This is a genomic window from Ectopseudomonas composti, assembly GCF_001567565.1.
Lineage (GTDB): Bacteria > Pseudomonadota > Gammaproteobacteria > Pseudomonadales > Pseudomonadaceae > Aquipseudomonas > Aquipseudomonas composti_A.
The window spans coordinates 57,672-155,888 of record NZ_LSSW01000006.1 but is presented as its reverse complement, the minus strand read 5'-3'; the positions used below and the strand labels follow the sequence as shown (position 1 = coordinate 155,888).

Here is a 98,217-nt window from a genome sequence, read left to right as displayed (position 1 = left end):
AATGACTCCCCTCTCCCGCTTGCGGGAGAGGGGTTGGGGGAGAGGGTGGTGTGAATCCCCCTCTCCCTAGCCCTCTCCCCCAAGGGAGAGGGAACAGATCAGCGCCTGCCCGCCCACGCGCGCAGCAAGCCAGGAGGCCGCAACAGATGTTCCATACCGTACTGATCGCCAACCGTGGCGAGATAGCTGTCCGTACCATTCGTACGCTCAAACGCCTGGGCGTCAAAAGCGTCGCCGTCTACTCCGACGCCGACCGCAATGCCCAGCATGTACGCGACGCCGATGTCGCCATTGCCCTGGGCGGCGACAAGCCGGCCGACAGCTACCTGCGTATCGACAAGATTCTCGCTGCCGCGCAGCAAACCGGCGCCCAGGCGATCTACCCCGGTTACGGTTTTCTCTCGGAAAGCGCCGAGTTCGCCGATGCCTGCGAAGCAGCCGGCATCGCCTTCGTCGGCCCGACCGGCGAGCAGATTCGCGAGTTCGGCCTCAAGCACCGTGCCCGCGAACTGGCCGCCCAGGCCCAGGTGCCGATGGCGCCGGGCACCGGCCTGCTGCACAGCATGGAGGAAGCGCTGGCCGCCGCTGCAAGCATCGGTTACCCGGTGATGCTCAAGACCACCGCCGGCGGTGGCGGCATCGGCCTGACCCGTTGCAGCGACGCCGCGGCCCTGGAAAGCGCCTATGAAAGCGTCAAGCGCATGGGCGAGCAGTTCTTCAGCGATGCCGGCGTATTTCTCGAGCGTTTCGTCGATCAGGCGCGGCATGTCGAGGTGCAGATTTTCGGTGACGGCGCCGGCCGCGTCGCCGCCCTCGGCGAACGCGACTGCTCGCTGCAGCGGCGCAACCAGAAGGTGGTCGAGGAAACCCCGGCGCCGAACCTGCCGCAGGCCACCCGCGAGCGTTTGCACGCTGCCGCCGTGCAGCTTGGCGACTCGGTGAAATACCGCAGCGCCGGCACCGTGGAATTCATCTACGACGCCGCCCGCGACGACTTCTACTTCCTCGAAGTGAACACTCGCCTGCAGGTCGAACATCCGGTCACCGAGATGGTCACCGGTCTGGATCTGATCGAGTGCATGCTGCGCGTGGCCGCAGGCGATGCGCTGGACTGGCCCGCACTCGACCGCGCCCCGCAAGGCGCTGCCATCGAAGTGCGGATCTACGCCGAAGACCCGCTGAAGAACTTCCAGCCCAGCCCGGGCGTACTTACCGATGTGCATTTCCCGGACGACGTGCGTGTCGACGGCTGGGTCAGCACCGGCAGCGAGGTTTCAGCCTTCTACGACCCGATGATCGCCAAGCTGATCGTCCATGCGGCGACTCGTGACGAAGCCATCGGCAAACTGCAAAAAGCCCTGGGCGAAACCCGCCTGCACGGCATCGCCAGCAACCTCGACTACCTGCGCCAGGTGGTGGCCGATGAGCGCTTCGCCACAGGCCAGGTATGGACGCGCCTGCTCGACGGTTTCACGTTCGGGGCCAACGTCATCGAAGTGCTGGAGCCCGGCACCTACTCCAGCGTTCAGGATTACCCCGGCCGTCTAGGCTACTGGGATATCGGCGTGCCGCCGTCCGGGCCGATGGATGATTTCGCCTTCCGCCTGGCCAACCGCATCGTCGGTAACGCGGCCGAAGCCGCTGGCCTGGAATTTACCCTGCAAGGGCCGACCCTGCGCTTTCACAGCGACGCGCTGATCGCCCTGACCGGCGCCGATTGCCCGGCCACCCTGGACGATGCACCAGTGGCCTACTGGCAGCCAATCGTGGTCAAGGCCGGTCAGGTGCTCAAGCTGGGCCGCGCCGTCAGCGGCTGCCGCACTTATCTGGCCGTACGCAATGGCCTGGACGTGCCGCTGTACCTGGACAGCCGCTCCACCTTCGCCCTCGGCCAGTTCGGCGGGCATGCCGGGCGCACCCTGCGTACCGCCGACATGCTGGCCATCTCCCAACCCGAGTTGCCGGCCTGCACCACACCGGCGCCAGTCGCCCCGCCACAGGCTGCGCACCCGAGCCTGATCCCCAGCTACGGCACCACCTGGAACATCGGCGTGCTCTACGGCCCGCACGGTGCGCCGGACTTCTTCACCGCTGAAGCCATCGAGGAGTTCTTCGCTGCCGAATGGGAGGTGCACTACAACTCCAACCGTCTCGGTGTGCGCCTGTCCGGGCCGAAACCGAGCTGGGCGCGGGCCGACGGTGGCGAAGCCGGCCTGCACCCGTCCAACGTGCATGACTGCGAATACGCCATCGGCTCGATCAACTTTACCGGCGACTTCCCGGTAATCCTGACCAAGGATGGCCCCAGCCTCGGCGGTTTCGTCTGCCCGGTAACCATCGCCAAGGCCGAGCTGTGGAAGGTCGGCCAGGTCAAGCCCGGCGACAAGCTGCGCTTTCACCCCATCGGCTTCCAGCAGGCGCAGAGCCTGGAGCAGGCGCAACTGGGCAGCATCGAGGCCCTGGCGGCGATCAGCGCAGTGACCCTGCCGGCGCCGTCGCTGCAACCGGACAGCACCGTTTCCGCCACCGTACTGGCCGAGCTGCCGGCTGAAGGCAGCCGTCCGCGCGCGGTGTATCGCCAGGCCGGCGATGCCTACATCCTCCTGGAGTACGGCGACAACGTGCTGGATCTGGCCCTGCGCCTGCGCGTGCACCTGCTGATGGAGGCGCTCAAGGCACAGCCGCTGCGCGGCCTGGAAGAGCTCGCCCCCGGCGTGCGCTCGCTGCAACTGCGTTATGACAGCCGCGTGCTGCACCAGCGCACCCTGCTCGAACACCTGCTGCGCCTGGAGCGCCAGCTCGGCGATGTCGCCCAACTCAAGGTGCCAACCCGTATCGTCCACCTGCCCATGGCCTTCGAGGACAGCGCAACGCTGGCCGCCGTCGAACGCTACCGCGAGACCGTGCGCAGCGAGGCGCCCTGGCTGCCGAACAACGTCGACTTCATCCAGCGCGCCAATGGCCTGGAAAGCCGCGAGCAGGTGCGCGACATCCTGTTCGACGCCAGCTACCTGATTCTCGGCCTCGGCGACGTCTACCTCGACGCGCCCTGCGCCGTGCCGCTGGACCCGCGCCATCGCCTGCTCAGCTCCAAGTACAACCCGGCGCGCACCTTCACCGCCGAGGGCACCGTGGGCATCGGCGGCATGTACATGTGCATCTACGGCATGGACTCGCCCGGCGGCTATCAGCTGGTCGGCCGCACCCTGCCGATCTGGAACAAGTACGTGAAGAACGCCCAGTTCGAGAATGGCCAGCCCTGGCTGCTGCGCTTCTTCGATCAGGTGCGTTTCTACCCGGTCAGCGAGGCCGAACTGGACGAATTCCGCGAAGCCTTCCGTGAGGGCCGCGCGCAGATCCGCATCGAGGAAACCGAGTTCGACTTCGCCGCCTACAACCGCTTCATCGCCGACAACGCCGCCGATATCGCCGCGTTCCAGAGCAAACAGAAAGCCGCCTTCGACGCCGAGGTCGAACTGTGGAAGGACGACGATCCGAGCGCCGCACAAGCGCTGAGCGCCATGACTGACGACGACGCCGATCTGGACGGCCATCTGGTCGCCGCCGAGATGAGCGGCAGCGTGTGGAAGGTGCTGGTCGAGCCCGGCCAGCATGTGGAAGCCGGCACCCCGCTGCTGGTGGTCGAGGCGATGAAGATGGAGCTGGCAGTGACCGCGCCGGTGGCCGGCACGGTCAAGTCACTGCGTTGCGCCCCCGGCAAGGCGGTGACGCCGGGCGACGCGCTGCTCCTGTTGACCCCGAGCGAGGCGGCCTGAGATGCAACTGGTCAGCCCGGCCAAGCGTGGCAAGGAGCGCCCGGAGAATCTCGCCGAGCGCATCTACGCCCAGCTCAAGGACGACATCTTCGAGTTCCGCCTGCTGCCGGGTGACCGTTTTTCCGAAGGCGAGATCGCCGAGCGCATGGCCGCCAGCCGCACGCCGGTGCGTCAGGCGCTGTATCGCCTGGAGCGCGAGGGCTACCTGGAGGTGTATTTCCGCAGCGGCTGGCAGGTCAAGCCGTTCGATTTCGCCCATTTCGAGGAGCTCTACGAGGTGCGCATCGTCTTTGAACTGGAGGCGGTCAAGCGCCTGTGCGAGCGCCCCAATGAAGAGCTGCCGGATGCACTGGAACAGCTGCGTCGCACCTGGATGGTGCAACCCGAGCAGCGCCTGCAGGACGGCCGCGAAGTCTCGCGTCTGGACGAACGTTTTCACTGCAAACTGGTGGAAGCCGCCGGCAACCGCGAGATGGCCCGCCTGCATGCCGAAGTCAGCGAAAAGATCCGAATTATCAGGCGCCTGGACTTCACCCAGGAGCCGCGCGTGGCGCTCACCTACGAGGAACACGCACGCGTCCTCGGCGCGATCCTGTCGCGTCGCTGCGAAGAGGCACAGCTATTGCTCAAGACCCACATAGAGGTCAGCAAAGCGGAAGTGCGCAAGATCACCCTGCACATGCTGCACAGCGCCCGGCAACGGGCACTGCCGGTGCAAGGGTGACGTAAATGACCTTTGAATCACTGCCGAACAATAAAGAGCTGTCCACTTACTCAAGTTGAGAATGGAGAACGCACCATGCAACGTCGCAGCCTGATCAAGGCCTTTACCCTTTCCGCTTCCATCGCCGCCATGGGCCTTTCCTGGTCCATCCAGGCCGCCGAGACCATCAAGGTCGGCGTCCTGCATTCGCTGTCCGGCACCATGGCCATTTCCGAAACTTCGCTCAAAGACATGGCGCTGATGACCATCGACGAGATCAACGCCAAAGGCGGCGTGCTCGGCAAGCAGCTCGAAGCGGTGGTGGTAGACCCGGCGTCCAACTGGCCGCTGTTCGCCGAGCGTGGCCGTCAGTTGCTGACCCAGGACAAGGTCGCCGTGACCTTCGGCTGCTGGACTTCGGTGTCGCGCAAATCCGTGCTGCCGGTCTACGAGGAGCTCAACGGCCTGCTGTTCTACCCGGTGCAGTACGAAGGTGAAGAAATGTCGCCGAACGTGTTCTACACCGGTGCGGCGCCAAACCAGCAAGCCATTCCGGCAGTGGAATACTTGCTCAGCGAAGACGGCGGCGGCGCCAAGCGCTTCTTCCTGCTCGGTACCGACTACGTCTACCCGCGCACCACCAACAAGATCCTGCGCGCCTTCCTGCACAGCAAAGGTATCGCCGACAAGGACATCGAAGAGGTCTACACCCCGTTCGGCCACAGCGACTATCAAACCATCGTCGCCAACATCAAGAAGTTCTCCGCCGGCGGCAAGACCGCTGTGGTTTCCACGGTGAACGGCGACTCCAACGTGCCGTTCTACAAGGAACTGGCCAACCAGGGCCTGGAAGCCACCGAAGTACCGGTCGTAGCCTTCTCCGTGGGTGAAGAAGAGCTGCGCGGCATCGACACCAAGCCGCTGGTCGGCCACCTGGCGGCGTGGAACTACTTCCAGTCCGTGGAAAACCCGGTCAACGAGAAGTTCGTCGCCGACTGGAAAGCCTACGCCAAGGCCAAGAACCTGCCGAACGCCGACACCGTGGTAACCAACGATCCGATGGAAGCCACCTACGTGGGCATCCACATGTGGGCACAGGCCGTCGAGAAAGCCGGCACCACCGACGTCGACAAGGTGCGCGAAGCCATGGCTGGCCAGGAGTTCGCGGCGCCGAGCGGCTTCACCCTGAAGATGGACGAGACGAACCACCACCTGCACAAGCCGGTGATGATCGGCGAGATCCAGGAAGACGGTCAGTTCTCCGTGGTCTGGGAAACCGAAGGCCCGATCCGCGCCCAGCCGTGGAGCCCGTACATCGAGGGTAACGACAAGAAAGCCGATACCCCGGTGAAGTCGAACTAAGGCAAAAGCCCCTCCCCCCAGCCCCTCTCCCGCAAGCGAGAGAGGGGAGACAAGCTGCACGGAGCAATGCACTGCACCGTACCAGTCCCCTCTCCCCCCTTTCTTTTATGAAGAGGGGGAGAGGGTTAGGGAGAGGGTCGCCGTAGCCCGGATGCAATCCGGGAAGCTCGCCCCGGACTTCATCCGGGCTACGCCAAGGACACCCCTATGCCCACTGCCCTTACCCGAATTCTGCTGAGCCTGCTGCTGTTGCTGCCACTGGCAGCGCATGCTGGCGAGGCCGACGACTTCGCCGCTGCCAACGCCAGCAAGCAGGCCAAACTCCTGCAGAGCTGGGCTGCAGCCCCCACCACAGATCGCATGCCACTGCTGCAAGCCCTGCAGCAGGGCCGCGTTGCCAGCGATGCCGACAAACGCGCTTTCATCGAACAGGACGGCACCTGGCTCGCCGCCGACGGCGCAGCCGAGGCCAATGGCACGCCGCGAAAGCTGCGCCTGAACAACCGCCTGCGCGGCCTGATCGGCGTCGCCGTGGCCAGTCATCAGTTGCTCGACGACGATGCGGCCGTGCGCCTTGGCGCCGCCAAGCAACTGCAACGCAATACGCCGCCGGCATTGCTGCCGCTGCTGGAAAATCGTCTGAGCATGGAAGCCGACGAGGATGTGCGTGACGCCATTACCCAGGCCCTGGCCAACCTGCAACTGGAAGCCAGCGATCCGGCCGTGCGCCTGGCGGCCGTGGAGCGCCTGGGCGAAACCGGCGACCCGCTGGCCCGCACGCGCCTGCAAAGCCTGCTCGATGGTGAAGAAAGCGATACCGCCGTACGCAGCGCCGCCGAACAGAGCCTGGCCCAGGTGAAGCACAAACTGCTGATCGGCGAGTTACTCGGCCAGGCCTTCAGCGGCCTGTCGCTAGGCTCGATCCTGTTGCTCGCAGCGCTGGGCCTGGCCATCACCTTCGGCCTGCTCGGGGTGATCAACATGGCCCACGGCGAGATGCTGATGCTCGGTGCCTACACCACCTATGTGGTGCAGCTGAGCTTCCAGCGCCTGGCCCCCGAATACCTGACGCTCTACCCGCTGGCTGCGCTGCCGATTGCCTTCCTGGTCACCGCCTGCATCGGCATGGCGCTGGAGCGCACGGTAATCCGCCACCTCTATGGCCGCCCGCTGGAAACCCTGCTGGCCACCTGGGGCATCAGCCTGATCCTGATTCAGCTGGTGCGCGTCACCTTCGGCGCGCAGAACGTCGAGGTGGCCAATCCGGCCTGGTTGTCCGGCGGCGTGCAGGTGCTGCCGAATCTGGTATTGCCCTACAACCGCATCGTCATCATCGGCTTCGCGTTGTTCGTCGTGGTGCTGACCTGGTTGTTGCTGAACAAGACGCGCCTGGGCCTGAACGTGCGCGCGGTAACGCAAAACCGCAACATGGCCGCCTGCTGCGGCGTCCCCACCGGCCGCGTGGACATGCTCGCCTTCGGCCTGGGCTCGGGCATCGCCGGCCTGGGCGGCGTGGCCCTGAGCCAGATCGGCAACGTCGGCCCGGACCTCGGCCAGAGCTACATCATCGACTCATTCCTGGTGGTGGTGCTCGGTGGCGTCGGCCAACTGGCCGGCAGCGTGCTGGCCGCCTTCGGCCTGGGCGTGCTGAACAAGTTCCTCGAACCGCAGATCGGTGCGGTACTCGGCAAGATCCTCATCCTCGCGCTGATCATTCTGTTCATCCAGAAGCGCCCGCAAGGCCTGTTCGCACTGAAAGGAAGGGTGATCGACTAAGCGGGGCCTGCTCACGCCAATTGACGACCGCGCCGCTGCCACGCTGGCGGCGCTATGCGAAGGAACATGAGAATGCTGCCAATGCAAAACTGCCTGAATGCCCCAGCCGCCATCGAGTCAGCGGCCCTTCGGGTTGCGGCTGCCAACGCGCCATGCGTCGTTGTGGAGCTTGCCGAGGGAACGACCATCGCCTGCGCTCCACGCCTAGCCTGGCGCGCTGGCCGCCTGCACCGCGGTGCGCCCCTTGACGCGAGCATGCCCCGATGACTGCGCCACTCAATCAAACGCTTCTGGCCCGTGCCAGCGCCAAGCTCGGCCCGCAGGTTTCACTGGCTGTCGGCCTGCTGGTACTGGCGATTCTCGTCGCCATGCCGCTGCTGCACCTGCTGCCGGCCGAGCACAGCCTGCACATCTCGGCCTATTCGCTGACGCTGGTGGGCAAGATCCTCTGCTACGCCATCGTCGCCCTGGCGCTGGATCTGGTCTGGGGTTACGCCGGCATGCTGTCGCTGGGCCACGGCCTGTTCTTCGCCCTCGGCGGCTACGCGATGGGTATGTACCTGATGCGCCAGAGCGCCGGTGACGGCCTGCCGGCGTTCATGAGCTTCCTGGCCTGGAACGAGTTGCCCTGGTACTGGTACGGCACCTCCAGCTTCCTCTGGGCGATGTGCCTGGTGGTGCTGGCGCCCGGCTTGCTGGCCCTGGTGTTCGGCTTCTTCGCCTTCCGCTCGCGGATCAAGGGCGTGTACTTCTCGATCATGACCCAGGCCCTGACCTTCGCCGGCATGCTGCTGTTCTTCCGCAACGAAACCGGCTTCGGTGGCAACAACGGCTTTACCGGCTTCACCCGCATCCTCGGCTTCGACATCACCGCGCAAGGCACCCGCGCCGCGCTGTTCTTCGCCTCCGTGGTGCTGCTGGTGGGCAGCCTGTACCTGGGCTTTCGCCTGGCGCGCAGCAAGTTCGGCCGGGTGCTCACCGCCCTGCGTGACGCCGAGAACCGCCTGATGTTCTGCGGCTACGATCCACGCGGCTACAAGCTGTTCATCTGGGTGCTGTCGGCCGTGCTGTGCGGCCTGGCCGGCGCGCTGTATGTGCCGCTGGTGGGCATCATCAACCCCAGCGAAATGGCGCCGACGCAGTCCATCGAAGCCGCCGTCTGGGTCGCCCTCGGCGGGCGCGGTACGCTGATCGGTCCGCTGCTCGGCGCCGGTATCGTCAACGGCATGAAGAGCTGGTTCACCGTGGCCTTCCCGGAGTACTGGCTGTTCGCGCTCGGTGCGCTGTTCATCGTCGTCACCCTGTTTCTACCGAGGGGCGTGGTGGGCCTGCTGCGCAAGGAGAAAGATCAATGAGAGCCACGCCACTACCCGAAACCATGCTCGAAGCCGCCTTCGACCCCACCGGCCTGGCGCTGGACACCGGCAAGACCGTCGGCAAGGGCGTCAACGTCCGTCACGGCACCATCCTCACCCTGGAAGACATCAACGTCAGCTTCGATGGCTTCAAGGCGCTGACCAACCTGACCCTGTACATCGGCGTTGGTGAGCTGCGCTGCATCATCGGCCCCAACGGCGCCGGCAAGACCACCATGATGGACGTGATCACCGGCAAGACCCGCCCCGACAACGGCGTGGCCTACTTCGGCGAGCAGTACGATTTGACCGCCATGAGCGAAGTGCAAATCGCCCAGGCTGGCATCGGCCGCAAGTTCCAGAAGCCGACGGTGTTCGAAGCACTGACGGTGTTCGAAAACCTGGAGCTGGCGCAGAAGACCAACAAGTCGGTGTGGGCCAGCTTGCGCGCCCGGCTCAGCGGCGAGCAGCAGGACCGCATCGAGGAAGTGCTGACCACCATCCGCCTGGAAGCCTCGCGCAACCGCCCGGCCGGCCTGCTCTCCCACGGTCAGAAGCAGTTTCTCGAAATCGGCATGCTGCTGATGCAGGAACCGCATCTGCTGCTGCTCGACGAACCGGTAGCGGGCATGACCGATGCCGAGACCGAGTTCACCGCCGAGCTGTTCAAGTCCCTGGCGCGCAAGCACTCGCTGATGGTGGTCGAGCACGACATGGGCTTCGTCGGCTCCATCGCCGACCACGTCACCGTGTTGCACCAGGGCAGCGTGCTGGCCGAAGGCTCGCTGGAGCAGGTGCAGAACGACGAGCGGGTGATCGAGGTGTATCTGGGTCGTTGAACCATCGCTCCCTGATTCGCGGCTGAAGCCGCTCCTACGAGATGTCCATCACAGCCTTGTAGGAGCGGCTTCAGCCGCGAAGAAAATTGATGGTTTCCACTGCGAGGCCACATACCGCCCGCGCGGGAACCCCTCCCGACACGCTCAACGCTCCAGCGCCGCGAAGCGTCGTCAGTTGCATACCCACGCTGGGCGTGGGCACGAGAGGTACGTCATGCTGCAAGTCCAACAGCTCCACCAGTACTACGGCGGCAGCCACATCCTGCGTGGCCTGTCGTTCGACGTGAAGGTCGGCGAAGTCACCTGCCTGCTCGGCCGCAACGGCGTGGGCAAGACCACCCTGCTCAAATGCCTGATGGGCCTGATCCCGGCCAAGGATGGCAGCGTGCAATGGGAGGGCAAGCCCATCACCGCCTTCAAACCGCACCAGCGCGTGCATGCCGGCATCGCCTACGTGCCGCAGGGCCGCGAGATCTTCGGCCGCCTCACGGTCGAGGAAAACCTGCTGATGGGCCTGTCACGCTTTCCCGGCAGCCAGGCCAAGACCGTGCCGGAATTCATCTACGAGCTGTTCCCGGTGCTGCGCGAGATGAAGCACCGGCGTGGCGGCGACCTCTCCGGCGGCCAGCAGCAACAGCTGGCCATCGGCCGCGCCCTGGCCAGCCAGCCGCGCCTGTTGATCCTCGACGAGCCCACCGAAGGCATCCAGCCCTCGGTGATCAAGGAGATCGGCGCGGTGATTCGCAAACTGGCCGAGCGTGGCGACATGGCCATCCTGCTGGTGGAACAGTTCTACGACTTCGCCGCCGAGCTGGCCGACCAGTACCTGGTGATGAGCCGTGGCGAGATCGTCCAGCAGGGCCGTGGCGAGAACATGGAAGCCGAGGGCGTGCGCGGGCTGGTGGCGATCTGACCAACACACCTTGTGGGAGGGGCTTCAGCCGCGACGGCTCCTATGCTCTATACGAAAAGTGCCTGCGCTCGGTGATGCTTCGTTAAAAACGGGTCGGCAGGCCGCTTGCGGCCAACGCGCTTCAGTGCGGCCCGAAGGGCGAACGAAGTGAGTAATGCTCATTTACAGCTCGCAGACTCGAGTGCGAGCCCAGTCCGTTCCTCACCCGTTTTTGTGGGGCCGCCATCGGTATCGCCTGACCTTCGCTCGCCGACTTTTCGTACAAACCCTAGCGCTCGCATGCATGGCAATTGCTGCGGGCAATCACGCACCGAATTGGTTCGGGGCACGCCTCTTGCTTGCCCACCCGGTCAAGTATCCTGCGGAACCCCTGCCCTGCCATGAATCTGCCTGCCGCCCTGTTCACGCCAAGCTGGCCTGCCGAGCTGGAGCTGGCCTACGCGCGCCACGGCGAACGCACCACGCCAGTGCAAAGACGCCACCTCGGCCCTCTTAGAGTGCAGAAGCACCTGTATGCCGAAGGCCCGCAAGTCTGCCAACACATCATCGTCCACCCGCCCGGCGGCATAGCCGGCGGCGACCGCCTGGATATTTCGGCGCATGCCGGTGAGGGCACCTGGGTACAACTCACCAGCCCCGGTGCGGCCAAGTGGTACCGTGCCGCCGGCGTGGCCCACCAGGATCTGCGCCTGAGCGTCGACGCCGGCGCCACCCTGGAGTGGCTGCCGCAGGAAACCATCATCTACGCCGGCGCCCAGGCCGAACTGCACACACAGATCGACCTGCATGGTGACGCCCGCCTGTTCTACTGGGACATCATCGCCCTTGGCCGCCCCGCTGCCGACGAGCGCTTCGACAGCGGCCACTTCCAGGCCGCGCTGGATATCCGCCGTGACGGCAAGCTGCTCTGGCATGAGCGTCAACGCGTTGCCGGTGATGACGGCCTGCTCGACTCGCCCATCGGCCTCGATGGCCAGCCGGTGTTCGCCACCCTGCTGGCCAGCGGCGAGCTGGACGGCGAACTGCTGGAGCGCTGCCGTGAGTTGAAGATCGAAGGCGTGCGCGGCGATCTCAGCCAACTGTCGGGCCTGCTGGTCGCGCGCTGCCTGGCCAGCGAAGCGCTCAAGGCCCGCGCCTGGCTGATCGCCCTCTGGCGCCTGCTGCGCCCGGCGCTGCTGGGCCGGGAAGCCGTGCCACCGCGCATCTGGAGCACATGACGGCGGATGTAAAAAGCGACACCCGCCCTACCACCACGACGTATTCGGCGATGCCAGGCATACGCCCCATTGGAGTGACAAGATGGATCTGAGTCCACGCGAGAAAGACAAGCTGCTGATCTTCACCGCCGGCCTGGTGGCCGAGCGCCGTCTGGCGCGCGGGGTCAAGCTGAACTACCCGGAGGCCATGGCCTATATCTCCGCCGCCCTGCTCGAAGGCGCCCGCGACGGCCAGACGGTGGCCGAGCTGATGCACTTCGGCACCACCCTTCTGGCCCGCGATCAGGTGATGGAGGGCGTGCCGGAGATGATCCCGGAGATCCAGATCGAAGCCACCTTCCCCGACGGCACCAAGCTGGTGACCGTCCACCAACCGATTGCCTGAACCATGCGCCATCTGATCACGGACGCCAGCGAAGCCGACCTGCCCGGCATCCTGGCCATCTACAACGACGCGGTGGAGTTCACCACGGCGATCTGGAACGAGACCCTGGTGGATCTCGCCAACCGCCGCGCCTGGCTGGCCGAACGCACGGCAGCCGGCTTCCCGGTGCTAGTCGCGCGTGACGTCGACGGCGAGGTGCTCGGCTACGCCAGCTATGGCACCTGGCGCAGCATCGAAGGCTTTCGCCACACCGTCGAGCATTCGGTCTACGTGCGCGCCGACCAACGCGGCCAGGGCCTGGGGCCGGTGCTGATGCAGGCGCTGATCGAGCGTGCCCGCGAAGCTGGCCTGCACGTCATGGTCGCCGCCATCGAGTCGGAAAACGCCGCCTCGATTCGCCTGCACCAGCGTGCAGGGTTCGTCACCACCGGACAGATGCCCCAGGTCGGGCGCAAGTTCGGCCGCTGGCTGGATCTGACCTTTATGCAACTGATCCTTGGCGCCACGGAGTGACACCATGGACATGACGCTGCAACGCCTCTCTGCCGAACAATTCGCCGCTTATCGTCCGGGCCTGATCGCCCTGCTACTCGATGCGGTCGGCCACGGCGCTTCGGTGGGCTTTCTCGCCGACCTCGATGCACAGGCAGCCGCTGAATATTTCGCCCAGGTGGAGGTGGCGCTGCACGATGGCTCGCTGCAGCTCTGGGTCGCGTGCGAGCACGGCCAGGTGCTGGGCAGCGTGCAACTGAGCCTGTGCCAGAAGCCCAACGGCCTGAACCGCGCGGAAATCCAGAAGTTACTGGTGCTGAGCAGCGCGCGGCGGCGTGGTATCGCGCGTCTGCTGATGCAAGCCGTCGAGCAGGAAGCCGTCGCCCTGAAACGAGGCTTGCTGTACCTCGATACCGAGGCTGGCAGCGCTGCAGAGCAACTCTATCGCCACCTGGGCTACAGCCACATTGGTGGCCTGCCTGATTACGCCTGCGGCCCGGACGGCATCTACCTAGCCAACGCCATCTACTACAAGACGCTCTCGAGGCCTTCCTAATGATTCCCGGTGAATACCAGATTGCTGACGGCGAGATCGAGCTCAATGCCGGCCGCCGTACCCTGACCCTTTCCGTGGCCAACAGCGGCGACCGGCCGATTCAGGTCGGCTCGCACTACCACTTCTTCGAGACCAACGACGCCCTGCTGTTCGACCGTGCCGCCGCGCGTGGCATGCGCCTGAATATCCCGGCGGGAACCGCCGTGCGCTTCGAGCCGGGGCAGAGCCGCGAGGTGGAACTGGTCGATCTGGCCGGCGCGCGCCGCGTGTTCGGCTTCGCCGGCCGGGTGATGGGCGACCTGGATTGAGGTGAGTCTTGTAGGAGTGGCTTTAGCCGCGATAACGGTTTCGCGGCTCAAGCCGCTCCTACAGAAGAACCACCACTCCTCATCCCCGACAGACAAACACGCGTCAGCCTTCGCGCCACAAAGGAAGCGAATATGAAAATTAGCAGACAAGCCTATGCCGACATGTTCGGCCCCACCGTCGGCGACAAGGTGCGCCTGGCCGATACCGACCTGTGGATAGAAGTGGAGAAGGATTTCACCACCTACGGTGAAGAAGTGAAGTTCGGTGGCGGCAAGGTCATCCGCGACGGCATGGGCCAGGGCCAGCTGTGCGCCGCCGATGTGGTCGACACCCTGATCACCAACGCGCTGATCATCGACCACTGGGGCATCGTCAAGGCTGACGTCGGCCTCAAGGACGGGCGCATCAAAGCCATCGGCAAGGCCGGCAACCCGGACATCCAGCCCGATGTGAGCATCGCCATCGGCGCCGGCACCGAAGTCATCGCTGGCGAAGGCATGATCCTCACCGCCGGCGGCATCGACACCCACATCCACTTCATCTGCCCGCAGCAGATCGAAGAGGCGCTGATGAGCGGCGTCACCACCATGATCGGTGGCGGCACCGGGCCGGCCACCGGCACCAACGCCACCACCTGCACCTCCGGGCCGTGGCACATGGCGCGCATGCTCCAGGCCGCCGACGCCTTCCCGATGAACCTGGGCTTTACCGGCAAGGGCAACGCCTCGCTGCCCGAGCCGCTGATCGAACAGGTCAAGGCAGGCGCCATCGGCCTCAAGTTGCACGAGGACTGGGGCACCACCCCGGCCGCCATCGACAACTGCCTGAGCGTGGCCGACCAGTACGACGTGCAGGTGGCGATCCATACCGACACGCTGAACGAGTCCGGCTTCGTCGAAACCACCCTCGGCGCGTTCAAGGGCCGCACCATCCACACTTACCACACCGAGGGCGCCGGTGGCGGCCACGCGCCAGACATCATCAAGGCCTGCGGTTACCCCAATGTGCTGCCGTCCTCGACCAACCCGACCCGACCATTCACCAAGAACACCATCGACGAACACCTGGACATGCTCATGGTCTGCCACCACCTCGACCCGAGCATCGCCGAGGACGTGGCCTTCGCAGAAAGCCGTATCCGCCGCGAGACCATCGCTGCCGAAGACATCCTGCATGACCTCGGCGCGTTCTCCATGATCAGCTCCGACAGCCAGGCCATGGGCCGTGTCGGCGAAGTGATCACCCGCACCTGGCAGACCGCTGACAAGATGAAGCAACAGCGCGGCCCGCTGCCCGAAGACGTGCCCGGCAACGACAACTTCCGCGCCAAGCGTTACATCGCCAAGTACACCATCAACCCGGCGATCACCCATGGCATCAGCCACGAAGTGGGTTCGATCGAAGTGGGCAAGTGGGCCGACCTGGTGCTGTGGCGCCCGGCGTTCTTCGGGGTCAAGCCGACGCTGATCCTCAAGGGCGGGGCCATCGCCGCCAGCCTGATGGGCGATGCCAACGCCTCGATCCCGACGCCGCAGCCAGTGCACTACAGGCCGATGTTCGCCAGTTACGGCGGCAGCCGCCACGCCACCAGCATCACCTTCATCAGCCAGGCCGCCTTCGACGCTGGCGTGCCCGAGCAGCTTGGCCTGAAGAAGCAGATCGGTGTGGTCAAGGGCTGTCGCGAGGTGCAGAAGACCGACCTGATCCACAACGGCTACCTGCCGGACATCGAGGTCGATGCGCAGAACTATCAGGTCAAGGCCGACGGTCAGTTGCTCTGGTGCGAACCGGCCGAAGTACTGCCGATGGCGCAGCGCTATTTTCTGTTCTGACGCAAGAGCCGGGCTTTGCGCCCGGCTCTTGTAGGTCTGTCAGGACGCCTGCTTCATCTCGTCGTAGGCGCTGAGATAGTCACCGGCCAGTTGCTCCTTCTCCTTGTCGCGCAAGAGCTTGCCGGCCATCTGGAAGAAGCTGTGCTCTTCCTCCTTGAGGTGATGCTCGACCTTTTCCGCCAGCGCCTTGGCCTGCACCAGCCAACTGGGGCTGCTGGGGTCGGTCGCCTCGAGGTCCTCGATCATCTCGTCCATCTGGTGATGCTCGGCAATCGCGTGGCGCGACAGGTCGACACCGGCGTCCTGCTGCATCAGAGGGACGTAGAAATGGCGCTCCTCGGCCACCGAATGCACGGCCAGCTCCTGCTTGAGCTGGGCGAACAAGGCGTGGCGCTCGGGAGTATCGCCCTGGGTCTCGACCAGCTTTTGCGCCAGTTCGCGCTGCATGTCGTGGCTGATACGTAGGGCTTCGAAAATGGTCATGCGGACATCTCCTCCTGAGTCACGGTCGTAGTAGCACTAGACCATCAACTCGGCGATAGGTGCCGCACCGCTTGCTCAACGCAGCTGGCTGTCCTTGCTGCCACGGCGGTTGTAACCACTGGCAGCCGACTGCTGCTTGTCCAGCTCACTCTGGCAGGCCACGCACAGACGCACACCGGGAATCGCCTGGCGCCGTGCCTCGGGAATCACCGCGTCGCACTCTTCGCAGTTGTGCAGGCTTTCACCTTTGGGCAGCTGGCTGCGGGCGCGGGCGATGGCGTCCTCGATGCTGCTGTCGATCTGTTCCTGCACTGCGCCGTCACTTGCCCAGCCACCGGCCATGTCCGCACTCTCCACTGATTGCCTGATCGGCTATCTATGGAGGATCAACACCGCCTTGGCAAGTCCCACTGGCGCAAACAGGCAGCATTGCGGCGCCTGTCGCCTTCCCGGAGCCAAGCCGAGCCAGACGGCACGGTCGGCATCCAGGCAGGCCTGGCAGCAAGCGCTACTCCTTGACCTCCATGAACTCCTGGGCCCACGCCATGTATTCACCGGGCATGGTGTACTTGTTGGTCAGTTCGGTGGCGTTGAGGTCGCACGGCTCGGCACCGCGCTGCTCGCGCAGGCAGTCGTAGGTGGCCTTGATCGCGGCGAAGTAGGCGGCGTGGCCGTTGACCACGATACGCACGCCGAGCTTGGCCAGACGAGGGTTATCGCGCAGCTCGGGGTTACCGTAGGTGACCAGCATCAGCGGCACCTTGAGACCCGCGGCGATCTGCTCCAGATGAGCGAAATCCTTCACCCCGACCAGGCAGATGCCATCGGCACCAGCAGCCTCGTAGGCGCGGGTACGGCGGATCACCTCATCCACGTCCAGCACGCCGGCGTGGGTGCGGGCGATGATCGCCAGATCCGGATCAACACGCGCCTCCAGTGCTGCGAGGATCTTGCCGACACCTTCCTCGATGCTGATCAGGTCAGTGGTCTTGCGCCCGAACTGGGCCGGCAGCAGGGTGTCTTCGATGGTCAGCGCGGCAACGCCGGCGCGTTCCAGCTCGACCACGGTGCGCATGACGTTGAGCGCATTGCCGTAGCCATGGTCGGCGTCGGCGATGACGGGCAAGCGCGCGACACGACCGATGCGCGCGGCCTGTTCGACGAATTCGCTGAGGGTGATCAGGGCGAAGTCCGGCGCACCGAGCACCTGGAGCGACGCGACGGAGCCGCCGAGGATACCGACCTCGAAATCGAGGTCGGCGGCGATGCGGGCGGACATGGGGTCGAAGACCGATGCAGTGTGATAACAGCGGTCGGAAGCCAGCAGGGCACGAAAGGCGCTGCGTAGCTCATGGTGGGATGCACGTTGCAGGATGGGCATGGGGCGTATTCCAAAGTCGGTTGAATCGCTTTTTTCTCTATTTTAGTAATGGCGTAGACGTGACGAATGCTAGCGCAAGGCACTTGCTGGCAGCTTTCAGACGGCTCGCCCTGGCCAATGACCAGCAATTTATCGGCCAGCCAGCTCCGCCGGCAGCGCTGGGAAGAACCCGCCGCCGGTCAGCAGGCCGTACGCCATCCAGACCGCGACGGCCAGATAGAACAGGCGCGGCCCCCAACTCGCCAGCATTTGCTGGCTCGCCGCCAGCTGCTGAGCCTGCAAGCGGGCGAAACGCAGCAGCGCCTCGCCAGGTCGACCGGTCGCCTCGCCGGTATTGAGCACGCCGATCAGCATGGCTTTGCCGGGAAAACTCAGCCCGTCGAAGGCGCGCACCAGCGATTGTCCGCCGGCCACTCGCGGCGCCAGGGTGGCGAAATCTCGCCGCAGCCGAGGACTGCTTATCGCGCTGCAGGCACTCGGCAGGGCGTCGAGCACCGGCATACCTGCTTCCAGCAACAGTCCCAGGCTGTCGCAGAAATCACGCATGTCAGCGCGTCGCTGCAGGCTGCCCAGCAACGGCAGGGCCAGCAGCAGATCGTCGAAGGCGCCAGGCTGGTCAGCTCGCCGCTGTTGCCAGCGGCGCCACAGCGCCCGCGCGCCCCACAACAGCGCAGACAGCCACAGCACCGGCAGCAGCACGGCTGCCAGATAGCCGACAGCACTGAGGCCTCCCGCCACCAGGGCAGGCAAGGGCTTGACCGCCAGCGCCAGCAGCAGCACACCGGCCGGTAGCAGCAGCCGAGACTTCAGCTCTGCTGCGTGGCGCGCCTGCTCGTCGTAGCGCTGCGCCAGTTGCTCGTAGATGTGCGCCAGCGCCCCGGCCTCCTGTGCGGCACGCACCAGTCCACTTTCCAGTGGCGTGAACACGCCACTCAACTGGCCGGAACTCGCCAGATCGCGCCCATTAGCCACCATCTGTCGCAGGCGCTTAACAGCGGCCTCGTGCCGTGCACCGAGATCCAGACTGACCAGTGCTCGGTCGATGGGTACTCCGGCTCGCTCCATGGCGCCAAGGTGAGCGAATACACTGGCACGAGTGCGCAGATCGAGAGAGGGGTTGCGACGCGGCATGATCGAACTCGGTGGATAACAGTGCTCAGGTTAACCAGTCGCCACCCGAGCCGCTACGGTTGCACGGGCGGCATGGGTGCGTGCGGTAGCCAGCGCCTGAGGATGGCCTCGAGGCTGCCGTCCTCGTGCATCTGCTGCAACGCGCGCTGCCAGCGCACCACACGCACCACCGAGGTCTGCGGGGAGAAGGCGATGTAGTAAGCCGAGCGCATGAACGGCACATGCGCCGTGACGTCCTGCGGTTTGAGATCGACAGCAGCCAACTCGCCAGCCAGGGTCAGGTCCTCGGTGGCGATCAGCTTCACCCGGCCATGCTTGAGCATGACCATCATCTGCCTCGAACTGGGCACCCCGTAGAGATTGGTGAAGCCCTTCGAGCTGAGGGTCTCGTAGGTGTACCACTGCTTGGGCAGTGCCAGTGGCCCGCTGGCAGCGGCCTGTTGCAGCGTGTCGATGACCAGGTCGCGGGACTTGAGCGAGTAGAAGCTGGTGGTGCCGACCACGATGGGCCCGACCCACTGGAATCGGTGTTCACGTTCGGCCGTGCGCACGGTGGAGAACAGCGCGATATCTTCCTCCTGTTGGGCCAGGTGCAGCGCCCGCGTCCAGGGCATCACCTCGATCTGCCCGTTGTCGCCGGTACGCGCCAGCAAGGCTCTGACCACCTCGACGGAAAGGCCGCTGGGTTCGCCATCGCGCGTGAAACTCATCGGCGGCGCATTCTCGGTGAGCAGACGCAGCTGCGCCTGCACCGGCGCAGATAACGCCAGCAGCAAGACACACAGCCATTGATTGACCCGCTTGCCCATCACCGTCTCTCCAGCTTGCAGCCTGGCCAGCTAAGGAGTGCCGTGCAGCGGCTTCAATCGCTACGCAGCAAATCGGCCAACATGCGCTCGTCGGCCATCGGAAACCACTGGCGGTAGAGCCTTTCCAGGCTACCGTCGCGGCGCATCTGCTCCAGCGCCTGCTGCCAACGCGCGACCAGAGCTGGGTCAGTCTTCAGGGAAAAAGCAATGTAGGAGTCGTTGGGCATCAGGTCGAACTGCTCCTGCAACTGCCCGGCATTCATGCCCTGCTCGGCAAGCATGCCGTCCAGGGTCAGGTTGTTGGCCAGCAGCAACTTGACCCGGCCATGGCGGAACATGCGCAGCATGTCCTGAGGCGTCGGCACGCCATACAGATTTTCCAGTCCCAGCTCGGCCAAGAACTCGTAGCTGTACCATTGCTTGGGAATCGCCAGGGTGCCAAGACGACGGACATCGTCGAGGCTGGTGACTCGCAGACCGGCATCCTTGAGCGTGTAGAAGCGCGTATAGCCCCGCGCGATCGGGCCGACCCACTGGAAATCGGCTTCGCGCCGCGCCGTGCGCACAGTGGAGAACAATGCCGTGTCGGGCTGGTTTCGAACCTGGTGATAGCCGCGCGTCCAGGGCACCAGTTCGATATGCGCCGGCTCTGCGGTGCGACGGATCAACTCTTCGACCACGGCCACGGCCAGGCCACTTGGCTTGCCGTTGTCCAGATAGCTGAACGGTCGGTAATCCTCGGTATACAGCCGCAGCTCGGCAGCAGCCATGTTGACGCAGAGACTACCGAGCAGTGCCAGCGCTACGGTCAGGGACTTCAAGTTCATTGCACGCCACCGTCAAGCGCGCGCCCTACAGCGAATTCAGGGCGCCCAGACCAAGAATAATAGACGCCGGCGTTGCCCATCACCAAGACTGCGGCGCAGCGGTCGTATCGCCCAGTTCCTTGGCGGTAATCACCCGAGGTTCGAGTAACAGTTGTAGGCGAGACATGGCACGCTCGCCACTCAGAGCCCGATGCACCAGGCGTACCGCATGATCGCCCATGGCCTGCGGCTGCTGCAGCAACAACGCGTGAATCTGTCCTTGGCGTACGGCATCGAACAGCAGGTCGCCACCATCGAAACCGACGAAGTCCACTGTCCCGACCTTGCCCAGCCGGCGCAACGCGCCCAGGGTCACTCGGGTACTGCTGCCATTGGGGCTGAACAGGCCGTCGAGCCTGGGCAACTGCTCACTCAGGGTCGTGGCGATGCGCTGGGGGTCGTCACCAAGGTAGGTATCGAACACCACCTGCAACCCGGAAGCTTGCGCCGCCAGGAGGAAACCGCGCTCGCGCTCATCGGTCGATTGCAGCCCTTGGCGCAAGCGCAATACCCCGACCCGAGCCCCCCGCCCGAGACGCTCGGCCATCTGCTGCCCGGCCAATTGGCCGGCAAGGAAGTTGTCGGTTGCCACCAGCGCGTAAGCGCCCTCACCCGCGACCCCGCGATCAACGTAAACGGTGGGAATACCTTCGGCGCGCAAGGCGGATATGCGCGTGTCGATGGCGTCGCCAGCCGGAGCGATGATCAGTGCCTTGCAACCGTGGGCGATTACACGGTCGATCAACTGTAGCTGCACCTCGACGCTGCCTTCCTGGCTCGGGCCGCGCGTATAGAGTTCCAGCTGCAGATCGTTGGCTGTGCGCCTGGCGCCCGCCTCCAGCTCACGCCAGAAGGCCGATGTGCCGGCCGGCACCAGGCCAACGCAGTCACTCGACCAGGCCGTCGCCGACCAAAGCGCTGCCGTACCCAGCAGCAAGCAAACGCAAGGGATGATTCTCGGCATGTTCGTCTCCCGACCTCTGCCATCACTTTAGCATCGCCCGGCCGGGTCGCGACGCCTGTCGGCAAGCTGTCGACTCATACTTTTTCACATTCAAAACCGACAGTCGGGCTAGCCCTGGCGAGCCGGGCAGGCGATCATCGGGCTTCCTGAGCAGACTCCAGCTACCATGACCGCCACTACTGACAGCCGCACCCCGACGCACAAACCCCGCCCACTGATCGACCTGGCCATCAGCATTCTGATTCCCTCGTTCATTCTGATGAAGCTCAGTGGCGAACACCGTCTCGGCGCCGACGGCGCACTGCTGCTGGCCCTGGCGTTCCCCCTGGGCTGGGGGGCGTTCGAGCTGATCAAGTACCGCAAATTCAACTTCATCGCCCTGCTCGGCCTGGTCAGCGTGGCCCTGACCGGAGGCATCGGCCTGCTGCATCTGGATACCCAGTGGCTGGCCGTGAAGGAAGCCGCCATCCCCGGGCTGATCGGCATCGCCGTGCTGGTTTCGACCCGCACCCGCTACCCGCTGATTCGCACGCTGCTGTTCAACAAGAGCGTGCTCAACGTCGACAAGATCCATGATCGCCTCGAGCAGGGCGGCCACGTCGAACACTTCGAAACGCGCCTGATGCGTGCCACCTACTGGCTCAGTGGCACCTTCTTCTTTTCCTCGTTCATGAACTACGTGCTGGCCAAGTGGATCGTGGTCAGCCCATCCGGCACCGAGGCCTTCAATGACGAACTCGGGCGCATGACCCTACTCAGTTATCCGATGATCGCCATTCCCTCGATGATCATGCTGATGACAATCTTCTACTACCTGTGGAAGACCATTCATGGCCTGACCGGGCTGAGCCTGGAAGAGATCATGGCCAACACCAGCCAGGAATCGCAGCGCTGACAAGCGCCGACCTCAGGGTCGGCCGCGCCGAACATGCTGGCTCTCTCCGCCTACCCGGCCCTGTTTCTCTCCGCCTTCGGCGCGGCGACGCTCTTGCCGTTGCAGTCCGAAGCGGTGCTGGTCGCCCTGCTGCTGGCAGGCCAGCACCCGCTCTGGGCATTGCTGCTGGTGGCCACGCTGGGCAACGTACTGGGCTCCTGGGTCAACTGGCTGCTAGGGCGTTCCCTCGAGCACTACCGGGAACGGCGCTGGTTTCCCGTCAGTCCGGCCCGCTTGCAACAGGCGCAGGTCTGGTACGCACGCTACGGTCGCTGGTCGTTGCTGCTGAGCTGGATGCCGCTGATTGGCGATCCCCTGACGCTGGTTGCCGGGGTGATGCGCGAGCGCCTGTGGATATTCCTGGTCATCGTCACCCTGGCCAAGGCCGGGCGCTACGCGGTGCTGGCGGCGCTGACCCTGGCCTGGATATGAACCGATCAGGACAATCGCTGACACAACTACTGAAGGGGCCCCGCATGCATGCCAGTTGAGTACTGGCGGCGGCTCCCTGATACTGCGCAGCGCGCCGCGCGGGCACGACCCGCTAGCGGCCATTGCCGAAGGCCGGATGGCCGATGAACAGCCGCCTCGGACGGAGGCATGCGGCCCCGCTACCTCGGGGCCTAGCGAGCGAGGATTAGCGGTGTCTGTCGTAGAAGCCAAACCCAAACTGAAGCGCAGCGACCTGATCTGGACGCTGATCGGACTCAGTGCCGTGGTGCTGTCTGGCTTCCTGCTCTACCGCGAGTTGCGCAACATTTCCCTGGAGGAAATCAAGGGCAGCCTCGACGCCATCACGCACATGAACTGGATGCTCGCCGCCGCAGCCACGCTCGGCGCGTACTGGGCACTGGCCTGGTATGACCGCATCGCCGTGGCTCACCTGGGCAAGCGCATTCCCTGGCGCTTCATCACCCTCTGTTCCTTTACCACCTACGCCCTGGCTCACAACATCGGCGCCTCGGTGTTCTCTGGCGCGTTGGTGCGTTACCGGGCCTATCGCAGCAAGGGGCTGACGCCACAGGAAATCGGCATTCTCATCGTCTTCTGCTCCTTTACCTTCGCCCTCGGCACCCTGCTCGCCAGCGGCTGTGTGCTGATCGCCCAACCCGATCTGATCCACCGCGTCGCCAACGTCACGCCCCTGGTCTCGATCGTCATCGGCAGCGTGTTGCTGTGCCTGGTGGGTCTCTACGTGCTGGGCTCCTGGCGCCAGTTCAAACCCTGGACCCTGGGCAAGCTGCACGTGGAGTATCCACGTCTGCCCATCGTCAGCCGCCAGTTGCTGGCCGGCCCACTGGAGCTTCTCTGCGCAGCGGCGATCATCTATTTCGCCTTGCCGGCCGACAATCATCCCGGCTACCTAGTGGTGCTCGGCGTGTTCCTCGCCTCCTTCTCGCTGGCGCTGCTGTCCCATGCGCCCGGTGGTCTGGGTGTACTGGAAGTGACCTTCCTCGCTGCGCTGCCGGAGATCCCGGCGGCCGATGTGCTGGCGGCGCTGATCGTGTTTCGCGTGTTCTATCTGCTGCTGCCGTTCGCCCTGTCGCTGCTGGTGGTGCTGGGCTTCGAATGGACGCAATGGAAGCAAAAGCGCAACGAGACCCCCGACCTGCCCTCCTGACGACTCGCCGCCACCGCGGCGCTGGCATAGAATACGCGGCCATTTTTTCCGGCTGTGCGCTCCATGTCCTTCTCCACTCCCGCCCGCGCCTGCGGCATTGACTTCGGCACCTCGAACTCCACCGTCGGCTGGCTGCGACCCGGCCAGGGCAGCCTGCTGCCCCTGGAAGACGGCAAGATCACTCTACCCTCGGTGATCTTCTTCAACACCGAGGAGCGTCGCCCGGTCTACGGCCGCCTGGCCCTGCACGAGTACCTGGAGGGTTATGAAGGGCGCCTGATGCGTTCGCTGAAAAGCCTGCTCGGCTCCAAGCTGCTGAAGAGCGAAACCACCGTGCTGGGCAGCGCCCTGCCGTTCAAGGACCTGCTCGGCTTTTTCATCGGTGAGCTGAAAAAGCGCGCCGAAGCTCAGGCCGAGCGCGCCTTCGAGGAAGTGGTGCTGGGCCGCCCGGTGTTCTTCGTCGACGACGACCCGAGCGCCGATCAGGAAGCGCAGAACACCCTGGTGGCCGTGGCGCACAAGCTCGGTTTCAAGGAGGTGTCGTTCCAGTACGAGCCCATCGCCGCAGCCTTCGACTACGAGTCGGGCCTGGATCGCGAGGAACTGGTGCTGATCGTCGACATCGGCGGCGGTACCTCGGACTTCTCCCTGGTGCGCCTGGCGCCTGAGCGTCACCACCTGGCCGAGCGCCAGGGCGATATCCTCGCCACCGGCGGCGTGCACATCGGCGGTACCGACTTCGACAAACAGCTCTCGCTGGCCGGGGTGATGCCGCTGTTCGGCTACGGCAGCCGGATGAAGAGCGACGCCTTCATGCCCACCAGCTACCACCTCAACCTGGCCACCTGGCACACCATCAATGCGCTGTATGCGCAGAAGACCCAGCTTGCGTTGCAGAACATGCGCTACGACATCGTCGACGCCACCGGCATCGACCGCCTGTTCGGCCTGATCGAACAGCGTGCCGGACACTGGCTGGCGATGCAGGTGGAAGACAGCAAGATCGCCCTCAGCGAACAGGACGCACGCCCCATCGACCTGTCGCGCGTCGAGCCGGGCCTGGTCGCCGAACTGACCCGCCCGCTGTTCGAGAACGCCATCGAGCCGCTGCTCGAACGCATCCGCGCCAGCCTCACGCAGTTGCTGGCCGACGCCGGCATCAAAGCCGATCAGGTCGATACCCTGTTCTTCACTGGCGGCTCCAGCGGCGTTCCGGCCCTGCGCCAGAGCGTGGCAGCCATGCTGCCCAACGCCCGCAGCGTAGAAGGCAACACCTTCGGCAGCATTGGCAGCGGCCTGGCCATCGAAGCCAAGAAACGCTACGGCTAAGTTTTTGTAGGAGCGGCTTCAGCCGCGATTCTGGCCCCCGCACAGGCCGCTCGCGGCTAAAGCCGCTCCTACACCAGAAGCCCGACCTGTTCTCCCGTGCATCGCACAACAGGCTCTGGGTTATGCTTGCCGCCCATCTGAATGACCGAGGAATAGCCTGATGAAAGCCCAGCTGGAAGAACTGATCGCCAAGATAAGCTCCGGCTGCCTGGCCGAGGACGAGGTCGCCCGCATCGCTGCTGAGGCCGCCCAAGCCTATGCCGATCCGGCCGCCTTCCTCGCCGCCAACCCGGACGTCAACTACGACGACGAATTCCCCATCCCGCTGGGCGAATGGGTGGTGGTCGGCAGCCTGCCGGACACCGTGCTGTTCCAGGCCGACAGCTACGAGGAACTGTTCCAGCGCATCACCGAATCCTTCGGCCCGCAGGTACAGTTCGTACTCAAGGCCAAGCAACTGGCCAAGACCGAGCCGCTCAAGGCCCTCAACCGCATCCAGGTGCAGCTCTCGGCGCTGTCGCCGGAAACCGGCGGCTATGTGCTGGTGGACTTCAGCGAACCGCTGGACGACGAGCTGCAAGCGGTGCTGGTGTACGCCAGCGACCTGCCGCGGGTGATGGAGCTGGCAGTGGAAGTGGGTATCTATGCCGCGCCCGCGCTGGAGGCCCTGCAGGCGGCGCAGGAGCAGGCGTGAGCCGCACGCGACTGCCAGCTCTGACGCCCGAACTGCAGGTCAGCGACCTGCCGGCCAGCCTGGCCTTCTATCAGAAGACTCTGGGCTTCAGCCTGCTGTACGAACGCCCCGAGGAAGGTTTTGCCGCCATCGCTCTGGGCGAGGCAGCCTTGATGCTGGAACAGCAGCATCAGCAGGCAGACGATCCCTGGACCGTGATGCCACTCGACCGCCCGCTCGGGCGCGGCATCAATCTGCAGATCAGCGTGGATGACCTCGAGCCGTTGTACCAGCGCCTGATGCAGTCAGGCCTGGCGCTGAGATTGCCGCTGGAAGAAGCTTCATATCGGGTCGGCACACGCGTACTCAGGGTGCGCCAGTTCATGTTGCAAGACCCGGACGGCTATCTGCTGCGCTTCAGCCAGCCCATCACCGCGTAGTGCCTGCATCCGCAGGCGAGCTTCACATGCCCAGCAGCATCATCCACAGCGGCAGCGTCACCGCCGAGAGCAATGTCGACAGGGAAATCGCTGCGCTGACGCTGCGGGTGTCTTCAGCACTGCGCGCGAAGGCCATCACGTTGACCCCGCTGGGGCAGGCAGCGAGCAGCACCAATACGCTGCGCGCGCTCTCGTTAAGCCCCGGCAACAAGCCGCTGAGACACCATACCAATGCAGGAAACAACACCAGCTTGGCCAGCCCCACGCCCCAGGCCTCTGCGGTAGGGCGCAGGCGGTAACGCGACAGGCTGGCGCCAAGCACGATCAACGCACAGGGCAGCGCAGCCTGGCCGAGCCAGGTGATCGCCCGCCACAGGCTTTCCGGCACCTGCAGCCCGGACAGATTGAGCAAGGCTCCCAGCCCCAGGCCGATGATCATCGGGTTGGCCAGATTCTTCAGCAACGCGCGACCGTCGACATGCTCCTGACTGCCGAAGGCGGCATAGAAACTGTGCAGGGAAAACAGCGTGAGGCTGTGGAAAACCAGGATGGCGAACACGTAGAGCAGGCCGTCGTTGCCCATCAGGCTGGCGATCAACGGGATGCCGACCAGCACGTTGTTGGAGAAGGCCGCCACCAATCCCAGCGGGGTCGCCGTGCCGCGGCGCCAGTGCGCAAGCGCATTGACCACGACGAATACCAGCAGCACCGGCAGGTAATAGGCCAGTAGCAGCATCGGCGACAGCCCTTCGGCCAACGATGCCTTGGCGATGCCGGCAAACAGCAGCGTCGGCATGAATAGCTTGAAGGTGATATTCGCCAGCCCGGCGGCCGACTCACTGGTGAGCCACTGACGCCAGCCGAGCAGGTAGCCGAGAACGATCAAAGCGAAGATCGGCAAAATTGCCTGTGCCGCGAGCATGACTGGAGCTGTCTCCGGGGAACGACTGAGGAGGACGGGTCGAGCACGACCCGTGAGGGCCGCCAAGCATACCCGTGCCGGGCAGCCGGCGCGACGCCTCGCGGCACATTCTCAAGCGCGCTGACGCCAACCCAGAAGCACCGAGATAGAGCCTCTCGATCAAGTATTGAAGGTATCGATGTTCACTATCAGGCCAGTCAAGTTCTTATCTGCGCTCATGTCCTCAAGAATTGACTCCGACGCCACTTATTACTCCCTACGGAGACATCGACATGAAAACCCAACTGACCCTCGCCGCCCTGGCCCTTAGTCTGATGACCACCAGCGTATTCGCCGCACCGAGCAGCGCGCCCTTCCCACTGGTCGGTGAAGCCAAGGACAGCCAGGTGCAACAGCAACCCGTCGCCCCGCTGGCCGAGAACGGCTCCGAGCGTACGCCTGGTGCTCAGCGCATTCATCTGGCCGAAGACGGCTCCGACCGCACCCCTGGCAGCCAGCGTATCCAACTGGCAGAAGACGGGGCTGAACGCACCCCCGGTGCTCAACGCATCCAGCTGGCTGAAGACGGTGCCGAGCGGACTCCCGGCAGCCAACGCATGCAGTTGGCGGAAGGCGGCTCCGATCGTTTGATCGAGCAGCGTGGGCACACGGCCTGAACGCGGTCGTAACACCCCAAGCCCGGCACATGCCGGGCTTTTTCATGCCTGCGATCTACAGAAGCGTGCAGTCACGCTATTGGCTGCTCCCCCCTTCGGCAGGGGGCAAGCGGTAAATCCAGATTCGCCGCAGCACCGTCCAGAACTGGCTCGACAGGGTTCCGCAGTTGTAGTGCTGACCATAACGCTCGGCAATCAGGCGTACCTCGCACGCCAGCTCGGCATAACGCCGCGCCGGCAGATCCGGAAACAGGTGGTGTTCGATCTGATGGCTGAGGTTGCCGGTGAGGATGTGCAGCAGCGGCCCGCCGGAGAGATTGCTGGAACCACGTAGCTGGCGCAGATACCAGTGGCCGCGCGTTTCCCCCGCCACGACCTCAGGTGCGAATACCGCAGCCTTCTCGGTGAAATGGCCGCAGAAGATCACCAGAAAGGTCCACAGATTGCGCAGCAGGTTGGCCACTAGGTTGCCCGCCAGCACGGCCAGCGCATTGGCACCGAGCAGCAGCGCCAGCAGAGGGAACAGCAGGTAGTCCTTGCCCCATTGCCGAACCAGCTTGGCCCCGAACTGACGCGCCAGTGGCCGCACTTCGTCCTTGCTGATGCGCCCCTTGACCAGCTTGTCCAGGCGCAGGTGCTGGATGGCCACGGCGTACTGGAACAACAGCGCCTGGATCGTCACCCACAGCGGCTGCCAACGGTAGAACGGCTTCCAGCGCTGCTCCGGGAACAGCCGCACCACGCCATAGCCCACGTCGTCGTCCATGCCCAGTACGTTGGTGTAGGTGTGATGGATATGGTTGTGCGTGTGCCGCCAGAAGTCGGCCGGCCCAACGATGTCCCACTCGTACTGACGGCCGGCGAACTCCGGGTCGTTCATCCAGTCGTACTGGCCGTGCATCACGTTGTGGCCCAGCTCCATGTTCTCGAGAATCTTGCCCAGGCCCAGCAGCAGGGAGCCGAGTAGCCAGGTCGGGGCAAACCAGCCGAACATCAGCAGCGCCCGGCCGCTCCAGCAGCACAGTCGCACCACACCGCGCACACGGCGGATGTAACGCGCATCGGCTGCCCCCAGGTCGGCCAGGGTACGCTGGCGCAAGGCATCCAGCTCGACACCGAAAGCCTCCAGTTCCGCAGGGCTCAGTTCGCGATCAAGACGGGCATTCACAGGTCGATCTCCACATCCCCATGCGGGGCGCTGACGCACAGACGGATGGGCTGCCCCGGCTCGGCGAACAGTTCGCCGCTGCGCAGATCGCGCACGGTGCCAGCCAGCAACGTGCAGGTACAGCTGGCACAGATACCCTGTCGGCAACCATGCGCAGGCCGCAAGCCGTGGTCCTCGGCCTGTTGCAACAGGCTCTGCACGCCATTGCCGGCCACCTGCTGGTGGCTGCGGGCGAAGCCAAGCCGAAGCTCATCCGCCGCTCGCACAGTCAGCGCCCGCAAGGGCGTGAAACTTTCCAGTTGCAGACTGCCGCCACGCTCGGCCGCCAACCACCACTGGCGCAGCTGCTCGACGAACCCCTGCGGGCCACAGCCCAGCAGATGAGCTCCCGGCGCTTGCGCCAGATCGGTCGCGTTGATCCGCTCACCGTTCTCTGCACTCAATGCCCAGCGCAGGTGCAGGTTGCGATGCCGCGCAGCCAGTGCCTGCAGCTCCTCGACAAAGGCCCGTTGAGCCTGCCAACGCACCTGATGCAGCAGCGTCACCGGCGCGCTGAAACCACGGGCCAGGGCATCACGCAGCAACCCCAGCAGCGGCGTGATGCCACTGCCAGCTGCGACCAGCATTACCGCGCGCTCATCGTCCGGCCATTTCAACTCGCCAAAGGCGGGCGCCAGCTCCAGCACCTGGCCAACCGCGACCTGATCGAGCAAGGCATTGGACATACGCCCACCCGGCTGCCGCTTGATCGCCAGTTCGATGCGACCATCGGGCTGCACTGCCGTCAGGCTGTAACTGCGTGCATGGCGCACACCATCCTGCTGCAGATGCAGCTGCACGTGCTGCCCGGCGCGCCAGCCAAGGGCGTTGCCGTTGCAACTCAGGGTCAGCGCCAGCATGTCCTCGGCAACCCAGCGCCGTGCCTCGACGCGTGCCTGAATCCGGTTCAGACGTAAAACGGGATGGATGAGCCGCAGAAAGAAATCGGCATCGGCCTCGCGCAGCCAGCCATTGCCACACAGGTGGCGCAAAGGCTGCAGCGGGCGGCGCAGACGACGCGCGAGAGACAGGGGTATCAGAGCCATCATGCCTTCCAGTGAACAAGTGTTCACAATGCTCGCAGGCGCCCGCCACTCAGTCAACACTTGTACACTGGAAGACCGTATGCGGTTCGACGCTCACTGCCCGCATTTGCTAGAGTGCGCCATCGCTCAATGACTCGATCTCGCATGACGCCACGCGCCGAACAGAAGCAGCAGACCCGCCAGGCCCTGATGGACGCCGCGCTCACCCTGATGGAGAGTGGCCGCGGTTTTGGCAGCCTGAGCCTGCGCGAAGTGACGCGCGTCGCCGGCATCGTGCCCACCGGTTTCTACCGTCACTTCGCGGACATGGACGAACTGGGCCTGGCGCTGGTAGCGGAGGTCGGCGAGACCTTTCGCGCGGCGATTCGCCAGGTACGCCGCCACGAGTTCGAGATGCGCGGCATGATCGACGCCTCGGTACGTATCTTCCTCGCCGAGGTAGCCGCCAACCACGGCCAGTTCCTGTTCCTGGCTCGCGAACAGTACGGCGGTTCACAGCCGGTACGTCAGGCCATCGCAGCCCTGCGCGAACGCATCACCAGTGATCTGGCCGCCGACCTCAAGCTGATGAACCGCATGCCGCACCTCGGCGATGCAGCGCTCGACGTGGTTTCCGATCTGGTGGTCAAGACCGTGTTCGCCACCCTGCCCGAGCTGATCGACCCGCCCGCCGAAACCCTGCCTGCCCACCTCACGGCGGAAGCCAAGGTCATCCAGCAGCTGCGCTTCATCATGGTCGGTGGCAAGCATTGGCTGGGCCCAGGCAAGCCTGCCGAGCAGAGTGCACCACAATCGTGCAAAGCAGACGAAAGCGCACCAAATAAATCCTGACCGCCTCACCAAGTTATCCACAGCGCGCAGAAATGCGCCGCGCTGCGGCACGCTTGCGCCTTGGCAAGCCACTTGCACTATTTCCGGGCACATTGCCCCGGAATAGATGCACATGCTGGTGATCCACACCCGAATCGCGCCGCAAACCGATTACAGCGCTGAACTGGAACTGACCTTCGAGGCGCGCAGCAAAAGTCGTCTGCGCTGCTTCACCACCACAGGTGAAGAGGTTGGTCTGTTCCTCGAACGCGGCCAGCCGGCACTGGCCGATGGCGAATGCCTGCAGGCCAAGGACGGTCGCATCGTGCGCGTGCGCGCCAAGGCCGAGCCGCTGCTGCACGTCACCTGCGCCAGCTCCTTCGAGCTGATGCGCGCTGCCTACCACCTGGGCAACCGCCACGTCGCCCTGCAGCTGGGCGACGGCTGGCTGCGCCTGCCCGACGACTATGTACTCAAGGCGATGCTGGAGCAGCTCGGCGCCCTGGTCGAAGCCATCGAGGCGCCGTATCAGCCCGAGCAGGGAGCCTACGGCGGCGGTCATCATCACTCCCATCATGGTGACGAGGAGTTCAACTACGGCCCGCGCCTGCACCAGTTCGGTGTCCGCAAGTGAGGTCGAACCGCGCAGGACGCACCGGAGCCGCGTCATGAAACCCGCCTGGGCATTGTTGCGCCTGGCCAGCCCGCAGCTGCCCATCGGTGGCTACAGCTATTCGCAAGGTCTGGAATGGGCCATCGACAGCGGTCTGGTCAGCGATGCAGAGAGCGCCGAGCGCTGGCTGGCCGATCAGCTCGCGCTCAACCTCGCCCGTTTCGAAGCGCCGTTGCTGCTCGCTCACTGCCGCGCCGCCGCAAACGCTGATTGGGCAGAGCTGCAGACGCTGGCCGAGCAGCACCGCGCCAGCCGCGAAACTCGCGAACTGGCCCTGGAAAGCCGGCAGATGGGCTACTCGCTGCGGCAACTGCTCGACGGCCTGCCCGAGCTGGACGAAGCGGCGCGCAAGCTGCTCGCAACCCAGGATGAACCCGGCCTGGCCCTGGCCTGGGCACTGGCGGCACGCGCCTGGCAGATCACCCCGGATGACGCCCTGGCCGCCTGGCTCTGGGGCTGGCTGGAAAACCAGCTCGCCGTACTGATGAAGGTGCTGCCACTCGGCCAGCAGGCCGCCCAGCGCCTGACCAGCCGCCTGCTGCCGCAGCTCGATGCTGCCCAGCAGCAGGCCGCCAGCCTTTCCCCCGAACACTGGGGCAGCGCCGTGTTCGGCCTGGCCCTGGCGAGCATGGCGCACGAGCGCCAGTACTCGCGTCTCTTCCGCTCCTGACGAGGAACAACAGCAAATGAACAGCCAACCCCTGCGTGTCGGCATCGGCGGCCCGGTCGGTTCCGGCAAGACCGCCCTGACCCTGGCCCTGTGCCGCGCCCTGCGCGAGCGCTACAACATCGCCGTGGTCACCAACGACATCTACACCCAGGAAGACGCCCAGTTCCTGGTGCGCAACGAGGCGCTGGAACCCGAACGCATCATCGGCGTGGAAACCGGCGGCTGCCCGCACACCGCCATCCGCGAAGACGCCTCGATCAACCTGGAAGCCGTGGAACAACTCAACCGCCGCTTCCCGGGTCTGGACCTGATCATCGTCGAGTCCGGCGGTGACAACCTCTCCGCCACCTTCAGCCCCGAGCTGTCCGATCTGACCCTGTACGTGATCGACGTATCGGCCGGCGACAAGCTGCCGCGCAAGGGCGGCCCCGGCATCTGCAAATCCGACCTGCTGGTGATCAACAAGGTCGACCTGGCCCCGATGGTCGGCGCCTCGCTGGAGGTCATGGAACGCGACACCCTGAAGATGCGCGGCGACAAACCCTTCGTCTTCAGCAACCAGAAAGTTGGCCAGGGTCTCGACGAGATCATCGCCTTCATCGAACGCCAAGGCATGCTCAGCGCGGCCTGATTCCCGTCAAGGAGAAAGAAGCTCATGAATCTGCGCAAAACCCTCTACGCCATCGCCCTGTTCTGCACCCCCGCGCTGGCCTTCGCCCACCCCGGGCACGGTGAGTCCGGCCTGATGGCCGGCCTGGCCCACCCGGTGTTCGGTCTGGATCACCTGCTGGCGATGCTCGCCGTCGGCCTGTGGGCCGCTCAGCAAAGCGGCGCGGCGCGCTGGGCACTGCCGCTGACCTTCGTCGGCAGCATGCTGATCGGCGGTTTGCTCGGTTTCGCTGGCGTGCAGATGCCGCTGATGGAAACCGGCATCGCCGGCTCGGTGCTGGCTTTCGGCCTGCTGGTGGCCGTGGCCGCGCGTTTGCCGATGGCAGTATCCATGGCATTGACCGCCCTCTTCGCCTTGACCCATGGCGTCGCCCACGGGCTGGAGCTGCCGGACCTGGCCAGCCCCTTCGGCTACGCCACCGGCTTCATCTTCGCCACCGCAGCCCTGCACGCCATCGGCTTCGCGCTGGTGCGCTTCCTGCCACAAGCGGCGGCGCCGCTGGTGCGCATCGTCGGTGCCGCCTCGGCAGCAACCGGTGTCTGGTTGCTGGCCAGCTGAGCGCGGGTAACTTCTCTGCCAAGCGGTACGGTGCCGCGCATGGTGCACCCTGAGGGATAGGGTGCGCCGCACATCGCCGCGCCGGGCTCGGCGCCCCAAGAACCACAACGCTTGCCAATGCCCCTTTACTGGGGCACAAAGTCCCGAACCGGTTTCGAGACCTTGCCCCATGCTGCGCCTCACTCGATTTCTGATCGCTCCACTGCTGCTGATCGGCGGCGTCACGCTGCTACTGGCACTGATCAGCAAACCGGCGAGCACGCCTGCGCTGCTCGAAGATCTCGGCCAGCGCCCGCTGGTCATCGCCCATCGTGGCGGCATGGGCCTGTGGCCCGAGAACACCCTGTTCGCCTTCGAGCGCGCCACTGCCCTTGGCGTCGACATGCTGGAAATGGATCTGCAGCTGAGCCAGGACGCCAGGCTGGTGCTGATCCACGACGACACCCTGGAACGCACCACCAATGGCCAGGGCGAGGTCGCGCATTTCAGCCTCGCCGAGCTGCAAGCGCTCGACGCCGGCTACACCTGGACGGCCGACGGCGGCCAGAGTTATCCCTACCGAGGCCAGGGCACACGCATCGCGGCGCTGGACGAGGTGTTCGAACGTTTTCCGCTGACACCCAAGATGCTGGAAATCAAGGTGCCCGATGTCGGCATGGAGGCCGTGCTCTGCGAGATGCTGGCGGCCTACGACCAACTCGACCGCGTCATCGTGGCCAGCGCTCATGAACGCAGCCTGCAGCGTTTTCGCCAACTTTGCCCAGAGGTCGCGACGGCGGGCGGACCGATCTCGCTGCGCCTGTTGCAAACCCTGAACTGGCTGGGGCTGAGCGACCTGCTGTCACCGTCCTACTCGGTGTTGCAGATTGCCCAGCCGCACATGAACCTGGCTACGCCGCGTCTGCTTCGCAATGCCCAGGCTCGCGGCCTGCACGTGTACCTGGGGACGATCAACGAGCAACCCGGCATGCGCCAACTACTGGAAATGGGTGCCAATGGTCTGATCACCGACTACCCGGATCGCGCGCTGCAGCTGCTCGGCCGCTCCACGCAACTGAGTACGCTACCCAGCGAATAAGCCGAGAAGAAGACCAACACGGCGGCCGAGAGCCCTGCCGCCGTGGCAAGCAACGCGATCTATCACCAGCTTATCCACAACATGATCAACAGCATCCGGGGATAATCCACTCAGCTCTGCTGCTGCGCCCAAAAAAAGCTGGACAAAACCCCCTCTACCTCAACCCAAAATCGCTTCGAACAGCCTTGATCAAAATTCCAGCAAAGCGCTGAAGCCTGCTTCATTCGTGGCCTGCAGCAATAGGTACATAAGTTACCCACAACATCACCCACAGCTGCCGTGGACAAATACGAAGCGCGTCTACAGCTTCGCTAAAAACTGTCAAGCCTCTGTATACAAAGGAAAAAACCCACTGCTCAAATCTTCACCAGCAAGCCGAGAACGGTGTGATACAAGCGCTACAGCCAGACACCACCAGCTTATCCACAACTATTCCCACAGCCTTCGTGGAAAACTTTATTTTTCAGACTGGCATGCTGCCTGCTAAGCCAATTAGGCTTCTTTTCCCTGCCTAGTAAGGACGCTCCATGTTCAGCTTTTTCCTCGCCGCCATGCTGCTCGGCTTCGTATTCAACGCAGCTCCCGGTGCCGTTTTCAGCGAGACCCTGCGCCGCGGCCTGCGTGACGGCTACAGACCTGCGCTGCTGGTGCAGATCGGTTCACTGGTAGGCGACGCCACCTGGGCCGCGATCGGCCTAACCGGGCTGGCACTGCTGCTCGACAGTGCGCAGATTCGCTATCCGCTGACGCTGGCCAGTGCCCTGTATCTGGCCTGGCTCGGCTATCAGTCGCTGCGCGATGCTCACCGTCCGCCGCAACCCAGCGAGGATGTCCAGTTAGCTGCTGGCGGCGCCTTCGCGGCCGGTGCCGCGCTGTCGCTGACCAATCCGCAGAACATCGTTTACTGGGCCGCCATGGGAGGCGCGATGGCGGCCATCGGCGTCGCTCAGCCGACACCCACCCATCTGGCGGTGTTCTTCGCCGGTTTCATGGTCTCTTCGGTGCTCTGGTGCTTCATCTGCGCGGGCCTGGTGGACTGGTTCCGCCGCGCCGCTTCGCTGCTCTGGCACCGCCTCACCTACGCCGCCTGCGGCGCGGCGTTGCTGGGCCTGGCCGGCATGAGTGCGATGAAATTGGTCTGATCGCAGTGCGTCTATCGCCATCATCGAAACAATTTAACGGCGCGGCGCCAGCAAGCGGACTAGCCTGAAACACATGTCCCCGCGTCAGGAAGCCGCGCCATGCACCTCAACGACCTGCTAAAGCAACTGCTCGCCAGCTACGCCTGCGCCACCTGCGGCATTGATACGCGCCACTGACTCTTGGTCGCGCCGCTGCGCCCCGGTTACCCTTGACGGCTTCAGTCGAGGAGCCTGTTCATGACCCTGCGTAGCGTCTGTGTCTTCTGTGGTGCCAGTCCTGGCGCCAGCCCCATCTACCGTGAAGCGGCCGAAGCGCTTGGCCTGCACCTGGCCGAGCGCGGCCTGCGCCTGATCTATGGCGGCGGCGCCGTCGGCCTGATGGGCGTGGTAGCCGATGCGGCCCTCAACGCCGGCGGCGAGGTGATCGGCATCATTCCGCAGAGCCTGGAGCGTGCGGAGATCGGCCATCGTGGCCTGACCTGCCTGGAAGTGGTGGATGGCATGCACGCGCGCAAGGCGCGCATGGCCGAGCTGGCCGACGCCTTCATTGCCCTGCCCGGCGGCCTCGGCACCCTGGAAGAATTGTTCGAGGTATGGACCTGGGGCCAACTGGGCTATCACGCCAAGCCACTGGGCTTACTGGAGGTCAACGGTTTCTACAGCAAGCTTGGCGATTTTCTCGATCACCTGGTCGCCGAGCGCTTCGTCCGCCCGCAGCACCGCGACATGCTGCAGATTGCCGATAGCCCACGCCATCTGCTCGACGCCCTGAGCGAGTGGAGCCCCAGCGTGGCGCCAAAGTGGGTGGATCGCTCGCCCGTCTGAGCCGGTACGCAGGGATGTAACACAATGCTACGCTCTGCGGCCCTCCACCAAGGAAGCCGTAACATGGCCGGAAGCAGCCTGCTCGCGCTGATCGACGATATCAGCACCGTACTCGACGATGTCGCCACCATGACCAAGGTCGCCGCGCGCAAGACTGCCGGCGTGCTGGGTGACGATCTCGCGCTCAATGCCCAGCAGGTCACCGGAGTGCGCGCCGACCGCGAGCTGCCGGTGGTCTGGGCTGTAGCCAAGGGCTCGCTGCTGAACAAGGCGATCCTGGTGCCTGCGGCACTGCTGATCAGCGCCGTGGCGCCTTGGCTGGTGGTGCCACTGCTGATGCTCGGCGGCCTGTTCCTCTGCTTCGAGGGTGCAGAAAAACTCGTGCACAAGCTGCTGCACCGCCACCAGGATGATGACAAGCAGGCGCGCCTGGAGGCCATCGCCGACCCCGAGGTCGATCTGGTGGCGTTCGAACGCGACAAGATTCGTGGCGCCGTGCGTACCGACTTCATCCTCTCGGCGGAAATCATCGCCATCACCCTGGGTACGGTGGCGACTGCCAGTTTTATCAATCAGCTACTGGTGCTCAGCGGCATCGCGCTGGTGATGACAGCAGGCGTCTACGGACTGGTCGCCGGGATCGTCAAACTGGACGACGCCGGCCTCTACCTCAGCCAGCGTGCCAGCGCGTTCGCCCAGGCCTGTGGTCGCGGCATCCTGGGCCTGGCGCCCTGGCTGATGAAGACGCTTTCGGTGGTTGGTACCGCAGCGATGTTCATGGTCGGTGGCGGCATCCTCAGCCATGGCCTGCCGCCAGTAGAGGCGGCCGTTCATCACGCCGCTGAGTGGGTCGCACGCGATGCCGGGCACTGGCTGGCGCTGATCGTGCCCACCCTGCTCCATGCCTTGCTCGGCATCCTGGCCGGCCTGCTGACGCTACCTCTGGTCAACCTGGCCGGCCGGCTGTGGCAGGCTGTCCGCCCAGCCAAAACCGAGTAGACGATCAAAGCGCGCGCAATGCTCTGCAGCCCTTGGTTCACGCCGCCTGCAAGCATTGCCCCCAAGCTTATCCACAGGTTGCTCCACACTTTTCGTGGATAAGCGCATGACTACTGCAGAGCGCGCCAGCTTCGTCCGAGCGAACCGGGCAAGCCTATGGTTTCATTGATTTTTTCTGCCCAGCCCCAGTCTATTTCGTCTGCCTGGCGAAAAGCTGAACAATCCCCTGAAAGGCCCGAAACCACAGGTTTGCAGCGCTTGCTCCAGAATTTGTGTACAGAGTTACCCACAGATTCCGTGTACAACTGCCGCCCCACTATCCTGCCAGCGGCAGCACCGTTACCTGCACTTCGGGATCATGACTGCCGCCACCGAGGATCACCCCGCGCAGCGGCGATACGTCGGAGAAATCCCGCCCCCAAGCCAGAGTGATGTGCTCCAGCGCCGGGCGCACGTTGTTGGTCGGATCGAAATCCACCCAGCCCTGACGCGGGCAATACAGCGAGATCCAGGCGTGCGAGGCATCCGCGCCGATCAGCCGTGGCTGGCCGGGGGGCGGCTGGGTCAGCAGGTAGCCACTGACGTAGCGCGCCGCGAGGCCGCGCGAGCGCAGGCAGGCGAGCATCAGGTGGGCGAAGTCCTGGCAGACGCCGCGCTTCTCTTCCAGCACCTGCAGCAGTGGCGTCGCGACCTGGGTGGCAGCGGCATCGAAGCTGAATTCCTCGAAGATCTTCTGCATCAACGCCTGGCCGGCCTGCAACAGCGGACGGCCCGGGGTGAAGCAGTCGTCAGCGAAATCGGCGAAGACCTGTTTGAGGCGCACATAGGGCGACTCGAAACGGTAGCGTGATGCCTCGAGCAAGGCCGGCTCCATAGGTGTGCCGCTGTAGCTGAGCGCCGCGCTGGCGGCTTCCCAGCTCGGCGAGTCGTCGAGAGCCAAAGGCGGGCGCGCCAGCACCTCGACGCGCAACCGCGCACTGACGCTGAGCGCCTCGTGCGGACGCTCGAAAACCAGGCGCGTCAATGGGTTGCCGAACACGTCGAGGCCGTCGCGGCGCTGGCAGGGCTGCGGGTCGATGCGCAGCTGCTTTTCCTGACAACGCTGCCAGGGGCATTCGCGCGGCCACAGATGCGCCAGTTGCTGCGCCAGGGATACCGGCGCCGAGTAGCGGTAATGGGTGTCGTGAAGAACCTGATAAAGCGCACGGCTCATGAGGATTGCGTCCGTTGGCTGACATCGACATGAGCGAAGAAGCGCAGCCCAAGGTGATCGGATACCGCTCCGGCGGCTTCGCTGATGGCCACCAGCAGGTCGGCCAGGCCCTCGAGCACCGCACGGGTGCTGCCGGGGCCGAACAACGGGTTTTCCAGGCTGGCCAGGTTGAAGGCCGTGAGCTGCTCCTCCAGATACGCCAGGTAGCGCTCGGCCGGCAGTTCGAAACGTTCACTGACGCCCTGCAGCGAGCGCAACAGGGTACGCAGCTGGAACAGCACCGCATGCGGGTTCTGCTCGTCCAGCAGGAGCAGATCGAGCACCGGAATCAGTTGCGCCGAGGCCAGGTAGCGGGTGCGGTAGGTGATGCTGCTGTTGCCCAGTTCCAACAGCCACTCCAGCGCCGACTGGTCGGTAGCCGAGCCGCTGCGCAGGAAGCCGGCGAAACTGTCGCAGAGAAACTGCAGGCGCTCGATGTAGCGACCGAACATCAGAAAGCGCCAGCCGTCGTCGCGGGTCATGTCGTCGAGGGCGAAACCGGAAAGCGCCGCCAGCGACATCAACAGGCGGTTGAGAAAGTCCAGCAACTCGCCGAAATCGGCCGGCTGGTCTTCGAGCAGTTGCGCCTCGCGCTGCAGCTCGACCAGCGCCTGCCAGTTGGCCTGGGACAGCTTGCCGCGCACGCTGCCGGCAGCCCATTGCAGGCGCTGCAGGTTGGCGCGCAGGCTGGCGGGCCAATCACTGCCGAGCAATGCCTGCAGCAGGCGCGCCTCCAGCTCGCCCTCTTCCGGATCAGCCAGCAGGCCCAGGTCCTGCGCCAGTGCGAGGGCGCTCTGCAGCGCCTGTGGGTCATCGTCATCGTCGACGTAGCGCGCCAGCATGATACGCAGCAGGCGCGCACTGCCCTCGCAGCGCTCGGCGTAACGGCCAAACCAGAACAGGTTTTCCACCACGCGCGAGGGCAGGAAGGGGTCGCTGCGCACCAGATCGGCAGTGCCGAGAGTGCGCTGCGTCTGCCAGGGTTCGGAACCGCTCTGGCGAGTGCCAAGCACCCAGGTGTCCTTGCTCGCGCCGCCGCGCTGCATCGACACCACCTCGGCATCGGCCTCGGCGGCGACGCGGGTCAGGCCACCGGGCATTACCCGATAGCCGTCGGCGCTGGCCACGGCGAACACGCGCATGCCGATGGCGCGCGGCTGCAAGCCACTGCCATCCCACACCGGCGCCTGCGACAGCTTGGCCCGCGCCTGCGCCACGTAGGCATACGGGCGCAGCTTGAGGCGCGCGGCCAGCTTGGCGCGCTGCGCCTCGTCCAGATCACGGCCGAACACCGGGGTGAAACTCTGCGAGGGGAACGCCGGACGCACCAGCAATTGGTCGAGCTTCTCCAGTGCCTCGTCCAGCACCGGCGGCTCGCCGCACCACCAGCTGGCGATGGACGGCAACAGCAACTCTTCGCCGAGCAGGTGTTCACTGATCGCCGGCAGGAAACCGGGCAAGCCAGGCGACTCCAGCACCCCACTGCCCAGCGCATTGGCCACCAGCACGCGACCACGACGCACCGCTTCGAGCAGGCCGGGCACGCCAAGCGCCGAATCGGTGCGCAGCTCCAGCGGGTCGCAATAATCGTCGTCGAGACGACGCAGCACCGCGTGCACGCGGCGCAGACCGGCCAGGGTCTTGAGGTAGAGGGTGGCGTTGCGCACGGTCAGGTCGCTACCTTCGACCAGCGGGTAGCCGAGCTGGCGCGCCAGGTACAGGTGCTCGAAATAGCTTTCGTTGAAGCGCCCCGGCGTCAGCAGCACCACCAGCGGCGTCTCGCCGCCACTGGGGGCCTGGCGCGCCAGGGTGTCCTGCAGGGTGCGGAAGAAGCCGGCCAGGTACTGCACGCGCAGGTCGCGGTACAGCTCGGGGAAGGCGCGCGAGACGATCTGCCGGTTCTCCAGCGCGTAGCCTGCACCCGACGGTGCCTGGGTACGGTCGGCAGTGACCCACCAGCGGCCGTCCGGCGCGCGGGCCAGATCCACCGCATACAGATGCAGCCAGGTACCGCCCGGCGCCTGCATGCCCTGGCAGGGCCAGAGGAAATTGTTGTGGCCGAACACCAGTTCGGTCGGCAGCAGGCCTTCGGCGATCAGCTTCTGCGGGCCGTAGAGATCGGCCAGCACACGGTTAAGCAAGGTGGCACGCTGCGCCACGCCGGCGGCGATCTGCTGCCACTCGTCAGCCGGGATCAGGTTGGGCAGCAGATCCAGCTCCCACGGGCGATCCGCGCCTTCAGGGTCGGCATAGACGTTGTAGGTGACGCCGTTCTCCTGAATCTGCCGCGCCAGCATGGCCTCGCGCTGCGCCAGGTGTTCCGGGCGGCTGCGCGCCAGTTGCTCGTAAAGGCGGCGCCAGTGCGGGCGCACGTTGCCCTTGGCGTCGAGCAGTTCGTGGTAGGCCCCGGCAGGGGGCGGATAATCGGCTAGCAGGTCGTGCATGGCAGGCTCGGCAGTGGCAAGGCGGTACAGCTTGATGCTCCCCTCTCCCATTTATGGGCGAGGGGCCGGGGGAGAGGGCTGAAAACACCGCGAAGTCAACCGCTCTCCCCTCTCCCTAACCCTCTCCCCAAAGGGGCGAGGGGACTGATCGCGGCAACCGACACTCATGTGTGCAACATGTCGTCAAACTCGACGCAGATCCAGGGTCATCGGCAGTTCATTATTGTCTATCGGTTGCAGGGCCGGGCGCTTGCCTGGGCTGTGGCCCAATCGGAAGAAGCGCGCCAGGCGCCGGCTCTCGGCCTCGTAGGCGTTGACCGGCAGGCTGTCGTAGTTGCGCCCGCCCGGATGCGCGACATGGTACTGGCAACCACCCAGCGAGCGCTGCATCCAGGTGTCGATCAGATCGAACACCAGTGGCGCGTGCACGCCGATGGTCGGCTGCAGACAACTGGCCGGCTGCCAGGCACGAAAGCGCACGCCCCCGACGAACTCGCCGACTTTGCCGGTAGGCCGCAGCGGCACCGGTACGCCGTTGCAGGTCAGCACGTAGCGATCCGGCGCCATCCCCGCCACCTTGACCTGCATGCGCTCCAGCGACGAGTCGACATACCGTACCGTGCCGCCGGTGGCGCCCTCCTCGCCCAGCACATGCCAGGGCTCCAGCGCCTGGCGCAACTCCAGGTCGATGCCCTTGACCGCGAAATCGCCAGCCTTGGGAAAGCGAAATTCGAAGTGCGGGGCGAACCACTCGCTGCGCAGGCGATAGCCGAAGCAGCCCAGTTCCTGCAGCACGTCGGCGAAGTCCTGCTCGACGAAATGCGGCAGCAGGTAGCGGTCGTGCAACTCGGTGCCCCAGCGCACCAGCTTGGCCGGGCGATAGGGCTCCTGCCAGAAGCGCGCGATCAGCGCACGCAGCAGCAGTTGCTGGGCCAGGCTCATCTGCGCGTGTGGCGGCATCTCGAAGGCGCGCAGTTCCAGCAAGCCGAGGCGGCCGCTGGCCGAGTCCGGCGAGTACAGCTTGTCGATGCAGAACTCGGCGCGGTGGGTATTGCCGGTGACATCCACCAAAAGGTTGCGCAGCAGGCGGTCGACCAGCCACGGCGGGCAGTCGCGGCCAGGCTCAGGCATTTGCGCGAAGGCGATCTCCAGCTCGTACAGCGCATCGTTGCGCGCCTCATCCACCCGCGGCGCCTGCGAGGTCGGGCCAATGAACAGACCGCTGAACAGGTAGGACAGCGACGGATGGTTATGCCAGTAGCTGATCAGGCTGCGCAGCAGATCGGGACGGCGCAGGAACGGCGAATCGCTCGGCGTCGCCCCGCCGAGGACGAAGTGGTTGCCGCCGCCGGTGCCGGTGTGGCGCCCGTCGATCATGAACTTCTCGCTGGACAGACGCGACTGGCGCGCCGCCTCGTAGAGAAACTCGCAACGCTCGACCAGCTCATCCCAGCTGGCCGCCGGGTGGATATTCACCTCGATCACGCCCGGATCAGGGGTGACGCGGAAATACTGCAGACGCGGGTCGAGCGGCGGCTCGTAGCCTTCCATCAGCACCGGGCAATTGAGCTCGGCAGCCACAGCCTCGATGGCCGCGACCAGCTCCAGATAATCCTCGAGGTGGCTCAGCGGCGGCATGAACAGGTACAGCCTGCCCTCGCGCGGCTCGGCACACAGCGCGGTGCGTACTATACCGGCAGCCGATTGCCCGCTGGCCGGGCGCACGCTCTGCACATTGGCGCTGGCGCCACGCCAGACACCACGCAACTGGCGCTGGACCTGCGCCGGGCTGGGCAAGGGCGGCAGCGTCTGACTGGGATCGACCGGGTTGATATAGGGGTAATCGGCCTGGCTGACCCAGGGCAACGAATCCAGCGGCAGGCGGTAACCCAGCGCCGAATCACCCGGCAGCAGGCGGCAGTGCTCGTCACGCAGGAACCAGCGCCCGCTCTGCCAGCCCTCGCCCACCACCTGGCGGGCCAGTGGCAACACATGGCCGACCACGCTATCGAGGCCCTGCTCGAACACCTTGCGCAGGCGTTCACGCTCCAGCGGGTCGCTCAGACGCGGATCATCGGGAGTGACGTTGTCCGGCAGCTTGCGCTCGCGCCACAGGTAGTAGAACCAGTCCTCATAGGCCGGAAAGACGTTGCCGGCATCCACGTTCAGGCGCGCGGCCAGAGTCGCCAGGAAGCGCTCGGCGGTCTCGGCGGTGGCGCCATAGCCACGTTTCTCGTCAGCCAGCAGCTTCGGCTCATGCCACAGCGGCTCACCGTCGCGGCGCCAGAAGCAGTTCAGCGACCAGCGCGGCAACTGCTCGCCCGGGTACCACTTGCCCTGGCCGAAATGCACCAGTGCCTTGGGCGCGTAATGCTCACGCAGGCGATAGAACAGATCAGCAGCCAGGCGACGCTTGTTCGGGCCGAGAGCGGCCGTGTTCCACTCGTCGTCATCGGGATAGTCGAGGGCGACGAAGGTCGGCTCGCCGCCCATGGTCAGGCGCACGTCATGTTTTTGCAGATCCTCGTCGATCTGCCGTCCCAGCGCCTGGATAGCCTGCCACTGCGCCTCGCTGTAGGGCTTGGTGACGCGTGGCGCCTCCCACACGCGCTCGACGCTCATCAGGTGCTCGAACGCCACCTCGCACTCGTCCAACCCACCGGTGATCGGCGCCGCCGAAGACGGCTCCGGGCTACACGCCAGCGGGATGTGGCCTTCGCCAGCGAACAGGCCGCTGGTGGGATCGAGGCCGATCCAGCCGGCGCCGGGCAGGTACACCTCGCACCAGGCGTGCAGATCGGTGAAGTCCTTGTCGGTACCGCTGGGGCCGTCGAGGGATTTGACGTCGGCCGTGAGCTGAATCAGGTAGCCAGAAACGAAGCGCGCCGCCAGGCCCATGTGGCGCATCAGTTGCACCAGCAGCCAGGCCGAATCGCGACAGGAACCGGAGGCGTTCTCCAGGCTTTGCTCGGGCGTCTGCACGCCGGGCTCCATGCGAATCAGGTACTGGATATCGGTCGACAGACGCTGATTCAGCGCCACCAGGAAATCGATGCTCGGCACCGGTTCGCGGGAGATGCTCGCCAGGTACTTGGCGAATAGCGGCGTGGCTGGCAGCTTGACCAGGTAGGGCGCCAGCTCGCGTTGCTCGCCTTCGGTGTAGGTGAACGGAATGCGCTCGGCGTAGGGCTCGAGGAAAAAGTCGAAGGGATTGAACACCGCCATCTCGGCGACCAGATCCACCTCGACCTTCAGCTCGCGGGTCTTCTCCGGGAAGACCAGACGCGCCAGGTAGTTGCCCTGCGGGTCCTGCTGCCAGTTGATGAAGTGCTCGCCAGGCTCGACCTTCAGCGAGTAGGAAAGAATGCGTGTGCGGCTGTGCGGCGCCGGCCGCAGACGAACGACCTGCGGCCCGAGGTTGACCGCGCGGTCGTAGCGGTAGTGGGTGACATGATGCAGCGCGACATGAATCGACACGGCGGCCTCCTGCTAGCCTGGACGATACCCAGTGCAGCGCAAGACTTATGCCAGGGCCCAGGCCTCACGCCAGCTAGGCTGATCGGAGACCTGGCGCACCAGAAGCAGGCCGCGCGCGCACCAGAGTCGACATCATGCACCATCTAGATGCGCTGTTACGGCCAATTTGCCATGATCGGCTTCTACCGTAGACTGCGCTGACTCCATGCAAGGACGTATGCCATGCCGCGCCACAGCCCTCTCCCCACCCTCTTTGGCTTGCTGATCGTTGCATTCAGCTCGCTGGCCTGCGCCGAAGACCCACTACTCGACTCACTGACGCCGGTCGCCACGCAATCCGCCGAGCGCCAGGTCCGTGGTGTACTGCGCGCGCACAACCAGGCCGTGCTTTCCAGCGAGCTGCCTGGCCGTATCATCGAGATGCCGTTCAGCGATGGTCAGAAGTTCAACAAGGGCGACGTACTGGTGCGCTTCGACTGCAGCGCCTATCAGGCTCAGCTCAATGCCGCCCAGGCTGCAGCTCGGGCTACCCGCGAAGAGCTGAACCACAAGAAACAGCTGGCCGCCCTCAACTCGGTGGGTCGCTTCGAAGTGGCACTGGCCGAGGCTCGGCAGGCACAAGCTCAGGCCGAAACCCAGGTGTACCAGGTACAGGTGAAGCGCTGCAGCGTCACGGCGCCCTTCAATGGGCGCGTGGTTCTGCGCCGCGCCCAACCCCACGAGAGTGTGGCCAGCGGCACTCCGCTGCTGGATGTGGTGGACAACGGCACGCTGGAAATCTACCTGCTGGTGCCGTCGAGCTGGCTCAGCCGCCTGCAGCCGGAGCAGACCTTCGACTTCACCCCCGACGAAACCGGCAAGCCGATCAAGGCCAAGGTCAAGCGCCTAGGTGCACGTATCGATGAAGGCAGCCAGACCCTGCTGCTGATCGGTAGCCTGCCCGATGACGTCCAGGGCCTGCTCGCCGGCATGAGTGGTACGGCCCAGTTCCAGGTGACGGAATGAACGCACCACTGCCCGGCACGGCAGAGCGCGTTTTCGCCCTGTTTCTGGGCCTCGAGCAACAGGCGCGCAAGGCCGCCAACTGCGAACAGCTGGCCTTCGCCATGGTCAATGACGGCCAGGCATTGTTCGGTTTTCGCCATGCGGCGCTGTTGATCGCCGGCAAGGTGCAGGCGCTGACCGGCATCAGCGTGGTGGAGGCGCATTCTCCCTTCGTCGCCTTCGTCGAACGGGCCAGCGAGACCCTGCTCAAGCACGAACGTCTGGATGAGGGACATAACGTCGACCCCTGCCATCTGGACGAACAGACGCGCGCGGACATGAACGATCTGTCCGCCGCACATGCCTACTGGCTGCCGCTGAAGAATCGCAGTGGCGAAACCTTCGGCGGCCTGTGGCTGGCCCGCGACAACCCTTTCAGCGACGCCGAGCAGTCGCTGCTCAGGCAGCTGGCCGACACCTACGCTCACGCCTGGCTGGCGCTGCAGCCACACAAGCCCTGGCGCATGCGCTGGCCACGCAAGAAGCTGGTGGCGGTTGCGGCCGCACTTTCGCTGCTGTTGCTGATCCCGGTGCGCCAGTCGGTACTGGCGCCTGCCGAAGTCGTGCCGCTGGGCGGCCGTGTTGTCGCTGCGCCGCTGGATGGCGTGATCGCCGAGTTCCTGGTCAAACCCAACCAGAGCGTCGCGACCGGCGACCTGCTGGTGCGCTTCGATGCCACCAGCCTCAAGGCCCAGGCTGACGTCGCGGAGCGCGCGCTGGGCGTGGCAGAGGCCGAACTCAAGGCCAACAGCCAGCGCGCCTTTGCCGATGCCGAATCCAGCGCCCGCCTCGACCTGCTGGCTGCGCGCGTCGAGCAGAAGCGTGCCGAGCGCGACTATGCCCGGCAACTGCTGGCTCGCAGCGAAGTGCGCGCCGAGCGGGCGGGCATCGCGGTTTTCGCCGACGCCGAGCGCCTGACCGGCAAGCCCGTGCAGACCGGCGAGCGGCTGATGCAGATCGCCGACCCGACCCAGGCCGAATTGCGTATCGAACTCCCCGTGGGTGACGCCATTGCCCTGCAGCCGGGTGCCGAAGTGGCACTGTTTCTCGACAGCGATCCGCTCAATCGCCATGCGGCGCAGCTTGAGCGCTCCGCCTACGAAGCCCAGACCACCGCCGCCGGGCAGTTGGCCTATCGCCTGGATGCGCGCTTCGTCGAGGCGCCACCGCGCGTAGGGCTGCGAGGCACCGCCAAGCTGTTCGGTGAGCGAGCCCCGCTGGCCTATTACCTGCTGCGTCGCCCCCTGGCCGCCGCCCGCCAGAGCCTCGGTTTCTGATGTTGCCTGCCCTGCGCCCCGACCTGCAGCTGTCACCGGCAGCCCCCGGCCTTGACGGCGCGCCACAGTGGACGCTGGCAGACCCGCTACGCGGTCGCTATTTCAAACTCGGCGCCGCCGCCGTACGCCTGCTGCGTCACTGGACACTGGGCGAGCCGCAGCGTGTTCTGGCCGCCGCCAATGCCGAACCTGGCCTGCCATTGGGCCAGGCCGAACTGGAGGACATGCTGCGTTTTCTCAGCAACCACGACCTGATCGCCGCCCTGGACGACAAACAGCGCGCCAGCTACGCGATGAAAGCCGCCGCCCAGCGCCAAAGTCCGTGGAAACGGGTGCTGCATCAATACCTGTTCTTTCGCATTCCACTGTGGCGGCCCGATCCTTTCCTCAACCGCGCCTGGCCCGTGCTCGAACGCCACGGTTCCTGGCTGCTGCGCTGGGGCCTGCCGCTGGTCTTCGCCCTGGGACTGTTCCTGGTGATGCGCGACTGGCAGCGCTTTCTTGCCACCTTCCCCCACCTGTTCAGCCTCGGTGGAGCCCTGGCCTTCGGAGTCGCGCTGACGTTCGCCAAGCTCTGTCACGAGTTCGGCCACGCCTTCATGGCCAAGCGTGCCGGCTGTCGGGTACAGAGCATGGGCCTGGCGTTCATGGTGATGCTGCCGATGTTCTATACCGACGTCAGCGACGCCTGGCGCGTGCGCGACCGGCGCTCGCGACTGCTGATCGGCGCAGGCGGTGTGTTCGCCGAGCTGTTGTTGGCGGTGCTGGCACTGCTGGCCTGGTCATTGCTGCCAGACGGCCCCTTGCGCACCTCGGCCTTCATGCTGGCCAGCGCCACCTGGATCACCACCCTGGTGATCAACCTCAACCCCTTCATGCGCTTCGATGGCTACTTCCTGATCAGCGACCTGTGGGGCGTCGATAACCTGCAGAACCGTGCCTTCGCCCTGTGTCGCTGGCGCCTGCGCGAAGCGCTGTTCGGCTATGGCGAGCCGGCACCGGAACCCTGGTCGCCCAGCATGACCCGGCGCCTGCTGATCTGGGGCTACGGTTCCTGGATATGGCGCGCGATCCTGTTCCTTGGTATCGCGCTGGCGGTCTATCACCTGTTCTTCAAGGTGCTCGGCATCTTCCTGATGCTGGTGGAACTGCTCTGGTTCATCGGTCTGCCCATCTGGCGCGAACTGGGAGAGTGGTGGCAACGCCGCGAGCAGGCTGACTCGCGCAAGGTACTGATCACCGGCCTCGCCCTTGGCGCAGTACTGCTGGTGCTGGTGGTGCCCTGGCGCAGCTCGGTGGAAATACCGGCCCTGCTCGAAGCGTCACGTACCAGCGCCCTGCATGCGCCGGTAGCCGCTCGCCTGAAAGCCGTGCACGTGCAGGACGGCCAGAGCGTTGCGGCTGGCGACCTGCTGCTGGAGCTGGACTCACCCGATCTCGACTCGCGCCAGGCCATCGTCCGTCGCGAAATCGACATTCTTCAGTTACAGCTACGCCGCCAGTCCGCACGCAGCGAAACGGCGGCCGATGCCGGCATCCTCGAACAACGCCTGGCCGAAGCGGTGGCCGAATACCGCGGCCTGGCCGCCCAGCGTGAGCGCCTGCAACTGCGCGCCCCGCAGGCCGGCACAGTACGCGACCTGCAACGCGACCTGACCCCTGACCGCTGGCTGCATCCGGCCGAGGCGCTGGCGCGCATCGTCGAGCCGGGGCTACGCCTACGCGGTTATCTGGCCGAAGAAAGTCTCTGGCGGATCGAAGCGGGTAACGAGGGACGTTTCATCACCGACGATCCGGCACGCCCGGCAATGCGAGTGCGGCTGGACGAGGTGGACGCCACTGGCGTCGCCTACCTGGAGCTGGAAGCACTCAGCTCCGATCACGGTGGCCCCATCGCTGTACGCCGCGACGCACAGCGCCGTGCGGAACCGGTGCAGGCGCAATATGGCGTACGCCTGACCCTGCTGGATGGCGACATCCACCCCGATCATCCCCTGCGCGGCATGGTGGTGCTGGACGGTGAACGCCAGTCGCTGCTGGGCGCCGCCTGGCGGCGGATCGCGGCACTTGGCGTACGCGAGAGTGGTTTCTGAGGTACGTCAGGCTGCTGACTGCGGCTCGCGGCGCATCTGGAGCTGAACCGCATCCTCCGCGCCGGATAGGGCACGAAACCCCAGCCGCTGGTAGAGACGCAGAGCGGGATTGTGGCGCATCACCGCCAGCTCCAGCGCCTTGCCCTGCAGGTCGGCCTTGCCGATCAGCGCCTTCAGCAAGCGCTCTCCCAGGCCCTGCCCGCGGTAGCGCTCCAGCAGGCCGATATCCAGCAGGCGAATGGCTTGCGCTCCCTCGTGCCAGGTGAGTGCCCCGACCGGCTCTGCATCGATCAGTACGACCTCAGTACGGGCATCCGGGTAATGACTGGCGAAAACCTGGCGCTGCAGTTGCCATTGCTGCTCCAGCAATTGGGGACAGGCTGCCAGCAGCTCAGGCTGCAGACCCCGCAGTTGGGCGAATAGCTGGCGCAGCCAGGGCTCGTCGGCCTCACTAGCAACACGTCGCTGGAGCTCACTGCCGGCCTTCATCTCGTTCATGGGCTGCTATATTTCCCCTGCTTGGCAGGCAATGCCAATTATTCCTAAGCACAGGGAGTGACCCATGCTCATCGATACCCAAGGCCTCAAGGCTCGGTCTTTCAACGCGGAAATCGGCCAGTTGTTCACGGCAGAGACCGTTCCCGATCCCGTCCAACTGACCCTGCACAGGCTGGTAGAGGGAGCCGTGGCGAACAACGGTTATCGCACGCCCTTCTCGCTGATCTTCACCACCCCCATGAACGTGCTGCTGCTGGAGGCACAGTACCGCCTCAAGAGCGCCAGCGGCCGCGAATACATGCTCTACCTGAGCCCGATCGTCTCCCCTGGCGACGGCCTGCGCCACTATCAGGCCCAGTTCAACTAGGCCTGATAGTGGCGACCGATCAAGGGCGTTCTGGATAGAGCCCCACGACACAGATGCACTGCGTCAGGGCCAGTACCGGCTGCAGTATGCCCACAGGCTGGTTCTGACCACTGACCGCTAGCTGAACGCTCATCTGCAGTTGCGCGGGTAACTGCACAGAGCCTGGCGCGGGCGCGTAGATCTGTACCGCTACGTCCTCGCGACCATAGTTGCCAAGGCTTTGTCCGGGCGTGCTGGTTGGCGAGGCCTGGCTTGCAGTGGCGGGGGAGTCCGCTTCCTGCAGGGCCACGTTCACCTGAGTAACAGCATCGTGATGGTGCTGGGGCAGATTGTTCAGCAGCAGTGTGGTGCTTTCCGTCCCGGCCATCTCGCCAGGCTCATACTGCCCGCCGGCCCCCACCGCGACCCGCCCATTGAGGTTGGGCAAACCGAAGGTGGTGGTGCCATTACCTCCATAGGTAGTTCCTAGCAGAGAGAACAGTGCATCGAACTGGGCAATCGACAAAAGCTGCCCACTACAGGTCATCCAGCCTCGCGGCGCGAAGTTTCCAGCAAAGGGGGCGACTACCCCCATGTAGCTGTCGATATCCATTGCAATACTCCTCGAGCCATCAATCGCGTGGGGGGAAGATCCCTTGCTGGCAGATGATGTAGTTGATGACGGTGAAGGGCTGGAGGATGGAGAAAGGCTGGTTGCCGCCTGTAGCGCCCACGGCCACGGTGGCCGTCGTGCTAAGGGGTAGGCTGACCGAACCAGGGGCCGGCGCGTAGATCTTCACGTCGACTGACTCGCGGCCATAAGCGCCGGAGGCACTGGCCAACACAGTGCTGGCTGTCGGCGTGGCCGTGGTGGCAGCAGCGCTGCTGGTCGGCAAGGAGGCGCTGGCCGAGACCGTGGCAGCATGGTTGTGAGCGGGCATCTGCAGTTGTGTCAGGGTCATGGTTTCCTGGCCTGCCTGCTGCCCCAGAGGATGCAGCGTGGTGCCTGGCGACTGCCCTGCCCCCATGGGTACACGGCCCTGCAGGTTGGGCAGGGCGAAGTTGTTCTGGCCGTTCCCCCCATAGGTCGTGCCGATGACGGCAAAGAGCGCTTGGTTCTGATTGATTGGCAGCAATTGCCCCTGGCAAAAGGCCCAGTTACGGGGCGCGAAGTTGGGTGCCCAACCACTGATCGCACCAATGTAGGACTGATCGCTCATGACTATTCCTTTTCGATTATGGTCGCGTGATCACGGAGTCGCTCGATCCGCCGACTTCTTCCTTGCGGCCCGAGCCGATAAGAACCATAGCTGACATCCTTACAGGCAAAGATTTATTTCTCGGGGCTCCTAGCCATTGCCGCAGGAACAACTAAACTCCTTCTATGGCCATTGAAGGCACAATGCCATCACTCACCCTTGCATGCCCATTCACCAATCCACGTAGAGCCTCGGCAGTAGAGGAAACATGAGCGGTGAGTTCAGGGAGGAAGTCCAAAATGTTCCGCAATCTGTCGAAATTCTTGACCCGCAGCAAACCCCAGGCTGGCTCGCTGCACGCCCCCCTGGCCATCAGCCTCGAAGCCCGCATGATGTTCGACGGCGCCGTGGCCGCTACCGTCGCCGAGACCGCCGCCAGCCAGCCTACCGATACCCCGGATGCGCCCAGCACCACCGATGCCTCGCATGACACCCTGGCGGCAGCGCCAGAGAGTGCCTCGTCCGACCAGCGTCAGGATCTCGTGTTCATCGATGGCAAGGTGGCCGACAAGGAGCAACTGATCGCCTCACTACGCCCTGGAGTCGAGGTGGTGGTACTCGACGGCAGTCGCGATGGCCTGCAACAGATCGCCGACTATCTGCAAGGCCGGCAAGACATCGACGCCATCCATATTTTCAGCCACGGCGAGCAGGGCCTGCTGAAACTGGGCACGAGCTCGCTGGACAACCAGAACGTCGCCAGCCGTTCGACCGAGCTGGCCGCCATCGGCGCCAGCCTCAGCAGCGACGGCGACATTCTGCTCTACGGCTGCGACATCGGCCGTAGCGAGAGTGGTGCAGCGCTGGTGGAACAACTGGCAGCGCTGACCCAGGCCGACATCGCCGCCTCCTCCGACAGAACCGGCGCTACCGCCATGGGTGGCGACTGGGATCTGGAGCGACGTAGCGGTGATATCGCCGATCACGCGATTTTGGACATGGCGCAACTGGCGAATTACGACAATCTGCTGGCGCTGCCCTCGCCCAACCAGTCGTTTAGCGATACCTACTGGAACAACAATACCGGCAGCAATACCGTCGACGGTTTCACCATCACCGAATCGACCGGCGCGACCCGGGCCAGCTCACCCGACTCCATCTATTTTCAAAACAGTTCGGTGAAGGATGTCGACGACAACTACTACTACGAGCTGACCTGGACGGCAGACAACGTCGACCTGGGTACATTCGACCTAGACGGCATGGTGATCCAGAGTTTCGGCGGCAACTATCGCCTCGACTTCAGCGCCACCTCTGGCGGTGTCGCCGTCTCTGAGTCATTCACCTACAGCACTGCTCAAGGGCCACTGACCGTCGATCTGGATGCATCCAAATTCAATGACATCTCGTCGTTCACCCTGCGCGTGACCAACCTGAACGGCGCCACATCGGTTGCCAACATGGATCTGCAGCAACTGAATCTGACAGACCTGAGAGGCGCCAATAACCCTCCCACGATTGGCAACCTCAACGGCGATAGCGTCGCCTGGGCCGGTGCGGGCAGTACCGTGCAGCTCGATGTGGGCAGCAATGCCAGCCTGACCGATGCCGAACTGGGCGCGCTGAATGGTGGCAATGGCAACTGGTCCGGCGCCAGCCTGGTGATCCAGCGCAACGGCACGGCGGTGGGCAGCGATGTGCTGGGATTCGACACCAGCGGCGCCCAGTTCACCGTCAGCGGCAGCAATCTGCAGTCGGGGGGCCAGACCTTCGCCACCTTCACCAACAGCAATGGTGTGCTGACCGTCAATTTCACCAGCAGCTCCACCAACGCCACCACGGCGCTGGTCAGCGACGTGGCGCGGCACATCACCTACCGCAACGACACGCCGGCCGGCGACGCCACCATCAGCTTTACCCTCAATGACGGTGCCGGTGGCAGTGCCAACGCCACGACCACGGTCACCAGCGATTTCATATACGTAACCAACAACACCGACACCGCCGCCATCAACGTCAGCAATGGTGTGAGTTTCAGCGAAGCCATCGCCATTGCCGCGGCCGACAACACCGGCTCCCAGACCATCGTCTTCGATGGCTCCCTGGCCGGCCAAACGCTCAACCTCAATGTCGTGTCGATCAACGAGAGTCTGACCTTCGATCTCGATGCGGTGAGCGGCCTGACCCTCACCGGCGGCACCATCACCCTGGCCGGCGGCACTACCCAGACCTTCACCAACGGTTCGGGCGACACTGCTTCCATCGTCAGCGTGGTCGCCGGCAGCGGTGCCCTGACCAAGGCGGGGGCCGGCAACCTGACCCTGGCCGGCTCTGGTAATACCTTCAGCGGTGCCACCAGCATTTCCGCCGGCACCCTGACGGTAAGCGGCGGCGATGCCATCGCCAGCACCAGCAGCGTGAACGTCTCGGCCGGAGCCACCCTGGCGCTGGCCGGCAACGAGACCGTCGGCAACCTCTCCGGCGCGGGTTCGATCAACCTCGGCAGCAGCAGCCTGACGACGAACCAGACAGCGGACACCACCTTCTCCGGCAATATCAGCGGCACCGGCGGCCTGAATCTCAACCAGATCGGATCCGCCACCTACTCGACGACCCTATCCGGTACCAACACCTACACCGGCAGTACCATGTTGCTGAACTACGGCTGGCTCAAGCTCAATGGCGATGCCTCCATGTCCGACAGCAGCGCCGTACGGGTCAACGGCAACAGCGTCCTGACCCTGCAGTCGGACCAGACCATCGGCAGCTTGGCGAGCAACAGCGCCACCGCCAGCATCCAGTTGGGCAGCTACACCCTTACCTCCGGGGGCGACAACACTTCCACCTCGGTCTCGGGCGTGGTGTCCGGCACCGGCTCGCTGGTCAAGCAGGGCAGCGGCACCCTGACCCTGTCCGGCAGCAATACCTACGGCGGCACCACCAGCGTCTCCGCCGGCACCCTGTCGATCGCCGGTGACAGCAACCTCGGCAGTGGCGCCGTCAACCTGGCGGGAGGGTCCGTGCTCGACGTCTCTGGCCCCACCACCATCGACAACGCCATCGTCCTGACCGGCAACAGCAGCATCGGCAACAGCAACGCCGTCACCCTCAGCGGAGCCATCAGCGGTGCCTATGACTTGTCGAAAACCGGCGCAGGCACCCTGACCCTGTCAGGCAACAACAGCTACGGCGCCACCTTTGTAAACGCAGGCACACTGTCGATCGCAAACGACGGCAACCTGGGATCGGGGGCGGTGAACCTGGCCGCAGGCACCACCCTGGCGCTGACCGGTGCAACCAATGTCGACAACAGCATCGTCCTCGGCGGCGATGCCTCGATCAGCGCGGCGGCCAACGCCACTCTGTCAGGCGTGATCAGCGGCGCCTTCACCCTGACCAAGGCAGGCGCCAACACCCTGACCCTGACCGGCAGCAACACCTACGGTGCCACCACCGTCAACGCCGGCACCCTCAGCGTGGCCAGCGACAGCAACCTCGGCAGCGGCACGCTGACCTTGGGCGCCGGCACGACCCTGGCGGTGACCAGCGCCACCACCATCGACAACGCCATCGCCCTGAGTGGCGCTGCCACCGTGAACACCAGCGCCGACACCACCCTCTCCGGGGTGATCAGCGGCAACAACAATCTGACCAAGGCCGGCTCCGCCGTGCTGACCCTGACCGGCAACAACACCTACAGCGGCAGCACCAGCGTCAGCGCCGGTACCCTGAGCGTTGCCAGCGACGCCAACCTGGGCGCCGGCAGCCTCAACCTGGCCAACGGCACCACCCTGCAGATCACCGGCAACACCACCATCGACAATGCCCTGGCACTGACCGGCCTGGTGACCGTCAACGCCGGCGCTGCGGCCACCCTGTCCGGCACCATCAGTGGCACGGGCAGTCTGACCAAGACGGGCGCCAGCAACCTGACCTTGTCGGGCAGCAACACCAACACGGGTACCACCAGCGTGTCTGCCGGCACCCTGGTGGTCGACGGCAGCACCAGCAGCGCTACCATTGTGGCCAATGGCGCCACCCTGGCCGGCGGCGGCACCCTGGGTGGCGACGTCATCGTGCAGAACGGCGGCACCCTCTCCCCGGGCAACAGCGGCGCCGGCACCCTGACCGTCAGCGGCAATCTGACCCTGGATGCAGGCAGCACCCTGGCGCTGGACATCAACGGCACCACCGCCGGCACCGGCTACGACCGGGTGACGGTCAACGGCACCGTCGACGTCTCCGGCGCCGCCCTGGCGGTCACCCATGGCTACGCGGCCGGCAGTGGCGACAGCTACACGGTGATCGTCAACGATGCTGCCGATGCCGTGACCGGCACCTTCAGTGGCGTCAGCGAGGGCGGCAAGTTCAACGCCGCCGGCAACGGCACCGAGCTGACCACCAGCTACATCGGCAGCAGCGGCAACGACCTGACCCTGACCGCCCCCATCGCCCCGACCGTCACCAGCGTCTCGTCCAGCACCGCTAACGGCACCTACAAGATCGGCGATGTCATCACCGTCACTGTGCGCTTCGACTCAGCGGTGAACGTGACCGGTACTCCGACCCTGACCCTGGAAACCGGCACCACCGACCGGGTACTCGACTATGTGTCCGGCTCGGGCACCGACACCCTGAGCTTCAGCTACACCGTGCAGGCCGGCGACAGCTCCGCCGACCTCGACTACGCCTCCACCTCGGCCCTGAACCTCAACGGCGGCAGCATTCAGGACGGCACCAGCCAGTCCGCCATCCTCACCCTGCCGACGCCTGGGGCCGCCGGTTCCCTAGGCGCCAACAAGGCCCTGGTGGTGGACGGTGTGCGCCCGGCTGCCAGCAGCATCACTCTCAGCGACACGGCGCTGCGGATCGGCGAAACCGCCACCGTCACCGTGACCTTCAACGAAGCCGTGCAGGGTCTGGACATCGGCGACTTCAGCGTGGCCAACGGCAGCCTCAGCGGCCTCAGCAGCAGCGATGGCGGCGTGACCTGGACGGGCACCTTCACTCCGAGTACCAACATCGCCGATGCCAGCAACATCATCACCCTCAACAACAGCGGTGTGATGGATCTGGCCGGCAACATCGGCAGCGGCAGCACCGATTCGGCCAACTATGCCATCGACACCCAGCGCCCAACGGCAGCCATCGTGGTGAGCGATACCGCACTGAAGGCCGGGCAGACCACCACCGTCACCATCACCTTCAGCGAGGCGGTGACCGGGCTGACCACCGCCGACTTCAGCGTGGCCAACGGCACCCTCAGCAACCTGTCCACCTCGGACAACATCACCTGGACCGCCACCCTGACGCCAGATGGCAACGTCACCGACAGCAGCAACCTGATCACCCTGGACAACACCGGCTATACCGATACTGCCGGTAACTCGGGAAGCGCTTCCACCGACTCCAACAATTACGCCATCGATACCCAGCGCCCGACGGCCACCGTCGTGGTCGCCGATACGACATTGAAGGCCGGCCAGAACACCACCGTCACAATCACCTTCAGCGAGGCGGTGACTGGGCTGACCACGACCGACTTCAGCGTGGCCAATGGTGCACTCAGCAACCTTAGCTCGGGCGATGGCGGGCTGACCTGGACGGCGACCCTGACACCGGACGCCGACGTCACCGACGCTACCAACCTGATTACTCTGGACAACACCGGTTATGCCGATGCCGCCGGCAACACCGGCGTCGGCAGCACCGACTCCAACAACTACGCCATCGACAGCAAGGCACCGACTGTCACCTCGGTCAACGTGCCAGCCAACGGCACCTACGTGGTGGGAGACACCCTCGACTTCACGGTGAACTTCGACGAAGCGGTGACCGTCGACACCACAGGCGGTACCCCGCGCCTGGCAATCACCCTGGATACCGGCGGCACCGTTTACGCCAACTACCTCAGCGGCTCAGGCAGCTCCGCACTGGTATTCCGTCTGAGCATTGCCAATGGCCAGCAGGACAGCAACGGCATTGCCATCGGCAGCAGTCTCCAGGCCAACGGCGCGACACTGCGCGATGCCGCCGGTAACGATACCGCTACGGCTCTCAACAACATCGGCACCACCACCGCCGTACTGGTGGATGCAGCCGCACCGCAGGTGACAGGCATCGCCCTCGACGGAACATCGCCCACCACCAGCAGCACCCTCGGTTTCACCGTCACGTTCAGCGAAGACGTCAACGGCGTCGATCTGGCCGACTTCGCCCTGGCCACAACAGGCAGCGCCAGCGGTACCCTGCTCTCGCTGGTCCAGGTCGATGCACGCACTTACCGCATTACCGTCGGCGGCGTGACCGGCCAGGGCGCCCTCGGTCTGTCACTCACGGCCGCCGGTAGCGGCATCGTTGATGGCATCGGTAACACCTTGCAGAGCAATTTCTCCAGTACCGGCTACACGCTGGGAGGGCTCAATACCGGCGATCCGGAGTTCCGTGCCAACCCGACACCAAGCGTACCGACCGCACCGGTTACGCCAACTCAACCGAGCATGCCCAGCGCACCGCCACCCATTACCACCTCGCCACTGCTGCCACCGCCGCTGTTCGACGTGCCAACTATCGGCAGTGGCATACCTACGCTGGGAAACATCTTCATCAACAACGGCGCACTGTCGCCCAGCTACATCGCCCAGGTGTTCTCCAGCAGCGATAGCGGTGCCTCCTCTGGCGGTGCTGTCGGCTTCCTCGGTTTTGGGGGCGGCGACGGCGGAGTATTCGGCACCAGCAGTTTCTCCAGCATGTTCAGCAAGGACGTACCGCAGGAGTCAGGCGATATCCAGCTTCGCTGGGGTAATTCCACCGGCAGTGGCTTGGGCGGGGGAGAGATTCTCGGAGCAGCGACTCTGAGCCAGCAACTGCAGGAGATAGGTGAAAGCGAGCAACGCCAGATAAGAGATCTGGCCTGGGCGCTGGGAGATATTCCGTTGCAGATGCCACAAGCGTAATCGACACAACAGATAAGAATCGAATGAGTGCCGTACTAGGGGGCGGTCCAAGGATGAGCAAAGCAGCGAAATTTTTCAGTATCAGCCTACTGGCGTTAGCCGTTGGCGGTTGTGCGGTGACCAGCACACCCATCGACCGCAGCGTAAGCGAGCAACGCGCCCAGCAGGATCTGGCGATCATGTTCAAGGATCAGGAGCCACTCAGTGGCCCGCTGACCTTGCACGAAGCCATGGCTCGCGCAGTGAAGTACAACCTCGAAGCACGCCTTAAGGTCATGGAAGAAGCCATGGCCCAGCGCCAGGTCGACCTGGCCACCTTCGACATGCTGCCACGCATGGCACTGTCCGCCGGCTACGCCGGGCGCAACAACATCAGCGCCTCCAGCAGCCAGAGCATCGAAACCGGCACCCAGTCGCTGGAGCCATCCACCTCGCAAGACCGCGACCGTGGCGTCGCAGACCTGACCATGGTGTGGAACGTGCTGGACTTCGGCGTCAGCTACGTCAGCGCCAAGCAGCAAGGCGACCAGCGCCTGATCGTTCAGGAGCGCCGCCGCAAGGTGATGCATACCATCATCCAGGATGTGCGCTCGGCCTACTGGCGTGCCGTGGCGGCGGATCGTCTGCTGACTCAGATCGACAGCCTCATGGCACGCGTCGCCCAGGCACGCGATAACAGCCAGCGCCTGAGCGAACAACGCATCGGCGATCCGATCCAGGCCCTGAGCTATCAGCGCGCGCTGATCGAGGCCACGCGCCAGCTGGAAGAGCAGCGCCGTGCCCTGTCGCTGGCCAAGACCGAGCTGGCCACCCTGATCAACCTGCCACTGGGCACTCAGGTCCAGCTGGCGCCTGACACCGGTTATCAGATGCCGGAACTCAAGGTGGAGCTGGACACGCTGGAACAGGAGGCACTGGCCAGTCGACCGGAACTGCGTGAGCAGGATTACCAGGCGCGCATCAGTGCTGCTGAAACTCGCAAGGCCATGCTGCGCCTGTTGCCGGGCCTGGAGTTCTCCGCTGGCGGTCACTACGACAGCAACAGCTTCCTGGTGAACCAGAGCTGGGCCGACTATGGCGTGAAAGTCACCTGGAACCTGTTCAACGTACTTTCCGCGCCAGCCGCCATTGATGTCGCCAAGGCCGGCCAGGAAGTCGCCGACGCCCGTCGCCAGGCCATGTCGATGGCGATTCTCGCCCAGCTTCATGTGGCAAACGCCAACTTCCGCGAGGCCCAGCGCCAGTTCCAGACCAGCCAGCAACTGGCGGGGCTGGACGGGCAGATCGTCGAGCAACTGCGCAATCGCTACCAGGCACAGGGTATTGGCGAGCTGGAGCTGATCCAGGGTGAGCTGAACACGCTGCAGGCTGACCTACGCCGCGACCTGGCCTACGCCGAGTTGCGCAACAGCTATGGTCAGCTGTTCGCCAGCGTCGGTCTCGACCCGCTGCCGGAGAGCATCGCCTCCGACAGCATCGCGGACATCGCCGCCGCCCTCTCCAGCCGAGAAGCGCAGTGGCAGGCTGGCCAGCTCTAGTCCTCAAGACTCGCCTTCGAGGCTGACGAGCCGGCGCTCGATCACCTCCCGCCCCTCGCGGCGGGAGGTGATCGAACGCCCCAACTCGAGCATCATGACGCTAGGCTCTGTACGAAAAGTGCCTGCGCTCGGTGATGCTTCGTTAAAAACAGGTTCGGAATGCTCATTTACAGCTCGTAAACTCCGCTTCCTCACCCGTTTTTGCCTCGCCTGACCTTCGCTCGACGACTTTTCGTACAAACCCTAAGTCGGTGCTGTGCAGACGACAGCTCCGCTCCATCGCGCTGCGAGCTGTGGACCTTGAGGCTCAGGCCTGCGGCCAAGCTGCCAGGCGCCTGCCGGACCCTAGATAACCTCACCCGATTCGGCCTTGATCAGCTGCGTTTGCGGCTGTTTCTGCAAGTCGAGATTGGCTACAGGCAGCACTTGATTCTCACCGTATGCAGCCAGCAACAGGGACCAGACAGGGAGAGGGGCAACAGCAACACGCATGACGTGAATCCGCTGCCGTTCATATTCTGCAACCATGGCTCCAGAATAAAGATAAGCAAGCCCCGCGGCGCATCACACCCAGCACCATCAGCCCCGGCAAGGTGCTTGCAGCCCTGATCGGGAAGCAACAGACTACGGACCGCCACACCTTCCCTCGTCGCCAAAGGACAGGCCGCCATGCATACCCTCGAACGCATCTATCCCCTGAAGATGGATGAACGCCTGGCCGCCGACCAGGCCACTCTCGACCTGCACCTGCAGCGTTATGCATTCGCCAGCAACTCGCTGCAAGGCTCACGCGTGCTGGATATGGCCTGTGGCTGCGGTTACGGCAGTGCGTTGCTGGCCGAGCGACATCCGGACAAGCAGATCGTCGGTATCGACATCGACCCCGATGCCATCGCCTATGCCCAGGCCAACTACCAGCGACCGAATCTGCGCTATCTGTGTGCCAATGCCGAAACCTTCGCCGACAGCGAAGGCTTCGACAGCATCGTCAGCCTGGAGACCATCGAGCATCTGCCAGACCCGGTGCGCCTGGTGGAAAACCTCGCACGACTGCTGGCCCACGGCGGCAGCATCATTGCCTCGGTGCCGACGACCCCCACGCTCGACGGCAATCCGCACCATCTCCATGACTTCAGCCCGGCGAGCTTCGCGCGCCTGTTCCGCCGTCACGACCTGCGCGCGCAGGAGCGCTTCGAGCAGATCCAGCGTTGGGAGTTTTCCGGGTTGTTCAAGAAACCCGAGAAAAAGGAGGCCCGCCAGCATCGCTCGGAAGGCGTCGGCAATGCCGTGCTGACGTATTACCGCAGTCATCCGCTGTACCTGTTCAGGCGCTTGTGGTCGATCCTGCGCTATGGCCCCAGCAACCGTTATCTGACCTGCCGGTTCAGCGCAAACTGAAACGAGCCGCACGTCACGACAGCAATGGCGAGCTGAAGCTCTCCCTCTGCCAGGCCCCGATCTGGGCTTCTGCAACAAAAACGCCAGCTCAATGCTGGCGTTTTTGTTCGGCGTCGATGATTCAGCGCGGCACTGCGGGCTTCTTCGACGGCTTCTTGCCCTTGCCTTTACCCGCACCTGCACGCTCGCGCGCAGCCTGCTGATTACGCGCCTCGGCTGCTGCCTTGGCCTGCTCGCGCTTGTCCCAGGGTTTGCTGCCGTCGCTGGCGCGAGGCGGCAAGCCGGTGTGCTGAGTCAGGATCTTGCCAACCTTCTTGCTGCCAGCCGGCGTCGAGTTCTTGCGCCGCGCGCTCTGATACTCATCGGTCTGCGGCTGATAGGTGGGGATCAGCTGATGCTTGCCGTTGCCGATCAGATCGCTGCGCCCCATGCGCTCCAGGGCTTCGCGCAGCAGCGGCCAGCCCTTCGGATCGTGGTAACGCAGGAAAGCCTTGTGCAGGCGACGCTGCTGCTCGCTCTTGACGATCTCGACACCATCGCTCTTGTAGGTGACCTTGCGCAGCGGGTTCTTGCCCGAGTGGTACATGGCCGTGGCCGTGGCCATCGGCGACGGGTAGAAGGCCTGCACCTGGTCGGCGCGGAAGCCGTTGCGCTTGAGCCACAGGGCGAGGTTCATCATGTCCTCGTCGGTGGTGCCGGGGTGCGCGGCGATGAAGTACGGGATCAGGTACTGCTCCTTGCCCGCTTCCTTCGAGAACTTCTCGAACATCTGCTTGAAGCGGTCGTAGCTGCCGATCCCCGGCTTCATCATCTTGTCCAGCGGGCCGCGTTCGGTGTGCTCCGGGGCAATCTTCAGGTAGCCGCCGACGTGGTGGGTCACCAGCTCCTTGACGTACTCCGGCGACTCGACGGCCAGGTCGTAGCGCAGACCGGAGGCGATCAGGATCTTCTTGACGCCCGGCAGCGCACGCGCCTTGCGGTACAGCTCGATCAGCGACGAGTGGTCGGTGTTGAGGTTCTCGCAGATGCCAGGGAACACACACGACGGTTTGCGGCAGTGCTTCTCGATCTCCGGGTCCTTGCAGGCGATGCGGTACATGTTGGCAGTCGGCCCGCCGAGGTCGGAGACCACGCCGGTAAAGCCCGGCACCTTGTCACGCATCTCCTCGATCTCGCGGATGATCGACTCGTGCGAACGGTTCTGGATGATGCGGCCTTCGTGCTCGGTGATCGAGCAGAAGGTGCAGCCACCGAAGCAGCCACGCATGATGTTCACCGAGAAGCGGATCATCTCGTAGGCCGGAATCTTTTCCTTGCCATAGGCCGGGTGCGGCACACGCGCATAGGGCATGCCGAACACGTAGTCCATTTCCTCGGTGGTCATCGGAATGGGTGGCGGGTTGAACCACACGTCCACTTCGCCATGCTTCTGCACCAGCGCACGGGCGTTGCCCGGGTTGGTCTCCAGGTGCAGCACGCGGTTGGCGTGGGCGTAGAGCACCGGGTCGTTGCGTACCTTCTCGAACGACGGCAGGCGAATCACCGTCTTGTCGCGGGTCATGCGCGGGCTTTCGAGAATCTGCACGACCTTGGCTTCGTTCGGGTCTTCGACCTCGCCTTTGCCCTGTTCGATGGCACAGGCTTCGGTGTCCTGGGTGTTCACATAAGGGTTGATGATCTTGTCGACGCGGCCGGGGCGGTCGATGCGCGTAGAGTCGACCTCGAACCAGCCTGCCGGCGTGTCACGACGAATGAACGCGGTGCCGCGCACATCGGTGATGGCGTCGACCTGCTCACCGCGCGACAGGCGCTGGGCGATCTCGACCACGGCGCGCTCGGCGTTGCCGTAGAGCAGGATGTCGGCGGTGGCATCCATCAGGATCGAGCGACGCACCTTGTCCTGCCAGTAATCGTAGTGGGCGATACGGCGCAAGGATGCCTCGATGCCGCCCAGCACCACGGGCACATGGCTGAAGGCTTCCTTGCAGCGCTGGCTGTACACCAGGCTGGCGCGATCAGGACGCTTGCCGGCCAGGCCACCGGGGGTGTAGGCATCGTCGCTGCGGATCTTCTTGTCCGCGGTGTAGCGGTTGATCATCGAGTCCATGTTGCCCGCCGCGACGCCGAAGAACAGGTTCGGCTCGCCGAGCTTCATGAAGTCGTCTTTGCTGCGCCAGTCCGGCTGGGCAATGATGCCGACGCGAAAGCCCTGAGCCTCGAGCAGACGGCCAATGATGGCCATGCCGAACGAAGGATGATCGACGTAGGCATCACCGGTGACGATGATGATGTCGCAGCTGTCCCAGCCGAGCAGATCCATCTCTTCCCGGCTCATCGGCAGGAAGGGTGCGGGCCCGAAACACTCGGCCCAGTACTTGGGATAGTCGAACAGCGGCTTGGCGGCTTGCATATTTTTTGATCAGCGGGCTATTACGAGGGGCGCGGATCATAGCACAAATTTTGACCAAACCAGACCAATACGCTGGGTTTTATGGTGTCTGTAAGCGCACTGACAGGCGCTCAAACCTGACCAACCCGAGCCGCGGGCCGTCAGCCTCGATAATGAGAGCGCGCAAGAATTGGCCATCTCATGGCATTGGCCCTACACCATATTTGTTTTCGTCCGATAACAATCCTGTGCATATACTCAGCTATTCGGCCAGCCGTCTTCAGGACACCTATGCAGCAGCGCTTCGCCCTCCTCCTTGTTCTTCTGCTGGGACTGTCGAGCACGGGCCAGGCGATGCCATCCGTAATGCTCACCGACGCCAGCAGCGGCATGCCGCTCAACGCATATATCGAGCTGCTGGAAGATACTCAGGGCGACCTGTCCATCGATGATCTTGCCGCCGCCGAGCAACAGGCTCGCTTTCAACCCGCCAACGGCCGCGCCAGCGTCGGCCAGAGCCGCAACCCCTGGTGGATCAAGCTCACCCTGCAGCGTGACATGCGTGCACCAGCACGCTGGGTGCTGGAAGTAGGCTCGGTCACCCAGCTCGATCTGCAGCTCTACCTGCCTGACGGCCACGACGGCTGGCAGTTGCGCCAGTCCGGCGAGCGAGTCCCCTACACCGAGAGTCGCGACCACCCGTACCGGCGCATGGTGTTCGACCTGCCGACCCTGAGTGACCAGCCAACGACCTTCTACCTGCGCGCCCTTGACCCCGCCGGCAACTCGTTCCCACTGCGCATCTGGCAACTCGACGATCTCACGCAGCTGGCAGCCCGCGAGAACCTGGCCCTGGGCGTCATCTATGGCGTGGTTTTCGCGCTGCTGCTGTACAACCTGTTCATCCTCATCTCGCTGCGTGACAGGGCGTATTTCTGGTACGTCTTGACCACCGCCTTCGCCCTGCTGTTCATCATGAGCATGACCGGCCACGGCGCGCAGTACCTGTGGCCGAACCATGCGGTTCCCGCCTGGCTGGACCGCATCACCCTACCGTCGCTATGGGGCCTGTTCGCCAGCCGCTTCACCCAGACATTGTTGCAAACGCGCATCTACGTGCGCTGGGCGCACCACCTGTTGAACATGGCCTGCGTGATCTACCTGATCGCTATCGTCCTGAATCTGTTCGACCAACGCCTGCTCGCCGCCTGGGCCATTGCCCTGCTATCGCTGACCAGCATACCTGCCGCCCTGGGCAGTGCCGCGATCCGTTGGCGACAGGGCTTCTTCCCCGCGCAGCTGTATCTGTACGGCTATGGATTGGTCCTGGGCAGCGTCGCCATCCTGCTGCTGCGTACCACCGGCGTACTGCAGCCAGCCGAGTGGAATGCCTATGTTTTCCCACTGGCCGTGGCGGCCGAGTCCATCCTGTTCTCCTTTGCCCTGGCCTACCGCATTCAGATCCTCAAGCAGGAGCGCGCCGTGGCCCTGCAACAGGCAGATCGCGAGAAAACCGCGCGCCTGGCGCAACTGCAGGCCAGCGCTGACGAGCTGCAGGCGGCGGTGACCGCCCGCACCGCGGAACTGGCAGCGACCAACGAACAACTGCGCGAGCGTGAGCGCGAGCTGCAGCATGCGGCCTTCCACGACCCACTGACAGAGTTGCCCAACCGGCGTTATCTGGTCGAACGCTGCGAGTCGGCGCTGGCACATGCCGAACGGCACGACGAAAGCGTGGCATTGCTGTTGATCGACCTGGATCACTTCAAGCCGATCAACGACCGCTTCGGTCATACCGCCGGCGACCTGATGCTGCAGGTCATCGCCAAACGCCTGCGTGAGCACGTGCGTGCAGGTGATGCAGTCGCGCGCCTGGGTGGTGATGAGTTCGCCGCACTGATCTGCGGCAGCGATGCCGAAAGCCAGGCCCGGGAAATCGCCGAGCGTTTGCTGGCAGAACTGTCGGAGCCGGTGCACTACGGCGCCGAGCGTCTGCGCGTGACCATCAGCATCGGCGTGGCGCTCTATCCTCGCCACGCGAAGAACTTCACCAGCCTGTACAAGATCGCCGACCAGGCGCTGTATCGCGCCAAGGAACAAGGCCGTTGCGCGGCACGCGTGCATGGCGACGACGGTGAACTGAGCGAGCAGGCGTGCCTGCAACTGGATGTGCTGAAAGTCCCCAGCGGCCTGGCCTGATCAGCCGATATAGCGTCGCGGTACTCGCGCCGTGACCTTGGTCAGCAGCTCGTAGCCGATGCTGCCGCACACCGTGGCCACTTCATCCACCGGCAATTGGCTGCCCCACAGCTCCACTGGCGAGTCGACGTCGGCCTCTGGCAGGTCGGTGATGTCCACCGCCAGCATGTCCATCGACACCCTCCCCGCCAGCCTGGCGCGCAGCCCCTCGACCAGCACCGGCGTACCGCTCGGTGCGTGCCTCGGGTAGCCGTCGGCATAGCCGCAGCTGACCGTGGCAATGCGCGAGGGCCGCTCGGCGACCCAGGCCGCGCCATAACCGACGCTCTCACCGACAGCCACCTCACGCACCGCGATCACCCGTGCAGCCAGGGTCATGGCCGGTTTCAGCCCCAACTCGCGCGCACTCAACTCAGCGAAGGGCGTGGCGCCGTAGAGCATGATGCCGGGACGCAGCCAGTCCATATGCGCAGCGGGAATGGTCAACACCGCCGCCGAGTTGGCCAGCGAGCGATGATTGAAGTCCAGATCCAGCACGTCGAGAAAGCGCTCGACCTGCTGCTCGGTAAGCGGATGGCCACGCTCGTCGGCACAGGCGAAATGACTGAGCAGATTCAGCTCGGCGACCTGGGCGGCGTCCTCCAGCCGCGCATGCCACTGGCGCAGACTGGCGGCGTCGAAACCGAGGCGATGCATGCCGGAGTCCAGCTTCAGCCAGACGTTGAGTGGACGCGCCAGCTCAGCGGCGAGCAAGGCCTCGGCCTGCGCCGCGCTCTGCAACACCAGATCCAGCCCCAGCTGCGCGGCGATGCCATATTCGCTGGCTTCGAAGCAGCCCTCGAGCAGCAGGATACGTGCCTCGCCGTGCATGGCACGCACTTCGGCCGCCTCCTCCAGACAGGCCACGGCGAAGCCATCGGCGGCCTCGTGCAGCGCCGTCACCACTTCGCGCACCCCATGCCCGTAAGCATTGGCCTTGACCACCGCAAAGGCCTGGCGCCCCGGCGCGCAGCGCTTGGCGACAGCGTAGTTATGGGCAATGGCGGAAAGATCGACGATAGCGGCAAGCGGGCGCATGACAGAGGCCTGAACGAAAAACGGGCGCCCATCTTAACCGCTGGACGCCCGCTTTCATTGATCTGTGCCACCGCCTCGTTGCCGAGCAAAACCCGGCGAGCGCGGAAACGACCTACTCGTCGTCGAACTGGTAGCTACCCGGCGCCAGGTTCTCGAAACGCGAGTACTTGCCGAGGAAGGCAAGGCGCGCAGTACCCAGCGGACCGTTACGCTGCTTGCCGATGATGATCTCGGCCACGCCCTTGTACTCGGTCTCCGGGTGGTACACCTCATCGCGGTACACGAACAGGATGATGTCGGCGTCCTGCTCGATCGCACCGGACTCACGCAAGTCGGAGTTGATCGGGCGCTTGTTGGGGCGCTGCTCCAGGCCACGGTTGAGCTGCGACAGGGCGATCACCGGGCAGTTGAACTCCTTGGCCAGGCCCTTCAGCGAGCGCGAGATTTCGGAAATCTCGTTGACCCGGCTGTCGCCGCTGGAACCCGGGATCTGCATGAGCTGCAGGTAGTCGACCATGATCAGGCCGATCTCGCCGTGCTCGCGGGCCAGTCGCCGCGTACGCGCGCGCATCTCGCTGGGGGAAATACCGGCGGTATCGTCGATGAACAGCTTGCGGTCATTGAGCAGGTTGACCGCGCTGGTCAATCGCGGCCAGTCGTCATCATCGAGCTGACCGGCACGTACCTTGGTCTGGTCGATGCGCCCCAGCGAGGCGAGCATACGAATGACGATGGACTCCGAGGGCATCTCCAGCGAGTAGACGAGAATCGACTTGTCGCTGCGCATCAGCGCGTTCTCCACCAGGTTCATGGCGAAGGTGGTCTTACCCATCGACGGACGACCGGCGACGATGATCATGTCGGCCGGCTGCAAGCCGCTGGTGAGTCCGTCGAGATCGTCGAAACCGGTCGACAGGCCGGTGATCGCATCACCGTTGTTGAACAGCGTATCGATACGGTCGATGGCCTTGACCAGAATATCGTTGATCCCCACCGGACCGCCGGTCTTGGGGCGGTCTTCGGCAATCTGGAAGATCAGGCGTTCGGCTTCGTCGAGAATTTCCTCGCCCGTGCGGCCCTCGGGGGCATACGCGCTGTCGGCGATCTCGTTACTGATGCTGATCAGTTTGCGCAGGGTGGCGCGCTCACGAATGATCTGCGCATAGGCCTTGATGTTGGCAACCGACGGCGTGTTCTTGGCCAGCTCGGCGAGATACGCCAGGCCGCCGACCTGCGACAGCTGCCCTTCCTTGTCCAACTGCTCGGACAGGGTCACCACGTCGAAGGGCTCGTTACGCTCGGCCAGCTTGAAGATGGCGCGGAAGATCAGCCGATGATCATGGCGGTAGAAATCGACATCCGACACACCATCGAGCACGCGCTCCCACGCATTGTTGTCGAGCATCAGGCCGCCGAGCACCGACTGTTCCGCCTCGATGGAGTGCGGAGGCACTTTCAGGGCTGCGGTCTGCAAGTCGTACTGTTCGGGAATGCTGATGTCGTTCATAGGCTCGGGAAGACAGTGCTGCGATAGAAAAACAAAGGGCACGGATCGCCGAAACGATGCCGTGCCCGATTGTCAGCAGACCAGCACCTGAGTGCAAGCCCGCTTGGCGGCTACTAACTAGAGTCTGTTCATGATCTCGCGAGCTAGAGCCCTGCAAGGCGAGAGCTGGTGAGGAAGCGCAGTTTACAAGCAGTAAATGAGCATTCCGAACCAGCTTTCAACGCAGCACGGCGGACGCGCGGCAGATCATGGGCGGGCTCTTAGGCGGCGACCACAATTACCTTGACGGTAGCTTCGACGTCGGTGTGCAGGTGCACAGCTACGTCGTATTCGCCGACCAGACGGATAGTACCGTTGGGCAGACGAACTTCGGCCTTGGCCACTTCAACGCCAGAGGCGGTCAGGGCGTCAGCGATGTCGTGGGTACCGATCGAACCGAACAGCTTGCCTTCATCGCCAGCGGTGGCGGTGATGGTGACTTCCAGCTCAGCCAGTTGAGCAGCGCGAGTTTCAGCGGAAGCTTTCTTCTCGGCAGCCAGTTTTTCCAGCTCGGCGCGACGGGCTTCGAACGCAGCTACGTTTTCAGCGGTAGCAGCGGTGGCCTTGCCTTGCGGCAGCAGGAAGTTACGGCCGTAACCGGCTTTAACGTTCACTTTGTCGCCCAGGTTGCCCAGATTGGCGATTTTTTCCAGCAGGATGACTTCCATTTGGGTCTTACCTCTTAACTTTTAACCTTCACCGTCCGCGGAGCCACTCTTGCGAGCGAGGCGACCGCGAAAATCAAACAGACTGTCGAAAACGGCTAACAAACAGATCAGGTTCCCGGCCATCAGCAACGCCACATACAACCCTATCGACCAAAAGCTCGACAGCTGCTTCATCGCTATCAGGCCGTGCCCCAACGCCAGACCAGCCAGCATCAGCGGCAACATGCAGATCAGGGTAACAGCCCACCCTGCATCACCGAGCAATGACGGCGCCAAAAACACACCTGCGATCAATGCAAGTGCAAACGGCACCGGCAGGCGGATCTGGCGGAACTCCTCACCAAAACCACCCGGGTTGTATAACGACGCCTGCCAGTAACGCGCCAAGGTCAGGCTCAGGACACTCATCGTCAACAACGAGAACGTCATGAAGCCGCCCAGAAGCGGTACCAGCGATGCCTGCTGCATGCTCTGAAGCTGCTCGCTGCTGGGCCCTCCGGCGGATTGCGCGGGCAGTTCAGCAAAGGCCTGTCGAAACGCTTCGGCGATTGCCTCAAGGTTTTCAACCATTGCCACACTGACCACCAGCGCAAACACCACGCCAACTGGCACCAACGCCATCAGAACTCGGCTCCAGGAAGCACTGCTACGCAGCACCTGCGCCAATGCCAGCGTACCCAGCATTACCATCAACACACTCGGATCACCGAGATAGCAGAGGTAAGCGGCGGGCAGCATGGCCCAGATGACGATACCGAGCGCATCACTCAAGCCTCTGCGCAGTAGCACCAAGGCACCTGCAGCAGCGCTTAACCAGGCAAACAACGGCACAATGGCCGAACCCACCACCACGAGGGTGGCTTGCATACGGCCGCGCATGATGTATTCAGCCAGGGCACGCATGCGATCTATTCCTTAACGCTTGTCGACTATCCGATCTCAGCGGCCGTGGCTGTCGGTGTAGGGCAGCAGGGCCAGGAAGCGGGCGCGCTTGATAGCGGTGGCCAGCTGACGCTGATAACGAGCCTTGGTACCGGTGATACGGCTAGGAACGATCTTGCCGGTTTCCGAGATGTAGGCTTTCAGGGTGTTGAGATCTTTGAAATCGATCTCTTTCACGTCTTCAGCGGTGAAGCGGCAGAATTTACGACGACGGAAGAAACGTGCCATGTGATTGGCTCCTCAATAGATCCGTGGATTACTCGTCAGCGTTGTCGCTGTCGTTGTTGTCGCTGTCATCGCCGTCGTTGGACTCGGCGTTTTCAGGACGTTCACGACGCTCGCGGCGCTCACTGCGGTTTTCTTCGGCCTTCAGCATCTCGGACTGGCCAGTGACGGCCTCGTCGCGACGGATGACCAGGTTACGGATCACGGCGTCGTTGTAGCGGAAGTTGTCTTCCAGCTCGGCCAGGGCCTTGCCGGTGCACTCTACGTTGAGCATCACGTAGTGGGCTTTGTGGACGTTGTTGATGGCGTAAGCCAGCTGACGACGGCCCCAGTCTTCCAGGCGGTGAATCTTGCCACCGTCTTCTTCGATCAGCTTGGTGTAACGCTCGACCATGCCGCCGACTTGCTCGCTCTGGTCCGGGTGAACCAGAAAGATGATTTCGTAATGACGCATAAATGCTCCTTACGGGTTGTAGCCTGCCAACTAAGGTGGTCAGGCAAGGAGTGGGTTTTTCTCGTGATGAGCTTGCCAGGCGGTAGGCGCGAAAAGGCCTGCCGTCACGGCAAGGGGCGCCATTCTAGAGAAGCCCCCTGCCGCACGCAAGGCGAATTGGCGAATATTTGAACAATCAGCCCTGGCGCTTGGCCTGGCGCTGACGCACCGCCTCGAACAGACAGACGCCGGTAGCGACCGAAACGTTGAGACTGCTGACGCTGCCCCCCATGGGCAGCTTGACCAGGTAATCGCAATGCTCGCGGGTGAGGCGACGCATGCCCTTGCCCTCAGCGCCCATGACCAGCACCGTCGGGCCGGTCATGTCGAGCTGGTACAGCTCCTGCTCGACCTCACCAGCAGTACCGACCACCCAGAGGCCTTTCTTCTGCAGTTTTTCCAGGGTGCGCGCCAGGTTGGTCACGGCCACCAGCGGAATCACTTCCGCGGCGCCGCATGCCACCTTGCGCACGGTGGCATTGAGCGTGGCGGACTTGTCCTTCGGCACGATCACCGCCAGCGCACCCGCCGCATCGGCAGTGCGCAGGCAGGCGCCGAGATTGTGCGGGTCAGTCACGCCATCGAGCACCAGCAGCAAGGGGACGCTTTCGCTGCGCTCGAGCAGCTCGTCGAGCATGTTCTCGCCCCAGACCTGACTCGGGCTAACTTCGGCGACCACACCCTGGTGTACGCCTTCGGCCCACTCGTCCAGCTCCTGGCGCTCCTTGTGCCCCACCGGCACCCGGTTTTGCGCAGCCAGCTCGAGCATGGGCTGGATGCGCGGCGCCTGACGGCTCTCGGCCAGCCACAACTGCTTAACCCGCTTGGGGTGATGGCGCAACAGCGCCTCCACGGCATGCACGCCGTAGACCTTTTCCAACTGACTCATCGTTTCGCCTTACGCCTGCCCGGCTTGTCGACAGTTGCCTCGACCTTGCCCTTGGGCGCTGGTGCGCCCTTGCGGTGACTGGTCGACTTCTTCGCCGGTGCCGCCTTGCCGCCTTTCTTGGCGCTATCGAGCAGCGCCTTCTTCACTTCGCGACTTTTCTGCACATCGGTATTGCCCATACCGGACTTGCCGCCGCGGCGCGCATCATCGCCCTTGCCGGCCTTGGCCTGGCTCAGTTCGAAGTCGATCTTGCGCTCGTCGAGGTCGACGCGCATGACCTTGACTTCGACACTGTCGCCAAGGCGGAAGCTGCGACCACTGCGCTCGCCGGACAGACGATGATGAACCGGATCGAAGTGGTAGTAGTCGGCCGGCAGCGCGGTCACGTGTACCAGCCCCTCGACATAGATGTCGCGCAGCTCGACGAAGATGCCGAAGCCGGTCACCGCAGTGATCACGCCCGCGAAGGTCTCGCCGACGCGGTCCTGCATGAACTCGCACTTGAGCCAGTTGACCACGTCACGAGTCGCCTCGTCGGCACGACGCTCGGTCATCGAGCACTGCTCGCCGAGCTTCTCCAGGGCTGCCTCGTCGTACGGATAGATGCGCGCCTTGGGCATGATCGTCGCGCCTGCGCGCTCCACGTGCTTGGTTTCACGCTTGGAGCGAACCACGCTGCGAATGGCGCGGTGCACCAGCAGATCAGGGTAACGACGGATTGGCGAAGTGAAGTGGGTGTAGGCCTCGTAGTTGAGGCCGAAGTGCCCTTCGTTCTGCGCGCTGTACACCGCCTGGCTCAGAGAGCGCAGCATCACGGTCTGGATCAGGTGATAGTCCGGACGTTCGCGGATGCTTTCCAGCAGGCGCTGGTAGTCCTTGGGCGACGGACCGTCCTTGGACTTGCCACGCTGCAGCGAAAGCCCCAGCTCACCCAGGAAGGCCTTGAGCTTCTCCAGACGCTCCGGTGGCGGACCATCATGAACGCGGTACAGCGACGGAATCTCGTGATCCTGCATGAAGCGCGCAGTGGCCACGTTGGCGGCCAGCATGCATTCCTCGATCAGCTTGTGCGCATCGTTGCGCTGAGTCGGGCGGATCTCGTCGATCTTGCGGTCGGTGCCGAAGACGATACGGGTTTCCTGGGTCTCGAAGTCGATTGCCCCGCGCTCGTGACGGGCGGCCACCAGCACCTGATACAGCGCATAAAGCTGGTTGAGGTGCGGCAGGACTTCCTTGTACTCGCTGCGCAGGGACTTGCCCTCGCTGCTCTTGGGATCTTCCAGCATCAGGCTGACCTTGTTGTAGGTCAGGCGCGCATGGGAATGGATCACCGCCTCGTAGAACTTGTAGTCGACCATCTGCCCGCTCTTGGACATGGTCATCTCGCAGACCATGGCCAGGCGATCGACATGCGGGTTGAGCGAGCACAGACCGTTGGACAGCTCTTCCGGCAACATCGGTACCACGCGCTCGGGGAAATACACCGAGTTGCCACGCTCGACCGCCTCGGCATCCAGTGCCGACCCAACCTTGACGTAGTGCGATACGTCGGCGATGGCCACGTAGAGCTTCCAGCCACCGGAGAACAGCTTCCAGCGGCTGCTGTTCTTCTCGCAGTACACGGCGTCGTCGAAGTCGCGCGCGTCTTCACCGTCGATGGTGACGAAAGGCAGGTGACGCAGGTCGACGCGTTTCTCCTTGTCCTTCTCGTCCACCTCAGGCTTGAGCTTGCGCGCTTCCTTGACCACCGCCTCGGGCCAGACATGCGGAATGTCGTAGCTGCGCAGCGCCACGTCGATTTCCATGCCCGGCGCCATGTAGTTGCCGATCACCTCGACGATATCGCCCTGCGGCTGGAAGCGCTGAGTGGGCCAGTGAGTGATCTTGATCTCGACGAACTGACCGATGCGCGCACCGGCAGTGCGCCCCGGGGTAACCAGCACTTCCTGCTGGATCTTGGGATTGTCGGGGACGACGAAACCGATACCGTTCTCTTCGTAGTAGCGGCCGACGATGCTCTCGTGAGCCCGCTCGATGACCTCGACGATGCCGCCTTCACGACGACCACGGCGATCGAAGCCGGCGACACGAACCAGAGCACGGTCGCGATCGAACACCAGGCGCATTTGCGCCGGGCTAAGGAACAGATCATCACTGCCATCGTCCGGCACCAGGAACCCGAAGCCATCGCGGTGACCGCTGATGCGCCCGCAGATGAGGTCGAGCTTGTCCACCGGTGCATAAGTGCCGCGGCGGGTATAGATGAGCTGGCCGTCGCGCTCCATGGCGCGCAGACGGCGGCGCAGCGCTTCGAGCTGATCGTCGGTACTGAGACCGAACTCTTCGACCAGTTGCTCGCGGCTTGCAGGCGAACCACGCTCGGCCAGATGGGCCAGGATCAGTTCGCGGCTGGGAATGGGGTTGTCGTATTTTTCCGCCTCGCGGGCGGCCTCGGGATCGAGGGATTGCCAATCGGCCATGTAGGAAGGATTACCTATGCTTATGTATAAAGGTGTATGCCATCTGCCTATTGAAGCGCGAAAACGGCATTCGCGGCAGCTTTTCCGCCGACAATAATTTTTTGCGGTCAGGGGTTTACAAGGTAAATGCCCGCCCGTATAGTTCGCGCCCACAGCGTCGAGCAGACGTTGTAACACGAAGCAGATGATGATTCATCGGTTTCTGTGCCCAGGTGGCGGAATTGGTAGACGCGCTGGTTTCAGGTATCAGTGACTTAACGGTCGTGGAAGTTCGAGTCTTCTCCTGGGCACCAAATTCGTGAAGTGGATTGATAACCCACTTTGCAAATAACGGATGCAACGCTCCGTGTCGGTGACGACGAACATTGCTGCAGTGCCCAGGTGGCGGAATTGGTAGACGCGCTGGTTTCAGGTATCAGTGGCTTAACGGCCGTGGAAGTTCGAGTCTTCTCCTGGGCACCAAAATTCAAAAAACCGAGTCTCATGGCTCGGTTTTTTATTGCCTGCAGAAAAGTACTGGCCTGAGTGCAGCGAGGCGCACCGGGCGCCTCTTCCAGCGATCAAACCTTGAACTGCCCCAGACTGGCCTTGAGCTGCGCCGCCAACTCATCCAGCGCGCGCGCATTGCCGGCAATTGCCGCCACCGCCTCGGCCGCATGCTGCGCTTCGGCATGGATGATCTCGACGCGACCACGCACCGCCCCCGCCCCCTCCGCCTGATGCGCCGCAGCCTGAGTCGCAGCATTGATGGCGCCATGCACCTCGTCCACCGACTGCTGTACAGACTGCTGCAGACGCGCACTGTCGCGCAGTACCTGCAAACCCTCGCTGCCTTGCGCCCCCGCCTGGGCGATTGCGCTGACCGCCTCCTGCGCGCCACGCTGCAAGGCGCTGATGTGGGTCTGGATATCGCCAGTGGACTGCTGCGTCTTGCTCGCCAGCGCGCGTACTTCGTCAGCCACCACCGCGAAACCGCGCCCGCTTTCCCCGGCACGCGCGGCCTCGATGGCCGCATTGAGCGCCAGCAGGTTGGTCTGCTCGGCGATGGACTGAATCACCGTCAGCACCACCTCGATCTGCTCGCTCTGCTTGGCCAGCCGCTCGATCACTGCCGAGCCATCGGCCACACGCGCCACCAACCCCTCGATCAGCGATGACAGACGCTGCGCGATCACCGCATTCTCATGCGCCGCCTCACGAATGGTATCGACGCGCTGCAATGCCTCCTGCATGGCCTGGCTTTCCGCCTGCGCCTCATCAGCCATTTGCTCCAGAGCCTGCAGGCTGCCGGCCACCTCGTCACGCTGGCGACCGGCCGCCGACTCGGCTGCGGCGCCACGCTGAGTGAGGCTACGGATCTGCTCGCCCGTGCGCAGCGCCACACCACCGGACTCACGCACGATGGGCTGCAGCTTGTCCATGAAGCGATTGACCGCCCCCGCCATCTCCCCCACTTCGTCCTGACTGCGGATATCCACCCGCCGCGTAAGATCGCCCTCGCCAGCGGCCAAGTCATTGAGCGCATCACTGAGCAGACGCAGGCGACTCAGCACTCGCCAACCGAGCACGAGCGCCACCACCACCAGCGCCAGCGCGCCAACCAGGAGCAGGCCCAGGGCGATATTCCAACGCAGCCCATCCGCCGCCTGGCGCACCGACTCGCCACCATTGCGCGCCATTTGCTGGGTGTAGCGCTCGGCAGACTGCAGGCGCTCACGCAGGGTTCGCGTCGTCTCCTCCGAAGCACCCGAGAGACTGCTGTCGACCAGCTTGCCAGCACCGTCGACCAGCGCATTGAAACGCCCGTCGAGCGCCTGCAGCTCACGCTCGACCACATCGAGCGACAGGCCCATCTGGATCTTGCCGATGGACGCCCCCATCGGATTGATGTCCGCCTCGACGATATAGACATTGGGATTGCGCGAGGCGGCGTCGACCAGCTTGTCGAGCGGAGACGTGCCCTGACCGGCAGCGATCAACTCACGCACCTGCGCATTACTGCGATTGAAATTACGCGTCAGACGCTTGCCATCGGCATCGTAGATGACCGCGAAGAGCACGGCCGGGTCCTGCTGCGCGATACGCGTCAGCGCCGTCAACGCTGGGATATCCAGATCCCAGATGGACTTGGGCGCGACCCCGGCCAACAGCTGCGCGAGCGATTGACCGGACTGCTTGAGACTCCCCTCCAGCACACTGCGCAATTGCGCCTGCTCACCCTTGAGCTGCGTCGTAAGGCCTTCGGCCAGGCGCGAGCGGGTATTCTGCGAAAGCGCCGTGAGTCCCTGGCTCATCTCCTGTTGCGCAACGTTCAGCTCCTGCCCCAGACGCAGACTCTCACCGCCCAGGCGCTGGGCAAGATCCTCGACCATGTCGTTCACCGAGGCGCGCATCAACCACACGGCCAGCCCCACCTGCACCAGCATGGCCAAGCCGAGCGCGATGAACACCGGACGCAACAGACGACTGCGCAACATCGAAATAATGGCGAACACTGACAGCTCTCCTCAACGAACCTGATCGCTATAACGGCAACTTTGACGATTTGTTGAACGCAGGCAAGCTTCGTGCCCGTTATTCGGATACAAAAAGACCGCCCGAAGGCGGTCTTTTGGCGGATCGAACAATCTCGATCAGGCGAACGGGTGACGCAGCACGATGGTTTCGTTGCGATCCGGGCCGGTGGAGATGATGTCGATCGGCGCGCCAACCAGCTCTTCCACACGCTTGATGTAAGCGCGGGCAGCGGCCGGCAGGTCTTCCAGGGTCTTGGCACCCAGAGTGGACTCGCTCCAACCCGGCATTTCCTCATAGACCGGCTGCAGGCCGATGTAGCTGTCGGCATCGGTCGGCGCATCGACCAGCACCTGGCCGTCAGCGTCCTTGTAACCGGTACAGATGCGGATGGTTTCCAGACCATCGAGCACGTCCAGCTTGGTCAGGCAAAGGCCGGAGATACTGTTGATCTCGATGGCACGACGCAGAATCACGGCGTCGAACCAGCCACAACGACGGGCACGACCGGTGGTGGCGCCGAACTCGTGACCACGCTTGGCCAGGAAGGCACCGATGTCATCGAACAGCTCGGTCGGGAACGGGCCAGAGCCAACACGGGTGGTATAAGCCTTGGTAATACCGAGGATGTAGTCCAGGTACAGCGGGCCGAAACCGGAGCCAGTGGCGATGCCGCCAGCCGTGGTGTTGGAGCTGGTGACGTAGGGGTAGGTACCGTGGTCGATGTCCAGCAGGGAGCCCTGAGCACCTTCGAACATGATGTCCTTGCCCTCACGACGCAGGTCATGCAGCACGGCCGTCACGTCAGCCATCATCGGCTTGAGCAGCTCGGCGTACTCCATGCACTCGTCCAGGGTTTTCTGGAAGTCGATGGCCGGCTCTTTGTAGAAATTGACCAGCTGGAAGTTGTGGTAGTCCAGCAGCTCACCGAGCTTGGCGGCGAAACGCTCGCGGTGGAACAGATCCCCCACGCGCAGACCGCGACGGGCCACCTTGTCTTCGTAGGCCGGGCCAATGCCGCGACCGGTGGTGCCGATCTTGGCGTCGCCACGAGCCTTCTCGCGCGCCTGGTCCAGCGCGACGTGATAGGACAGGATCAGCGGGCAGGCCGGGCTGATGCGCAGGCGCTCACGCACCGGAACGCCCTTCTCTTCCAGCTTGGTGATTTCGCGCATCAGCGCGTCAGGCGCGACGACCACACCGTTGCCGATCAGGCATTCGACGCCTTCACGCAGAATGCCGGACGGAATCAGGTGCAGGACGGTCTTCTCACCGTCGATCACCAGGGTGTGGCCGGCATTGTGGCCACCCTGGTAACGCACGACCGCGGCAGCCTGCTCGGTGAGCAGGTCGACGATCTTGCCCTTGCCCTCATCACCCCACTGGGTGCCCAGGACGACGACATTCTTACCCATAAACTTGTCCTCTTCGCGCAAGCTTCGATGCCGGCCGCTCTGGCCGGCGAAAATGAATTCAGGACGCCAGGGGCGTCACCTGCCAACGTCCATCGTGCAGCGCCAGCAGGCGATCACAGCCCGCTTCGCGCGCATCCGCCTCGCTCTGTCCGGGCAGCGCCTGTACCACGCGCTCACCCTCACCACGCAGACGACGAACGGCCTGCCACAGATAAAGGTCATGATTATCCGGTGCCCAGACGCCACTGACCGTGTCGTCCAGACGCATGTCACCCAGGGTCACCAGGGTTTTCAGGTCGGTCGAGAAGCCCGTGGCCGGGCGCGCCCGACCAAATACCGCACCCGTGTCGTCGTAACGACCACCCTGCGCAATGGCACCACCCTCACCCGGAACGAAAGCGGCGAACACCACACCGGTGTGGTAGTTGTAGCCACGCAACTCGCCGAGGTCGAAGTACAGCGGCAGCTCCGGATAACGCAGCTCCAGCGCATCGGCGATGGCCACCAGCTCATCGAGCGCAGCGTGGACCGCATCCGGCGCCTCGACCAGCGCGGCCTGGGCCAGATCCAGCACCTCGCGCCCACCGCACAGCTCGCCCAGCGAACGCAGCATGCTACCCAGCCCTTGCGGCAGTGCGGCGGTCAGGGTTTCGATTTCGTCCATGGCCTTGCGCTGCAGCGCATCGAACAGCTGCTGCTCGGCTTCGCCAGACAGACCAGCGGCACGCGCCAGCCCGCGGTAGATACCGACATGGCCAAGATCCATGTGCACGTCCGGCACCGCCGCCAGCTCAAGGGTCTCGACCAGCAGGCTGATCACCTCGATATCGCTGGCCGGGCTGGCGTCGCCATAGAGCTCGGCGCCGAGCTGGATCGGGCTGCGCGACGTGGTCAGCGCACGCGGCTTGGCGTGCAGTACGCTGCCGGCATAGCACAGACGGCTCGGACCTTCGCGGCGCAGGGTATGAGCGTCGATACGCGCCACCTGCGGCGTGATGTCGGCACGAAAGCCCATCTGCCGACCGGACAGCGGATCGGTGACCTTGAAGGTGCGCAGGTCAAGATCCTGACCGGCGCCAGTCAACAGAGATTCCAGGTACTCGATATGGGGGGTAACGACGAACTCGTAACCCCAACGCTGGAACAGGTCCAACACCTGGCGGCGTGCCGCCTCGATGCGCGCCGCTTCCGGCGGCAGTACTTCTTCGATGCCATCTGGCAGCAGCCAGCGGTCTACCGTTGCCATTTCGCCATTCCCCTCTCGATCCGGGCGGCACAAGCCTTCAGTGAAGCAGATATAGAAGGGCAGTCCCCAGCAACATGCTGGTCAGCCCCATAAGACGCAGTCGGCGGTCGGGCAGACGAGCCGCCTGCAATACCGCTCCGCGCCAGTGGCGCGGACAGAGGAAAGGCAGGATGCCTTCCAGCACCAATACCAGACACAGTGCGATGCCGAGTTCCTGCCACATGATTCCCACAGACGCAAAAAAGCCGGGATTTTCCCGGCTGCCGCATCATACCACGTTTTACCTTGCGGTCACCCTGGCGACGCATCGCGCCGCCAGGGCTGCCGGTCAAGGCTTGGATTTTTCCAGGTAGCGGAAGAAGTCGCTGCTTGGATCCAGTACCAGTACGTCGCGCTTGTCCGCGAAGCTTTCACGGTAAGCACGCAGGCTGCGGTAGAAGGAGTAGAACTCCTGATCCTGGCCGTAAGCCCGAGAGTAGATCGCAGCCGCCTGAGCATCACCATCACCGCGCAGCTCTTCAGCTTCACGATAGGCTTCAGCCAGCAGGACGCGACGCTGACGATCGGCATCGGCGCGGATACCTTCGGCCAGCTCACGACCCTTGGCACGGTGCTCACGAGCCTCACGCTCACGCTCGGTGCTCATCCGCTCGAACACGCTGCGGTTCACCTCACGCGGCAGGTCGATGGTCTTGACCCGTACGTCCACCACCTCGATACCCAGCTCACGCTCGGCAGCACGATTGAGGGACGCCGTCACATCGGCCATCAGTGCATCACGCTCACCAGACACCGACTCATGCAGGGTGCGCTTACCGAACTGGTCACGCAGCGATGCCTCGAGGCGGCGCGCCAGGCGCTCGTCAGCCACTTGCTTCAGACCAGAGGTGGACTGATAGAAACGCTCGGCATCCTTCACTCGCCACTTGGCATAGGCATCAACCATCAATGCCTTCTTCTCCAGAGTGAGGAAGCGCGATGAAGTCGAATCCAGCGTCAGCAGACGACCATCGAAGATGCGCACCTGGTTCACGTAAGGAATCTTCACATGCAGACCCGGCTGCACGTCCGGATTGACCACACGCCCGAACTGCAACAGCACCGCACGTTCGGTTTGCGCCACGATATAGAAGCTGTTCCACGCCACCAGGGCCAGAACCACGGCCACGATCAGGCCGATCAGGGACTTGTTGTTCATCAACGGCCCTCCCGGGTACGCAGGTTACGCTGCGACAGATCGCTGCTTAGCGGCACGGCTGGATCCCGCGTTGCCGAAGTGCTGCTGTTGGTAGAACTGGAAGACGAGGAGCCGCCACGGGCGTCGATCATCTTGTCCAGCGGCAGATAGAGCAGGTTGTTCTGCCCCTTGTCGCCAGTGACCAGAACCTTGCTGGTGTTGCTCATCAATTCTTGCATGGTGTCCAGATACAGACGCTCACGAGTCACCTCCGGCGCCTTGCGGTACTCGGCGACCAGCTTGGTGAAACGATCAGCCTCACCCTGGGCGCGAGCGATGACTTCGTCACGGTAACCGTTGGCCTCTTCCAGCAGACGCTGGGCCTGACCACGCGCTTCCGGAATCACACCATTGGCGTAGGACTCGGCCTGGTTCTTCTCGCGCTGCTCGTCTTCACGGGCACGGATCACGTCATCGAAGGCTTCCTGAACTTCACGCGGCGCCGCAGCGCTCTGGATGTTCACCTGGGTGACGGTGATACCGGTCTGGTAGTTGTCGAGGAAACGCTGCAGGCGCTCACGCACCTCGGTAGCCATCAACTCACGCCCTTCGGTCAGCACCTGATCCATCTCGGTGGAACCCACGACGTGGCGCACGGCGCTGTCGGTCGCATTCTGCAGACTGACTTCCGGCTGGTCGACGTTGAGCACGAAGTCCTGCAGGTTGCTCACACGGTACTGCACAGTCAGCGGCACCTCGATGATGTTCTCGTCCTCGGTCAACATGGCGCCCTGCTTGCTGTAGGCACGCTCACGCGTCACGTTTTCCTGGAACTTGCGATCAATCGGCGGGAAGTAGATGTTCAGGCCGGGACCCACGGTCTCGTGGTACTTGCCGAAACGCAGCACTACGGCCTGCTCCTGCTCGTCCACCACATAGATCGCGCTGTATAGCCAGACTACCGCCAGCAGGCCGAGGCCCACGAACAGCAGACCGAAGCCACCGCCGCCACCACTGCGCCCGGAATCGTCATCACCACGCTTCTTGCCGCCACCGAACAAGCCGTTGAGGCTTTCTTGCAGCTTGCGGAACGCTTCATCGAGATCCGGCGGGCCCTTGCGTCCACCGCCTTTGCGGCCGCCCCAAGGGTCTTGATTGTTCGAGTTTCCACCCGGCTCATTCCAAGCCATAGCGTTCTCCGTACTGATAAAGCAAAGGCGCGCCCACGGCGCGCCGGCCAATGCTACCCAAAGCCCTATGGTGACAGCAAAGCCACCACTACAGGCTTTATTGCAAAGTATGTTGCTCGATGAAGACCTGAGGCTCCAAACCCTCACGACTCACCAGGCGATTGAGCTCGACTCGCGGCAAACGTACCGACAGCAAACTGTGCCCAAGCTCATCATGCTCTTCGCCCTGCACCGCCCCCAACGCAAAAAACTGCGCACGCAGCCGCCCCAATCGTTGCGGCAACTGCAAGGTCGCAACGAACAGATCCTCGCCCAGCAGCTCTGCCACGGCCTGTCGCAGCAGCTCCAGACCACGCCCTTCGCGAGCCGAAAGCCAGACGCGAACCGGCTTACCATCTCCATCGCGCTGGATCTGTGGCTCGACACCTTCCAACAAATCCAGCTTGTTGTACACCTCGAGCATCGGCAGCTCGCTCGCACCGATCTCCTTGAGCACCGCCTGAACCTGCTCGATCTGCGCCATGCGCTCCGGCTCATGGGCATCGATCACGTGGAGCAGCAGGTCAGAGTTGCTCGACTCTTCCAGCGTAGCGCGGAAGGCCTCGACCAGCTTGTGCGGCAGATGACGAATGAAGCCCACGGTGTCGGCGAGCACGATCGGACCGAGGTCATCGAGCTCCAGACGACGCAGGGTCGGATCAAGCGTGGCGAACAGTTGGTCAGCCGCGTAAACCTCGGAGGTCGTCAGGGCGTTGAACAGCGTGGACTTGCCGGCGTTGGTGTAACCCACCAGCGAAACCGAAGGGATGTCCGCACGCTTGCGCCCGCGACGCGCCTGCTCACGCTGACTGCGCACCTTCTCCAGCTTCTGCTTGATCTGACGAATGCGCACACGCAACAGGCGGCGGTCGGTTTCCAGCTGGGTTTCACCCGGACCACGCAGGCCGATACCCCCCTTCTGCCGCTCAAGGTGAGTCCAGCCGCGCACCAGGCGCGTACTCATGTGATCGAGCTGAGCCAGCTCGACCTGCAGCTTGCCTTCGTGGGTACGCGCGCGCTGGGCGAAGATATCGAGGATCAGGCCAGTACGATCGAGCACGCGGCATTCGAAGGCGCGCTCGAGGTTGCGCTCCTGGCTGGGTGTCAGGGTGTGATTGAAGATGACCAGATCGGCATCGATGGCCTTGACCTGGTCGCGCAGCTCCTCGACCTTGCCGCTGCCGATAAGGAACTTCGCAGTCAGGCGACTGCTGGGCACACGAAAGAAAGCGACCATGTCAGCGCCTGCCGACATGGCCAATTCTTGGAACTCCTGGGGATCTTCGCTCGCCTCGGAGTCTTGGCCTTCCAGATGAACCAGGATGGCCCGCTCACCGCCCTCATGACGCTCGAAGAACAATGCAACCCCCTATTAGGCGTTACCCGGCTCGCCATCGCCCTGCTCGGCATCGCCAGCGCTCGGCAGGCGGACCGGACGGCTTGGTACGACGGTGGAAATGGCATGTTTGTAGACCATCTGGCTGACGGTGTTCTTCAGCAGGATGACAAACTGGTCGAAGGACTCGATCTGGCCCTGCAGCTTGATGCCGTTGACCAGATAGATGGAAACAGGGACGCGTTCCTTACGCAGGGTATTCAGGTAAGGGTCTTGTAGCGAATGCCCTTTTGACATGTGCCGCACTCCTTTCAAGGATCAATTTTCAATAATTTTAGTAAGTAAACAATGGCTTCAGACCGTCCTACCCCCAAGGATAGACGGCCAGCGGCAAGGTCTCACTTCAATATGGAGACGCTTTCCAGGTATTTCAAGGCGCGAGACAGATTGTCGCAGGCCAGACTGTCCAGCCACTCCAAACCATCCCAACCACGTAGCCAAGTGAACTGACGCTTGGCCAACTGCCGAGTGGCGATGATGCCGCGCTCGACCATCTCGTCCCGGGACAGCTCGCCATCAAGGTATTCCCATACCTGGCGATAACCCACCGCCCGTATAGACGGCAATCCCGCGTGCAAGTCACTTCGTCTACGCAGGGCTTCGACCTCTTCGACGAAACCCTGTTCCAGCATCACCCGAAATCTCTGCGCAATGCGCTCATGCAAAACCTGACGCTGCGCCGGTGCGATAGCAAGCTGAGCAACAGTATAGGGTAATTGTCCGACACCCGATGTGCCCGTATCGGGATTTCCAGCAGCCTGTCGTCGGCGATGCTCGGTCATGCTCAGGCCGCTCACGCGATAGACCTCCAGCGCCCGGGTCAGACGCTGCGGGTCGTTGGGATGGATGCGCGCCGCAGACTCCGGGTCGACCAACGCCAACTCGCGATGCAGCACTTCCCACCCCTCGCTCGCCGCCCGCGCCTCCAGCTCGGCGCGAATGGCCGGATCGGCACTAGGCATGTCGGCCAAGCCTTCCAGCAATGCCTTGTAGTACAGCATGGTGCCGCCAACCAGCAGCGGAATACGCCCACGCGCCGTACTTTCAGCCATAGCAGCCAGGGCATCGGCGCGAAACTCGGCTGCCGAATAACTCTCGGCCGGGTCGCGAATGTCGATCAGGGCATGAGGAAACTCGTCAAGAACGGCTCTCTCAGGCTTGGCCGTGCCGATATCCATACCGCGGTAGACCAGCGCCGAGTCAACGCTGATCAGGTCACATGGCAGCACACGCGCCAGCTCCAGAGCCAGGTCGGTCTTGCCGGCTGCGGTCGGGCCCATCAGAAAGATTGCAGGAGGAAGCGAAGACATCGGCATGACTCGAAACACCAAGACGGGAGAAAGAAGCCCTGCAAACCGGGCCTCACCAGCTCGATTACTGGCCGCGCATGAACAGTTTGTCGAGCTGATCCATGCTCAGTTGCGTCCAGGTCGGACGACCGTGATTGCACTGACCACTGCGCTCGGTCTGCTCCATGTCCCGCAGCAGAGCATTCATCTCGGGAATGGTCAGGCGCCGGTTGGCGCGCACCGCGCCATGGCAGGCCATGGTCGCCAGCAACTCGTTGAGATGCGCCTGAATACGGTCGCTGGTGCCGTACTCCAGCAAATCGGCCAGCACGTCGCGCACCAGCTGCGTGGCCTCGGCCTGCTTGAGCAGCGCAGGAATCTGGCGAATTGCCAAGGACTCCTCTCCGAGTCGCTGCAGCTCGAAACCCAGACGCTGGAACCACTCGCCATGCTCTTCGGCGCAATCCGCCTCGCGCTGGCTGAGGGCGATGGACTCGGGCACCAACAGCGGCTGCCCACGCAGGCCTTCGCTGGCCATGGCATGTTTCAGGCGCTCGTAGGTAATCCGCTCATGGGCAGCGTGCATGTCCACCACCACCATGCCCTGGGCATTCTCGGCGAGGATATAGACGCCCTTGAGCTGCGCCACCGCATAGCCAAGCGGCGGGATGTCGCCCTGCTCCTGCGGCATGGGCTGGACCTGGGCCGTCGGCAATGGCGAAAAATATTCGCGATACGCAGCCTGGGCTTCACCAGTCGATACACCCGGGCTACCTGCTGGTTGCTGGTATCCGGCGCCGCTGCCCCGCCAGGCCGGTTGTACGCTGGCGGCAGGCGTTTCAAGAATGCTGGCCGCCAGGCCCATTTCGCCCTGCGGGCCAAACTCCCCGGCAGCCTGGCCGCTCGGGCGCAGCATGGGCGATACGGCGGCCGGAGCGGCCACCTGGTCTTCCGGGCGCACATCGGCCAGAGCGCGATGCAAGGTGCCGTAGAGAAAGTCATGAACCATGCGACTTTCACGGAAACGCACTTCGTGCTTGGTCGGGTGGACGTTGACGTCCACCGTCGCCGGATCGATTTCCAGAAACAGCACGAACGTCGGATGACGTCCGTTGAACAGCACGTCGCGATAGGCCTGGCGCACCGCATGGGCAACCAGCTTGTCACGCACCATGCGCCCATTGACGTAGAAGTACTGCAGGTCCGCCTGACTGCGAGAGAAGGTCGGCAGACCAACCCAGCCCCACAACCGCAGGCCGCCGCGCTCGATCTCGATCGGCAGCGCCTGCTCGAGGAATGCCGAGCCGCAGACCGAGGCAACACGGCGCGCGCGACTGATATCGTCATTCGCTTCATGCAGGCTGAGCACGGTCTTGCCGTTGTGACGCAGATGGAAGCCGACGTCGAAACGCGCCAGCGCCAGACGCTTGATCACTTCCTGCAGGTGGTCGAATTCGGTTTTCTCGGCGCGCAAGAACTTGCGCCGCGCCGGGGTATTGAAGAACAGGTCACGCACCTCCACCGAGGTGCCCACCGGATGCGCGGCGGGCTGCACCCGCGGCTCCATGTCGCGCCCTTCGGTTTCCACCTGCCAGGCCTGATCGGCGTCGGCGGTACGCGAGGTGAGGGTCAGGCGCGACACCGAACTGATCGACGCCAGCGCCTCGCCACGAAAGCCCATGCTGAGCACGGCCTCGAGGTCTTCCAGAGCACGGATCTTGCTGGTCGCGTGGCGCGCCAGTGCCAGCGGCAGGTCGTCAGGGGCGATACCGCCACCATCGTCGCGCACCTTGAGCAGCTTGACGCCGCCCTGCTCGACTTCGACATCGATACGCCGGGCACCTGAGTCCAGGCTGTTCTCCAGCAGTTCCTTGGCGACCGAAGCCGGACGCTCGACCACCTCACCCGCGGCGATCTGGTTGGCCAGGCGCGGGCTGAGCAAATGAATACGGGACATGACACTCACTACTGGGCCGCCAACGCTGTGGCGGGTATCTGCAATGTCTGGCCAACCTTGATCACGTCGCCTTTGAGCTTGTTGGCACCACGCAGCGACGCCAGGCTGATCTGGTAGCGCTGAGCGATCAGCGCCAGGCTCTCTCCGCGCGCCACCACATGCTCTCGCGGGCCGGCGGCAATCTTGCCTTCATCACGCAGCCAGGCAACGTAGGTGCCGGGCGGCGGGTTCTCGTGGAAGAACTGTTTGACCCCGGACGTGATGGAGCGCGCCAGCGCCTGCTGATGGCTAGCCGTGTGCAGCTTTCTCGCTTCATTGGGATTGGAGATGAATCCGGTTTCCACCAGGATCGAAGGAATATCCGGCGATTTCAGCACCATGAAGCCCGCCTGCTCGACGCGGCGCTTGTGCAGCGGGGTGATGCCGCCCATGTTCGACAGGACCTTCTGCCCGACGTTGAGGCTGGATGACAGCGAGGCAGTCATCGACAGATCCAGCAGCACGCCGGCGAGCATCTTGTCCTTGTCGTCGAGGCTGACGTTGCCGGCACCACCGATCAGGTCGGACTGGTTCTCGGCGTCGGCCAGCCAGCGCGCGGTTTCGGAAGTAGCGCCGCGTTCGGACAAGGCATAGACCGACGCACCGAAGGCCGACGAACGCGGCGCGGCATCGGCATGGATGGACACGAACAGATCGGCGCCCTTCTTGCGCGCGATCTCGGTGCGCTTGCGCAGCGGGATGAAGTAGTCACCGGTACGCACCAGCTCGCCACGGAAGCCTTTCTCGGCATTGATCTGCCGCTGCAGCTCCTTGGCGATGGCCAGGGTCACGTTCTTTTCGTACTGCCCCTTGACCGGCGAGAGCGCGCCGGGGTCTTCACCGCCGTGGCCGGCATCGATGGCCACGACGATATCGCGCTTGCCATTGGGCACGGGCGTCAGCTTGGGTGGCGGCTGGGTCGGCGTGACCGGCACGGGTGGCGCACTGGCGGCAACGCTGGGCACCTGCGTAGCCGGCGGCGCACTGCCCTGATCGAACAGATCGACCACCAGGCGATGGCCATACTGCTGATTCGGCGCCAGGGTGAAGCTCTTCGGTGACACCGGCGCAGAAAGGTCGATGACCACGCGCAGGTCATCGGCGCTGCGCTGGGCAGAACGCACACCGGTGATCGGAGTATTGGCGAGGGAAAGCTGGTCGAGATTGGTGGCCAACTTGGCGCCACTGACGTCGATAACGATGCGATCCGGCGCGCTAAGGGTGAACACGCTGTGCTGCACCGGGCCGGACAGGTCGAAGACCAGGCGGGTATTGTCAGGGGCACGCCACAGGCGTACGCCACGCACATCGGAGGCAGCGAACGCCTCGGCAGCCAGGGCCACCAACAACACCCCAACAGCGGTAACCAGCGCGCCTATGCGCATAACCAACCCCATCGCTTCTTATTCATTGCTTGCCGCTCAGGGCCTTGCACCAGGCCTCCCCACGAGCCCCGTGCCCCTGCAGCAACAGCGAACGGCCGCTCGCTTGGGGGCTAATGGTAATGTCCATGTCCGGCTTTGGCAAAACGCCCGCACCACGCTGCGGCCACTCGATCAGGCACAGGGCATCACCTTCGAAGTAATCGCGGATCCCGAGGAACTCCAGTTCTTCGGGGTCGACCAGGCGATAAAGATCGAAGTGAAAGGCGCGCAGATCACCGATTTCATAGGGCTCGACCAGGGTGAAGGTCGGGCTCTTGACCGCACCGGCGTGGCCCAGGCCGCGCAGAATGCCACGGGAAAGGGTGGTTTTGCCGGCGCCCAGGTCGCCATGCAGATAGATGATGCCGACGCCACCACTGGCCTCAGCGATCCGCGCGCCCAAGGCCATCATCACGGCCTCCTCAGCCGCTTCGAGCTTCACTTTACACAAGGACACAACTCCTCCAATAACTGACGAATGGCGCCGGACAGATCACCGGCAGCCAACCCACGCCCTTGCGCGGCGAGCATTTCGCCAGCTCGCGCATGCAGCCATACCGCCAGGCAGGCGGCATCGTATGCGGTCATCCCCTGCGCCAGCAGCGCGCCGACCAGGCCTGCCAGGACATCGCCCAGCCCCGCACCAGCCATCGCCGGATGACCGCGATCGCACAACGCCAAACGCCCGTCCGGCGCCGCGATCAGGCTGCCAGCGCCCTTGAGCACCACGACCAGCCCGAAACGCTGCGCCAGCGCCCGCGCCGCAGCCGGTCGATCAGCCTGCACCTCGGCAGTATCGACGCCCAGCAAACGCGCGGCCTCACCCGGATGCGGGGTCAACACGCCCTGACGCGGCGACGTGACCTGCCCGGCAGCCAGCAGATTCAGCGCATCGGCATCCCAGACCTGCGGCGCATCGAAAGCACAGACGCCAGACAGCAAACTGCGCGACCAAGCGCCCTGCCCCAGGCCTGGGCCTACTACGCAGACATCGGCGCGCTCGATCAGTGCCAACAGCTGATTGGCCGAAGCCACCGCAGCACACATGATTTCGGGGCGCCGCACCAGCGCCGCCGCGACATGTTCGGCTCGCGTCGCCAGAGACACCATGCCGGCACCAGCGCGCAGCGCGCTATCGGCGCACAGCAGCGCAGCGCCGCCCATGCCCAGATCGCCGCCCACCACCAACAGGTGGCCGAACTGCCCCTTGTGCGCCAGCGCCGAACGAGCAGCCAGGCGCGGCAAGTTCCCCGGATCGAGGCGCAGCGCCTCGCAGGGAGCATCTGCCAACAGCTGCGCGTCGCCCTGCAGGCCGTCGAACTGCAGTTCGCCGCACAGCTCGGGGCCAACGCCCGTCAGCAGGCCCAACTTGAGGGCGATGAAGGTCATGGTCAGATCGGCGCGCACCGCCACACCCAGCCGCGCGCCAGTATCCGCATGCAAACCGGAGGGGATATCCACGGCGAGCACCGGCAACGCGCTCTGATTGAGCATGCGAATCGCCTGGGCATAGGGCTCTCGCACCGCACCACTGAGGCCCGTACCGAGCAAGGCATCGACCACGACCCCAGCCAAGGGCGCGCATTCGCTCCAGGGCAGAATTTCCACAGCCGCACGCCGGGCTTCGGCGCAGGCCTGGGCGGCGTCACCACTGAGCGCGGCCGGATCCCCTACCGCCAGCACGCGCACGCGCCAACCCGCGCGCTGCGCCAGGGCGGCGATCAGATAACCATCACCAGCATTATTGCCACGCCCAGCCAGCACGGTGATTTCGCCCGCTTCCGGCCAGCGCCTGCGCAGGGCACGCCAGGCAGCATGGGCGGCACGCTGCATCAATTCGAAACCAGGCGTACCAGCTGCTATCAGCTGGGCATCCAGAGCGCGCACCTGTTCAGCGCTGTGCAGGCTCATGGGCAAAGAAGCGGGAAGTGGATGCATGACTCGCTCACGACGGATGTCTGGCAGAATTATACCCACGTCCATCGCCCGCGCCCGCCTCATGTCCAATCAAACACTCGACCTCAATGCCCTCGCCCTGTCGATCAAGGACTGGGGGCGCGAGCTGGGCTTTCAGCAGGTCGGCATTACCGATGTCGAGCTGGGTGAGCACGAGGCGCACTTGCAACGCTGGCTGGCGGCCGGCTACCAGGGCGAAATGGACTACATGGCCGCCCATGGCAGCAAACGCTCGCACCCGGATGAGCTGGTGCCCGGTACCTTGCGCGTGGTGTCCCTGCGCATGGATTACTTGCCCGGCGATACGCAGATGGCTCAGCGCCTGAAGGAGCCGGAGCAGGCGTACGTGTCGCGCTACGCACTGGGCCGCGACTACCACAAGCTGATCCGCAAGCGCCTGCAGCAACTGGCCGAACGCATCCAGCAGCGGATCGGCCCATTTGGCTACCGCGCCTTCGTCGACAGCGCCCCAGTCCTGGAAAAGGCCATCGCCGCAAAGGCAGGCCTGGGCTGGATCGGCAAGAACACCCTGGTGCTCAACCGCAAGGCTGGCAGCTATTTCTTCCTTGGCGAGCTGTTCGTCGACATTGCACTGCCTGTCGATACCCCGCATACCAGCGAACATTGCGGGCGCTGCAGCGCGTGCATGGACATCTGCCCCACGGCCGCCTTCGCCGGCCCCTACATGCTGGATGCCCGGCGCTGCATCTCCTACCTGACCATCGAGCTCAAGGGCTCGATCCCGCAAGAACTGCGCGCGCCAATCGGCAACCGCGTGTTCGGCTGCGATGACTGCCAGATCGTCTGCCCCTGGAACCGCTTTGCCCGCCCCACCGAGCAGGGCGATTTCCAGCCACGCCACGGCCTAGACAACAGCGGCCTGGCCGAACTGTTCCTATGGACGGAAGAGGAGTTTCTCAGCCGAACCGAGGGTTCGCCGCTACGCCGCGCCGGCTATGAGCGCTGGCTGCGCAACCTGGCAGTCGGCCTGGGCAACGCGCCCTCGACCATCCCGGTGCTACAGGCCCTGCAGGCACGCCGGGAACACCCATCGGAACTGGTGCGCGAGCATGTCGAGTGGGCGCTGGATCGGCATGGCGCGCTCTAACCCAGCTGCAACCGGCGAGGGAATCGCCCGCTACGCCCTACAGGACGGGCCGACTCAGACCTTGAGGAAGTGCTTACGGTAGTGGCGCAGCTCGGCAATGGACTCGCGAATGTCATCCAGCGCCTGGTGCGTGCCGGTTTTCTCGAAGCTGTCCTTGACCTCGGGCGCCCACATCCCCGCCAGAATCTTCAGCGTCGACACGTCCAGGTAGCGGTAGTGGAAGTAGGCTTCCAGCGCCGGCATGTACTTGTAGAGGAAGCGACGATCCTGACCGATGCTGTTGCCGCAGATCGGCGACTTGCCCTTCGGCACCCACTGCTCGAGAAAGGCGATGGTCTGCGCCTCGGCCGTAGCGGCGTCGATCCGACTGTCACGCACACGCTGGGTCAAGCCACTCTGGCCATGGGTGCGAGTGTTCCACTCATCCATACCGGCCAGGGTCTCGTCGCTCTGATGGATGGCGATGACCGGCCCCTCGGCCAGCACGTTCAGCTCGCTATCGGTGACGATGGTGGCCATCTCGATGATCACGTCGTGCTCCGGCTCCAGGCCGGTCATTTCCAGGTCGATCCAGATCAGGTTGTTGGGGTTTTGCATGGTTGGCTGCTCCTAGACTCAGGCGCCAAGTCTAGCGGATATCCGCTCCCCTGATCTGCCAGAGAAACAGCGAGGTCTGCCGTCCTTGGTTGACCTCCAGCTGCCGGTCGGCCGGCGCCCCGGGAATCTCGAAGGTATTACTGATCAGCCAGCTGCCGGCAGTCATCTCAGCCTGCGCCTTGGCCCAGAGGCGAGGCATCGGCGCAGGCGAGAGAAAGCAGTAAACGACATCGAAAGACCGCAAATCGAGCCGCCAGATACTGCGATAGCGAATACTGCAGTTTTCCTGCAACAGGCAGCGCAACCAGGCGAGCACGAAAAGCAGCGGCGCCGTCTCGACTCCTACGAACTGCCCGCGCGGGAACTGCCGAGCCAGCCGCAGCAAGGTGCCTGCGGTGCCACAGCCGAGATCGACGAAACGCAGCGGCGGCTCAAGCTCGCTCAAGCACTGCTGCAGACGTTGCTGCGCCTTGCGCCCACTCAAGTAAAGCGGCACCTGCTCGCGCCAGCTGTTCCAGTTGACCAGAAGCAGCAGCACGAACCCCAGCAGGAACAGCCAGGCCGGCAAATCGACGCGCTGCAGCATCAGCAGCGCCGGCAGAAATGCCAGGTTTATCCACAACCACCAACGCGACAGCCCCAGGCGCCAACCGATGCCGGCGGCCAGCACGCCTTGCAGCAGGGCCACCGAAAACAGCGACATGCGCCAGGGCAGCAAGGCCAACAGATAGACCAGCACCACCACCAGCGCAATGGCCAATCCCTGCGCCAAAAGAGCACGCAGCAGCGGCAGCCGCAGCACCGCCCCCTCCCCGCCTGTCATCATTGCCAGCCTCTGCTCCTGACAGCCGAATGGCCACCAAGCGCTCATGCTAAACTCGCCGCGATCAACACTCCACTACCCCCCGGAAACTCCATGGCCAAACGCCAACTCAACCGCCGCCAGAGCTGGCGTATCGAAAAGATTCAGGGCGAACGCGCCGCTCGCGCCGCCAAACGCGAATCGCGGGCGGTGGAAGCACTGGAAGGCGGAGACCTGGGCCCGGAACAGACCGGCCTGGTGATTGCGCACTTCGGTGTGCAAGTGGAGATCGAGGGTTTACAGGGCGAGTCGGCCGGCCAGATCTTTCGCTGCCACCTACGCGCCAACCTGCCGGCGCTGGTCACCGGCGACCAGGTGGTCTGGCGCCCCGGCAATCAGGGTGACGGCGTCATCGTCGCGCAGCTGCCGAGAAACAGCGAACTGTGCCGCCCCGACATGCGCGGCCAGCTCAAGCCGGTGGCCGCCAACGTCGACCTGATCGTCATCGTTTTCGCGCCCCTGCCCGAACCGCACGCCAACCTGATCGATCGCTACCTGGTCGCCGCCGAACATGCCGGCATTAGCCCCCTGCTGCTGCTGAACAAGGCCGACCTGATCGACGAGCAGAACAAGGTGGCGCTGGATACGCTGCTCGCGGTCTATCGCCAGCTGGGCTACCCGCTGCTGGAGGTCTCGGCCCATCAGGGCGATGGCATGGAGCAGTTGAAGAAGCGCCTCGATGGCCACGTCAGCGTCTTCGTCGGCCAGTCCGGGGTGGGCAAGTCATCCCTGGTCAACAGCCTGCTGCCTGGGGTCGACACCCGAGTCGGCGCACTGTCGGAGTTGACCGGCAAGGGCACGCACACCACCACCACCGCGCGCCTGTTCCATTTCCCTGGCGGCGGTCAGCTGATCGACTCCCCCGGCATCCGCGAATTCGGCCTGGGCCATGTCAGCCGCGACGATGTGGAAGCCGGCTTCATCGAATTCCACGACCTGCTCGGGCGTTGCCGTTTTCGTGACTGCAAGCACGACCGCGAGCCCGGCTGTGCCCTGCTGCAAGCCCTGGAGGACGGCCGCGTGCAGCCTCAGCGCATGGCCAGCTACCGGCACATTCTCGCCAGCCTGCCGCAAGACGATTACTGATTGTTCAGTTGCTCGAGCGGGCTGTTGCCATTCTCGAAGATATTCAACCGCTCACGCAGTTGATCGGCCGGCAGTGCGTCGGCCGGCTGCGCAGGCGCAGTGCCGGCGGGCGTCGGCTCTTGAGCTGACGGCTCCGTACCCGCACCCTGCTCGCCCTCGATCGCGCGCTGCGCCTTCTTGGTCAGCACGACGATATCAATGCGCCGGTTGACGGGATTGAACGGATCCTCACGGTCAAACAGGGCCGACGAGGCATAACCGACGACCCGCGCCACCTGCTCGTCCGGATACCCACCCGCCACCAGGGTTCGCCGCGCGGCATTCGCGCGATTGGAGGACAGCTCCCAGTTGCCGAAATCGCCGCGCCCCGCGAAAGGCTTGGCATCGGTATGACCGCTGACGCTGATCTTGTTCGGTACCGCCCGAATGGTGTCGGCCATGGCCAGCAGGATGTCTTCAAAATAGGGCTGAAGATCAGCACTGCCGAGGGCGAACATGGGCCGGTTCTCGGCGTCCATGATCTGGATGCGCAGGCCATCCTGGGTGATCTCGAACAGAATCTGGTCCTTGAAACGCTGCAGTTCGGGGTTTTCCTCGACCTTGTTCTGCAGCTCCTGCAGCAGCAGCTCCAGACGCTCCTGCTCCATTTTCTCGGCCAGGGTTTCGACCTGATCCGTACTGACCCCCGTCTCATCCGGCTGGCTTTCCGGCGTCTCGGAAACGTCCGGATTGAGCGTCCGCTCGGGAGCCGGCGTCGGCGTGCCGCCGAGGTCGATGGCATAGGGACTGGCACTTTCGGTAAAGCCGATAGGGTCCTGGAAGTAACCGGAAATCGCGCGTTTCTGCTCAGGCGTGGCCGAGGACATCAGCCACATCACCAGGAAGAACGCCATCATGGCGGTAGCGAAGTCGGCAAAGGCGATCTTCCAGGCACCGCCATGGTGCCCGCCAGCGGTCTTCTTGACCCGTTTGACGATGATGGGTTGGTTATTTTCCATGGCTTAGTTGCCGCGCATGGCCTGCTCGAGCTCACTGAAGCTCGGGCGATGCGCTGGGTACAGCACCTTGCGCCCGAACTCGACAGCCAGGGTCGGCGGCATGCCGGAAGCGGATGCGACCAGCGTCGCCTTGATCGCCTCGTAAAGGTTCAACTCTTCCTTGGCGTCATGCTCCAGGGCCCCCGAAAGCGGACCGAAGAAACCGTAGGAAGCGAGAATACCGAGGAAGGTACCGACCAGCGCCGTACCCACTTTCTCGCCGATCTGCGCGTTGTCGGCCTCGGCAAGAATCGACATGGTGATCACGATACCCAGTACCGCCGCCACGATACCCATGGCCGGCATGCCGTCGGCGACCTTGGCCACTGCGTGGGCAGGGTGCTCCACTTCCTCCTTGAGGCTGGCCAGCTCCATGTCGAACAGGCCCTCCAGCTCGTGCGGCGCCATGTTGCCGGAGGACATGATGCGCAGGTAGTCGCAGATGAACGCCGTCATCCGCGCATCCTTGAGCACGCCAGGGTACTTGCTGAAGATCGGGCTGGCGTTGGGGTCCTCGACGTCCGCCTCGATGGCCATCATGCCCTCACGGCGGCTCTTGTTGAGAATCTCGTACAGCAGCTTGAGCACTTCGAGGTAATAGGCGTGAGTGAAACGGCTGCCGAACATGCTCAGCGACTTCTTGAACACAGTCATGAACATGCTGCCGGGGTTGGCCTGCAGGAATGCCCCGAGCGCCGCACCACCGATGATCATCACTTCGAAGGGGTGGACCAGTGCCATCAGATGACCGCCCGATAGCACGAACCCACCGAATACGCAGCCGAAAACGACGATGATGCCTATGATTTTTGCCATGAAAGAAACGCTTGAAGAGCCAAGAGGGTGGGTTATTAAAAACAACCCTTCTAATTATCGGAGCTTATACGCCAGACTATAGCCAGTTATGGTCAAAAGCCAGTTTCGACTCGAGCCAATATGTCGACGTCAAAGTCCCTGCCGCGCACGCTAGATGCCTGGGCACAACAACTGGGCAAATTGCCACTGCCAATCGAGCAGCAGCAGCATTTGCGTCTGCGTCGCATCCTCGCCGACAGCCGCCGGACCTGGCGCGAAATTGCCGAGGCGATAGAGGCAAGTCCCTCCTTTGCCTTGCAGGTACTACGTGAAGCCAACCAGTCGAACAACAGCCTCAGCGACCCCGCTGAAAGCGTCGAGACCGCCCTTTCGCGTCTGGGCCTGAGTCGTTGTGAAGCCCTGCTCAACCTTGCACCGGCCCTGCCAGAAAGTGACATGCCTCTGGCATTCAAGCAGATCCTGCTGATCAGCCAGCACGCCAGCCAACAGGCTCGCGGCCTGTTCGGCGCACGCCTGGCGCGCTTGTGGAATGAATTGCACGGCTGCAGCCTGCTGTTTCTCTCCCCTATCTGGCCGCTGCTGTGCGCTCATCCTCAGCTCTTCGAAGCCTGGGAGCAGCGCGTACTGCTCAAGGGCGAGCGCCCTGCCGTGGTCGAAAAGGAATTGCTCGGCGTCAGCCTGATTCAGCTGTGCGTCAAACTGGCCGAGCGCTGGCGCCTGCCCGAATGGATCGTACGCAGCTACCGTTTGCTGGAGCGAGATCGACGCCAACTGGTCAAGGCGTTGCACATCGCCCGCGACAATGAACATCCCCTGCATCAACAGCAGATGCTCGACGCCGACACGCCCTTGCGACACTGGCTCACTCATCCGGGCAACTGCGTGCTGCTGGCCAACGGCCTCGCGGTATCGGCGCACCAGGCCTGGAACAGCGCACACAGCCTGCGCTGGCAGCGCTTGACCGGTTTGTATCTGCAGATACCTCTGAACGAGCTGCAGCAGGAAGTGCATCAGCACGCCGTGAGCAGCGCACGCCTGATTCATGACCCTACACTCTGGCACCCGGCGCAGGCGCTGATCTGGCCTTGGGACGCCCACCGCCTGACGCCAGCCGCGAGCGTCGCGGCGCCACCCAAACGCGATGACCTCGCCACCTGGCGTCAGCACTGTGCACGCCTGCTCGCCGAGCCCAGTGTTTTCGCCAACGTGCCGCAGCTGACTGGCTGCGCCCGCGACGCCTTGCAGGCGTGCGGCCTGAAGCGCGTACTGCTGCTGCTTGCCGATCGCCAGCACACCCGCCTGCAAACCCAGCAGCAGGCCGGCCTGGAGGCCAGAGCAGCCAACCTCAGCCTCGACCCGGCACAGAGCCAGGTCTTGAAGCGCCTGCTCAGCGCGCCGGGTCAGTTGCGCCTGACACCCGGCAACGTGGCGCAGTTCTCGGCGCTGCTGCCGGGCAACCTCAAGGCACTGTTTCCCAGCGAGCACCTGCTGCTGCGCTCGCTGGCCAGCAATGGCCGGGTGGTGATGCTGGTAGTCGCGGACCAGGGCGGCCAGCCGCTCAACGACCTGAGCCTGCAAGCTTTCGGCAAGACCGTGCAGTGCATCGAACGCGCGCTCGGCAGCTTTTCCAGACGCGGGCGCTGAAGCGACCTGTTTCCGCTACAATCGACCTCTTTTCATACGAGGAGGCCGTCATGTCCGCCTTCGACAACCTGCCCCTGGTGATCGAGCCGGCCGAGCTGGCCGAACGCCTGGACGCCAGCGATCTGATCCTGCTCGACCTGAGCGGCGCAGCACGCTACGCAGCGGGCCATATCCCCGGCGCGCGCTGGGTCGATGCCAAGCGCACGCAGCTGGGCCAGCCGCCGGCTCCCGGCCTGTGTCCCGAGCGCCCCAAGCTGGAGGCGCTGTTCGCCGACATCGGTCACCGCCCGGACGCCACATATGTGGTCTACGACGACGAAGGCGGCCCCTGGGCCGGTCGTTTCATCTGGCTGCTCGACGTGATCGGTCATCAGCGCTACCACTTCCTCAACGGCGGCTTGCAGGCCTGGGTCGGCGACGGTCTCGAGCTGAGCCAGGAAGTACCCAGCGTCACCCGCAGCGAAGTGCAACTGACGCTGAGCGATGCCCCCACAGCAACCCGCGACTACATAGAGTCGCGCCTGGGGCAGAGCGACATGGCCATCTGGGACGTGCGCGGCGCAGATGAGTACCGCGGCGAAAAACTCAGCTCGGCACGTGGCGGGCATATCCCCGGCGCCACCCACTTCGAGTGGACGGCCGGCATGGACCCACAGCGCGGCATGCGCATCCGCACCGACATCGCCGACGTTCTGCAAGGCCTGGGCATCACGCCCGACAAGGAAGTGATCACCCACTGCCAGACGCACCGCCGCTCCGGCTTCAGCTACGTGGTCGCCAAGGCGCTCGGTTATCCGCGCGTGAAGGCTTACGCAGGCTCCTGGTCCGAGTGGGGCAACCTGCCCGATACCCCCATCGAACGCTGAACGCGTCGACGATCAGATATCCCCGGCCTGGCCAAGCCAGTGCCGGTTCAGAACCTTCAAGGAAGCACGATGAAACAACGTCTCTTTATCCTCAGCCAGTACCTGCTGCCTCACCACCTGCTGTCGCGCCTGATCGGCTGCGTCGCCGAATGCCGTATCGGCTGGCTGAAGAATCCACTGATCTCGTGGTTCGCCAAGCAATACCAGGTCAACATGAGCGAAGCGCAAGTCGAAGACCTGCGCGCCTTCGAGCACTTCAACGCCTTCTTCACCCGCGCCCTGAAAGATGGCGCCCGCCCGCTGGATGAAACCCCCGGCGCCATTCTCAGCCCTGCCGACGGCGCTATCAGCCAGCTCGGCGCCATCGAGCATGGCCGCATCTTCCAGGCCAAGGGCCACAGTTTCAGTGCGGTCGAACTGCTCGGCGGTGATGCCGAGCGCGCGGCACCGTTCATGGGCGGCCAGTTCGCCACCGTGTACCTCTCGCCCAAGGACTACCACCGCGTGCACATGCCACTGGGCGGCACACTGAAGGAGATGGTCTACGTGCCGGGCCGCCTGTTCTCGGTCAACCAGACCACGGCGGAGAACGTACCTGAACTGTTCGCCCGCAACGAGCGCGTGGTCTGCCTGTTCGATACCGAGCGCGGCCCGATGGCCGTGGTACTGGTCGGCGCGATGATCGTTGCCAGCGTCGAAACCGTGTGGGCCGGGCTGGTCACGCCGC

Annotated in this window: 84 protein-coding genes and 2 tRNA genes (1 of these 86 cut by a window edge); 44 read left to right on the top strand and 42 right to left on the bottom strand. The window is 64.1% G+C overall.

Going from position 1 to position 98,217, the window contains the following annotated elements; translation table 11 throughout:
* Positions 1 to 146 precede the first annotated feature (146 nt).
* The 13 genes from uca to ureC all read left to right on the top strand — a co-directional run bounded on the left by uca (position 147) and on the right by ureC (position 15,515).
* Entirely contained in the window at positions 147 to 3,776 is a 3,630-nt protein-coding gene (gene uca, locus PCLY_RS01675; RefSeq protein WP_061237510.1) for an urea carboxylase, read from the top strand.
* A 1-nt stretch (position 3,777) separates the two neighbouring features.
* A complete protein-coding gene (locus PCLY_RS01670) occupies positions 3,778 to 4,500 on the top strand; it encodes a GntR family transcriptional regulator (RefSeq protein ID WP_061237509.1) in 723 nt (240 codons plus the stop codon).
* Positions 4,501 to 4,575: 75 nt separating this feature from the next.
* Positions 4,576 to 5,841: an urea ABC transporter substrate-binding protein gene (gene urtA / locus PCLY_RS01665; protein ID WP_061237508.1), complete on the top strand. Its 1,266-nt coding sequence runs from the start codon at positions 4,576 to 4,578 to the stop codon at positions 5,839 to 5,841.
* A 207-nt stretch (positions 5,842 to 6,048) separates the two neighbouring features.
* A complete protein-coding gene (gene urtB, locus PCLY_RS01660; protein WP_061237507.1) occupies positions 6,049 to 7,617 on the top strand; it encodes an urea ABC transporter permease subunit UrtB in 1,569 nt (522 codons plus the stop codon).
* Between the two features lie 263 nt (positions 7,618 to 7,880).
* Positions 7,881 to 8,972 carry an urea ABC transporter permease subunit UrtC gene (urtC, locus tag PCLY_RS01650; protein ID WP_061237505.1) on the top strand — a complete coding sequence of 364 codons (1,092 nt, stop codon included), beginning with the start codon at positions 7,881 to 7,883 and terminating at the stop codon, positions 8,970 to 8,972.
* Entirely contained in the window at positions 8,969 to 9,811 is an 843-nt protein-coding gene (gene urtD, locus PCLY_RS01645; protein WP_061237504.1) for an urea ABC transporter ATP-binding protein UrtD, read from the top strand. Before urtC ends, urtD begins: the two co-directional genes overlap by 4 nt.
* 214 nt (positions 9,812 to 10,025) lie before the next feature.
* Positions 10,026 to 10,724, top strand: coding sequence for an urea ABC transporter ATP-binding subunit UrtE (urtE, locus tag PCLY_RS01640; protein WP_061237503.1), 699 nt, complete (start codon positions 10,026 to 10,028; stop codon positions 10,722 to 10,724).
* Positions 10,725 to 11,104: 380 nt separating this feature from the next.
* Entirely contained in the window at positions 11,105 to 11,941 is an 837-nt protein-coding gene (locus PCLY_RS01635) for an urease accessory protein UreD (protein WP_061237502.1), read from the top strand.
* Positions 11,942 to 12,023: 82 nt separating this feature from the next.
* Positions 12,024 to 12,326 carry an urease subunit gamma gene (gene ureA / locus PCLY_RS01630; protein WP_004425162.1) on the top strand — a complete coding sequence of 101 codons (303 nt, stop codon included), beginning with the start codon at positions 12,024 to 12,026 and terminating at the stop codon, positions 12,324 to 12,326.
* Positions 12,327 to 12,329: 3 nt separating this feature from the next.
* Positions 12,330 to 12,839, top strand: a complete 510-nt coding sequence (locus tag PCLY_RS01625; RefSeq protein WP_061237501.1) for a GNAT family N-acetyltransferase — start codon at positions 12,330 to 12,332, stop codon at positions 12,837 to 12,839.
* Between the two features lie 4 nt (positions 12,840 to 12,843).
* On the top strand, positions 12,844 to 13,374 hold the full coding sequence (locus PCLY_RS01620) for a GNAT family N-acetyltransferase (protein WP_061237500.1): 531 nt from the start codon (positions 12,844 to 12,846) through the stop codon (positions 13,372 to 13,374).
* The gene (locus PCLY_RS01615) at positions 13,374 to 13,682 is read left to right on the top strand and encodes an urease subunit beta (protein WP_061237499.1); all 309 of its coding nucleotides are present in this window, start codon (positions 13,374 to 13,376) and stop codon (positions 13,680 to 13,682) included. Before PCLY_RS01620 ends, PCLY_RS01615 begins: the two co-directional genes overlap by 1 nt.
* A gap of 132 nt (positions 13,683 to 13,814) precedes the next feature.
* Positions 13,815 to 15,515, top strand: coding sequence for an urease subunit alpha (ureC, locus tag PCLY_RS01610; RefSeq protein WP_061237498.1), 1,701 nt, complete (start codon positions 13,815 to 13,817; stop codon positions 15,513 to 15,515).
* 39 nt (positions 15,516 to 15,554) lie between these two features.
* Here the strand turns inward: ureC and PCLY_RS01605 are convergent, their stop codons facing one another.
* From PCLY_RS01605 to PCLY_RS01575, 7 genes are all read right to left on the bottom strand, one after another.
* A complete protein-coding gene (locus PCLY_RS01605; RefSeq protein ID WP_061237497.1) occupies positions 15,555 to 15,998 on the bottom strand; it encodes a hemerythrin domain-containing protein in 444 nt (147 codons plus the stop codon).
* Between the two features lie 75 nt (positions 15,999 to 16,073).
* Entirely contained in the window at positions 16,074 to 16,340 is a 267-nt protein-coding gene (locus PCLY_RS01600; protein WP_061237496.1) for a DksA/TraR family C4-type zinc finger protein, read from the bottom strand.
* Positions 16,341 to 16,506: 166 nt separating this feature from the next.
* Positions 16,507 to 17,370, bottom strand: a complete 864-nt coding sequence (locus tag PCLY_RS01595) for an isocitrate lyase/PEP mutase family protein (RefSeq protein ID WP_156458545.1) — start codon at positions 17,368 to 17,370, stop codon at positions 16,507 to 16,509.
* Between the two features lie 138 nt (positions 17,371 to 17,508).
* Complete coding sequence (locus PCLY_RS01590) at positions 17,509 to 18,510, bottom strand: type II secretion system F family protein (RefSeq protein ID WP_061237494.1); 1,002 nt, start codon at positions 18,508 to 18,510, stop codon at positions 17,509 to 17,511.
* A gap of 53 nt (positions 18,511 to 18,563) precedes the next feature.
* Complete coding sequence (locus PCLY_RS01585; RefSeq protein WP_061237493.1) at positions 18,564 to 19,319, bottom strand: substrate-binding periplasmic protein; 756 nt, start codon at positions 19,317 to 19,319, stop codon at positions 18,564 to 18,566.
* Between the two features lie 53 nt (positions 19,320 to 19,372).
* Entirely contained in the window at positions 19,373 to 20,146 is a 774-nt protein-coding gene (locus PCLY_RS01580; RefSeq protein ID WP_061237492.1) for a substrate-binding periplasmic protein, read from the bottom strand.
* A 79-nt stretch (positions 20,147 to 20,225) separates the two neighbouring features.
* Positions 20,226 to 21,149, bottom strand: a complete 924-nt coding sequence (locus PCLY_RS01575) for a substrate-binding domain-containing protein (RefSeq protein WP_061237491.1) — start codon at positions 21,147 to 21,149, stop codon at positions 20,226 to 20,228.
* Positions 21,150 to 21,315: 166 nt separating this feature from the next.
* On the opposite strand from PCLY_RS01575, the gene PCLY_RS01570 reads away from it, so the two are divergent.
* From PCLY_RS01570 to PCLY_RS01545, 6 genes are all read left to right on the top strand, one after another.
* Positions 21,316 to 22,044: a VC0807 family protein gene (locus tag PCLY_RS01570; RefSeq protein ID WP_061237490.1), complete on the top strand. Its 729-nt coding sequence runs from the start codon at positions 21,316 to 21,318 to the stop codon at positions 22,042 to 22,044.
* Positions 22,045 to 22,077: 33 nt separating this feature from the next.
* Positions 22,078 to 22,515, top strand: a complete 438-nt coding sequence (locus tag PCLY_RS01565; RefSeq protein WP_061237489.1) for a YqaA family protein — start codon at positions 22,078 to 22,080, stop codon at positions 22,513 to 22,515.
* 211 nt (positions 22,516 to 22,726) lie between these two features.
* Positions 22,727 to 23,704, top strand: a complete 978-nt coding sequence (locus PCLY_RS01560) for a lysylphosphatidylglycerol synthase transmembrane domain-containing protein (RefSeq protein WP_061237488.1) — start codon at positions 22,727 to 22,729, stop codon at positions 23,702 to 23,704.
* A 63-nt stretch (positions 23,705 to 23,767) separates the two neighbouring features.
* The gene (locus PCLY_RS01555) at positions 23,768 to 25,033 is read left to right on the top strand and encodes an Hsp70 family protein (RefSeq protein ID WP_061237487.1); all 1,266 of its coding nucleotides are present in this window, start codon (positions 23,768 to 23,770) and stop codon (positions 25,031 to 25,033) included.
* 160 nt (positions 25,034 to 25,193) lie between these two features.
* A complete protein-coding gene (locus PCLY_RS01550) occupies positions 25,194 to 25,727 on the top strand; it encodes a hypothetical protein (RefSeq protein ID WP_061237486.1) in 534 nt (177 codons plus the stop codon).
* The gene (locus PCLY_RS01545; protein WP_197432120.1) at positions 25,724 to 26,146 is read left to right on the top strand and encodes a bleomycin resistance protein; all 423 of its coding nucleotides are present in this window, start codon (positions 25,724 to 25,726) and stop codon (positions 26,144 to 26,146) included. Before PCLY_RS01550 ends, PCLY_RS01545 begins: the two co-directional genes overlap by 4 nt.
* Positions 26,147 to 26,168: 22 nt before the next feature.
* On the opposite strand, the gene PCLY_RS01540 is transcribed toward PCLY_RS01545, so the two are convergent.
* Entirely contained in the window at positions 26,169 to 27,068 is a 900-nt protein-coding gene (locus PCLY_RS01540; RefSeq protein ID WP_061237485.1) for an AEC family transporter, read from the bottom strand.
* 272 nt (positions 27,069 to 27,340) lie between these two features.
* On the opposite strand from PCLY_RS01540, the gene PCLY_RS01535 reads away from it, so the two are divergent.
* On the top strand, positions 27,341 to 27,724 hold the full coding sequence (locus PCLY_RS01535) for a hypothetical protein (protein WP_061237484.1): 384 nt from the start codon (positions 27,341 to 27,343) through the stop codon (positions 27,722 to 27,724).
* A 76-nt stretch (positions 27,725 to 27,800) separates the two neighbouring features.
* Here the strand turns inward: PCLY_RS01535 and PCLY_RS01530 are convergent, their stop codons facing one another.
* The gene (locus PCLY_RS01530) at positions 27,801 to 28,892 is read right to left on the bottom strand and encodes a fatty acid desaturase family protein (protein WP_061237483.1); all 1,092 of its coding nucleotides are present in this window, start codon (positions 28,890 to 28,892) and stop codon (positions 27,801 to 27,803) included.
* Positions 28,889 to 29,977: a ferredoxin reductase gene (locus tag PCLY_RS01525; protein WP_061237482.1), complete on the bottom strand. Its 1,089-nt coding sequence runs from the start codon at positions 29,975 to 29,977 to the stop codon at positions 28,889 to 28,891. The genes PCLY_RS01530 and PCLY_RS01525 overlap by 4 nt, the downstream gene beginning before the upstream one ends.
* Positions 29,978 to 30,121: 144 nt before the next feature.
* Between PCLY_RS01525 and fabR the strand changes: the two genes are divergently transcribed.
* From fabR to PCLY_RS01480, 9 genes are all read left to right on the top strand, one after another.
* The gene (gene fabR, locus PCLY_RS01520) at positions 30,122 to 30,808 is read left to right on the top strand and encodes an HTH-type transcriptional repressor FabR (RefSeq protein WP_061237481.1); all 687 of its coding nucleotides are present in this window, start codon (positions 30,122 to 30,124) and stop codon (positions 30,806 to 30,808) included.
* Positions 30,809 to 30,920: 112 nt separating this feature from the next.
* Entirely contained in the window at positions 30,921 to 31,421 is a 501-nt protein-coding gene (gene ureE / locus PCLY_RS01515; protein ID WP_061237480.1) for an urease accessory protein UreE, read from the top strand.
* A 34-nt stretch (positions 31,422 to 31,455) separates the two neighbouring features.
* Positions 31,456 to 32,130, top strand: coding sequence for an urease accessory protein UreF (locus PCLY_RS01510; protein ID WP_061237479.1), 675 nt, complete (start codon positions 31,456 to 31,458; stop codon positions 32,128 to 32,130).
* 16 nt (positions 32,131 to 32,146) lie between these two features.
* Complete coding sequence (gene ureG, locus PCLY_RS01505) at positions 32,147 to 32,761, top strand: urease accessory protein UreG (RefSeq protein ID WP_061237478.1); 615 nt, start codon at positions 32,147 to 32,149, stop codon at positions 32,759 to 32,761.
* Between the two features lie 24 nt (positions 32,762 to 32,785).
* Positions 32,786 to 33,358, top strand: coding sequence for a HupE/UreJ family protein (locus tag PCLY_RS01500; protein ID WP_061237477.1), 573 nt, complete (start codon positions 32,786 to 32,788; stop codon positions 33,356 to 33,358).
* A 169-nt stretch (positions 33,359 to 33,527) separates the two neighbouring features.
* Positions 33,528 to 34,436 (top strand): glycerophosphodiester phosphodiesterase, encoded by a 909-nt coding sequence (locus tag PCLY_RS01495; protein ID WP_061237476.1) that lies wholly within the window; start codon positions 33,528 to 33,530, stop codon positions 34,434 to 34,436.
* A gap of 527 nt (positions 34,437 to 34,963) precedes the next feature.
* Positions 34,964 to 35,578, top strand: coding sequence for a LysE family transporter (locus PCLY_RS01490; RefSeq protein ID WP_061237475.1), 615 nt, complete (start codon positions 34,964 to 34,966; stop codon positions 35,576 to 35,578).
* Between the two features lie 237 nt (positions 35,579 to 35,815).
* On the top strand, positions 35,816 to 36,403 hold the full coding sequence (locus tag PCLY_RS01485; RefSeq protein WP_061237474.1) for an LOG family protein: 588 nt from the start codon (positions 35,816 to 35,818) through the stop codon (positions 36,401 to 36,403).
* 63 nt (positions 36,404 to 36,466) lie between these two features.
* Positions 36,467 to 37,402 (top strand): DUF808 domain-containing protein, encoded by a 936-nt coding sequence (locus tag PCLY_RS01480; RefSeq protein WP_061237473.1) that lies wholly within the window; start codon positions 36,467 to 36,469, stop codon positions 37,400 to 37,402.
* A gap of 316 nt (positions 37,403 to 37,718) precedes the next feature.
* Here PCLY_RS01480 and PCLY_RS01475 read toward each other — a convergent pair whose 3' ends face one another.
* From PCLY_RS01475 to PCLY_RS01465, 3 genes are all read right to left on the bottom strand, one after another.
* Positions 37,719 to 38,615: a transglutaminase family protein gene (locus PCLY_RS01475; RefSeq protein WP_061237472.1), complete on the bottom strand. Its 897-nt coding sequence runs from the start codon at positions 38,613 to 38,615 to the stop codon at positions 37,719 to 37,721.
* On the bottom strand, positions 38,612 to 41,098 hold the full coding sequence (locus tag PCLY_RS01470) for a circularly permuted type 2 ATP-grasp protein (protein ID WP_061237471.1): 2,487 nt from the start codon (positions 41,096 to 41,098) through the stop codon (positions 38,612 to 38,614). The genes PCLY_RS01475 and PCLY_RS01470 overlap by 4 nt, the downstream gene beginning before the upstream one ends.
* 183 nt (positions 41,099 to 41,281) lie before the next feature.
* On the bottom strand, positions 41,282 to 44,575 hold the full coding sequence (locus PCLY_RS01465) for a transglutaminase family protein (RefSeq protein WP_061237470.1): 3,294 nt from the start codon (positions 44,573 to 44,575) through the stop codon (positions 41,282 to 41,284).
* A gap of 222 nt (positions 44,576 to 44,797) precedes the next feature.
* Between PCLY_RS01465 and PCLY_RS01460 the strand changes: the two genes are divergently transcribed.
* From PCLY_RS01460 to PCLY_RS01450, 3 genes are read left to right on the top strand one after another with little or no spacing between them, the layout of a single operon-like run.
* Positions 44,798 to 45,580 (top strand): efflux RND transporter periplasmic adaptor subunit, encoded by a 783-nt coding sequence (locus tag PCLY_RS01460; protein ID WP_061237469.1) that lies wholly within the window; start codon positions 44,798 to 44,800, stop codon positions 45,578 to 45,580.
* Entirely contained in the window at positions 45,577 to 46,896 is a 1,320-nt protein-coding gene (locus tag PCLY_RS01455; RefSeq protein WP_061237468.1) for an efflux RND transporter periplasmic adaptor subunit, read from the top strand. The genes PCLY_RS01460 and PCLY_RS01455 overlap by 4 nt, the downstream gene beginning before the upstream one ends.
* Entirely contained in the window at positions 46,893 to 48,989 is a 2,097-nt protein-coding gene (locus PCLY_RS01450) for a biotin/lipoyl-binding protein (protein WP_197432122.1), read from the top strand. Before PCLY_RS01455 ends, PCLY_RS01450 begins: the two co-directional genes overlap by 4 nt.
* 6 nt (positions 48,990 to 48,995) lie before the next feature.
* Here PCLY_RS01450 and PCLY_RS01445 read toward each other — a convergent pair whose 3' ends face one another.
* Positions 48,996 to 49,487 (bottom strand): GNAT family N-acetyltransferase, encoded by a 492-nt coding sequence (locus PCLY_RS01445; protein WP_061237466.1) that lies wholly within the window; start codon positions 49,485 to 49,487, stop codon positions 48,996 to 48,998.
* Positions 49,488 to 49,551: 64 nt separating this feature from the next.
* Here PCLY_RS01445 and PCLY_RS01440 point away from each other — a divergent pair, with 64 nt between their 5' ends.
* Positions 49,552 to 49,854: a DUF6916 family protein gene (locus tag PCLY_RS01440; protein ID WP_061237465.1), complete on the top strand. Its 303-nt coding sequence runs from the start codon at positions 49,552 to 49,554 to the stop codon at positions 49,852 to 49,854.
* A 19-nt stretch (positions 49,855 to 49,873) separates the two neighbouring features.
* On the opposite strand, the gene PCLY_RS01435 is transcribed toward PCLY_RS01440, so the two are convergent.
* Both PCLY_RS01435 and PCLY_RS01430 read right to left on the bottom strand, forming a co-directional pair.
* On the bottom strand, positions 49,874 to 50,446 hold the full coding sequence (locus tag PCLY_RS01435) for a phage tail protein (protein ID WP_061237464.1): 573 nt from the start codon (positions 50,444 to 50,446) through the stop codon (positions 49,874 to 49,876).
* A gap of 19 nt (positions 50,447 to 50,465) precedes the next feature.
* Positions 50,466 to 51,053, bottom strand: a complete 588-nt coding sequence (locus tag PCLY_RS01430) for a phage tail protein (RefSeq protein ID WP_061237463.1) — start codon at positions 51,051 to 51,053, stop codon at positions 50,466 to 50,468.
* Positions 51,054 to 51,331: 278 nt separating this feature from the next.
* Here PCLY_RS01430 and PCLY_RS01425 point away from each other — a divergent pair, with 278 nt between their 5' ends.
* The 3 genes from PCLY_RS01425 to PCLY_RS01410 all read left to right on the top strand — a co-directional run bounded on the left by PCLY_RS01425 (position 51,332) and on the right by PCLY_RS01410 (position 60,924).
* On the top strand, positions 51,332 to 57,988 hold the full coding sequence (locus PCLY_RS01425; protein ID WP_231740094.1) for an Ig-like domain-containing protein: 6,657 nt from the start codon (positions 51,332 to 51,334) through the stop codon (positions 57,986 to 57,988).
* A 53-nt stretch (positions 57,989 to 58,041) separates the two neighbouring features.
* Positions 58,042 to 59,526 carry a TolC family protein gene (locus PCLY_RS01420; RefSeq protein ID WP_061237462.1) on the top strand — a complete coding sequence of 495 codons (1,485 nt, stop codon included), beginning with the start codon at positions 58,042 to 58,044 and terminating at the stop codon, positions 59,524 to 59,526.
* A gap of 669 nt (positions 59,527 to 60,195) precedes the next feature.
* Entirely contained in the window at positions 60,196 to 60,924 is a 729-nt protein-coding gene (locus PCLY_RS01410) for a class I SAM-dependent methyltransferase (RefSeq protein WP_061237460.1), read from the top strand.
* A gap of 121 nt (positions 60,925 to 61,045) precedes the next feature.
* Here the strand turns inward: PCLY_RS01410 and PCLY_RS01405 are convergent, their stop codons facing one another.
* Positions 61,046 to 63,334, bottom strand: a complete 2,289-nt coding sequence (locus tag PCLY_RS01405) for a YgiQ family radical SAM protein (RefSeq protein WP_061237459.1) — start codon at positions 63,332 to 63,334, stop codon at positions 61,046 to 61,048.
* Positions 63,335 to 63,604: 270 nt separating this feature from the next.
* On the opposite strand from PCLY_RS01405, the gene PCLY_RS01400 reads away from it, so the two are divergent.
* On the top strand, positions 63,605 to 65,512 hold the full coding sequence (locus PCLY_RS01400; RefSeq protein WP_061237458.1) for a diguanylate cyclase: 1,908 nt from the start codon (positions 63,605 to 63,607) through the stop codon (positions 65,510 to 65,512).
* On the opposite strand, the gene alr is transcribed toward PCLY_RS01400, so the two are convergent.
* The 8 genes from alr to rnr all read right to left on the bottom strand — a co-directional run bounded on the left by alr (position 65,513) and on the right by rnr (position 73,832).
* On the bottom strand, positions 65,513 to 66,589 hold the full coding sequence (alr, locus tag PCLY_RS01395; protein ID WP_061237457.1) for an alanine racemase: 1,077 nt from the start codon (positions 66,587 to 66,589) through the stop codon (positions 65,513 to 65,515). It lies immediately after the preceding gene.
* A 112-nt stretch (positions 66,590 to 66,701) separates the two neighbouring features.
* Positions 66,702 to 68,096, bottom strand: coding sequence for a replicative DNA helicase (dnaB, locus tag PCLY_RS01390; RefSeq protein ID WP_061237456.1), 1,395 nt, complete (start codon positions 68,094 to 68,096; stop codon positions 66,702 to 66,704).
* A 260-nt stretch (positions 68,097 to 68,356) separates the two neighbouring features.
* Positions 68,357 to 68,803, bottom strand: a complete 447-nt coding sequence (gene rplI / locus PCLY_RS01385) for a 50S ribosomal protein L9 (RefSeq protein WP_061237455.1) — start codon at positions 68,801 to 68,803, stop codon at positions 68,357 to 68,359.
* Between the two features lie 21 nt (positions 68,804 to 68,824).
* Positions 68,825 to 69,706, bottom strand: coding sequence for a DUF2232 domain-containing protein (locus tag PCLY_RS01380; protein WP_061237454.1), 882 nt, complete (start codon positions 69,704 to 69,706; stop codon positions 68,825 to 68,827).
* Between the two features lie 36 nt (positions 69,707 to 69,742).
* The gene (gene rpsR, locus PCLY_RS01375) at positions 69,743 to 69,973 is read right to left on the bottom strand and encodes a 30S ribosomal protein S18 (RefSeq protein ID WP_003246847.1); all 231 of its coding nucleotides are present in this window, start codon (positions 69,971 to 69,973) and stop codon (positions 69,743 to 69,745) included.
* A 28-nt stretch (positions 69,974 to 70,001) separates the two neighbouring features.
* Positions 70,002 to 70,424 (bottom strand): 30S ribosomal protein S6, encoded by a 423-nt coding sequence (gene rpsF, locus PCLY_RS01370; protein WP_061237453.1) that lies wholly within the window; start codon positions 70,422 to 70,424, stop codon positions 70,002 to 70,004.
* Positions 70,425 to 70,599: 175 nt separating this feature from the next.
* Positions 70,600 to 71,352: a 23S rRNA (guanosine(2251)-2'-O)-methyltransferase RlmB gene (rlmB, locus tag PCLY_RS01365; protein ID WP_061237452.1), complete on the bottom strand. Its 753-nt coding sequence runs from the start codon at positions 71,350 to 71,352 to the stop codon at positions 70,600 to 70,602.
* Positions 71,349 to 73,832, bottom strand: coding sequence for a ribonuclease R (rnr, locus tag PCLY_RS01360; protein WP_061237451.1), 2,484 nt, complete (start codon positions 73,830 to 73,832; stop codon positions 71,349 to 71,351). Before rnr ends, rlmB begins: the two co-directional genes overlap by 4 nt.
* Positions 73,833 to 74,038: 206 nt before the next feature.
* On the opposite strand from rnr, the gene PCLY_RS01355 reads away from it, so the two are divergent.
* Together PCLY_RS01355 and PCLY_RS01350 are read left to right on the top strand one after the other, a co-directional pair.
* A tRNA-Leu gene (locus PCLY_RS01355) sits at positions 74,039 to 74,125 on the top strand.
* An 82-nt stretch (positions 74,126 to 74,207) separates the two neighbouring features.
* Positions 74,208 to 74,294: transfer RNA gene (locus PCLY_RS01350), tRNA-Leu, on the top strand.
* A gap of 98 nt (positions 74,295 to 74,392) precedes the next feature.
* Here PCLY_RS01350 and PCLY_RS01345 read toward each other — a convergent pair.
* From PCLY_RS01345 to PCLY_RS01285, 13 genes are all read right to left on the bottom strand, one after another.
* Positions 74,393 to 76,327: a methyl-accepting chemotaxis protein gene (locus PCLY_RS01345; protein ID WP_061237450.1), complete on the bottom strand. Its 1,935-nt coding sequence runs from the start codon at positions 76,325 to 76,327 to the stop codon at positions 74,393 to 74,395.
* A 138-nt stretch (positions 76,328 to 76,465) separates the two neighbouring features.
* Positions 76,466 to 77,761 (bottom strand): adenylosuccinate synthase, encoded by a 1,296-nt coding sequence (locus tag PCLY_RS01340; protein WP_061237449.1) that lies wholly within the window; start codon positions 77,759 to 77,761, stop codon positions 76,466 to 76,468.
* Positions 77,762 to 77,819: 58 nt separating this feature from the next.
* The gene (locus tag PCLY_RS01335) at positions 77,820 to 79,007 is read right to left on the bottom strand and encodes an ATP phosphoribosyltransferase regulatory subunit (protein ID WP_061237448.1); all 1,188 of its coding nucleotides are present in this window, start codon (positions 79,005 to 79,007) and stop codon (positions 77,820 to 77,822) included.
* A 37-nt stretch (positions 79,008 to 79,044) separates the two neighbouring features.
* On the bottom strand, positions 79,045 to 79,230 hold the full coding sequence (locus PCLY_RS01330; protein ID WP_061237447.1) for a DUF2065 domain-containing protein: 186 nt from the start codon (positions 79,228 to 79,230) through the stop codon (positions 79,045 to 79,047).
* A gap of 105 nt (positions 79,231 to 79,335) precedes the next feature.
* Positions 79,336 to 80,205 (bottom strand): protease modulator HflC, encoded by an 870-nt coding sequence (gene hflC, locus PCLY_RS01325; protein WP_061237446.1) that lies wholly within the window; start codon positions 80,203 to 80,205, stop codon positions 79,336 to 79,338.
* Positions 80,205 to 81,374 carry an FtsH protease activity modulator HflK gene (gene hflK / locus PCLY_RS01320; RefSeq protein ID WP_061237445.1) on the bottom strand — a complete coding sequence of 390 codons (1,170 nt, stop codon included), beginning with the start codon at positions 81,372 to 81,374 and terminating at the stop codon, positions 80,205 to 80,207. The genes hflC and hflK overlap by 1 nt, the downstream gene beginning before the upstream one ends.
* 97 nt (positions 81,375 to 81,471) lie before the next feature.
* The gene (gene hflX / locus PCLY_RS01315; RefSeq protein WP_061237444.1) at positions 81,472 to 82,773 is read right to left on the bottom strand and encodes a ribosome rescue GTPase HflX; all 1,302 of its coding nucleotides are present in this window, start codon (positions 82,771 to 82,773) and stop codon (positions 81,472 to 81,474) included.
* Positions 82,774 to 82,785: 12 nt separating this feature from the next.
* Positions 82,786 to 83,046 (bottom strand): RNA chaperone Hfq, encoded by a 261-nt coding sequence (gene hfq / locus PCLY_RS01310; RefSeq protein ID WP_061237443.1) that lies wholly within the window; start codon positions 83,044 to 83,046, stop codon positions 82,786 to 82,788.
* Between the two features lie 101 nt (positions 83,047 to 83,147).
* Positions 83,148 to 84,119, bottom strand: a complete 972-nt coding sequence (miaA, locus tag PCLY_RS01305; protein ID WP_061237442.1) for a tRNA (adenosine(37)-N6)-dimethylallyltransferase MiaA — start codon at positions 84,117 to 84,119, stop codon at positions 83,148 to 83,150.
* Positions 84,120 to 84,183: 64 nt separating this feature from the next.
* The gene (gene mutL / locus PCLY_RS01300; RefSeq protein WP_061237441.1) at positions 84,184 to 86,055 is read right to left on the bottom strand and encodes a DNA mismatch repair endonuclease MutL; all 1,872 of its coding nucleotides are present in this window, start codon (positions 86,053 to 86,055) and stop codon (positions 84,184 to 84,186) included.
* A gap of 8 nt (positions 86,056 to 86,063) precedes the next feature.
* Positions 86,064 to 87,491: an N-acetylmuramoyl-L-alanine amidase gene (locus PCLY_RS01295; RefSeq protein WP_197432117.1), complete on the bottom strand. Its 1,428-nt coding sequence runs from the start codon at positions 87,489 to 87,491 to the stop codon at positions 86,064 to 86,066.
* A 10-nt stretch (positions 87,492 to 87,501) separates the two neighbouring features.
* On the bottom strand, positions 87,502 to 87,969 hold the full coding sequence (tsaE, locus tag PCLY_RS01290; RefSeq protein WP_061237514.1) for a tRNA (adenosine(37)-N6)-threonylcarbamoyltransferase complex ATPase subunit type 1 TsaE: 468 nt from the start codon (positions 87,967 to 87,969) through the stop codon (positions 87,502 to 87,504).
* Positions 87,957 to 89,456, bottom strand: coding sequence for an NAD(P)H-hydrate dehydratase (locus PCLY_RS01285; RefSeq protein WP_061237439.1), 1,500 nt, complete (start codon positions 89,454 to 89,456; stop codon positions 87,957 to 87,959). Before PCLY_RS01285 ends, tsaE begins: the two co-directional genes overlap by 13 nt.
* Positions 89,457 to 89,517: 61 nt before the next feature.
* On the opposite strand from PCLY_RS01285, the gene queG reads away from it, so the two are divergent.
* A complete protein-coding gene (gene queG / locus PCLY_RS01280; RefSeq protein ID WP_061237438.1) occupies positions 89,518 to 90,582 on the top strand; it encodes a tRNA epoxyqueuosine(34) reductase QueG in 1,065 nt (354 codons plus the stop codon).
* Positions 90,583 to 90,636: 54 nt separating this feature from the next.
* Here queG and orn read toward each other — a convergent pair whose 3' ends face one another.
* Positions 90,637 to 91,179, bottom strand: coding sequence for an oligoribonuclease (gene orn / locus PCLY_RS01275; RefSeq protein WP_061237437.1), 543 nt, complete (start codon positions 91,177 to 91,179; stop codon positions 90,637 to 90,639).
* A 31-nt stretch (positions 91,180 to 91,210) separates the two neighbouring features.
* Positions 91,211 to 92,005 (bottom strand): class I SAM-dependent methyltransferase, encoded by a 795-nt coding sequence (locus PCLY_RS01270; RefSeq protein ID WP_061237436.1) that lies wholly within the window; start codon positions 92,003 to 92,005, stop codon positions 91,211 to 91,213.
* 90 nt (positions 92,006 to 92,095) lie between these two features.
* On the opposite strand from PCLY_RS01270, the gene rsgA reads away from it, so the two are divergent.
* A complete protein-coding gene (gene rsgA / locus PCLY_RS01265) occupies positions 92,096 to 93,127 on the top strand; it encodes a small ribosomal subunit biogenesis GTPase RsgA (RefSeq protein WP_061237435.1) in 1,032 nt (343 codons plus the stop codon).
* Here rsgA and motB read toward each other — a convergent pair.
* On the bottom strand, positions 93,121 to 94,125 hold the full coding sequence (motB, locus tag PCLY_RS01260; RefSeq protein ID WP_061237434.1) for a flagellar motor protein MotB: 1,005 nt from the start codon (positions 94,123 to 94,125) through the stop codon (positions 93,121 to 93,123). The two genes, rsgA and motB, sit on opposite strands and share 7 nt — an antisense overlap.
* 3 nt (positions 94,126 to 94,128) lie before the next feature.
* Positions 94,129 to 94,980 carry a flagellar motor stator protein MotA gene (gene motA / locus PCLY_RS01255; RefSeq protein ID WP_061237433.1) on the bottom strand — a complete coding sequence of 284 codons (852 nt, stop codon included), beginning with the start codon at positions 94,978 to 94,980 and terminating at the stop codon, positions 94,129 to 94,131.
* A 120-nt stretch (positions 94,981 to 95,100) separates the two neighbouring features.
* On the opposite strand from motA, the gene PCLY_RS01250 reads away from it, so the two are divergent.
* From PCLY_RS01250 to asd, 3 genes are all read left to right on the top strand, one after another.
* Entirely contained in the window at positions 95,101 to 96,624 is a 1,524-nt protein-coding gene (locus tag PCLY_RS01250; protein ID WP_061237432.1) for an HDOD domain-containing protein, read from the top strand.
* 50 nt (positions 96,625 to 96,674) lie between these two features.
* Positions 96,675 to 97,490: a rhodanese-like domain-containing protein gene (locus tag PCLY_RS01245; RefSeq protein ID WP_061237431.1), complete on the top strand. Its 816-nt coding sequence runs from the start codon at positions 96,675 to 96,677 to the stop codon at positions 97,488 to 97,490.
* A 69-nt stretch (positions 97,491 to 97,559) separates the two neighbouring features.
* Positions 97,560 to 98,217 carry the 5' portion of an archaetidylserine decarboxylase gene (gene asd, locus PCLY_RS01240; RefSeq protein WP_061237430.1) on the top strand. It continues 203 nt past the right edge of the window, so 658 of the gene's 861 nt are visible here — the first part of the coding sequence; it begins with the start codon at positions 97,560 to 97,562; its stop codon lies off the right edge, out of view.

Coding starts and splice junctions, on each gene's coding strand:
- uca (WP_061237510.1), top strand. CDS start 147: ATGTTCCATACCGTACTGATCGCCAACCGTGGCGAGATAGCTGTCCGT.
- PCLY_RS01670 (WP_061237509.1), top strand. CDS start 3,778: ATGCAACTGGTCAGCCCGGCCAAGCGTGGCAAGGAGCGCCCGGAGAAT.
- urtA (WP_061237508.1), top strand. CDS start 4,576: ATGCAACGTCGCAGCCTGATCAAGGCCTTTACCCTTTCCGCTTCCATC.
- urtB (WP_061237507.1), top strand. CDS start 6,049: ATGCCCACTGCCCTTACCCGAATTCTGCTGAGCCTGCTGCTGTTGCTG.
- urtC (WP_061237505.1), top strand. CDS start 7,881: ATGACTGCGCCACTCAATCAAACGCTTCTGGCCCGTGCCAGCGCCAAG.
- urtD (WP_061237504.1), top strand. CDS start 8,969: ATGAGAGCCACGCCACTACCCGAAACCATGCTCGAAGCCGCCTTCGAC.
- urtE (WP_061237503.1), top strand. CDS start 10,026: ATGCTGCAAGTCCAACAGCTCCACCAGTACTACGGCGGCAGCCACATC.
- PCLY_RS01635 (WP_061237502.1), top strand. CDS start 11,105: ATGAATCTGCCTGCCGCCCTGTTCACGCCAAGCTGGCCTGCCGAGCTG.
- ureA (WP_004425162.1), top strand. CDS start 12,024: ATGGATCTGAGTCCACGCGAGAAAGACAAGCTGCTGATCTTCACCGCC.
- PCLY_RS01625 (WP_061237501.1), top strand. CDS start 12,330: ATGCGCCATCTGATCACGGACGCCAGCGAAGCCGACCTGCCCGGCATC.
- PCLY_RS01620 (WP_061237500.1), top strand. CDS start 12,844: ATGGACATGACGCTGCAACGCCTCTCTGCCGAACAATTCGCCGCTTAT.
- PCLY_RS01615 (WP_061237499.1), top strand. CDS start 13,374: ATGATTCCCGGTGAATACCAGATTGCTGACGGCGAGATCGAGCTCAAT.
- ureC (WP_061237498.1), top strand. CDS start 13,815: ATGAAAATTAGCAGACAAGCCTATGCCGACATGTTCGGCCCCACCGTC.
- PCLY_RS01605 (WP_061237497.1), bottom strand. CDS start 15,998: ATGACCATTTTCGAAGCCCTACGTATCAGCCACGACATGCAGCGCGAA.
- PCLY_RS01600 (WP_061237496.1), bottom strand. CDS start 16,340: ATGGCCGGTGGCTGGGCAAGTGACGGCGCAGTGCAGGAACAGATCGAC.
- PCLY_RS01590 (WP_061237494.1), bottom strand. CDS start 18,510: ATGCCGCGTCGCAACCCCTCTCTCGATCTGCGCACTCGTGCCAGTGTA.
- PCLY_RS01585 (WP_061237493.1), bottom strand. CDS start 19,319: ATGGGCAAGCGGGTCAATCAATGGCTGTGTGTCTTGCTGCTGGCGTTA.
- PCLY_RS01580 (WP_061237492.1), bottom strand. CDS start 20,146: ATGAACTTGAAGTCCCTGACCGTAGCGCTGGCACTGCTCGGTAGTCTC.
- PCLY_RS01575 (WP_061237491.1), bottom strand. CDS start 21,149: ATGCCGAGAATCATCCCTTGCGTTTGCTTGCTGCTGGGTACGGCAGCG.
- PCLY_RS01570 (WP_061237490.1), top strand. CDS start 21,316: ATGACCGCCACTACTGACAGCCGCACCCCGACGCACAAACCCCGCCCA.
- PCLY_RS01565 (WP_061237489.1), top strand. CDS start 22,078: ATGCTGGCTCTCTCCGCCTACCCGGCCCTGTTTCTCTCCGCCTTCGGC.
- PCLY_RS01555 (WP_061237487.1), top strand. CDS start 23,768: ATGTCCTTCTCCACTCCCGCCCGCGCCTGCGGCATTGACTTCGGCACC.
- PCLY_RS01550 (WP_061237486.1), top strand. CDS start 25,194: ATGAAAGCCCAGCTGGAAGAACTGATCGCCAAGATAAGCTCCGGCTGC.
- PCLY_RS01540 (WP_061237485.1), bottom strand. CDS start 27,068: ATGCTCGCGGCACAGGCAATTTTGCCGATCTTCGCTTTGATCGTTCTC.
- PCLY_RS01535 (WP_061237484.1), top strand. CDS start 27,341: ATGAAAACCCAACTGACCCTCGCCGCCCTGGCCCTTAGTCTGATGACC.
- PCLY_RS01525 (WP_061237482.1), bottom strand. CDS start 29,977: ATGGCTCTGATACCCCTGTCTCTCGCGCGTCGTCTGCGCCGCCCGCTG.
- fabR (WP_061237481.1), top strand. CDS start 30,122: ATGACGCCACGCGCCGAACAGAAGCAGCAGACCCGCCAGGCCCTGATG.
- ureE (WP_061237480.1), top strand. CDS start 30,921: ATGCTGGTGATCCACACCCGAATCGCGCCGCAAACCGATTACAGCGCT.
- PCLY_RS01510 (WP_061237479.1), top strand. CDS start 31,456: ATGAAACCCGCCTGGGCATTGTTGCGCCTGGCCAGCCCGCAGCTGCCC.
- ureG (WP_061237478.1), top strand. CDS start 32,147: ATGAACAGCCAACCCCTGCGTGTCGGCATCGGCGGCCCGGTCGGTTCC.
- PCLY_RS01500 (WP_061237477.1), top strand. CDS start 32,786: ATGAATCTGCGCAAAACCCTCTACGCCATCGCCCTGTTCTGCACCCCC.
- PCLY_RS01495 (WP_061237476.1), top strand. CDS start 33,528: ATGCTGCGCCTCACTCGATTTCTGATCGCTCCACTGCTGCTGATCGGC.
- PCLY_RS01490 (WP_061237475.1), top strand. CDS start 34,964: ATGTTCAGCTTTTTCCTCGCCGCCATGCTGCTCGGCTTCGTATTCAAC.
- PCLY_RS01485 (WP_061237474.1), top strand. CDS start 35,816: ATGACCCTGCGTAGCGTCTGTGTCTTCTGTGGTGCCAGTCCTGGCGCC.
- PCLY_RS01480 (WP_061237473.1), top strand. CDS start 36,467: ATGGCCGGAAGCAGCCTGCTCGCGCTGATCGACGATATCAGCACCGTA.
- PCLY_RS01475 (WP_061237472.1), bottom strand. CDS start 38,615: ATGAGCCGTGCGCTTTATCAGGTTCTTCACGACACCCATTACCGCTAC.
- PCLY_RS01470 (WP_061237471.1), bottom strand. CDS start 41,098: ATGCACGACCTGCTAGCCGATTATCCGCCCCCTGCCGGGGCCTACCAC.
- PCLY_RS01460 (WP_061237469.1), top strand. CDS start 44,798: ATGCCGCGCCACAGCCCTCTCCCCACCCTCTTTGGCTTGCTGATCGTT.
- PCLY_RS01455 (WP_061237468.1), top strand. CDS start 45,577: ATGAACGCACCACTGCCCGGCACGGCAGAGCGCGTTTTCGCCCTGTTT.
- PCLY_RS01445 (WP_061237466.1), bottom strand. CDS start 49,487: ATGAACGAGATGAAGGCCGGCAGTGAGCTCCAGCGACGTGTTGCTAGT.
- PCLY_RS01440 (WP_061237465.1), top strand. CDS start 49,552: ATGCTCATCGATACCCAAGGCCTCAAGGCTCGGTCTTTCAACGCGGAA.
- PCLY_RS01435 (WP_061237464.1), bottom strand. CDS start 50,446: ATGGATATCGACAGCTACATGGGGGTAGTCGCCCCCTTTGCTGGAAAC.
- PCLY_RS01430 (WP_061237463.1), bottom strand. CDS start 51,053: ATGAGCGATCAGTCCTACATTGGTGCGATCAGTGGTTGGGCACCCAAC.
- PCLY_RS01425 (WP_231740094.1), top strand. CDS start 51,332: ATGTTCCGCAATCTGTCGAAATTCTTGACCCGCAGCAAACCCCAGGCT.
- PCLY_RS01420 (WP_061237462.1), top strand. CDS start 58,042: ATGAGCAAAGCAGCGAAATTTTTCAGTATCAGCCTACTGGCGTTAGCC.
- PCLY_RS01410 (WP_061237460.1), top strand. CDS start 60,196: ATGCATACCCTCGAACGCATCTATCCCCTGAAGATGGATGAACGCCTG.
- PCLY_RS01405 (WP_061237459.1), bottom strand. CDS start 63,334: ATGCAAGCCGCCAAGCCGCTGTTCGACTATCCCAAGTACTGGGCCGAG.
- PCLY_RS01400 (WP_061237458.1), top strand. CDS start 63,605: ATGCAGCAGCGCTTCGCCCTCCTCCTTGTTCTTCTGCTGGGACTGTCG.
- alr (WP_061237457.1), bottom strand. CDS start 66,589: ATGCGCCCGCTTGCCGCTATCGTCGATCTTTCCGCCATTGCCCATAAC.
- dnaB (WP_061237456.1), bottom strand. CDS start 68,096: ATGAACGACATCAGCATTCCCGAACAGTACGACTTGCAGACCGCAGCC.
- rplI (WP_061237455.1), bottom strand. CDS start 68,803: ATGGAAGTCATCCTGCTGGAAAAAATCGCCAATCTGGGCAACCTGGGC.
- PCLY_RS01380 (WP_061237454.1), bottom strand. CDS start 69,706: ATGCGTGCCCTGGCTGAATACATCATGCGCGGCCGTATGCAAGCCACC.
- rpsR (WP_003246847.1), bottom strand. CDS start 69,973: ATGGCACGTTTCTTCCGTCGTCGTAAATTCTGCCGCTTCACCGCTGAA.
- rpsF (WP_061237453.1), bottom strand. CDS start 70,424: ATGCGTCATTACGAAATCATCTTTCTGGTTCACCCGGACCAGAGCGAG.
- rlmB (WP_061237452.1), bottom strand. CDS start 71,352: ATGAGTCAGTTGGAAAAGGTCTACGGCGTGCATGCCGTGGAGGCGCTG.
- rnr (WP_061237451.1), bottom strand. CDS start 73,832: ATGGCCGATTGGCAATCCCTCGATCCCGAGGCCGCCCGCGAGGCGGAA.
- PCLY_RS01340 (WP_061237449.1), bottom strand. CDS start 77,761: ATGGGTAAGAATGTCGTCGTCCTGGGCACCCAGTGGGGTGATGAGGGC.
- PCLY_RS01335 (WP_061237448.1), bottom strand. CDS start 79,007: ATGGCAACGGTAGACCGCTGGCTGCTGCCAGATGGCATCGAAGAAGTA.
- PCLY_RS01330 (WP_061237447.1), bottom strand. CDS start 79,230: ATGTGGCAGGAACTCGGCATCGCACTGTGTCTGGTATTGGTGCTGGAA.
- hflC (WP_061237446.1), bottom strand. CDS start 80,205: ATGAACAACAAGTCCCTGATCGGCCTGATCGTGGCCGTGGTTCTGGCC.
- hflK (WP_061237445.1), bottom strand. CDS start 81,374: ATGGCTTGGAATGAGCCGGGTGGAAACTCGAACAATCAAGACCCTTGG.
- hfq (WP_061237443.1), bottom strand. CDS start 83,046: ATGTCAAAAGGGCATTCGCTACAAGACCCTTACCTGAATACCCTGCGT.
- miaA (WP_061237442.1), bottom strand. CDS start 84,119: ATGTCTTCGCTTCCTCCTGCAATCTTTCTGATGGGCCCGACCGCAGCC.
- mutL (WP_061237441.1), bottom strand. CDS start 86,055: ATGTCCCGTATTCATTTGCTCAGCCCGCGCCTGGCCAACCAGATCGCC.
- PCLY_RS01295 (WP_197432117.1), bottom strand. CDS start 87,491: ATGGGGTTGGTTATGCGCATAGGCGCGCTGGTTACCGCTGTTGGGGTG.
- PCLY_RS01285 (WP_061237439.1), bottom strand. CDS start 89,456: ATGCATCCACTTCCCGCTTCTTTGCCCATGAGCCTGCACAGCGCTGAA.
- queG (WP_061237438.1), top strand. CDS start 89,518: ATGTCCAATCAAACACTCGACCTCAATGCCCTCGCCCTGTCGATCAAG.
- orn (WP_061237437.1), bottom strand. CDS start 91,179: ATGCAAAACCCCAACAACCTGATCTGGATCGACCTGGAAATGACCGGC.
- PCLY_RS01270 (WP_061237436.1), bottom strand. CDS start 92,005: ATGATGACAGGCGGGGAGGGGGCGGTGCTGCGGCTGCCGCTGCTGCGT.
- rsgA (WP_061237435.1), top strand. CDS start 92,096: ATGGCCAAACGCCAACTCAACCGCCGCCAGAGCTGGCGTATCGAAAAG.
- motB (WP_061237434.1), bottom strand. CDS start 94,125: ATGGAAAATAACCAACCCATCATCGTCAAACGGGTCAAGAAGACCGCT.
- motA (WP_061237433.1), bottom strand. CDS start 94,980: ATGGCAAAAATCATAGGCATCATCGTCGTTTTCGGCTGCGTATTCGGT.
- PCLY_RS01250 (WP_061237432.1), top strand. CDS start 95,101: ATGTCGACGTCAAAGTCCCTGCCGCGCACGCTAGATGCCTGGGCACAA.
- PCLY_RS01245 (WP_061237431.1), top strand. CDS start 96,675: ATGTCCGCCTTCGACAACCTGCCCCTGGTGATCGAGCCGGCCGAGCTG.